The sequence below is a fragment of the Pseudomonas sp. NY15435 genome, assembly GCF_048068295.1.
In the GTDB taxonomy this organism is placed as follows: domain Bacteria; phylum Pseudomonadota; class Gammaproteobacteria; order Pseudomonadales; family Pseudomonadaceae; genus Pseudomonas.
The window spans coordinates 612767-726191 of the sequence record NZ_JBLUQA010000001.1 but is presented as its reverse complement, the minus strand read 5'-3'; the positions used below and the strand labels follow the sequence as shown (position 1 = coordinate 726191).

Annotated in this window: 103 protein-coding genes and 1 pseudogene (2 of these 104 cut by a window edge); 39 read left to right on the top strand and 65 right to left on the bottom strand. The window is 64.5% G+C overall.

Going from position 1 to position 113425, the window contains the following annotated elements:
- Positions 1 to 766: the 3' portion of an alpha/beta fold hydrolase gene (locus tag ACNFH5_RS03440; RefSeq protein WP_416744207.1), read on the top strand. The gene continues 245 nt to the left of window position 1, outside the view; only the last 766 of its 1011 coding nucleotides appear in the window; its start codon lies off the left edge, out of view; the stop codon is at positions 764 to 766.
- Between the two features lie 269 nt (positions 767 to 1035).
- On the opposite strand, the gene choV is transcribed toward ACNFH5_RS03440, so the two are convergent.
- From choV to ACNFH5_RS03420, 4 genes are all read right to left on the bottom strand, one after another.
- The gene (gene choV, locus ACNFH5_RS03435) at positions 1036 to 2214 is read right to left on the bottom strand and encodes a choline ABC transporter ATP-binding protein (protein ID WP_416744205.1); all 1179 of its coding nucleotides are present in this window, start codon (positions 2212 to 2214) and stop codon (positions 1036 to 1038) included.
- Positions 2215 to 2219: 5 nt separating this feature from the next.
- Positions 2220 to 3059 carry a choline ABC transporter permease subunit gene (gene choW / locus ACNFH5_RS03430; protein ID WP_416744203.1) on the bottom strand — a complete coding sequence of 280 codons (840 nt, stop codon included), beginning with the start codon at positions 3057 to 3059 and terminating at the stop codon, positions 2220 to 2222.
- Between the two features lie 54 nt (positions 3060 to 3113).
- Entirely contained in the window at positions 3114 to 4055 is a 942-nt protein-coding gene (locus tag ACNFH5_RS03425) for a choline ABC transporter substrate-binding protein (RefSeq protein WP_416744201.1), read from the bottom strand.
- Positions 4056 to 4296: 241 nt separating this feature from the next.
- Complete coding sequence (locus tag ACNFH5_RS03420; protein WP_416744199.1) at positions 4297 to 5235, bottom strand: choline ABC transporter substrate-binding protein; 939 nt, start codon at positions 5233 to 5235, stop codon at positions 4297 to 4299.
- Between the two features lie 333 nt (positions 5236 to 5568).
- Between ACNFH5_RS03420 and ACNFH5_RS03415 the strand changes: the two genes are divergently transcribed.
- The 3 genes from ACNFH5_RS03415 (at position 5569) to ACNFH5_RS03405 (ending at position 10067) form a co-directional block, all read left to right on the top strand.
- Positions 5569 to 6945, top strand: a complete 1377-nt coding sequence (locus tag ACNFH5_RS03415; RefSeq protein ID WP_416744198.1) for an L-serine ammonia-lyase — start codon at positions 5569 to 5571, stop codon at positions 6943 to 6945.
- Positions 6946 to 7330: 385 nt separating this feature from the next.
- On the top strand, positions 7331 to 8437 hold the full coding sequence (locus tag ACNFH5_RS03410; RefSeq protein ID WP_024766695.1) for a GlxA family transcriptional regulator: 1107 nt from the start codon (positions 7331 to 7333) through the stop codon (positions 8435 to 8437).
- Positions 8438 to 8594: 157 nt separating this feature from the next.
- Entirely contained in the window at positions 8595 to 10067 is a 1473-nt protein-coding gene (locus ACNFH5_RS03405; protein WP_416744196.1) for a hypothetical protein, read from the top strand.
- Between the two features lie 32 nt (positions 10068 to 10099).
- Here ACNFH5_RS03405 and ACNFH5_RS03400 read toward each other — a convergent pair whose 3' ends face one another.
- The 6 genes from ACNFH5_RS03400 to ACNFH5_RS03375 all read right to left on the bottom strand — a co-directional run bounded on the left by ACNFH5_RS03400 (position 10100) and on the right by ACNFH5_RS03375 (position 15481).
- Positions 10100 to 10351 (bottom strand): hypothetical protein, encoded by a 252-nt coding sequence (locus ACNFH5_RS03400; RefSeq protein WP_024766693.1) that lies wholly within the window; start codon positions 10349 to 10351, stop codon positions 10100 to 10102.
- A 561-nt stretch (positions 10352 to 10912) separates the two neighbouring features.
- Positions 10913 to 11842 (bottom strand): alpha/beta hydrolase, encoded by a 930-nt coding sequence (locus ACNFH5_RS03395; protein WP_416744190.1) that lies wholly within the window; start codon positions 11840 to 11842, stop codon positions 10913 to 10915.
- Between the two features lie 6 nt (positions 11843 to 11848).
- Entirely contained in the window at positions 11849 to 12322 is a 474-nt protein-coding gene (locus ACNFH5_RS03390; protein WP_416744189.1) for a thioesterase family protein, read from the bottom strand.
- Positions 12323 to 12404: 82 nt separating this feature from the next.
- Positions 12405 to 13370: an L-carnitine dehydrogenase gene (locus tag ACNFH5_RS03385; protein WP_416744188.1), complete on the bottom strand. Its 966-nt coding sequence runs from the start codon at positions 13368 to 13370 to the stop codon at positions 12405 to 12407.
- A gap of 214 nt (positions 13371 to 13584) precedes the next feature.
- Positions 13585 to 14469 carry a 3-keto-5-aminohexanoate cleavage protein gene (locus ACNFH5_RS03380; protein WP_416744186.1) on the bottom strand — a complete coding sequence of 295 codons (885 nt, stop codon included), beginning with the start codon at positions 14467 to 14469 and terminating at the stop codon, positions 13585 to 13587.
- 73 nt (positions 14470 to 14542) lie between these two features.
- The gene (locus ACNFH5_RS03375) at positions 14543 to 15481 is read right to left on the bottom strand and encodes a choline ABC transporter substrate-binding protein (protein ID WP_416744184.1); all 939 of its coding nucleotides are present in this window, start codon (positions 15479 to 15481) and stop codon (positions 14543 to 14545) included.
- A gap of 223 nt (positions 15482 to 15704) precedes the next feature.
- Here ACNFH5_RS03375 and ACNFH5_RS03370 point away from each other — a divergent pair, with 223 nt between their 5' ends.
- Entirely contained in the window at positions 15705 to 16682 is a 978-nt protein-coding gene (locus ACNFH5_RS03370; RefSeq protein WP_416744182.1) for a GlxA family transcriptional regulator, read from the top strand.
- A gap of 195 nt (positions 16683 to 16877) precedes the next feature.
- On the top strand, positions 16878 to 17348 hold the full coding sequence (locus ACNFH5_RS03365) for a DUF1348 family protein (RefSeq protein WP_416744181.1): 471 nt from the start codon (positions 16878 to 16880) through the stop codon (positions 17346 to 17348).
- Positions 17349 to 17549: 201 nt separating this feature from the next.
- On the opposite strand, the gene ACNFH5_RS03360 is transcribed toward ACNFH5_RS03365, so the two are convergent.
- The 4 genes from ACNFH5_RS03360 to ACNFH5_RS03345 form a co-directional block, all read right to left on the bottom strand.
- A complete protein-coding gene (locus ACNFH5_RS03360; protein ID WP_416744180.1) occupies positions 17550 to 19178 on the bottom strand; it encodes a GMC family oxidoreductase in 1629 nt (542 codons plus the stop codon).
- Between the two features lie 175 nt (positions 19179 to 19353).
- A complete protein-coding gene (locus tag ACNFH5_RS03355) occupies positions 19354 to 20187 on the bottom strand; it encodes an ABC transporter ATP-binding protein (RefSeq protein ID WP_416744178.1) in 834 nt (277 codons plus the stop codon).
- Positions 20175 to 20981 (bottom strand): ABC transporter permease, encoded by an 807-nt coding sequence (locus tag ACNFH5_RS03350; RefSeq protein ID WP_024764976.1) that lies wholly within the window; start codon positions 20979 to 20981, stop codon positions 20175 to 20177. Before ACNFH5_RS03350 ends, ACNFH5_RS03355 begins: the two co-directional genes overlap by 13 nt.
- 57 nt (positions 20982 to 21038) lie before the next feature.
- A complete protein-coding gene (locus ACNFH5_RS03345) occupies positions 21039 to 22013 on the bottom strand; it encodes an ABC transporter substrate-binding protein (protein ID WP_416744176.1) in 975 nt (324 codons plus the stop codon).
- A 319-nt stretch (positions 22014 to 22332) separates the two neighbouring features.
- On the opposite strand from ACNFH5_RS03345, the gene ACNFH5_RS03340 reads away from it, so the two are divergent.
- The 4 genes from ACNFH5_RS03340 to ACNFH5_RS03325 all read left to right on the top strand — a co-directional run bounded on the left by ACNFH5_RS03340 (position 22333) and on the right by ACNFH5_RS03325 (position 28230).
- Positions 22333 to 24726: a carbohydrate-binding family V/XII gene (locus tag ACNFH5_RS03340; RefSeq protein WP_416744174.1), complete on the top strand. Its 2394-nt coding sequence runs from the start codon at positions 22333 to 22335 to the stop codon at positions 24724 to 24726.
- 78 nt (positions 24727 to 24804) lie between these two features.
- The gene (locus tag ACNFH5_RS03335; RefSeq protein WP_416744390.1) at positions 24805 to 25782 is read left to right on the top strand and encodes an AEC family transporter; all 978 of its coding nucleotides are present in this window, start codon (positions 24805 to 24807) and stop codon (positions 25780 to 25782) included.
- A 348-nt stretch (positions 25783 to 26130) separates the two neighbouring features.
- Positions 26131 to 27435 carry a CitMHS family transporter gene (locus ACNFH5_RS03330; protein WP_416744172.1) on the top strand — a complete coding sequence of 435 codons (1305 nt, stop codon included), beginning with the start codon at positions 26131 to 26133 and terminating at the stop codon, positions 27433 to 27435.
- Positions 27436 to 27468: 33 nt separating this feature from the next.
- On the top strand, positions 27469 to 28230 hold the full coding sequence (locus ACNFH5_RS03325) for a TerC family protein (protein WP_416744171.1): 762 nt from the start codon (positions 27469 to 27471) through the stop codon (positions 28228 to 28230).
- 71 nt (positions 28231 to 28301) lie between these two features.
- On the opposite strand, the gene ACNFH5_RS03320 is transcribed toward ACNFH5_RS03325, so the two are convergent.
- Complete coding sequence (locus ACNFH5_RS03320; RefSeq protein WP_416744169.1) at positions 28302 to 28787, bottom strand: LEA type 2 family protein; 486 nt, start codon at positions 28785 to 28787, stop codon at positions 28302 to 28304.
- A 17-nt stretch (positions 28788 to 28804) separates the two neighbouring features.
- Positions 28805 to 30112, bottom strand: a complete 1308-nt coding sequence (locus ACNFH5_RS03315; RefSeq protein ID WP_416744167.1) for a PQQ-dependent sugar dehydrogenase — start codon at positions 30110 to 30112, stop codon at positions 28805 to 28807.
- Positions 30113 to 30450: 338 nt separating this feature from the next.
- Between ACNFH5_RS03315 and ACNFH5_RS03310 the strand changes: the two genes are divergently transcribed.
- On the top strand, positions 30451 to 32175 hold the full coding sequence (locus tag ACNFH5_RS03310) for a Na/Pi cotransporter family protein (RefSeq protein WP_416744166.1): 1725 nt from the start codon (positions 30451 to 30453) through the stop codon (positions 32173 to 32175).
- Positions 32176 to 32273: 98 nt separating this feature from the next.
- Positions 32274 to 33308, top strand: coding sequence for an AraC family transcriptional regulator (locus ACNFH5_RS03305; protein ID WP_416744165.1), 1035 nt, complete (start codon positions 32274 to 32276; stop codon positions 33306 to 33308).
- 82 nt (positions 33309 to 33390) lie between these two features.
- Here ACNFH5_RS03305 and ACNFH5_RS03300 read toward each other — a convergent pair whose 3' ends face one another.
- The gene (locus ACNFH5_RS03300) at positions 33391 to 34347 is read right to left on the bottom strand and encodes an NAD-dependent epimerase/dehydratase family protein (RefSeq protein ID WP_416744164.1); all 957 of its coding nucleotides are present in this window, start codon (positions 34345 to 34347) and stop codon (positions 33391 to 33393) included.
- Positions 34348 to 34554: 207 nt separating this feature from the next.
- On the opposite strand from ACNFH5_RS03300, the gene ACNFH5_RS03295 reads away from it, so the two are divergent.
- A complete protein-coding gene (locus ACNFH5_RS03295) occupies positions 34555 to 35928 on the top strand; it encodes a M16 family metallopeptidase (RefSeq protein WP_416744163.1) in 1374 nt (457 codons plus the stop codon).
- Between the two features lie 25 nt (positions 35929 to 35953).
- Here ACNFH5_RS03295 and ACNFH5_RS03290 read toward each other — a convergent pair whose 3' ends face one another.
- Both ACNFH5_RS03290 and ACNFH5_RS03285 read right to left on the bottom strand, forming a co-directional pair.
- On the bottom strand, positions 35954 to 36505 hold the full coding sequence (locus ACNFH5_RS03290; RefSeq protein WP_416744161.1) for a GNAT family N-acetyltransferase: 552 nt from the start codon (positions 36503 to 36505) through the stop codon (positions 35954 to 35956).
- A 124-nt stretch (positions 36506 to 36629) separates the two neighbouring features.
- Positions 36630 to 37919, bottom strand: a complete 1290-nt coding sequence (locus ACNFH5_RS03285; protein WP_416744159.1) for an MFS transporter — start codon at positions 37917 to 37919, stop codon at positions 36630 to 36632.
- 427 nt (positions 37920 to 38346) lie between these two features.
- On the opposite strand from ACNFH5_RS03285, the gene ACNFH5_RS03280 reads away from it, so the two are divergent.
- Positions 38347 to 39003: a serine protease gene (locus ACNFH5_RS03280; protein ID WP_416744158.1), complete on the top strand. Its 657-nt coding sequence runs from the start codon at positions 38347 to 38349 to the stop codon at positions 39001 to 39003.
- Here the strand turns inward: ACNFH5_RS03280 and ACNFH5_RS03275 are convergent.
- Both ACNFH5_RS03275 and gltP read right to left on the bottom strand, forming a co-directional pair.
- The gene (locus tag ACNFH5_RS03275) at positions 38985 to 40214 is read right to left on the bottom strand and encodes a nucleoside recognition domain-containing protein (RefSeq protein WP_416744156.1); all 1230 of its coding nucleotides are present in this window, start codon (positions 40212 to 40214) and stop codon (positions 38985 to 38987) included. The two genes, ACNFH5_RS03280 and ACNFH5_RS03275, sit on opposite strands and share 19 nt — an antisense overlap.
- Before the next feature lie 107 nt (positions 40215 to 40321).
- Positions 40322 to 41671: a glutamate/aspartate:proton symporter GltP gene (gltP, locus tag ACNFH5_RS03270; protein WP_054907601.1), complete on the bottom strand. Its 1350-nt coding sequence runs from the start codon at positions 41669 to 41671 to the stop codon at positions 40322 to 40324.
- A gap of 683 nt (positions 41672 to 42354) precedes the next feature.
- Between gltP and ACNFH5_RS03265 the strand changes: the two genes are divergently transcribed.
- Positions 42355 to 43014, top strand: coding sequence for a DUF3313 domain-containing protein (locus ACNFH5_RS03265; protein ID WP_416744154.1), 660 nt, complete (start codon positions 42355 to 42357; stop codon positions 43012 to 43014).
- 220 nt (positions 43015 to 43234) lie between these two features.
- Here the strand turns inward: ACNFH5_RS03265 and ACNFH5_RS03260 are convergent, their stop codons facing one another.
- From ACNFH5_RS03260 to ACNFH5_RS03240, 5 genes are all read right to left on the bottom strand, one after another.
- The gene (locus ACNFH5_RS03260) at positions 43235 to 43705 is read right to left on the bottom strand and encodes an inhibitor of vertebrate lysozyme family protein (protein ID WP_416744153.1); all 471 of its coding nucleotides are present in this window, start codon (positions 43703 to 43705) and stop codon (positions 43235 to 43237) included.
- Positions 43706 to 43745: 40 nt separating this feature from the next.
- Entirely contained in the window at positions 43746 to 43907 is a 162-nt protein-coding gene (locus ACNFH5_RS03255; RefSeq protein ID WP_017518828.1) for a DUF1328 domain-containing protein, read from the bottom strand.
- Between the two features lie 168 nt (positions 43908 to 44075).
- Positions 44076 to 44393 carry a hypothetical protein gene (locus tag ACNFH5_RS03250; RefSeq protein ID WP_416744151.1) on the bottom strand — a complete coding sequence of 106 codons (318 nt, stop codon included), beginning with the start codon at positions 44391 to 44393 and terminating at the stop codon, positions 44076 to 44078.
- 278 nt (positions 44394 to 44671) lie between these two features.
- Positions 44672 to 45106, bottom strand: a complete 435-nt coding sequence (locus tag ACNFH5_RS03245; protein WP_416744150.1) for a ferritin-like domain-containing protein — start codon at positions 45104 to 45106, stop codon at positions 44672 to 44674.
- A gap of 32 nt (positions 45107 to 45138) precedes the next feature.
- On the bottom strand, positions 45139 to 45993 hold the full coding sequence (locus tag ACNFH5_RS03240) for a BON domain-containing protein (protein WP_416744149.1): 855 nt from the start codon (positions 45991 to 45993) through the stop codon (positions 45139 to 45141).
- A gap of 230 nt (positions 45994 to 46223) precedes the next feature.
- Here ACNFH5_RS03240 and algB point away from each other — a divergent pair, with 230 nt between their 5' ends.
- Entirely contained in the window at positions 46224 to 47570 is a 1347-nt protein-coding gene (algB, locus tag ACNFH5_RS03235) for a sigma-54-dependent response regulator transcription factor AlgB (protein WP_416744148.1), read from the top strand.
- A 2-nt stretch (positions 47571 to 47572) separates the two neighbouring features.
- Positions 47573 to 49360: a KinB sensor domain-containing domain gene (locus ACNFH5_RS03230; protein ID WP_416744388.1), complete on the top strand. Its 1788-nt coding sequence runs from the start codon at positions 47573 to 47575 to the stop codon at positions 49358 to 49360.
- Here the strand turns inward: ACNFH5_RS03230 and ACNFH5_RS03225 are convergent.
- From ACNFH5_RS03225 to rpmH, 21 genes are all read right to left on the bottom strand, one after another.
- Positions 49357 to 50139 carry an N-acetylmuramoyl-L-alanine amidase gene (locus tag ACNFH5_RS03225; protein WP_416744147.1) on the bottom strand — a complete coding sequence of 261 codons (783 nt, stop codon included), beginning with the start codon at positions 50137 to 50139 and terminating at the stop codon, positions 49357 to 49359. The genes ACNFH5_RS03230 and ACNFH5_RS03225 overlap by 4 nt on opposite strands.
- 22 nt (positions 50140 to 50161) lie before the next feature.
- The gene (locus tag ACNFH5_RS03220) at positions 50162 to 50749 is read right to left on the bottom strand and encodes a MarC family protein (protein ID WP_017518835.1); all 588 of its coding nucleotides are present in this window, start codon (positions 50747 to 50749) and stop codon (positions 50162 to 50164) included.
- A 110-nt stretch (positions 50750 to 50859) separates the two neighbouring features.
- The gene (glmU, locus tag ACNFH5_RS03215; RefSeq protein ID WP_416744146.1) at positions 50860 to 52227 is read right to left on the bottom strand and encodes a bifunctional UDP-N-acetylglucosamine diphosphorylase/glucosamine-1-phosphate N-acetyltransferase GlmU; all 1368 of its coding nucleotides are present in this window, start codon (positions 52225 to 52227) and stop codon (positions 50860 to 50862) included.
- Positions 52228 to 52338: 111 nt separating this feature from the next.
- Entirely contained in the window at positions 52339 to 52764 is a 426-nt protein-coding gene (locus tag ACNFH5_RS03210; protein WP_254469679.1) for a F0F1 ATP synthase subunit epsilon, read from the bottom strand.
- Positions 52765 to 52804: 40 nt separating this feature from the next.
- Positions 52805 to 54181, bottom strand: coding sequence for a F0F1 ATP synthase subunit beta (atpD, locus tag ACNFH5_RS03205; RefSeq protein ID WP_045213787.1), 1377 nt, complete (start codon positions 54179 to 54181; stop codon positions 52805 to 52807).
- A 30-nt stretch (positions 54182 to 54211) separates the two neighbouring features.
- Positions 54212 to 55072, bottom strand: coding sequence for a F0F1 ATP synthase subunit gamma (atpG, locus tag ACNFH5_RS03200; protein WP_017518839.1), 861 nt, complete (start codon positions 55070 to 55072; stop codon positions 54212 to 54214).
- A 52-nt stretch (positions 55073 to 55124) separates the two neighbouring features.
- Positions 55125 to 56669 carry a F0F1 ATP synthase subunit alpha gene (gene atpA, locus ACNFH5_RS03195; protein WP_045213785.1) on the bottom strand — a complete coding sequence of 515 codons (1545 nt, stop codon included), beginning with the start codon at positions 56667 to 56669 and terminating at the stop codon, positions 55125 to 55127.
- An 18-nt stretch (positions 56670 to 56687) separates the two neighbouring features.
- Positions 56688 to 57224, bottom strand: a complete 537-nt coding sequence (locus ACNFH5_RS03190) for a F0F1 ATP synthase subunit delta (protein WP_024765001.1) — start codon at positions 57222 to 57224, stop codon at positions 56688 to 56690.
- Between the two features lie 12 nt (positions 57225 to 57236).
- Positions 57237 to 57707 (bottom strand): F0F1 ATP synthase subunit B, encoded by a 471-nt coding sequence (locus tag ACNFH5_RS03185; protein ID WP_017518842.1) that lies wholly within the window; start codon positions 57705 to 57707, stop codon positions 57237 to 57239.
- A gap of 52 nt (positions 57708 to 57759) precedes the next feature.
- Positions 57760 to 58017, bottom strand: a complete 258-nt coding sequence (atpE, locus tag ACNFH5_RS03180) for a F0F1 ATP synthase subunit C (RefSeq protein ID WP_003457994.1) — start codon at positions 58015 to 58017, stop codon at positions 57760 to 57762.
- Between the two features lie 110 nt (positions 58018 to 58127).
- Entirely contained in the window at positions 58128 to 58997 is an 870-nt protein-coding gene (gene atpB / locus ACNFH5_RS03175; RefSeq protein WP_017518843.1) for a F0F1 ATP synthase subunit A, read from the bottom strand.
- Positions 58998 to 59013: 16 nt separating this feature from the next.
- A complete protein-coding gene (locus ACNFH5_RS03170) occupies positions 59014 to 59421 on the bottom strand; it encodes a F0F1 ATP synthase subunit I (RefSeq protein WP_416744145.1) in 408 nt (135 codons plus the stop codon).
- A 151-nt stretch (positions 59422 to 59572) separates the two neighbouring features.
- On the bottom strand, positions 59573 to 60445 hold the full coding sequence (locus ACNFH5_RS03165) for a ParB/RepB/Spo0J family partition protein (RefSeq protein ID WP_416744144.1): 873 nt from the start codon (positions 60443 to 60445) through the stop codon (positions 59573 to 59575).
- 17 nt (positions 60446 to 60462) lie between these two features.
- Positions 60463 to 61251 carry a ParA family protein gene (locus ACNFH5_RS03160; protein ID WP_024765005.1) on the bottom strand — a complete coding sequence of 263 codons (789 nt, stop codon included), beginning with the start codon at positions 61249 to 61251 and terminating at the stop codon, positions 60463 to 60465.
- A gap of 18 nt (positions 61252 to 61269) precedes the next feature.
- Complete coding sequence (gene rsmG, locus ACNFH5_RS03155; protein ID WP_416744143.1) at positions 61270 to 61920, bottom strand: 16S rRNA (guanine(527)-N(7))-methyltransferase RsmG; 651 nt, start codon at positions 61918 to 61920, stop codon at positions 61270 to 61272.
- Positions 61920 to 63812: a tRNA uridine-5-carboxymethylaminomethyl(34) synthesis enzyme MnmG gene (mnmG, locus tag ACNFH5_RS03150; protein ID WP_416744142.1), complete on the bottom strand. Its 1893-nt coding sequence runs from the start codon at positions 63810 to 63812 to the stop codon at positions 61920 to 61922. The genes rsmG and mnmG overlap by 1 nt, the downstream gene beginning before the upstream one ends.
- Positions 63813 to 64359: 547 nt before the next feature.
- Complete coding sequence (mnmE, locus tag ACNFH5_RS03145) at positions 64360 to 65727, bottom strand: tRNA uridine-5-carboxymethylaminomethyl(34) synthesis GTPase MnmE (RefSeq protein ID WP_416744140.1); 1368 nt, start codon at positions 65725 to 65727, stop codon at positions 64360 to 64362.
- Between the two features lie 106 nt (positions 65728 to 65833).
- On the bottom strand, positions 65834 to 67582 hold the full coding sequence (gene yidC / locus ACNFH5_RS03140) for a membrane protein insertase YidC (RefSeq protein WP_416744139.1): 1749 nt from the start codon (positions 67580 to 67582) through the stop codon (positions 65834 to 65836).
- Between the two features lie 2 nt (positions 67583 to 67584).
- Positions 67585 to 67833: a membrane protein insertion efficiency factor YidD gene (yidD, locus tag ACNFH5_RS03135; RefSeq protein ID WP_015479779.1), complete on the bottom strand. Its 249-nt coding sequence runs from the start codon at positions 67831 to 67833 to the stop codon at positions 67585 to 67587.
- Complete coding sequence (gene rnpA, locus ACNFH5_RS03130) at positions 67826 to 68233, bottom strand: ribonuclease P protein component (protein ID WP_026079029.1); 408 nt, start codon at positions 68231 to 68233, stop codon at positions 67826 to 67828. The genes yidD and rnpA overlap by 8 nt, the downstream gene beginning before the upstream one ends.
- A 14-nt stretch (positions 68234 to 68247) precedes the next feature.
- On the bottom strand, positions 68248 to 68382 hold the full coding sequence (rpmH, locus tag ACNFH5_RS03125; protein ID WP_003100258.1) for a 50S ribosomal protein L34: 135 nt from the start codon (positions 68380 to 68382) through the stop codon (positions 68248 to 68250).
- 519 nt (positions 68383 to 68901) lie between these two features.
- Here rpmH and dnaA point away from each other — a divergent pair.
- The 4 genes and pseudogenes from dnaA (at position 68902) to gyrB (ending at position 75100) form a co-directional block, all read left to right on the top strand.
- Complete coding sequence (dnaA, locus tag ACNFH5_RS03120; RefSeq protein WP_416744136.1) at positions 68902 to 70431, top strand: chromosomal replication initiator protein DnaA; 1530 nt, start codon at positions 68902 to 68904, stop codon at positions 70429 to 70431.
- A gap of 29 nt (positions 70432 to 70460) precedes the next feature.
- Entirely contained in the window at positions 70461 to 71567 is a 1107-nt protein-coding gene (gene dnaN / locus ACNFH5_RS03115) for a DNA polymerase III subunit beta (protein WP_416744134.1), read from the top strand.
- 9 nt (positions 71568 to 71576) lie between these two features.
- A pseudogene (recF, locus tag ACNFH5_RS03110) lies at positions 71577 to 72679 on the top strand (DNA replication/repair protein RecF).
- Positions 72680 to 72682: 3 nt separating this feature from the next.
- Positions 72683 to 75100: a DNA topoisomerase (ATP-hydrolyzing) subunit B gene (gene gyrB / locus ACNFH5_RS03105; protein ID WP_416744132.1), complete on the top strand. Its 2418-nt coding sequence runs from the start codon at positions 72683 to 72685 to the stop codon at positions 75098 to 75100.
- Between the two features lie 58 nt (positions 75101 to 75158).
- On the opposite strand, the gene ACNFH5_RS03100 is transcribed toward gyrB, so the two are convergent.
- From ACNFH5_RS03100 to glyQ, 4 genes are all read right to left on the bottom strand, one after another.
- Positions 75159 to 75932 carry a lysophospholipid acyltransferase family protein gene (locus ACNFH5_RS03100; protein ID WP_416744130.1) on the bottom strand — a complete coding sequence of 258 codons (774 nt, stop codon included), beginning with the start codon at positions 75930 to 75932 and terminating at the stop codon, positions 75159 to 75161.
- Positions 75933 to 75945: 13 nt separating this feature from the next.
- Positions 75946 to 76476: a D-glycero-beta-D-manno-heptose 1,7-bisphosphate 7-phosphatase gene (gmhB, locus tag ACNFH5_RS03095; protein ID WP_416744128.1), complete on the bottom strand. Its 531-nt coding sequence runs from the start codon at positions 76474 to 76476 to the stop codon at positions 75946 to 75948.
- A gap of 93 nt (positions 76477 to 76569) precedes the next feature.
- The gene (gene glyS, locus ACNFH5_RS03090; protein ID WP_416744127.1) at positions 76570 to 78624 is read right to left on the bottom strand and encodes a glycine--tRNA ligase subunit beta; all 2055 of its coding nucleotides are present in this window, start codon (positions 78622 to 78624) and stop codon (positions 76570 to 76572) included.
- On the bottom strand, positions 78624 to 79571 hold the full coding sequence (gene glyQ, locus ACNFH5_RS03085; RefSeq protein ID WP_081518980.1) for a glycine--tRNA ligase subunit alpha: 948 nt from the start codon (positions 79569 to 79571) through the stop codon (positions 78624 to 78626). Before glyQ ends, glyS begins: the two co-directional genes overlap by 1 nt.
- A gap of 188 nt (positions 79572 to 79759) precedes the next feature.
- Between glyQ and ACNFH5_RS03080 the strand changes: the two genes are divergently transcribed.
- Positions 79760 to 80314, top strand: coding sequence for a DNA-3-methyladenine glycosylase I (locus ACNFH5_RS03080; RefSeq protein ID WP_416744125.1), 555 nt, complete (start codon positions 79760 to 79762; stop codon positions 80312 to 80314).
- Here the strand turns inward: ACNFH5_RS03080 and xrtQ are convergent.
- Positions 80311 to 81648, bottom strand: coding sequence for an exosortase Q (gene xrtQ / locus ACNFH5_RS03075; protein WP_416744124.1), 1338 nt, complete (start codon positions 81646 to 81648; stop codon positions 80311 to 80313). The genes ACNFH5_RS03080 and xrtQ overlap by 4 nt on opposite strands.
- On the bottom strand, positions 81645 to 83636 hold the full coding sequence (locus ACNFH5_RS03070) for a VIT and vWA domain-containing protein (RefSeq protein WP_416744122.1): 1992 nt from the start codon (positions 83634 to 83636) through the stop codon (positions 81645 to 81647). Before ACNFH5_RS03070 ends, xrtQ begins: the two co-directional genes overlap by 4 nt.
- Before the next feature lie 157 nt (positions 83637 to 83793).
- Here ACNFH5_RS03070 and ACNFH5_RS03065 point away from each other — a divergent pair, with 157 nt between their 5' ends.
- The 3 genes from ACNFH5_RS03065 to ACNFH5_RS03055 all read left to right on the top strand — a co-directional run bounded on the left by ACNFH5_RS03065 (position 83794) and on the right by ACNFH5_RS03055 (position 86513).
- Entirely contained in the window at positions 83794 to 84681 is an 888-nt protein-coding gene (locus ACNFH5_RS03065) for a lysophospholipid acyltransferase (RefSeq protein WP_416744120.1), read from the top strand.
- 194 nt (positions 84682 to 84875) lie between these two features.
- On the top strand, positions 84876 to 86189 hold the full coding sequence (locus ACNFH5_RS03060; protein ID WP_416744119.1) for an Nramp family divalent metal transporter: 1314 nt from the start codon (positions 84876 to 84878) through the stop codon (positions 86187 to 86189).
- A gap of 57 nt (positions 86190 to 86246) precedes the next feature.
- Positions 86247 to 86513: a PilZ domain-containing protein gene (locus ACNFH5_RS03055; protein WP_416744117.1), complete on the top strand. Its 267-nt coding sequence runs from the start codon at positions 86247 to 86249 to the stop codon at positions 86511 to 86513.
- 121 nt (positions 86514 to 86634) lie between these two features.
- On the opposite strand, the gene ehuA is transcribed toward ACNFH5_RS03055, so the two are convergent.
- The 4 genes from ehuA to ehuB all read right to left on the bottom strand — a co-directional run bounded on the left by ehuA (position 86635) and on the right by ehuB (position 89760).
- Positions 86635 to 87459 (bottom strand): ectoine/hydroxyectoine ABC transporter ATP-binding protein EhuA, encoded by an 825-nt coding sequence (gene ehuA, locus ACNFH5_RS03050; protein WP_416744386.1) that lies wholly within the window; start codon positions 87457 to 87459, stop codon positions 86635 to 86637.
- Between the two features lie 56 nt (positions 87460 to 87515).
- Complete coding sequence (gene ehuD / locus ACNFH5_RS03045) at positions 87516 to 88172, bottom strand: ectoine/hydroxyectoine ABC transporter permease subunit EhuD (protein ID WP_024765019.1); 657 nt, start codon at positions 88170 to 88172, stop codon at positions 87516 to 87518.
- Positions 88172 to 88828, bottom strand: a complete 657-nt coding sequence (gene ehuC, locus ACNFH5_RS03040) for an ectoine/hydroxyectoine ABC transporter permease subunit EhuC (RefSeq protein WP_416744115.1) — start codon at positions 88826 to 88828, stop codon at positions 88172 to 88174. The genes ehuD and ehuC overlap by 1 nt, the downstream gene beginning before the upstream one ends.
- A gap of 77 nt (positions 88829 to 88905) precedes the next feature.
- Positions 88906 to 89760: an ectoine/hydroxyectoine ABC transporter substrate-binding protein EhuB gene (gene ehuB / locus ACNFH5_RS03035; RefSeq protein WP_416744113.1), complete on the bottom strand. Its 855-nt coding sequence runs from the start codon at positions 89758 to 89760 to the stop codon at positions 88906 to 88908.
- A 404-nt stretch (positions 89761 to 90164) separates the two neighbouring features.
- On the opposite strand from ehuB, the gene ACNFH5_RS03030 reads away from it, so the two are divergent.
- From ACNFH5_RS03030 to ACNFH5_RS02990, 9 genes are all read left to right on the top strand, one after another.
- Positions 90165 to 91559 carry a PLP-dependent aminotransferase family protein gene (locus ACNFH5_RS03030; protein ID WP_416744111.1) on the top strand — a complete coding sequence of 465 codons (1395 nt, stop codon included), beginning with the start codon at positions 90165 to 90167 and terminating at the stop codon, positions 91557 to 91559.
- A gap of 268 nt (positions 91560 to 91827) precedes the next feature.
- Entirely contained in the window at positions 91828 to 92802 is a 975-nt protein-coding gene (gene eutB / locus ACNFH5_RS03025; protein ID WP_416744110.1) for a hydroxyectoine utilization dehydratase EutB, read from the top strand.
- Positions 92795 to 93787 carry a cyclodeaminase gene (locus ACNFH5_RS03020; protein ID WP_416744108.1) on the top strand — a complete coding sequence of 331 codons (993 nt, stop codon included), beginning with the start codon at positions 92795 to 92797 and terminating at the stop codon, positions 93785 to 93787. Before eutB ends, ACNFH5_RS03020 begins: the two co-directional genes overlap by 8 nt.
- Before the next feature lie 164 nt (positions 93788 to 93951).
- A complete protein-coding gene (gene doeA, locus ACNFH5_RS03015; RefSeq protein WP_416744106.1) occupies positions 93952 to 95142 on the top strand; it encodes an ectoine hydrolase DoeA in 1191 nt (396 codons plus the stop codon).
- 4 nt (positions 95143 to 95146) lie between these two features.
- A complete protein-coding gene (doeB, locus tag ACNFH5_RS03010) occupies positions 95147 to 96163 on the top strand; it encodes a N(2)-acetyl-L-2,4-diaminobutanoate deacetylase DoeB (RefSeq protein ID WP_416744104.1) in 1017 nt (338 codons plus the stop codon).
- Between the two features lie 13 nt (positions 96164 to 96176).
- Positions 96177 to 96665: an Lrp/AsnC family transcriptional regulator gene (locus ACNFH5_RS03005; protein ID WP_416744102.1), complete on the top strand. Its 489-nt coding sequence runs from the start codon at positions 96177 to 96179 to the stop codon at positions 96663 to 96665.
- A gap of 216 nt (positions 96666 to 96881) precedes the next feature.
- Positions 96882 to 97532, top strand: coding sequence for a 7-cyano-7-deazaguanine/7-aminomethyl-7-deazaguanine transporter (locus ACNFH5_RS03000; protein WP_416744101.1), 651 nt, complete (start codon positions 96882 to 96884; stop codon positions 97530 to 97532).
- Between the two features lie 134 nt (positions 97533 to 97666).
- Complete coding sequence (locus ACNFH5_RS02995; protein WP_416744100.1) at positions 97667 to 99124, top strand: NAD-dependent succinate-semialdehyde dehydrogenase; 1458 nt, start codon at positions 97667 to 97669, stop codon at positions 99122 to 99124.
- Between the two features lie 16 nt (positions 99125 to 99140).
- Positions 99141 to 100520 carry an aspartate aminotransferase family protein gene (locus tag ACNFH5_RS02990; RefSeq protein ID WP_416744098.1) on the top strand — a complete coding sequence of 460 codons (1380 nt, stop codon included), beginning with the start codon at positions 99141 to 99143 and terminating at the stop codon, positions 100518 to 100520.
- Positions 100521 to 100648: 128 nt separating this feature from the next.
- On the opposite strand, the gene ACNFH5_RS02985 is transcribed toward ACNFH5_RS02990, so the two are convergent.
- The 6 genes from ACNFH5_RS02985 to def form a co-directional block, all read right to left on the bottom strand.
- Positions 100649 to 100966: a tetratricopeptide repeat protein gene (locus ACNFH5_RS02985; RefSeq protein ID WP_416744097.1), complete on the bottom strand. Its 318-nt coding sequence runs from the start codon at positions 100964 to 100966 to the stop codon at positions 100649 to 100651.
- A gap of 47 nt (positions 100967 to 101013) precedes the next feature.
- Positions 101014 to 102465 (bottom strand): TrkH family potassium uptake protein, encoded by a 1452-nt coding sequence (locus tag ACNFH5_RS02980; RefSeq protein ID WP_416744096.1) that lies wholly within the window; start codon positions 102463 to 102465, stop codon positions 101014 to 101016.
- 128 nt (positions 102466 to 102593) lie between these two features.
- Positions 102594 to 103967, bottom strand: a complete 1374-nt coding sequence (gene trkA / locus ACNFH5_RS02975; protein ID WP_205338353.1) for a Trk system potassium transporter TrkA — start codon at positions 103965 to 103967, stop codon at positions 102594 to 102596.
- A gap of 45 nt (positions 103968 to 104012) precedes the next feature.
- Positions 104013 to 105323: a 16S rRNA (cytosine(967)-C(5))-methyltransferase RsmB gene (gene rsmB, locus ACNFH5_RS02970; protein ID WP_416744094.1), complete on the bottom strand. Its 1311-nt coding sequence runs from the start codon at positions 105321 to 105323 to the stop codon at positions 104013 to 104015.
- Positions 105320 to 106264: a methionyl-tRNA formyltransferase gene (fmt, locus tag ACNFH5_RS02965; protein WP_416744093.1), complete on the bottom strand. Its 945-nt coding sequence runs from the start codon at positions 106262 to 106264 to the stop codon at positions 105320 to 105322. Before fmt ends, rsmB begins: the two co-directional genes overlap by 4 nt.
- Before the next feature lie 72 nt (positions 106265 to 106336).
- Positions 106337 to 106843, bottom strand: a complete 507-nt coding sequence (def, locus tag ACNFH5_RS02960) for a peptide deformylase (protein ID WP_017518883.1) — start codon at positions 106841 to 106843, stop codon at positions 106337 to 106339.
- Positions 106844 to 106981: 138 nt separating this feature from the next.
- Between def and ACNFH5_RS02955 the strand changes: the two genes are divergently transcribed.
- The 3 genes from ACNFH5_RS02955 to ACNFH5_RS02945 all read left to right on the top strand — a co-directional run bounded on the left by ACNFH5_RS02955 (position 106982) and on the right by ACNFH5_RS02945 (position 109838).
- Positions 106982 to 108007 (top strand): LysM peptidoglycan-binding domain-containing protein, encoded by a 1026-nt coding sequence (locus tag ACNFH5_RS02955; RefSeq protein WP_416744091.1) that lies wholly within the window; start codon positions 106982 to 106984, stop codon positions 108005 to 108007.
- Between the two features lie 131 nt (positions 108008 to 108138).
- Entirely contained in the window at positions 108139 to 109239 is a 1101-nt protein-coding gene (gene dprA, locus ACNFH5_RS02950; protein WP_416744089.1) for a DNA-processing protein DprA, read from the top strand.
- A 41-nt stretch (positions 109240 to 109280) separates the two neighbouring features.
- Positions 109281 to 109838: an L-threonylcarbamoyladenylate synthase gene (locus ACNFH5_RS02945; protein ID WP_416744088.1), complete on the top strand. Its 558-nt coding sequence runs from the start codon at positions 109281 to 109283 to the stop codon at positions 109836 to 109838.
- Between the two features lie 91 nt (positions 109839 to 109929).
- On the opposite strand, the gene ACNFH5_RS02940 is transcribed toward ACNFH5_RS02945, so the two are convergent.
- Positions 109930 to 110907 (bottom strand): NADPH:quinone reductase, encoded by a 978-nt coding sequence (locus tag ACNFH5_RS02940; RefSeq protein WP_416744087.1) that lies wholly within the window; start codon positions 110905 to 110907, stop codon positions 109930 to 109932.
- Positions 110908 to 111089: 182 nt separating this feature from the next.
- Between ACNFH5_RS02940 and hemF the strand changes: the two genes are divergently transcribed.
- Together hemF and aroE are read left to right on the top strand one after the other, a co-directional pair.
- Positions 111090 to 112004 carry an oxygen-dependent coproporphyrinogen oxidase gene (gene hemF, locus ACNFH5_RS02935; RefSeq protein WP_416744085.1) on the top strand — a complete coding sequence of 305 codons (915 nt, stop codon included), beginning with the start codon at positions 111090 to 111092 and terminating at the stop codon, positions 112002 to 112004.
- 157 nt (positions 112005 to 112161) lie between these two features.
- Complete coding sequence (gene aroE / locus ACNFH5_RS02930; protein ID WP_416744083.1) at positions 112162 to 112983, top strand: shikimate dehydrogenase; 822 nt, start codon at positions 112162 to 112164, stop codon at positions 112981 to 112983.
- 139 nt (positions 112984 to 113122) lie between these two features.
- Here the strand turns inward: aroE and ACNFH5_RS02925 are convergent, their stop codons facing one another.
- A protein-coding gene (locus ACNFH5_RS02925; RefSeq protein WP_416744081.1) for a SulP family inorganic anion transporter crosses the window boundary here: on the bottom strand, positions 113123 to 113425 show its final stretch. The gene runs 1257 nt beyond the window's last position; the window shows 303 of its 1560 coding nt (coding positions 1258-1560); the start codon falls outside the window, past its right edge; it ends in the stop codon at positions 113123 to 113125.

The window sequence follows — 113425 nt, the reverse complement described above, 5'->3', positions numbered from 1 at the left end:
GGAAACCACCATTGCCGCCCTGAGCGACGCCGGCTATCGCGTGGTCGCGCCGGACCAGATCGGCTTCTGCAAATCCACCAAGCCCGAGCGCTACCAGTACAGCTTCCAGCAGTTGGCGACCAATACCCACGCGCTGCTGGACCACCTGAAGATCGGCAAGATCACCCTGCTGGGCCACTCCACCGGCGGCATGCTCGCCGCCCGCTACGCGCTGATGTACCCGCAACAGGTCGAGCAACTGGCCATGGTCAACCCTATCGGCCTGGAAGACTGGAAAGCGCTGGGCGTGCCCTACCGCACCCCGGACCAGTGGTACGAGCGCGAGCTGAAGACCAGCGCCGAGAGCATCCGCCAGTATGAGCAGGCGACCTACTACGCCGGCCAGTGGAAGCCCGAGTACGACAAGTGGGTGAACATGCTCGCCGGGCTGTTCAACGGCGCCGGCCACGAGCGCGTGGCGTGGAACTCGGCACTGCTCTACGACATGATCTTCACCCAGCCGGTGGTCTACGAATTCGGCCAGCTGAAGATGCCGACCCTGCTGCTGATCGGCACCCGGGACAACACCGCCATCGGCAAGGACATCGCCCCGGCCGAGCTCAAACCGAAACTGGGCAATTACGCCGAGCTGGGCAAGGCGACCGCCAAGGCCATTCCCAGTGCCACCCTGGTGGAGTTCGACGACATGGGCCACGCGCCGCAGATCCAGGATCCGAAGCGTTTCCATGAGGCGCTGCTCAAGGGGCTGGCTGATCTGAAGCACTGATGCCCTGTCCGCGATCGGTGCCCGCTTTGGGCGATCGCGGACGGAGTCCGCTCCTACGTTCCCCTGAAGCATCGGCGCGGGGTGAGGGCCCGCCTTGGCGCCGGGCACAACGTGTAGGAGCGAGCTTGCTCGCGAACTGCCCAGCGCCAGTGCCGCCGGGTAATCCGTTCGCGAGCAAGCTCGCTCCTACGAAAGAGCCGCCACACCGCGCTCACAAAAACGCCGGCTCCCCTCGCAGGGAGCCGGCGTTTTTCATTCAGCCGAAACAGTCAGCCCAGGTTCTTGCCCAGCAGCGCGTGGTACAGCTCGCTGTCGCCGAGCACGCCGACCACGCGGCTCTGCTCCTGCAGCACCAGCTTGTGGCCAGTCTGGTAGCGAATCTGCAGCGCGTCGCGCATGCGGATGTTGACGTCCACCAGGGTCGGCTCGTGCTTGAGCTTCTCCACCGGGTCGCCCGGGCGCCATTGCTGCAGGTCGATGATGTTGCTGCCCTGGCGCGCGGTCTTGATCTGGTTCGATTCGGTCAGGCCAAGCCAGCAGTCGCGGCCCTGGTCGAAGCACACCTCGTCGGCCTGGCGGCGGCACTGGTCCAGGCCACGCATCAGGCTGGAGCCACAGAGCACATTGAGCGGGTTGGTGTGGGCGACGAAAGTACGCACGTAGTCGTCCGCCGGGCTGAGCACGATTTCCTCGGGCTTGCCGTGCTGGATGATGCGGCCGTCCTTCATGATCGCGATGCGCGTACCGATCTTCAGCGCCTCGTCCAGGTCGTGGCTGACGAAGACGATGGTCTTGTGCAACTGGCGTTGCAGTACCAGCAGCTCATCCTGCAACTGCTGGCGGATCAGCGGGTCCAGCGCGGAGAAGGGTTCGTCCATCAGCAGGATGTCGCCATCCATCGCCAGTGCGCGGGCCAGGCCGACGCGCTGCTGCATGCCGCCGGAGAGCGAATCCGGGCGCTTGTCGCGCCATTGCGACAGGCCGACCAGTTCGAGCTTCTCGTCGATCACCTTCTTCCGCTCGTTGGCCGGGCGGCCCTGCATCTCCAGGCCGAAGCCGATGTTCTCGGCCACGGTCAGCCAGGGCATCAGCGCGAACTTCTGGAACACCATGGCGATGCGCTTGGTGCGCATGGTCTTGAGCGTCGCCGGCGAGCAGTTGGCGATGTCCACCTGCTGGCCTTCGTGCTCGATCAGCAGCTTGCCACGGCTGACCCGGTTGAGGCCGTTGATGCAGCGCAGCAGGCTGGACTTGCCCGAGCCCGACAGGCCCATCATCACGCAGATTTCGCCGCGGTCGACGTCCAGGCAGGCATCCTCGACACCCAGCACCTGGCCGGTGCGCTTGAGGATTTCCTCGCGGCCCAGGCCCTGGTCCAGCAGCTTGAGCGCTTCCTTGGTGTGGGTGCCGAAAATCACATCCACATGTTCGAATCGAATCGCCGACATAGTACTTACCTCCCCCGCAGCGAACGTTGCTTGCACACCCGGTCGAGCAGGATGGCGAGCAGGACGATGGCCAGACCGGCCTCGAAGCCGAGGGAAATGTCCGCGGTGTTGAGTGCGTTGACCACCGGCTTGCCGAGGCCATCAGCACCCACCAGCGCGGCGATAACCACCATCGACAGCGACAACATGATGCATTGGGTGACCCCCGCGGCGATGCTCGGCATGGCGTGCGGCAGCTCGATGCGCGTCAGCAGTTGCCAGCGCGAGCAGCCGAAGGCCTTGCCGGCGTCCATCAGCTCCGCCGGCACGTCCTGGATGCCCAGGCAGGTGAGGCGGATGGGCGCGGCGATGGCGAAGATCACCGTGGAGATCAGACCCGGAACCACGCCCAGGCCGAACAGGGTCAGGGTGGGGATCAGGTAGACGAACGTGGGTACCGTCTGCATCAGGTCCAATAGCGGCCTGAGCGCGGTGTAGAACCAGGGCTTGTGCGCCGCCAGGATGCCCAGCGGCACCCCGATGGCGATACACACCACGGTGGCGAAGATCACCTGCGCCAGGGTCTCCATGGTTTCCTGCCAGTATCCCAGGTTGAGGATCAGCAGCAGCGAGGCCAGGGCGAATGCCGCAAGGCCCCAGCTGCGCTGGATGTAGAACACCAGGAAGACCATCAGCGCGATCAGTGCCAGCGGGTTGAACCAGAGCAGGCTGTTGGTGACGCCGTGGATGAGGAACTCGAGGGTGTCGGAAATCTTGTCGAACACCGACGCGCCATGTTGCGTGAGCCAGTCGACGAAGGCGGCGATATGCTCGCCCAGCGGTAGCTTGTGGTCAGTCAGAAACATAATGCGGGCCCATCAGAAGCTTGAGGAATCGGCCAACGGCAATTACTTCGGCAATTACTTCGCGAATGCCACCTTGGCTGCCGCCAAGGCCGGTTTGCCGTCACGGGTGGTCACGCCGGCGAGCCAGGCGTCGAGCAGTTCCGGATGGTCCTTCAACCAGGCTTTGGCCGCCTCTTCGGGCTTCTTGCCCCCGTTGAGCACGGCGTCCATGAGTTTGTTTTCCATGTCCAGGGTGAAGGTCTGGTTGCTCAGCAACTTGCCGACGTTCGGACACTCCTGGGTGTAACCCTTGCGCACGTTGGTGTAGATGGTCGCGCCGCCGTAGTTGGGGCCGAACACGTCATCGCCGCCTTCGAGGTACTTCATCTTGAAGCGGGTGTTCATCGGATGCGGTTCCCAGCCCAGGAACACGATCCACTGGTTGCGGCGGTCGGCGCGGCCAACCTGCGAGAGCATGCCGGCTTCGCTGGACTCCACCAGCTTGAACTTGCCCAGGTCGAACTGGTTCTTGTCGAGCATGCCCTGGACCAGGCGGTTGCCATCGTTGCCCGGCTCGATGCCGTAGATCTTGTTGCCCAGCTTGTCGGCGAACTTGCTGATGTCCGCGAAGGACTTCAGCCCGCCGTCGTATGCGGCCTGGGTGACAGCCAGGGTGTACTTGGCGCCCTCGAGGTTGGCTTTCACCGTTTCCACCGAACCGTTGTCGGCGTAGGGCTTGATGTCGTTGGCCATGCTCGGCATCCAGTTGCCGAGGAAGACGTCGAGATCCTTGTTCGCCAGCGACTTGTAGGTCACCGGCACGGACAACATGGTCACCTTGGTGGTGTAGCCAAGCGACTCGAGCACCTGACGGGTAGTAGCGGTGGTCACGGTGATGTCGGTCCAGCCGACGTCGGAGAAGCGAACCGTGCCGCACGACTCAGGTTCAGCGGCCTGAACCGCCAGCGGTGCGCAAACGGACACAGCAGCCAGCAGCAAAGACTTGCAACCTTTCATGAGCGTACTCCTCTGCGGGGTGGGGCGCCGGCGCTGCCCACAGTGGGGCGCGGCGGTCTGAATTATGAGTGGGACCTCGGGGCGCAGGTCCTTTTGTTGTCATTTCGTAAACGATCATGGAACAGGAAAATTTCGTCGCCTACCGGGTGGGTCGCATCCAGTGCAGGCGAAGTCGTATTCAGCACCAGCCATGTCGCATCCAGTGGAAAGGCCCGGTTCCAGCGACTTCCAGAGGCCCGGATCATTCCATGGCGGCGGTTTTCTGGCCCCCTGGCGCCGCGCCCGCTGTACTCGGAGCGACACCCTGCAGCCAGCCATCGAGCACCTGCGGGTTGGCCTTCAGCCAACTCTTCGCGGCCTGGCGGGGATTGCGTCGCTCGTTGAGCACCGCATCCATCAACTGGTTCTCCATCGCCAGGTCGAATTTCAGGTTCTTCAGCAGCCGCGCGACATTGGGGCATTCCTGAAGATAGCCTGCTCTGACGTTGGTGAAGACCGTAGCACCGCCATAGTTGGGACCGAAGTAGGAATCCCCTCCCTCCAGATAGTTCATTTGGATTCGGGTATTCATCGGGTGCGGTTCCCAGCCCAGGAACACGATGGGTTGCTTCAAGGCCCCGGCTCGCTTGACGTAGGCCAGCATGTCCGCCTCGCTGGACTCGACCAGTTTGAAGTCGCCCAGACCGAAAGCCTTCTCCTTGATCATCTTCTGGATCAGTTGGTTGCCGTCGTTGCCCGGCTCGATGCCGTAGAGGCGCCCGCCCAGCTGTTCCTTGAATTTTGCGATATCGGCAAAAGTCTTCAGGCCAGCCTCATAGGCGTAGCGCGGCACCGCCAGGGTGTACTTGGCGCCTTCGAGGTTGGCGCCGACGGTTTCCACCTGGCCCTTGTCGGCGAAAGGCTTGATGTCGCCCGCCATGCTCGGCATCCAGTTGCCGAGGAACACGTCGATCTTCTTCTCCGCCATCGCCTTGTAGGTGTCCGGCACGGACAGCCGCACTACCTGCGTGCGATAGCCCTGGTGGCTGAGCACCAGGCGGGTGACCGCGGTGGTCACGGTGATGTCGGTCCAGCCGACATCGGCAAAGCGCACCACGGCGCAGGATTCGGGTTCGGCGGCGCGCGCAGCGCCCGGTAGTACCACGGATAACGCCAACAGCGACGACACAAGACTCTTCATGAGACCAGCCTCTGACTGCGGAGAATGGGGGTGGATACGGGCGAACGCTGCCGTTCGTCGGTGGCGGATCATGGAACAGCGCAGTGGTGCGCGCCTATCGACCGGTCGTGGTTCGCGGCGCTCGCGTCGTAAAGAGGCAAGCTTTCGTCGGCCCCGGAACAGGCGCTCCCGCGCCCTGCCCCAACGGGAGTCGCGAGCGGCGTTATTGGATACGGCCGCGTCGCCGATGGACGCAGCCAGTGCCGGACTTGGGTCGATGATGGCCGGGCATCGCGGGCACAGGGACGTGCCTATCCCCCTCCCCATGGACGTGCAGCTCGCCCGGAGTCCGGCATGGCAATCAGTGTGTTCGACCTGTTCAAGATCGGTATCGGCCCTTCCAGTTCGCACACGGTCGGCCCCATGCGCGCCGCCGCGCTATTCGTTGGCGCCCTGCGCGAGCGGCAGATGCTCGAACGCACCAGCCGCGTGGAAGTGCGCCTGTACGGCTCGCTGTCCGCTACTGGCGTCGGCCACGGCACCGACCGCGCCGTGATCATGGGCCTGATGGGCGAATGGCCGGACCGCATCGACCCGAGCCAGATCGAACCGCGCATGGCGCAGCTGCGCAGCAGCGGCGAACTGCTGCTGGCCGGCAGCCGGGCGATCCCTTTCGACTGGGTCCGCGACATGCGCCTGCTCGAAGAGAACCTGCCCTACCATCCCAACGCCATGCGCCTGACCGCCATCGAAGGCGACCACGTGCTGCACAGCGATACCTACTACTCCATCGGCGGCGGCTTCGTGGTCGACGAGGAACAGGCCGCCTCCGGCAGCCTCGACACCGACAACACCGTGCTGCCCTACGACTTCGCAAGCGCCGCCGAACTGCTCATGCTCTGCCGCCGCCACAACCTGCGCGTGTCCGAGCTGATGATGGCCAACGAGCGCATGTGGCGCAGCGAAACCGACATCCGCGAAGGTCTGAAAGTCATCTGGCAGGCCATGCGCGACTGCGTCGACAACGGCCTGCGCCACGAAGGCATCCTCCCCGGCGGCCTCAACGTGCAGCGCCGCGCCGCGCGCCTGCACCGCAACCTGCAGGAAATCGGCAAGCCCAACGTCATCGGCTCGACCCTCTCGGCGATGGAATGGGTCAACCTCTTCGCACTGGCCGTGAACGAGGAAAACGCCGCCGGCGGCCGCATGGTCACCGCGCCCACCAACGGCGCGGCCGGCATCATCCCGGCGGTGCTGCACTACTACATGCGCTTCAACCCCGACGCCAGCGACGACGACGTCACCAACTACCTCCTGGCCGCCGCCGCCGTCGGCATCCTGTGCAAGAAGAACGCGTCCATCTCCGGCGCCGAAGTCGGCTGCCAGGGTGAAGTCGGTTCCGCCTGCGCCATGGCCGCGGCGGGCCTCGCCGAAGTGCTCGGCGCCTCCCCCGAACAAGTGGAGAACGCCGCCGAGATCGGCCTGGAGCACAACCTTGGGCTGACCTGCGACCCGGTCGGCGGCCTCGTCCAGGTGCCCTGCATCGAGCGCAACGCCATCGCCGCAGTGAAGGCCATCAACGCCGCGCAGATGGCCCTGCGTGGCGACGGCCAGCACTTCATCAGTCTCGATCAGGTAATCCGCACCATGCGCAACACCGGCGCGGACATGCACGACAAGTACAAGGAAACCTCGCGCGGCGGATTGGCCGTCAGCATCATCGAGTGCTGACCCTCAATCGACCACGCCAGAGCCAGCGCGCCCTCGGATGGCGCAAGCAGTACGCCCGTCCCGACATTGCAGTGGGCGTTACCGTTCCGGGCACAGCACCGCCGGTCGCGTGACCGGTGAGTGCTACCAAAAACCCCAGCCCACGATCCATGCGTATTTGCGACCTTCGAGGGGTCGCATTCCGGGCCTGCAAAAACGGCATTCCCATGCCGTTTTCTTTTTTAATTGAACGCCCATTCAACCTAGGCACGGCATTTGCCTTGCTATTAGGAAGAGAGCAATCAGAGGAATAGTCCCGGGCGAGCCTGGGGCGAATTTCCCAACAGAAGAACAAGCATAAGAAACGCCTCCAGCGAGGCGACTGTGACTAGCGTGAGGTGACTGAATGAACGCGTTCAACCCCGGAGTTCCCCCGCAAAACCGAGCTCCGCAGTCCATCGGCTTCCTGCTGCTGGACAACTTCACCCTGATCTCCCTGGCCTCCGCGGTGGAACCGCTGCGCATGGCCAACCAGCTATCCGGACGCGAACTCTACCGCTGGCACACCCTGAGCCTCGACGGCCGCCAGGTCTGGGCCAGCGACGGCCTGCAGATCACCCCTGACGCGGCCTGCGACAGCGCTCCGCAGATGGACACGCTGATCGTGGTCGGTGGCGTCGGCATCCAGCGTAGCGTCACCCGCGAGCACACCACCTTCCTCCAGGCCCAGGCGCGCCTGGGTCGCAAGCTCGGCGCCGTGTGCACCGGCAGCTGGGCCCTGGCCCGCGCCGGCCTGCTCGACGGCTACGACTGCTCGGTGCACTGGGAATGCCTGGCGGCCATGCAGGAAGCCTTCCCCCGCGTGGCCATGAGCACTCGCCTGTTCTCCATCGACCGCAACCGCTTCACCTCCTCCGGCGGCACCGCGCCGATGGACATGATGCTGCACCTGATCGGCCGCGAGCACGGCCGCGAGCTGTCGGCGGCGATCTCCGAGATGTTCATCTACGAGCGCATCCGCAACGAGCAGGACCACCAGCGCGTACCGCTCAAGCACATGCTCGGCACCAACCAGCCCAAGCTGCAGGAAATCGTCGCGCTGATGGAAGCCAACCTCGAGGAGCCCATCGACCTCGACGAACTGGCGGTCTACGTCAACGTCTCGCGCCGCCAGCTCGAGCGCCTGTTCCAGAAGTACCTGCACTGCTCGCCGTCGCGCTACTACCTGAAGCTGCGCCTGATCCGCGCGCGCCAGTTGCTCAAGCAGACCTCCATGTCGATCATCGAAGTCGCCTCGGTCTGCGGTTTCGTCTCCACCCCGCACTTCTCCAAGTGCTACCGCGAATACTTCGGCATCCCGCCGCGCGACGAGCGCCAGGGCCAGCCCATCGGCCAGCCGGTCATGGTCATGCCCATCCCGCAGGACCTCGCCCTCATGCCCAACTCCTCGGCCATCTCCGCGCTCAGCCAGGCCCAGGGCGAATCCACCTTCGCCAGCGTGCGGGTGCTCTGAGTCCGGCATGCCGCGACACGAAAGAGGGAGGCACATAGCCTCCCTTTTTCATGCCTGTGACGCATGGCACCCCATCATTCAGAATCGTCTGAATCGCAAATCGCCCTGAATCCCGCAGTCTCCGAAGCGTCGGCCAAATCCGACGAGCTTCGGAGCCATGGGACATATGGACAACGCCCTCGACTACCTGGCGCAGCGAACGCGGGAGCTGTACCGCACAGCCATCGAACTGGACCACTCGACGCTGACCGGCATCCAGTTGTTGCGCGAGCTCGAACGCCTGCGCCCACAGATCTTCGACGTCAGCCGTCATCTTTCCGAGCTTTTCGGCGAGCATGCAGGCGCCCTCGAACAGGCTCGGGCGGACAAGGCGGGAAAGCTCATCCTCGCGCTGCACCGACGACTGCTCAGCGGCTACTGGCACCTGCTGCGCACCCGCCGAGCGGAGCGCAAGACCGCCGCCCTGCTGATGCAGCGCATGGTGCGCAGCCTGCAGGAAATCCACTGCAACTACCTGCAGAACCACCACCCCGAGCCGCCAGGACTATGGAGCCTGCTGCACCAAGTCTACGGACGCGCCCTGAAGCTCGAAGTCCAGCACTTGCCCATTGACGACGGCGAAGCCTTCGAACCACAGAGCCAGACCATCGCCGGTGGCTACCTGCACTGCCTGATCGTCGCCGGCTCCCGGCCGCTGGAGGTTCCCGAGCAATGCCTGCCTGCGCTGATCGAATCCGCCCAGGTATTTGCCGCCATCGTACACATCCAACCGGAACGGCCTGGCAGCCACTGGCGACTCGAACAAAAGAACGACTGCCCCTTCCTTGATCCCGGCGCTGTCAGCCGCGAGCACGGGCTCGCCCTGGTGCTCGATGAACTGCTGGACATGCTCAAGCGCTTCACCGCCGCCAGTACAGGCGACGCCGCCTTCGACCTGAATGCCCACCTGCTCGCCTGCTGGAGCGTAACGGAGACACACGCCGAGCCCTGGCAGGTCTGCCGAGGACTCCCTGCGCTGCTCGCGCACCTGGGCGCCGCCGACGACACGCGTCTCGACGCCCGCCACTTCGAGCGCCAGCAACAGGTAAACGACGTCTGGGCCCAGCATTCCGGCAGCCGTGGCGGGCTGGACGAAATGGTCGCGCACTCGCCCGCCATCGAATTCAGCCGTTCCACAATGAAGCCCAGTCTTCCACCCACTCTTCCGCTATCACAGCCTCGCTCCAACGAACGCCATATCAGCGGGTACTGGGAAGACTCACCACCACCCGCTGTCGGCGAACTGCTCGGCATCCGCTTGTCCCCCGCGGGCTCCTGGCAACTGGCGCAGGTGGAAAGCCTCCGCTTGCTCGGTGGCGACCGCTACGAAGTGCGCGGTGCCTGGCTATCCTTGCAGCCGCGCCCCTGCCGCCTCAGCCTGCGCAGCAAGCTGCAGGAAAGTGCGCCGCGCCCTGCCCTGCTGTTGCCCGAAACGAACGAGTTGCGCGTGCTTTGCCCGACACTACCGCAGGAGGCGGGGCGAAAGGTCACGGTGGAAGAGCAGGGCCGACGCTACCTGGCCCTGCTGGGCGATCCCAAAGGCGACAGCTTCCCGCTGCTACCACTGGAGGTAGCCGTCGACCTGCGATGACGGCAGCTCCGGTCGTGGTGCGCCAGCAGCACTCACAAGGCCTTGGGTACCAGCGCCGGCAGCAACTGCCGCGAGATCGCTTCGCGTACCGCCGGCAGCAGGGTGGCATTGCCGGCGAGCATTTCTTCCACAAGGCGGCGCAGCGCCAGCGAGCGCTCGGGCGTCAGGCCACGCACGGCGTATTCGCAGGCCTGTTCGGCGGTGACATCCGGCGGCACGGCGAAACCCAGCGCTTGCAGGCGTTCGCGGAAATCGTCCTGGTCGATCAGGTCGGCGTGCATCATCGCGGGTCTCCTTGGGAGCGGCAGGGGTCTGCATCGATTCTGGTAAGCCCGGCGAAGCGCGGCAAGCACCTGTCCGACGGAATGTCCGCGGCGGGCACGCGCAGGTCGTTTTCGGCTAACCGAGGCGGCGGCGCGACGCGCAGACTGGCTTACATACCCCGCAGCCGGCACCGACGCCAGCTGCGGGGCCTCGCACACGAAAGAGCCCGCATCGGCTCGATTTGTCCCCTGCCGCGCGTCGGGCGCCGCAGGGGATTTTTTTGTCCGGCTTTTTGTAGGAGCGAGCCTGCTCGCGAACAGGATATCCGGTGATTTTCGAGCTGGGAGGTTCGCGAGCAAGCTCGCTCCTACGCGGGAGGTTCTGCGCACTCAGCCCTCGCGCTGCAACACCAGGATGCGCGAGAGCAGCTCGTCGCGGTCGATGTAGCAGCCCTGCAGGTGCCGGCCGGGTCGAGACGGTTGGCCTGCGGGCGCAGCGAGGTCAGCGCAGCGGTCTGTGGATAAGTGCGCCAGTCGGCAATGGTGGGACCTTCCCGCGTCATTTCCATGCACTTCTCCGTGTCAGCTCAGGCTGCGGCGCAGGGCTGCGATCAGGGCGCCGCGCAGGGCATCCACTTCCGCCACGCGACGGGCGCGCAGGCAGCCATGGACGAGGCCGGCTCCGGGGAAGTAATCCACGACCACGCCCGCTTCTCGCAGGCGGTCACGGTACAGCGCGCCGTCATCACGCAACGGGTCGAACTGGGCGACCGCGATGAAGGCCGGCGGCAGCCCGGAGAAGTCTTCGGCCAGCAGCGGTAGCGCCAGCGGGTCGCGCCAGTCGGCGGGACGCGAGAGGTAGGCGGCGAGGTATTCGTCCACCGCAGCGCTGGTCATCAGCGGGGCGTCGGAGCAGGTGGTGCGCGAGGGCGTATCGAGGTTGCCCAGGGCGGGGTAGATCAGCGTCTGGGCAACGGGCAGTGGCTCACCGCTGCCACGCAGCGCCTGGCAAAGCGCAGCGGCGAGGTTGGCGCCGCCACTGTCACCGGCCACGGCGATGCGGCGTTTATCCACAGCCTCGCCGAGGCCGTCCTGCTGGATGCGCCGCCAGGTATCGAGGCAATCGTCGAGGGCGGCGGGATAAGGGTGCTCCGGCGCCAGCCGGTAGCTGAGGGCGACCACCAGCGCGCCCAGCTCCACGGCCAGGGGAATGCAGATCATGTCGTGGGTGTGGGCGTTGCCCAGTACCCAACCGCCGCCATGGATGTAGAACACGGTGGGCCAGCCATTCGCCGGAGGCGCTCCGTCAGGCCGATAAAGACGCAGCTCGACCAGGCCGTCCGGCTGAACGTCCCGCACCAACAGGCCGGGCGGCACTGGCGGAGCAAAGGCGGCGGCCATTCGCTCGTAGCCTTCGCGCTGGGCGGCGAGGGACGGATCGGCCACGGCATGGCTCTCGGTCTCGGCGACAAAGGCCTGCATGGCATCCGACAGCGGGTAGCGCCGGCTCATGCGCGCTCAGCCCGGCAGGCCGATGACGCGGCCGACGTAGTCCGGACGCGGCAATGGGCGATGGGCCTCGGCCAGCGCCAGCACGCGCTCGAGCACCACACCTTCGAAGGGCGCCGAGCGCGCGCCACCTTCGAGGTTCACGTGCAGCAGCATCTGCTCGCTGGCGGCCAGGGCAAGGTCTTCGCTGGCGCGGTGCAGGCTGTGGAAAACGTGCAGGCGCTTGCGGTCGTGAGCGATCAGCTGGGTACGCACTTCGACCTTCTCGCCCTCCTTCACCTCGTGCAGGTAGTTGAGATGCACTTCGAGGGTGAACAGGGAATCGTGGGTCGCGGCGCGATGCTCCGCGTCGAGGCCCAGGTGGTCCATCAGGGCGTCGGTGGCGTAGCTGAACAGCAGCAGGTAGAAGGCATCGCGCAGGTGGCCGTTGTAGTCGGTCCACTCGGCGAGGATGGGGGTTTCGTAGGTTTTCAGGGCGTGCATGGTTTCGCGTCCGTGATGCCCTCACCCCAACCCTCTCCCAGGGGGAGAGGGGGCGGTTCGGAGCAGGTGGTGAACCGTGAGGTTAGTCGGCGAAGGCGAAGCCGTGCTTGGACTTGGTGTCCTTGATGGCGCCGAGCACCGCCAGCAGGCAGTCGTCGCGGTAGCGTTCCAGCTCGGCGATGCTGCGCGAGCCTTGCTGCTCGCTGGTGCCTTCCACCACGCGGTCGATCAGGGTGTCGGTCAGCTCCGGGGCCGGCAGGTAGGTCCAGGGCAATTGCAGCGCGGGGCCGAACTGGGCCATGAAGTGGCGCATCCCGGCGTTGCCGCCGGCCAGGGTGTAGGTGAGGAAGGTGCCCATGAACGACCAGCGCAGGCCGGCGCCGAAGCGGATGGCGTCGTCGATCTCGCCGGTGCTGGCGACGCCGTCGTTGACCAGGTGCAGGGCCTCGCGCCAGAGGGCTTCGAGCAGGCGGTCGGCGATGAAGCCGGGGACTTCCTTGCGCACATGCAGCGGCCGCATGCCGAGGGATTGGTAGACCTTGATCGCGGCCTGCACGGCTTCCGGCGCGGTCTTCGCACCGCCCACTACTTCCACCAGCGGCAGCAGGTACACCGGGTTGAACGGGTGGCCAACCACGCAGCGCTCGGGGTGCGTGGCGTCGGCGTAGAACTCGCTGGGCAGCAGGCCCGAAGTGCTGGAGCCGATCAAGGCGTTGGGCTTGGCGGCGGCGCTGATCTTGGCGTGCAGTTCGCACTTCAGGTCGAGGCGCTCGGGGGCGCTTTCCTGGATGAAGTCGGCGTCGCGCACGCACTCTTCGATGGTGGCGACGAAGCGCAAGCGTCCCTGCGAGGCGCCAGGGGCGAGGCCGGCTTTTTCCAACGCCGGCCAGGCATTGGCGATGCGCGCGCGCAGCGCGGCTTCCGCACCGGGGGCTGGGTCCCAGGCGATGACGTCGAGGCCGTGGGCCAGGGCACGGGCGACCCAGCCACTGCCGATGACGCCGCTGCCAAGGGCGGCGAAGGTTTTGATGTCGGTGATGAAGGGCATGGTAGCTCCAGCAGGAATGGGGATTACCTGTAGGAGCGAGCTTGCTCGCGAACAAAGTCAGCCAGCGGCAACGGAGCCGGGCGGGTTCGCGAGCAAGCTCGCTCCTACAGAGTCAGGCGATCAGTTGTGTAGGGCGCATAACGCAAAGCGTTATCCGCCATTGCGGTACGGCGGCGAATAACCCGATCCGGGTTATTCGCCCCAGGTTTCGGAATCAGCGGGGTTTGAGGTTCATCTTCCTGCGCCCCTCAGCCGGGGTCAGGGCGCGGCCGCCCAGGCGCTCGATGATCTCGATAGCGCGTTCGACCAGTTGGCCGTTCGTGGCATGCACGCCACGGTCGAGCCAGATGTTGTCTTCCAGGCCGACCCGCACGTTGCCGCCCAGCAGCATGGCCTGGGCGACCATGGGCATCTGCGCGCGGCCGATGCCGAAGCCGGCCCAGGTCAGGCCGTCGGGGATGTTGTCGGCCATGGCCTTCATGGTGGTGGTGTCGGCCGGGGCGCCCCACGGAATCCCCAGGCAGATCTGGATGAGCGGGTCTTCCAGCAGACCTTCCTTGAGCATCTGCCTGGCGAACCAGAGGTGCCCGGTGTCGAAGATTTCCAGCTCGGCCTTCACACCCAGCTCGGTGATGCGCTTGGCGCCCGCACGCAGCTGAGCCGGAGTGGAGACGTAGATGAAGTCGCCGTCGCCGAAGTTCAGGGTGCCGCAGTCCAGGGTGCAGATTTCCGGCAGCAGTTCCTCGACGTGCTTCAAACGCTCCAGCGGACCGACCAGGTCGGTGCCGGCGCCGAACTCCAGCGGCTGCTCGCCCTGGCCGATCTGCAGGTCGCCGCCCATGCCGGCGGTGAGGTTGATGATGACGTCGGTGTCGCTCTCGCGGATGCGTTCGACCACTTCGCGGTAAAGCTTCACATCGCGGCTGGGCTTGCCGGTCTGCGGGTCGCGGACGTGGCAGTGGGCGACGGTAGCCCCGGCCTTGGCGGCCTCGATGGCGGCGGCGGCGATTTCCTTGGGGGTGACGGGAATCGCCGGGTGCTTGCCGACGGTGTCGCCGGCGCCGGTCACCGCGCAGGTGACAATGACTTCGTAATTCACGGTGGCAGTCCTTCTTCGGGTCGAACGAACCCACCGCGCGCCAGGCGACGCGCAGGGAGTTGCTGGTAGTGGGTTACTTCAGCGAGGCCTGGACGGCGGCGAGGCCATCCTTGCCATCGAAGGTGGTCACGCCGTCGAGCCAGGCCTTGAGCGGCTCGGGGTTCTGCTTCAGCCAGGCCTTGGCGGCGTCAACCGGCTGGCTGCGGTCGAGGATCGGCACCATCACCTGGCTGACCTGCTCGCTGCTGAACTTGAGGTTGTGCAGCAGCTTGGCGACGTTGCCGCACTGCGCCTGGTAGCCGCCGGCGGTCATGATGGAAACGGTGGCGGAGCCTTCGTTGGGGCCGAACACGTCGTCGCTGCCGGTGAGGTACTTCATGTCGATCTGCAGGTTCATCGGGTGCGGCTTCCAGCCGAAGAACACCACCCACTGCTTGCGCTTGATGGCGCGCTTGACCGCGGTGAGCATGCCGGCCTCGCTGGACTCGACGATCTGGAAGCCCTTCAGGCCGAACTTGTCGTCGGCGATCATCTTCGCGGTGATGCGGTTGGAACCGCTGCCGGGCTCGATCAGGTAGATCTTGTTGCCCAGCTTGTCCTTGAACTTGGCGATGTCGGCGAAGGTCTTCAGACCGCCGTCGTAGACGTAGGTCGGCACAGCGTAGGTGGATTGCGCGTCAGGCAGGGTCGGCGGGGTGATGACGTCGATCTGCTGCTTGTCGAGGTAGGGCTTGGCCACCGGTTGCATGGTTGGCTGCCAGTAGCCGAGGAAGACGTCGAGCTGCTTGTCGGCCATGCCGGCGAGGATGATCTGCTGCGAGGCGCTGGTCTGCTTGACCTTGTAGCCCAGGCCATCGAGCACGGCCTCGGCCACGGCGCTGCTGGCTACTACGTCGGTCCAGTTCACGCTGCCCATGCGCACGTTCTGGCACTGGGCGGGCTCGGCGGCCCAGCTGGTGCTGGCGGCGAGCAGGAGCGCGGCACAGCCGAGCGCTCGGATCGATAGCTTCATGACTTCTCCCTCAAGGCCTTTGCGGCGTTGGTTTTCGTTGTTGTAGGTCATGCGGCCCTCACGGGGGCTGGAGAACAAATTACGCAGGCGACGCGCCGGTGAATCGCACAGCGGCGACCAGCTCTTGCACAGCAGCGACCTCCCCGATTGCCAGGGCGACGTCCTTGGTTCATAAGCATGGGCAGGCTGCCACCCAGCTGCCCTCGATCGCACGGTACCCGCCATGTCCCAAGACTTCTGGTTCCTGCTGTTGCCCGGTTTTTCCGTGATGGGGTTCGTCTCCGCCGTGGAGCCGCTGCGGGTAACCAACCGTTTTCGCGGCGAGTTGTACCGCTGGCACCTGATGAGCCTGGATGGCGGGCCGGTGCTGGCCAGCAACGGCATGTCGATGAACGCCGACAGCGGCCTGGAGGCCCTGCGCGAGGGCGACACGCTGCTGGTGGTGGCCGGCTTCGAACCATTGCGTGCCTGCACCCCGGCGCTGCTGCACTGGCTCAAGCGCCAGGACCGCGAGGGCGTGACCCTGGGCGGCATCGACACCGGCAGCTTCGTGCTGGCCGAGGCCGGCCTGCTGCAGCGCCAACGCTGCACGGTCCACTGGGAGGCGCTGGACGCCTTCCGGGAAACTTATCCACAGGTGCAGGCGACCCAGGAGCTGTTCGAGATCGATGGGCCGCGCATCACTTCCGCTGGCGGCACTGCGTCCATCGACCTGATGCTCGACCTGATCGCCCAGGCCCATGGGCCGGAGCTTGCGGTGCAGGTGTCGGAGCAGTTCGTGGTCGGGCGTATCCGCAACCGGCAGGATCACCAGCGCATGCAGGTCGCCAGCCGCTATGGGGTGAACAACCGCAAGCTGGTGCAGGTGATCGGCGAGATGGAGCGCCACACCGAGCCGCCGCTGACCACGCTGGAGCTGGCCGAGCGCATCCAGGTGACCCGGCGCCAGCTGGAGCGCCTGTTCCGCCTGCACCTGAACGACACGCCATCGAACTTCTACCTCGGCCTGCGCCTGGACAGGGCCCGCCAGCTGCTACGGCAGACCGACATGAGCGTGCTGGAGATCGGCGTGGCCTGCGGCTTCGAGACCCCCTCGTACCTGTCGCGCAGCTATCGGGCGAAGTTCGGCGTGTGCCCGAGCCAGGATCGGGTGGGGTTGCGCAAAGTCGTGGCCAAGCCCGTCACCCAGCACACCCTGTAGGAGCGAGCTTGCTCGCGAACGGAATCAACCGGCAGCGTTGGAGCTAGGTGGGTTCGCGAGCAAGCTCGCTCCTACAAACAGCAAAAGCATCGGCCGCGATTGGCAATATCTGTGGGATTACCGTCATTTACCCATCCGCAGGCCAGGCGGAGGATGAGCACCAGGTTCCTCACCCACTAAAATCAGGAGGCCACCATGAGCGAAGCCCGTCCCCCTCTCCCACCGTTCACCCGCGAAACCGCCATCCAGAAAGTCCGCCTCGCCGAGGACGGCTGGAACAGCCGCGACCCGCACCGCGTGTCGCTGGCCTATACGCCGGACAGCCGCTGGCGCAACCGCGCGACCTTTGTCCAGGGCCGCGAGCAGATCGTCCAGTTCCTCACCGCCAAATGGGTGCGCGAACAGCAGTACCGGCTGATCAAGGAGCTCTGGGCGTTCACCGATAACCGCATCGCCGTGCGCTTCGCCTACGAATGGCACGACGACTCGGGCAACTGGTTCCGCTCCTACGGCAACGAGAACTGGGCGTTCGACGAGAACGGCCTGATGTTCGAACGCCACGCCAGCATCAACGACCTGCCGATCAGCGAGAACGAGCGCCTGTTCCACTGGCCGCAGGGCCGCAGGCCGGACGATCACCCGTCGCTGAGTGACCTTGGGCTGTAGAGGGTTATCCACAGCATCGGATTGGCTGTTGCAGGAGTGGACTGTCCGCGACAGGTCCGCACCGCGCCGGGAGTCCGCTCCTGCGCGACTGGAAATCCCAGAGCCAGCCCTGTAGGAGCGAGCTTGCTCGCGAACCAGCCGGGCTCATGGAGTCGCCGGCTCAAACTGTTCGCGAGCAAGCTCGCTCCTACATGAAGCCGCTCAGGCCGGAACGGCCTGGGCGGGGACAGTGGAAGCGATGCGGCTGTCCTCCAGGATCATCGCCGCCGCGCGCTCGCCGAGCATGATGCAGGGTGCGTTGGTGTTGCCGCTGATCAGCGTCGGCATGATCGACGCATCCACCACGCGCAGGCCCTTCAAGCCATGCACACGCAGGCGCAGGTCGACCACGGCCATCGCGTCCTCACCCATCTTGCAGGTGCCCACCGGGTGGAACACGGTGGCGGCGTATTCGCGCAGGTGTTCGAGCAGTTGCTCGTCGGTCTGCACCTGCGGGCCGGGCAGCATTTCGGCACCACGGATACTGTCGAACTCCGGCTGGGCGAGGATCTTGCGCGCCAGCTTCACACCTTCCACCAGCACGCGGCCGTCTTCCTCGTTGGCGAGGAAGTTGTAGTCGATCTCGATATCGCCGCCGGGCTTCACGCGCAGCTCGCCGATGCTCTTGGGGCGCAGCACACAGGTATGCACGGCGTAGCCATGACCCCACTCGAACAGGCGGCCACGGTGGCTGCGATAGCCAGGCACGAAGTGGAACTGCACGTCAGCCAGCGAATCGGCCAGCGGCGTACGGGCGAAGCCACCGGCCTCGACGTAGTTGGTGGTCAGCCAGCCCTTCTTCGCCAGCAGGTACTTGAACGGCGAGAGCAGGATCTGCGGCAGCGAGCCGAGGGAGAAGCCCAGGCTCAACGGGCTCGGCGAGCGCACGGTGACCAGGCCGTCGAGGTGATCCTGGAGGTTCTTGCCCACGCCCGGCAGGTCGTGTTTGACCGCGATGCCGGCGGCTTTCAACTCTTCACCCGGCCCGATGCCGGAAGCCAGCAGGATCTGCGGCGAGCCAAGGGAACCGGCCGACAGAATCACCTCGCGGCGCGCCAGCAGGCGTTCGCCGCTGCGCAGTTCGAGGCCGGTGACGCGCTCGCCTTCGAGCAGCAGGCGGCCCACCTGGCGGTCGGTCAGTACGGTGAGGTTGGGGCGCTGCAGCGGCGCGACGAAGGCGCGGTAGCTGCTCAGGCGCTTGGCGTCCTTCTGGGTCACGTTGTAGATGCCGACCCCTTCGAACTCGCGGCCGTTGAAGTCATCGTTGCGGCGCAGGCCCAGGTGTTCGGCAGCCTTGATGAACAGGTGCGACAGCGGGTTGGGGTCACGCGGCTTGTCCACCACCAATTCGCCCAGGGTGCCGTGCAGCGCCGGGTCCTGGCCGAGCAGGTTGCGTTCGGATTTCCTGAAGAACGGCAGCACGTCCTTCCAGCCCCAGCCGGCGCAGCCTTCGGCTTCCCAGCGGTCGTAGTCGGAGGCGTGGCCGCGGATGTAGATCATGCTGTTCATCGAGCTGGATCCGCCCAGGGCCTTGCCGCGCGGGCAATGCAGCGAGCGGTTGTTCAGACGCTTCTGCGGCGCGGAGTAGAAGTTCCAGCTGAACACCTTGCTCTTGTACAGGGTGATGGTGCCGGCAGGCGTCTGCACGCGCGGGCTGGCATCACTGCCGCCGGCTTCCAGCAGGCAGACACGCACCGACGGGTCGGCGCTCAGGCGGTTGGCCAGGACGCAGCCGGCGGAGCCAGCGCCGACGATGAGGTAGTCGTAGGTGGAATCGTTGGAGGAGGACATGGGGGCTCCCTTTGGAGTGTTGCGTGAATGGTGGAGCGCCCTCACCCCAACCCTCTCCCGGAGGGAGAGGGGGCAATCCAAGTCAGCCGGCATGCACGGTGCTCATCGCGAGCACCGCAACAGCTCCCTCTCCCCTTGGGAGAGGGCTGGGGTGAGGGATAGCGGCGACGGGCTTTCAATGCGCCTCTTCCAGATCGTCGTGCAGCAGCCCGAGGATCTCGCGCTTCATCTCGATGAACTGGCGGTCCATGACCATGTCCAGCGAGCGCGGGCGCTCGATGGGCACGTCGAGGATGCGTTTGATGCGCCCTGGGCGCGCGCCCATGACGTAGACGCGGTCGCCCAGCAGGATGGCCTCGTCGATGTCGTGGGTGACGAACACCACGGTCTTCTTGCTGTGGTCCCACACGCGCAGCAGCAGTTGCTGCATCTGCATGCGGGTCTGGCTGTCGAGGGCACCGAAGGGCTCGTCCATCAGCAGGATCTGCGGGTCGTTGGCCAGCGCGCGGGCGATCGCCACGCGCTGCATCATTCCGCCAGAAAGCTGCTTGGGGTAGTTGTTCTCGAAGCGGCGCAGGCCGACTTCGTCAAGGTAGTAGTCGACGATCTCGCGGCGCTCGGCCGCCGGCATGCCGCGACGTTTGAGGCCGAATTCGACGTTCTGGCGCACGGTGAGCCAGGGGAACAGGGTGTAGCTCTGGAACACCATGCCGCGGTCGGCGCCGGGGCCGTCCACCAGTTGCCCGCCGACGTAGATGTCGCCCTCGGTGGGCTCGGACAGGCCGGCAGTGAGGTAGAGCAGGCTCGACTTGCCGCAGCCGGACGGGCCGACAATGACCGCGAACTGCTGGTCCGGTACTTCGAAGGAAACGTTCTCCAGCGCGCTGAAGGTGCCGCCGTCCGGCGTGCGGTAGCGCAGGCTGACGTTCTCCACCCGCAGGCGGGCCGGGCTGGCAGGTTGCTGACCGGTCACGGATTGTTCTTCCTGCTTGATCGCTACTGCGCCCATGACGCCACCTTCAGTCGAATGAATCGGAACAGTTGGTCGGTAATCAGGCCCAGCAGGCCGATGATGGCGATGGCCAGGAAGATCACATCGACCTGGAAGCCGCGCATGGCCTTGAGGCTGATGTAGCCCAGGCCACTGGAAGCAGCGACCAGTTCGGCGACCACCAGGTAGGTCCAGGCCCAGCCCATGGTCACGCGCAGGGTGTCGAGCACGCCGGGCAGCGAGGCCGGGCCGAGCACGTGGAGGACCACGTCGCGACGGTTGCAGCCCAGGGTGTAGGAGGCGTTGACCAGGTCCTTGGCGACGCCGCGGGAGACGTCGGCGATCATCACCAGTTGCTGGAAGAACACGCCGAAGATGATCACGGTGACGCGCTGTTCCAGGCCGATGCCGATCCACAGGATGAACAGCGGCACGAAGGAGGTCACCGGCAGGTAACGGATGAAGTTCACCAGCGGTTCGAGGAAGGCCTGGACGATGCGGAAGCTGCCCATCAGCAGGCCCAGCGGCACGGCCACCAGCGAGGAGATGATGAAGCCGATCATCACCACCTTGACGCTGGCCATCACGTGGGTGGCGAGGGTGCCATCACTGGCCAGGCGCACGCCGGCCGCGAGCACCGCGTCCGGGGTCGGCAGGAACATCGCCGGCACCACGCCGCCGTAGGAAAGCCCGGCCCACAGGCCGAACACGAGCAGCCAGCACAGGGTGCCGGCGGACCAGACCAGCTTCAACGGCAGGTCGACCTTGGGCGTCAGGCAACGGCTGAGCCAGGATTGCGAACGACGAGGCATCGCGGATTCCTCCAGGCGAGCGGCGCCAGGCCGCCCGCGGGGACAAGAGTGAGACGGTTACTCGGAGACGAAACGCGGGTCGACCAGGTCGTCGTAGCTGACTTCCAGGCGCTTGCCCTGCAGGCCGCTCCAGGTCTCGTTGGCGAGACGGATCAGGCCCTTGATGTCGCCGGGCTTGCCGGGGGTGCCAATGAGCTGCTCGCTCATCGCCTTGTCGTAGAAGCGCACGCCCTTGGCGGCATCGGCCAGGGCCTTGGGATCGGAGAGGTAGCCGCCGACGCCCTTGGCCATGATGGCGTAGGCCTCGTCCGGGTGCTCCTTGGTGTACTGCACGGCCTTGTACAGGCCTTTCACCAGGGCCTTCACGTCCTCGGGCTGCTTCTCGATGACGTCGCAGTTGAGGGCGACTACGTCGACGATCACACCGGGGGTGGTGGAGCTGTCCACCAGCACCTTGCCCTGCTGCTTCTCGCGGACCAGCGAGAGATGCGGCTCCCAGGTCACGGCGGCGGGCACGCGGCCGGCGATGAAGGCGCTGGCGGCATCATCGGCGGTCATGTTCTGCACCTTGATGTCGCTCATGCTCATGCCGGCATGCTTGAGCAGGTAGGCCAGCCAGAACTGCGAGACGGAGCCTTCGTTGACCGCCACTTCCTGGCCCTTGAGCTGGGCCAGCGAGGTGACGTCCTTGCCCACCAGCACGCCGTCGCCGCCATGGCTGTCGTCCAGCGCGGCCACGGCCTTGAAGCAGAACTTGGGACGGTACTTGAGGATTTCGTCGATGGTGGAGGCCGAGCCGGAGAGCTGGCCGGAAGCCTGGGCCGCCATGTACATCGAGGCTTCCTCGATGGTGGTGAGCTGCAGGTCCAGGCCCTGTTCCTTGAAGTAGCCCAGGTCGCGGGCGAGGTACAGGGTGCCGTAACCGACCCAGGTGGTGTGGCCGATGGACAGGGTGCCGGCCTGCGCGCCGGAAACGGCGGCGAGGGCCAGGGCGGAACACGCGATGGAACGCACGAGCAAGGACTTGATCATGAAGCACTCCCACAGCCGTTTGGCTTTTGTTGTTGATTTACTGCGGCAGTGGCCAGGAGGCCGGTAAAACCGGGACATGGGCGGCATCGAGCTCTTTGGCTCAGCGTCTGAAGGCTTTGTCTCGCGACATGTCTGACAGGCCGATGGTGGCCGAAGCGGGAGGCTCGGAAAATTATTAAATATGTCGTTGCGCCATAAGAAAAAGCTGCCTTGCGGGCAAAACTGCACCAGCATGGCGCAGGGGAGAGCTCGGGGCCGCGCGGGTTGTTCCGCGCTGCACTAAGGTTGAACGCAGCTCTCCTCAAGGAAGGTTTCCAGCATGGCTTTACGTCCCGTTCTGTCGGCCCTGGCGTTCGCCATCGGGCTATCGCTGCACCCTGCTCTTTCCTTCGCCGCCGATCCCCAGGCCCCGGCCGTCACCGAGCTGAAATGGCCGCGGGATTTCGCCCTGGGCGAACAGCACGTGCAGATCTTCCAGCCGCAGATCGAGGGCTGGGACGGAACCCGCATGAGTGGCCGCGCGGCCATCGCCATCGGGCCCGCCAACGGCGCACCGACCTACGGCGTGGCGCAGTTCTCCGCCGCTGCCGCCATCGACAAGGCCACGGGGCTGGTGCAACTCACCGACCTGCGCATCGACAAGGTGGAAGTGCCCACTGCCCCGGACAGCGCCGGCAATGTGCGCGACGCGCTGGTGGCGCGCTTGCCCAAGGACGGCCTGACGGTCTCCCTCGATGAGCTGCAGGCCAGCTACGCGGTGAACCAGCAACTCGATCAGTTGCGCCATGTGGACGTGAAGAACGACGCGCCGCAAATCGTCTTCGCCGCGACGCCGACCGTGCTGGTGATGATCGACGGCCAGCCGAATTGGCAGGCCCTGCCGGGCAGCGACTTCCAGCGCGTGCTCAACAGCCGCGTGTTGATCCTGCGCGACGCCCAGGGCAACCACTACCTCAATGCCGCCGGCAACTGGTACACGGCCCAGGCGCTGGATGGCAGCTGGCTGGTGCTGAGCCAGCCACCCAAGGCGCTGCTCAACGCGCAGCAGGTGGCGGAGAAAGCCGGCCCGGTGGACGCGTTGCTGCCCAAGGACGGCAAAGTGCCGAGCAAGGCGCCTGCGATCCTGGTAGCGACCCGCCCCACCGAGCTGATCGTCAGCGACGGCACCGCGCAGATGCAGCCGGTGGACGGCATCAGCCTGCTGACGATGCAGAATGCCGACCACGCGGTGTTCGTCGATCCAACCCACAACACCTGGTACGTGCTGCTCTCCGGACGCTGGTTCAGTGGCCCCGGCGAGAAGGGACCATGGCAGTTCGTCGAGGGCAAGGACTTGCCCGCCGATTTCGCCAGGATCTCGCCCAAGGACCCGAAGGCCAACGTGCTGGTCTCGGTGCCCGGCACTCCTCAGGCCAAGGAAGCAGCCATCGCGGCGAGCATCCCGCAAACCGCCTCGGTCTCGCGCAGCAAGGCAACCATGAAGGTCAGCTACGACGGCGCACCCAGCTTCCAGCCCATCAGCGGCACCAGCCTGCAGTACGCGGTGAACACACCGACGCCGGTGATCGAGGTCGCGCCCAACCAGTTCTTCGCCGTCACCAACGGCGTCTGGTTCGTCGCCCCCAGCCCCACCGGCCCGTGGCAGGTGGCGACCGAGGTGCCGGCGGCGATCTACGGCATCCCGCCCAGCTCGCCGGTGTACTACGTGACCTATGTGCACATCTACTCGGTCACCCCGCAGACCGTGGTGGTGGGCTACACGCCCGGCTACCTGGGCGTAGTGGTGAACGGCGATGGCACGGTGGTCTACGGCACCGGCTACACCTACCCGGCCTACGTCAGCCAGACCGTCTACTACGGCTATCCGCCGACCTACGGCTACGGCGCGGGCTTTGCCGTGGGCGCTCTGACCGGCTTCGCCTTCGGTTACGCGGCGGGCGCCTACTGGGGGTCTCCGGAGCCCTACTGGGGTCCGTACTGGGGCCCCTATCCGCACGGCGGCTGGAGCTACGCCAACGTGAACCAGGCGAACTTCTACGGCCGCTGGGGCCAGGGCACGGTCACCCACGCCTATGGCTACAACGGCTGGACCGGCACCCAGTGGCAAGGCAGCTCGGCGGTAGGCTACAACCCGCGCACCGGTACGCACTTCCAGGGCGCCCAGGGTTCGGCCTTCAATCCCTACACAAACGAGGGCGCGGCCGGGCGGCGCGGGGCTTACTCCAACGCGTCCACCGGCATGTCCGGCGCAGGCCGCGGCGGTGTCGCCTACGACGCCGACAGCGGTGACTTCAAGGCTGGCCAGCAGGGTATCCAGCACAACGCCCGGACCGGTCGCACCACCATCGCCGAGCGAGGTATCTCCGGCGACGTGGACGATGGCCGCGGCAGCTACGACAAGCAGAACCAGGGCGTCAGCTACAACCGCCGCACCGGCAATGCGGTAGCCTGGAAGAACGGCGACGTGTATGCCGGCCACGACGGCAACGTCTATCAGCACACCGACAGCGGCTGGCAGCAGCACACCAGCAACGGATGGCAGCCGGTTCAACAGAACCAGGCCAACGTCCGCAGCCAACTGGACCAGCAGTACCAGTCGCGCCAGATCGGCCAGCAACGCTTCGGCCAGACCCAGCGCCAATGGGGCGGCGGCGGCTTCGGTGGCGGGCATTTCGGCGGTGGCCACTTCGGCGGAGGCGGTTTCCGTCGCTGACTCTGTGGACAAGGTTTTCCACAGCGGCTGCGTCTGTGGAAAACCGCTTCAGGCAGCGTGAAAACTTATCCACACGCCTTGCCCTTCCCCGCGCGCCCTCGGCAAGATGCCTGCCTCCACCACCCTCTTGGGGTTACCGTGACCGCTCTGTTCCAGGCCCTCTGGCCGTTGTTCGCGCTGATCGTCGGCGGCTTCGTGCTGCGCCGCAAAGGCTTTCCCGGCGACGCCTTCTGGCCCGCTGCGGAGCGGCTCAACTACTTCATCCTGTTCCCCGCGCTGCTGGCCAGCAGCCTGGCCAGCGCACCGCTGAACGATCCCGGCCTCGCCCGTCAGGCGTTGGCAGTCATGCTGGGCCTGGGCGTCGCCTGGGTCGCCCTGCTGATCGTCAAGCGCCTGCGCGGCTGGAACGCCGCGCGTTTCGGCGCTATTGCCCAGGGCGTGCTGCGCTTCAACACCTACCTGGGCCTCGCCGCTGTCGGCAGCCTTTACGGCAAGCCGGGGCTGACCCTGGCCGCGCTGATGCTAGCGCTGATGGTACCGACGGTGAACGTGATGTCGGTCTGGGCGCTGACCGCCGAACGCGGCATCAGCCTGCGTTCCCTGCTGCTGCCCATCGTGAAGAACCCGCTGATCCTTGCCTGCGTCGCTGGCGCCCTGCTCAACGTGACGGGCATAGGAATGCCCGGCGGCACTGACCGGCTGTTCAACCTGCTGGCGGTAGCCAGCCTGCCGCTGGGCCTGCTCTGCGTGGGCGCCGCCCTGCAGCCGCAGGAACTGCGCGCAGAAGTCTCGGCGCTGGGCTGGAACTGCGCGATCCGCCTGCTGGCCATGCCGCTGCTGGCCTTCGCCATCGCCCGCCTGCTGGCGCTGCCGCCGCTGGAAAGTGCCCTGCTGGTGATGTTCTTCGCGCTACCCACAGCCCCGACTGCCTATGTGCTGACCCGCCAGTTGGGCGGCGAGAGCGGACTGATGGCCGGGATCATCACCCTGCAGACCTTGCTGGCCGGCGCCAGCCTGCTGGTGGTGATGGGGGCGATCCAGGCGCTGGGCTCCTGATGCCGTCCACCGCGACTGGATTGAACCTGTCGGAGCGAGCTTGCTCGCGAACTTGCAGCACGCTGGTCACTTATTCACAGGAGATGTTCGTTATTCGCGAGCAAGCTCGCTCCTACAAAGACGCACCGATCAGCGGTCGTCGACTGCGAAAGCCTGCTGAAAGCTTGACCCCCTAGCATCGCCGCCTCGGTCCTCCCGGCCGGACCTGCGTTCGCGCAGCGTACAAAAACAACAATCGGTGATCGCCCATGCCCCGCTTCCTGTCCCTATCCGCCCCGACTCCGTCCGCTCCGCGCGTACTTATCCACAGCCGCTGCTAATCCTTCGCGCCGACCCGGAGTTATCCCCATGCTGACTTTCCTCGCCTTCGCCATGGTGGCGACCTTCATGTTCCTGATCATGACCAAGCGGCTCTCGGCGCTGATCGCGCTGATCCTGGTCCCGATCGCCTTCGCCCTGCTCGGCGGATTCGCCAAGGGCCTGGGGCCGATGATGCTGGACGGCATCCGCACCCTGGCGCCGACCGGCGTGATGCTGATGTTCGCCATCCTCTACTTCGCCATCATGATCGACTCCGGGCTGTTCGACCCCGCGGTGCGGCGCATCCTCAGGCTGGTCAAGGGCGACCCTCTGAAGGTGTCGATGGGCACCGCCGCGCTGGCGATGATCGTCTCGCTGGATGGCGACGGCTCGACCACCTACATGATCTGCGTCGCCGCCGTGCTGCCACTCTACAGCCGGCTGGGCATGAGCCCGCTGCTGATGGCCTGCCTGATCATGCTCTCCAGCGGCGTACTGAACATGACGCCCTGGGGCGGCCCCACCGCCCGCGCGGCCAGCGCGCTGCACGTGGACCCGGCAGACATCTTCGTGCCGATGATCCCGGCCATGCTCGCCGGCATCGCGGCGATCTTCGGCCTGGCCTGGGTCTACGGCAAACGCGAGCGCGCCCGCCTGGGCGAGCTGCACCTGCCCACCGACCACGAGGCCATGGCGGAAGTGAGCGTGTCGCAGTATCCCGAGGCACGTCGACCGCACCTGCTGTGGTTCAACGCGGTGCTCACGGTGGTTCTGATGGGGACCCTGATCGCCGGCCTGTTGCCCATGCCAGTTCTCTTCATGATCGCTTTCGGTATCGCGATGATCGTGAACTATCCCTGCATCCTGGAGCAAAAGAAGCGCATTGGCGCCCATGCCGAGAACGTTCTCGCGGTGGTCTCGCTGATCTTCGCCGCTGGCGTGTTCACCGGGATTCTTTCCGGAACGGGCATGGTCGAAGCCATGTCCAAGAGCCTGCTGGCGGTGATCCCGCCGGCACTCGGGCCGTACCTGGCGACCATCACGGCGCTGGTGAGCATGCCGTTCACCTTCTTCATGTCGAATGACGCTTTCTACTATGGCGTGCTCCCGGTACTCTCGCAGGCCGCCGCGCAGTACGGCATCAGCCCCGTGGAAATGGCCCGCGCCTCCATCGTCGGCCAGCCGGTGCACCTGCTCAGCCCACTGGTGCCGTCCACCTACCTGTTGGTGGGCCTGGCCAAGGTGGACTTCGGCGACCACCAGCGCTTCACCCTCAAGTGGGCCGTGCTGGTGTGCCTGGCGATCCTGGCCGCGGCCCTGCTACTGGGCCTGTTCCCCCTGTTCAATCAATGAATGGCTTAACGACTGACTTCGAGTACCGATTAAATGGAATGGCTCACCAGCCCTGAAATCTGGATTGCGTTCTTCACCCTGACTGCCCTGGAGATCGTCCTGGGCATCGACAACATCATCATGATTTCCATCCTGGTCGGCCGCATGCCCAAGCACATGCAGCCGCGCACGCGCTTCTTCGGGCTGGCGCTGGCGATGGTCACCCGCATCCTGCTGCTGCTCTCGATCACCTGGGTGATGCGCCTCACCGCGGACCTGTTCCACGTGTTCGGCCAGGGCATCTCCGGGCGCGACCTGATCCTGTTCTTCGGCGGGCTGTTCCTCCTGTGGAAAAGCAGCAGCGAGATCTTCCACGGCCTGGAAGGCGAAGACGAAACCGAGGACGAACCCAAGAGCGTGATGGGCGGCTTCCTCGGCACCATCATCCAGATCGCCATCATCGACATCGTGTTCTCGCTGGACTCGGTGATCACCGCCGTGGGCATGGTCTCCAACGTGCCGGTGATGGTTGCGGCGATCATCGTCGCGGTGCTGGTGATGATGCTGTGCGCCGGCGCCATCAGCGACTTCATCGACAAGCACCCGTCGCTGAAGATGCTGGCGCTGTCCTTCCTCATCGTGGTCGGCACTGTGCTGATCGCCGAAGCCTTTGAAGTCCACGTGCCCAAGGGCTACGTCTACTTCGCCATGGCCTTCTCGCTGGCGGTGGAAGCCCTGAACATCCGCATGCGCACCGCGCGCGGGAAGAAGGACGTGGACCCGGTAAAACTGCGCAAGGACATTCCGGGCCAATAGCCTGCAAGAGCTATCCACAGGCGCACTGTGAAGAAACAAAAAGCCGGGCTATCCACAGCCCGGCTTTTTATTCACAGCGGATTGCTTGGACGTGCCACCGGCTCAGGCCAATTCAGCACGCCCTTGTCGTTGAAGCGCACCGTACCGAACAGACCGCCGGCCAGCTTGCCGTTGATCTCGTAGGGCATGCCTTGGCGCGGCGGCCCGCCCGACAGGCCCCAGGCCTGGCGAAAGGCAGAGAACGCCGAGATGCTCACCGGCACACTGATCACCGCTTCTCCGAAGCGCGGCACTTGCCCGCTGGCATCGCTCACGCCGCTGGCCAACGGCTGGCCGTTCACCGACAGATCCAGGGCGATACCGTTGTAGTCGATGGCCTGGTCATTGGGGTTCTGCACCCGCAGCTTGACCGTGAAACGCGCTTCCATGCCCTGGCCGCTCGCCGGTTCCAGGCCGACCAGATCGATGCGCAAGGGGTCGCGTGTGCCGAACAGGCTGCTGCAGGCGCCCAGCGCCAGCAGCAGGGTCATCAGGGCAATACGCCGGGCAATCGCCATGCTCTCTCCTTATCGGTTCACTTAAGGGTAGCCGGGCGCAACCGCCACACCGTGTTCCCCACATCGTCGGCCACCAACAGGCCGCCGAACTTGTCCACAGCGACGCCCACTGGCCGCCCCATGGCCTCGTCCTTGTCGTTGACGAAGCCGTCCAGCACCGTCACTGGCTGGCCGTTGGGCTTGCCACTGCCGAAGGGGATGAATACCACCTGGTAGCCGCTGCGCGGTTTACGGTTCCACGAGCCATGCTGGCCGATGAACACCCCGCCACGATAGCGCTCCGGCAGCAGGCTGCCCTGATAGAAGGCAAGGCCGAGGGAGGCGGTGTGCGCGCCGAGGGCGTAGTCCGGCACCAGAGCCTTCTCCACCATGTCCGGACGCGGCGGCTCGACGCGCTTATCCACATGCTGGCCGAAGTAACTCCAGGGCCAGCCGTAGAAGCCGCCGTCCTTCACCGAGGTCATGTAGTCGGGCACCAGGTCGTTGCCCAGTTCGTCACGCTCGTTCACCGCGGTCCACAGGGCGCCGCTGTTGGGTTCCCAGTCGAGGCCATTGGGGTTGCGCAGGCCGGAGGCGAACACCCGCACGTTGCGAGTGGACAGGTCGATCTGCAGGATCGCCGCGCGATTCTTCTCGGCGTCCAGGCCGTTCTCGCCGACGTTGCTGTTGGAGCCCACGGTGGCGTAGAGGTAGCGGCCATCCGGGCTGGCGAGGATGTTCTTGGTCCAGTGATGGTTGATCGGTCCGCCCGGCAGGTCGACGACCTTCTCGGCCTTGGCGTTGATCGTCGTCTCACCGGTCTTGTAGGGGAAACGCACCACCGCGTCGGCATTGGCGACGTACAGCCAGTTATCCACAAGGGCCATGCCGAAGGGCGAGAACAAGCCTTCGAGCAGCACGCTGCGCTGCTCCGGCACGCCGTCGCCGTCGGCATCGCGCAGCAGGGTGATGCGGTTGGCGCTGGGCACCGATGCCCCAGCCTTGGCCATGACCTTGCCGGCAACCCAGTCCTTCAGTCCACCGGACTCTTCCTTGGGCGGCGCCGAGCTTTCCGCCACCAGCACGTCGCCATTGGGCAGCACGTAGAGCCAGCGCGGGTGTTCGAGCTTGTCGGCGAAGCGCTGCACTTCCAGGCCTTCGGCCGCACGCGGCATCTGCTCGGCGGGCCAGCCGGTGGCATTGGCGATGTTAACGGTAGGCAGCAGGCTGCTCTGGGGTTCCGGCAGTTGTGGTTGCGGTCCGGTGCCGGCGGTGAACGGCAGGGCGGACTTGTCACCGCAACCGGCCACGGCCAGTGCGATCACGAGGGGGAACGACCAACGCATGGGACTACTCCTCGGCCTTGGGTGAGTTTCTTTCAGCAAATGGACGGCAGTCTAGACATTACCGCCCGCCATTCCGTGCGAATTAACCGATGCAAAGGCGCTCGCATCTGCTTTTGATCGGCTTTACTGACAGACAGGATTCTCGGCAAATCAGCGATTTGGCGAACCCTCAAGGAAGAACGAGGGTCTACCATGACAGTCTTGTGACAATCGCCTGAGTGTTGCCGTGTCCTTCTCGGCCCTCCGCGCTGTCTGTACGGAGCCGCGGGCGAGGTCGTTACAGGGTCCGTAGACGGACGCACCGCTTGCGGGCCCGCTTGAATGCGAGGGGGCCCGACATGCTCAAACTGCTCGATCTGCTCTCTGCCGTCGCCCTGTTGGTGTGGGGCACACATATCGTCCGCACCGGCATCCTCAGGGTCTACGGCAGCAACCTGCGAAAAATCCTCAGCCGCAGCGTGGAAAAACGCCCGCTGGCCTTCGCCGCCGGTATCGGCGTCACCGCCCTGGTGCAGAGCAGCAACGCCACGGCGCTGCTGGCGACTTCCTTCGTCGCCACCGGGCTGATGGCCCTGGCGCCGGCGCTGGCGATCATGCTCGGCGCGGACGTCGGCACGGCACTGATGGCGCGGGTACTGACCCTGGACCTGTCGTGGCTGTCGCCGCTGCTGATCTTCTTCGGGGTGATCTTCTTCCTCGGCCGGCAGAAGTCGCGCCTGGGCCAACTCGGTCGGGTGTTCATCGGCCTGGGGCTGATCATCCTGGCGCTGCAGCTGATCGTTGCGGCGGCAGAGCCGATGACCCAGGCCAAGGGCGTGAAGGTGCTGTTTTCCAGCCTGACTGGCGACGTGATGCTGGACGCCCTGACCGGCGCGCTGTTCGCGATGATTTCCTATTCCAGCCTCGCCGCCGTGCTGCTCACTGCGACATTGGCGGCGTCCAAGGTGATCTCGCTGAAGGTGGCGCTGTGCCTGGTGATCGGCGCCAACCTGGGCAGCGGCATTCTGGCGATGATCAGCGCTTCCTCGCAGAACGCCGCCGGCCGCCGCGTGGCGCTGGGCAGCCTGTTGTTCAAGGTCGCCGGCTGCGCCCTGGTGCTACCACTGGTGGGCCCGCTGGCCGACTGGATCGACCATTGGCAATTCAGCACCGCCGAACTGGTGATTGCCTTCCACGTGCTCTACAACACTACCCGCTGCCTCGCTTGCCTGCCGCTGACCGGGCAGATGGCGGCGTTCTGCACGCGCATCATGCCCGACCGCCATTCGCCCGAAGACGTCGTGCGCCCGCGCCACCTTGACCCGGCAGCGCTGGATACGCCCAGCCTGGCACTGGTCAACGCCGTGCGCGAAACCCTGCGCATGGGCGATATCGTCGAGCAGATGCTGAACAACCTGATGCAGGTTATCCACAGCGGCGATCCGCTGCTGGGCAAGGAGATCCGCAAGCAGGACGACGATGTCGATGCCCTCTACACCGCCATCAAGCTGTACCTGGCGCGCATGCCCCGCGAGGACCTGAGCGAAGCCGACAGCCGCCGCTGGGCGGAGATCATCGAACTGGCGATCAACCTCGAGCAGGCCGGCGACATCATCGAACACATGCTCGGCGCCGTGCAGGACAAGAAGACCTCGCGCAGCCGCTCCTTCTCCGACAACGGCCTTGAAGAGATCACCGTGCTCCACGGACAACTGGTGGCCAACCTGCGCCTCTCGCTGTCGGTGTTCCTCAATGGCGACCAGGAAGGCGCCAAGCGCCTGCGCCGCGCCAAGCAGCGCTTCCGCCTGCAAGAGCGGCGCTTCGCCCATTCCCACGTCGATCGCCTGCGCCAGCAGGTGGTACAGAGCATCGAGACCAGCTCACTGCACCTGGACCTGATCAGCGACATGAAGCGCTTGAACTCGCTGTTCTGCGCCATCGCCTATGCTGTTCTGGACAACCCGGACGCCAGCGGTTCGGTAATCGGGGAGCCTGTGGAAGACGAAGACTTCGTCGAGCGCGAAGTCGAGGCCGTACAGGATCCCCAGCGGCCGGCCTCCCCCGGCTCCAGCGCGACGGGTTGATGGCCAGGGGGCCTGAGCGGTGGTTCCGTCGGAACCTTCGCCAGCCCCTACAAAGTCCTGATATCACGACGCCCAGGGTTCGGGCAGAATCCGCCGCCATGGAAGCATGCACTCAATCTCAACGTCCTCCCTCGGTCAGCGCCAGCCTGACCCAGGCCATCCTGCTGGCGGCTGTGCGTCTCGGTCTGAACCGCGACGCGCTGCTCGCCGCCAGCGGCATTCAGGAATCCCAGCTCAGCGACCCGGACGCGCGCATCGACTTCGCGTTGCAGGAGCGCATGTGGGCAGCGATCCAGTCCGACCTGAAGCAAGACGAGCCCGGCCTGGCCATGGGGCGGGCGCTGTCGCCGGCGTCCTTCAGCGCGCTGGGCTATCTGCTGCAGTCGAGCACCACGATGGGTGATGCCCTCGAATCGGCGATGCGCTATCAACGCCTGGTGGGCGAAGGTGGCCAGGTGGCCATCGAGGCGCAAGCCGAGATCATCTGGGTGAGTTACCGCCCGCTGCACCCGGAACCACCGGCCACCCGCGCCCGCGCGCTGGCACTGCTGGCGTTCTGGGCGCGGCAGCTGCGCGCACTGCTTGCTGGCCTGCAACTGGCCGGTTGCCGCTTCATGCACAGCCAACCGGCGAACCTCGCGGACTACGAAAAGGCCTTCGATTGCCCTCTGCAATTCGACGCAATGGACTACGCCCTGGGCCTACCCCGCGCGCTCATCGACGCGCCGCTGCCGCAGGCCAACCCGCCACTACGCGACCTTCTGCGCCAGCACGCCGAGGGCCTGCTCGCCCGTCTGCCCAGCGCCAGCATCAGTGGCCGCGTGGTGGCCATGCTCGGCGAACAACTGACCCGCGGCGAACCTGGCCGCGCCGCAGTAGCCAGCGAGCTGGGCCTGAGTGAACGCACGCTGCAACGCCGGCTGGCGGAAGAAGGCAGCAGTTATCAACAGTTGCTGGCCGATACGCGCCGACAACTGGCGGAACGCTACCTGGGTGAAGGCAACCTGCCGGCCACGGATATTGCCGCCCTGCTCGGCTATTCCGAGCCCAGCGTATTCTTCCGCGCCTTCCGCCACTGGACTGGGCTGACGCCGGGCGAGTACCGCCAACGGCGGCGTCAGGCGGGAAGCTAGCGGGCACATCAAGGCACCAGCTGCAGAGGCGCCTCACAAGCTTTTCAACAGACTTGTCTACAGGTTTTCCACAAACTGGACGTCAGCCGTTCGGCCCGCGCGCGGCCAGATAGGCGAGGAAAGCCTCGCGGCTGGAATAGCGCGGTTCGTAGCCGAACTCCTCCTTCAGCCGGCGGTTGTCCAGCACCGGCCGGTAGCGCAGGTAGTCCACCTGCTCGGGTCCGAAACGCGACAGGCCGAGCGGCTTGAGCAGCCCCAGGCCTACGCGCATCAGGCTTGCCGGCATGGGCCGGTAGGGTTTGTTGAGCAGGGCGGCGATCTCGCGCAAGGACAGGGCTCCATCACCGGCGAGGTTGTAGATGCCCTCGCTGCCGCGCTCCAGCCCCTGGCGAATCACGTTCACTACATCCTGGTCCCAGATGAACACGAAGCGGCTGCGGTGCCCCAGCACTCCCACCAGGGTGGGCCGGGCGAAGAGTTCGGCCAGCGGGTTATGCACACGCCGCCCGAGAATGGTGCCGGGACGCAGGATCAATTGCTTGAGCTGTGGATAACGTTCCCGCGCGTTGGCCAGCAACTGCTCGATCTCCTGCTTGCAGCGGGCATGCAGCAGGTGCGGATGGCCGCGCAGCGGATGCGATTCATCGATCCACTCGGCGTTGTCGCGGTGAAAGCCATAAGCGGCGCCGGAGCTGGTGACGATCAGTTGCTGTACCCCGGTATCGCGCGCCGCCTCGATCAGTGCACGGGTACCGCCGACCTCGATGACATGCCGTTTTTGCGCAGTCATCTCCCGCGGCGGGTTGACCACGGCGGCCAGGTGCACGATTGCATCGGGTTTCCAGTGTTCCACGCAGGCCCGCGTGTGGGCGGCCACACTGAGGTCGAGGGTTACCGGCTCGATGTTCGGTCGCAGGCCCTGGGACTTGATCCGCTGCGTATCGGCGGCAATGAGTGTCCAGTCCAGATGCTGGACGGCAAGCTCATTGAGCAGGCTCTGACCGAGAAATCCTGCGGCGCCGGTAATCAGGACACGCATGTAGCCTCCAGATCGCTCCGGGTGGAACGAACAACGGGTCCATCAGTGAGGTTAGATGATCTGAGCGTAGTGTCGTGGTCCGGCAGCGGCAGTGACCTTGCAGGCCAGAGGCCATGACCGAAGATGCCACCCGACAAAGGTTGAACACGGTGGGTTCGCGCCGGTCATTCCGCTATCCTCTGGGCTTTGCGTTCAGGCACACCGCTCATGCGTTGGTTGTTCGTCCCCCTGTTGTCCCTGCTGCTGAGCACCTGGTCCCATGCGGACCAGCGACAGACGGTCGAGGCCTATCAGTTGGAGAACGGCATGGGCGTGCTGTTCAAGCCCACCCGCGAGAAGGGCCATGTGTCGATCCGCCTGATCGTCGGTGTCGGCTTCAGCGATTTCAGTTGCCGCGACCGGCAGCTTCCGCACCTGATGGAGCATCTGTTCTTCAGCGGCCTGGACGGCGGTGACGAGGCTGACCTCGAGGCGCGCATGCAGGCCTTGGGTGGCCAGTGGAACGCCTACACCAGCGAAGGTGACACCGCCTTCGTCGTCGAATCCCCTGCCGCCACCCAGCGCCAGGTGCTGGACCTGCTGCTGGAAATCATCACTCGCACTCAGCTCGACCAGCGCAAGATCGACTCCGCCAAACAGGTACTGGTGCGCGAGGACGGCGGCCACTATTCGCACCTGCAGCGCTGGCTGGACCACCAGAACGTCAGCCGCGCCGGGCAGGAACAACTGGCCGTGGAGCTTGGCCTGGCCTGTGCTGAACGCGCCCCTGTGGATAACCTTACCCAGGCCCAGTTGGAGCAGCTGCGCAAGGACTGGTACGTCCCCAGCAACATGACCCTGATCATCGTCGGCGACCTCGACCCCCGCCTGCCGGTCTACCTGGGCCGCACCTACGGCGCACTGGTCGACCACGAGACGCCGGAGCGCCGCGACCTGCCGCAGATGAAGAGCACCGCCGAGCGCCAGCGCAACCTGACCACCGGGTTGTTCGGCGAAAGCGCGGTGCTGCATTGGATCTTCCCGGAGCCGGCGGACGCCGATGGCGCCACCCTGGACCTGTTGCAGGCGTACCTGAACGATGCGCTCTATACCGAGCTGCGCGTGCGCCGCGAACTGTCCTACGGGCCGTGGAGCGAGCGCGCCGCCTGGGCCAACCAGGGCTTCATGAGCCTCAATGCAGATGTCGAACGGGACGAGCAAGGCGCGACGCAGAAGGCGCTGCGCGAACTGGTGGAGAATATCCGCCACGACGGCCTCGACCCACAGCGCTTCGCCCGCATCCAGCGGGTGACGCGTGCACAGCTGGCCTGGAGCACACCGGGCAACTCAACGCTGGCGGACTACTACTGGGGCGCGCTGGGGGACTTCGACGACGGCAAATTCCCCGACGAGGACAAACGCCTGGCGAAGGTCAGCCTGGCCCACGCCGACGAGGTGGCGAAGCAACTGTTCAAGGACGAGGGTTATCTGCGCATCGAGAAACCACTGCTGGATGACGACATGGTCTATCCGCTGGCGGCACTGGGCGCCTTGATGCTGGCGGTACTACTGGGACTGGCGCTGTGGCGCCGGCGGGACTGAATCCCCGCCGGAGCAGCTTCAGGCTTCAGAGCGCAAGGCGACGGATGACCTGGCAGGAGTCGTCCGGATCGACCTGGGCGCGGAAGCCCAGTTCGCGCGCCATGTCTCGCATGTCGCGGTCCATGGACGAGTCGATCGAATACATCTGGTGGAAGCCGTTGCGCTTGGCCACGTCGATCAGGTGGCGCATCAGCGCGAGACCCAGGCCCAGCTGCTTGAAGTCGTCGGCAACGGTCACCGCACATTCGCACTGCTGGTTATCCACAGCCGCGTAACGGCTGATGCCGACTTCGCGCAGCTCCCCGTCCACATGGGTCAGGGCAATGAAGGCCATGGTGGTCTGGTAGTCCACGTCCATCAGGCGATCGAGCAATTGGTCGTCGATCTTCACTTCGCCGTGGAAGCGGAACTTGCGGGTCATGGGGGACAGGCGCTCGAGGAACAGGCGCTCGCGCTCGCGGTCTTCCGCGCGCAACGGGCGGATCAGCACGTGGCTGCCGTCGTCGAGGGTTTCTATCCAGTGATCTGCGCCGACAGCCCCGAGGGCTGCGAGCTCGGCTGTGGTGTGGGTGATCATGACGCGTTCTCCGCTGGCGAAGAGGGATTGGGTTGACCCTATCCTTCTCCTGCCGGCGCCGGGCAGGCCTGACCCAAGTCAATGCCGCCCGGAACCGTGCTGGGGCAGAACGTCGCAGCCGGTCTCAGGCGCTGGCGGCCAGAGCTCCGGCACGAACGCGGGCGCCCTTGCGGAACAGCACCAGGGTGGCGAGCAGGCCGAGGGCCGCCGCGCCGCTGAGCCAGATGCCCGGGGCTGCCTTGTTGTCCAGAGTGTGGATAAGCCAGGTACAGACCGCGGGGGTAAAGCCACCGAAGGTCGCGGTCGCCAGGCTGTAGGCCAGGGAGAAACCGGTGGTGCGTACGTCCGCCGGCATGACTTCGGTGAGTGCAACGACCATGGCGCCGTTATAGCTGCCATAGAGGAACGACAGCCACAACTCCACTTCCAGCAGGCGGGCAAAGCTCGGCTCGGCCACCAGCCAGGACAGCATCGGATAGGCCGTGACCAGCGCCAGCACGGTGGCGGCCAGCAGCAGCGGCTTGCGCCCGATGCGGTCAGATAAGGCGCCCATCAGCGGCAGCCATATGAAATTGGAGAGGCCCACGCACATGGTCACCAGCAGGCTGTCGAAGTCCGACAGGTGCAGTTCGTTCTTGCCGAAGGTGGGGGTGTAGGCGGTGATCAGGTAGAAGGACACGGTGGTCATCACCACCATGGCGGTGCCGGCCAGCACCAGGCCGAAGTTCTGACCGATGGAGCGCAGCACCTGGCTTAGGGTCGGACGATGCTTACGCTGCTGGAACTCGGGAGTTTCCTCCAGCGAGCGGCGGATGATGAACAGCGCCGGGACGATCAGGCAGCCGACGAAGAAGGGCACGCGCCAACCCCACTCGCCCATGTCCTGCGGGCTCAGCCAGTGGTTGAGGATTACGCCCAGCAGCCCGGCGAAGACCACCGCGACCTGTTGGCTCGCCGACTGCCAGCTGACGAAGAAGCCGCGCTTTCCGGGAGTCGCAATCTCCGCGAGGTAGACCGACACACCGCCCAGCTCCACGCCGGCAGAGAAGCCCTGCAGCAGGCGGCCGAAGAGCACCAGCAAGGGTGCCGCGACGCCCAGCGTGGCGTAACCGGGCACGAAGGCAATCAGCAGCGTGCCCATGGCCATCAGGCCGAGGGTGATGATCAGTCCCTGGCGGCGGCCGTGACGGTCGATGTAGGCACCGAGGAAGATGGCCCCCAACGGGCGCATCAGGAAGCCGGCACCAAAGGTCGCCAGCGACAGCATCAGGGAGGCGAAGGGGTCATCGCCGGGGAAGAAGGTCTTGGCAATGGCGGTGGCATAGAAGCCATACACCATGAAGTCATACATCTCGAGGAAGTTGCCACTCACCACACGGAAGACGGCTTTGGCTTTGGAGTTGTTCGAGGCCATAAGAACATCGCTCAGGGCTGATACACGGGGGACTTCCCGGCGGGAAATCGATGATCCCCATCCGTGGCAGGCAGGCTCTGGATGGGCGACTTATTTGTAACCCTATGTGTAAAAGCCTCGGCTCGACAATCAGAAAATGGCTCAAAGGCCCATATTTACTGGAATTGAAAGCTTGGCGAAAGCTTCGAGACCGCTCATCGGAAAACTATCTTCTGCGATTAAATTCTCATTCCAGAAGATCCCTGGTACTGATCGTTGAAACTCGTTGACTCCTCTATAAATTAACTTCCTACAGATTAATTTGTAGGAAACCTTCATTAATGACGATACTTATTAAATAAATAGCGCAAGTAAGAATCTTATATTTATATAGGAATTTTCCATGGTTAATAGTTAGCTTTTCCCACAAATAAGGGAGAGCTTTCGTATGAAAAATCTATGGGGAATTCTGCTAGTGCCTTTCCTGGCCAGCTGCAACGGCTGGGTCTCACCGGAGACTGACGACGATCTGACGGACCGCTACTTCACCGTCCTCTCCGGCCCGCCGATTCCCGGCTTCATCGTCGCCTCGGCGGTGCAATGGAATGCCGACTACGCCGTGACTGCCGCCCACACACCCTTTCTGCGTCACCAGGCCTACCGCTGCAGTACCGGCTGTGACTTGCTGTTCATTGCCCACAAGGCCGACGGCGCCTTGCCGCAATGGCGTCAGTTCCGCGCGGGCGAAGCCGTCACGGCGCTGGGCAGCAGCTCGCTGCTGATTCCCATGAGCGCCCGTGGCAAGGTCTGGCCCGTGCCCTTCGTCGATAACGGCTCCGCCAACGGTGAGCGCTACGCCGTGCACGATGCAGCGATTGCCAAGGGGATGTCCGGCGGGCCGCTGATCGCCAGCGACGGCAGCGTGCTGGGGATCAACATCGGCTACCAGGCGGGCTTCACCCCACCGGTGGACCGACCCGAGTTGGCCGGCATGTCACGCCTCAGCGTGTTCGTGCCCTACAGCGTGATCCAGCGCGAATGGCTGCTGTTCCAGGCGCAGTCGGCGCGCAAGACCACTCACGCTCTTCAGGCGAAGAACCAGTAGCAGACGCCGATGGACGCCAGCACGCCGGACAGGTCCGCCAGCAGCGCGCAGCCCACGGCATGGCGGGCGCGCTGGATGCCGACGGCGCCGAAGTACACGGCGAGCACGTAGAAGGTGGTCTCGGTACTGCCCTGCACCGTGGCAGCCACCAGGGCTGGGAAGCTGTCCACGCCGTGGGATTGCATGGTTTCCAGCAGCATCGCGCGCGCGGCACTGCCGGAGAACGGCTTGACCAGCGCGGTGGGCAGCGCGTCGACGAAGCGGGTGTCCCAGCCCACGCCTTCAACCACCCAGCGGATGCCATCCAGCGCCATCTCCAGCGCACCGGAGGCACGCAGTACGCCCACCGCGCAGAGCATTGCCACCAGGTAAGGCAGCAGGCTCTTGGCGACGTCGAAGCCTTCTTTAGCGCCTTCGACGAAGGTTTCGTACACCGGCACCTTCTTCAGCCAGCCGACGACAAGGAACAGCATGATGATGCCGAACAGCGTGAGATTGCCCAGCAGCGAGGATAGCTGCGCCAGCGCGGTGGCGGACAGCCCCGCCAGCAGTGCCATGAAAGCACCCAGCGCCAGCGCTCCGGGAATCAGGTAGGCCAGCACCACCGGGTCCCACAGGCGCAGGCGCTGCATCACCGCCACGCTGAGCAGGCCGACCAGAGTCGATGCGCTGGTCGCCAGCAGGATCGGCAGGAACACCAGGGTCGGGTCTACCGCGCCCTGCTGGGCGCGGTACATGAAAATGGTCACCGGCAACAGGGTCAGCGACGAGGCGTTGAGCACCAGGAAGAGGATCTGCGCGTTGCTTGCGGTGGTGCTACTGGGATTGAGCTCCTGCAGCGCCTTCATGGCCTTCAGGCCGATGGGCGTGGCGGCGTTGTCCAGGCCCAGGCCGTTGGCGGCGAAGTTGAGGGTGATCAGGCCGATGGCGGGATGGCCGGCGGGCACTTCCGGCATCAGGCGGCGGAACAGCGGGCCGAGCAATACGGCGAGCTTCTCCACCAGGCCGGCCTTTTCAGCGATGCGCAGGAAGCCCAGCCACAGGGTCAGGGTGCCGAACAGCAGCACCATGACCTCCACCGACAGCTTGGCCATGGCGAACAGGCTTTCCACCATGGCGGCGAACACGGTGGCCTCGCCCCCCAGCAGCCAGCGGGAAAGCGCGGTGACCGCCGCGACGATGAAAAAGCCCAGCCACAGGCCGTTGAGCATGCGATGTCCCCCTTGGAATGGCCGCGATGATAGCGGCACGGGCGCCCCCGGCGCCAGAAACGACAAGGCCCCGGACTAAGCGGGGCCTTGTGGATAACCTTTGCGGGTCAGTGAGCGGCGGGGCTTTCCTTGCCGTCCGCACTCTCGCCTTCGAGGAAAGCTTCGACGCGGCCATTCTGCATAGCCTGCCAGTAGCGGGCGCCCTTCTGCGCGTCGTACACACCTTCCCACTTGGAGATCACCAGGACCGCAAGGGCGTTGCCGATCACGTTCAGCGCGGTGCGCGCCATGTCCATGATGCGGTCGACACCGGCGATGAAGGCCAGGCCTTCCAGCGGAATGCCCACGCTGCCCAGGGTCGCCAGCAGCACCACGAAGGAAACGCCCGGCACACCGGCGATACCCTTGGAGGTGACCATCAGGGTCAGCACCAGCATCAGTTGCTGGCCGATGGACAGGTCGATGCCATAGAGCTGGGCGATGAAGATCGCCGCGATGCTCTGGTACAGGGTCGAGCCATCAAGGTTGAACGAGTAGCCGGTGGGTACCACGAAGCTGCTCACGGCCTTCGGCGCACCGTAGGCTTCCATCTTCTCGATGATGCGCGGCAGCACTGTCTCGGAGCTGGCAGTGGAATACGCCAGGACCAGCTCGTCCTTGAAGATGCGCATCAGCTTGATGATGGAGAAGCCGAACAGGCGCGCAGCCAGGCCCAGCACCATGAAGGCGAAGAAGGCGATGGCGAAGTACACCAGCACCACCAGCTTGGCCAGTGGCAGCAGCGAGGCGAAGCCGAAGTTGGCGACCGTCACCGCGATCAGCGCGAACACGCCGATGGGGGCGTAGCGCATGATCATGTGGGTGACGCGGAACATGGCCTCGGCCACACCCTGGAACATCTTCACCAGCGGCTCGCGGGTCGGCGCCGGCAGCGAGGACAGGCCCAGGCCGAACATCACCGAGAAGAAGATGATCGGCAGCATCTCGCCACGGGCCATGGCCGCGAAGATGTTCGACGGGATCAGGTTGAGGATGGTCTCGATGAACGCGTGGTGGTGTTCGACTTCCTTGGCGGTCTGCGCGTACTGGGAGATATCCACAGTGCCCAGGGTGCTCATGTCGATGCCGGCGCCGGGCTGGAAGATGTTCGCCAGCAGCAGGCCGACCACGATGGCGACCGTGGTGATGATTTCGAAGTAGATGATGGTCTTCAGACCGATTCGTCCGAGCTTCTTCGCATCACCCATGCCGGCAATACCGACGATGAGCGATGAAATCACGATCGGTACGACGATCATCTTGATCAGGCGGATGAAGATGTCGCCCGCCGGCTGGAGGATATTGCTGATCCACCAGGCCTTTTCCGCGCTGAAATGGTTGAGCGCGGCGCCCAGTGCAATTCCGAGTACCAGGCCGATGAGGATCTGCCAGGCGAGGCTGAGCTTGGCTTTGCCCATAGTGAGTCACCCTTGATTCTTGTGGAAGTCGGGGTTCGCCGGATCACCGGGATGCCGATGCCTGCGAAAAAAGGGGCGCATGATTCCGACCCTCCCCTTCTCCGTCTAATGCCGGAAATGCCTACCCCATGCACAATCGGCATAGGAAAAGGCATCTGAAACCTTGGTTCCAGGTCGTAAGACCCTTGCTTTTCTGCATGACACAGGCTCCTCAACGCCTGCCACGCAGCACTCTTCAAAGCCGTCTAGGCTTGGTGCAAATCGGCCATCAATGGCCCGGATTGATCGGTCAGCAAGCTTCGGACGCTCGGGTCGCGGCTTGTTGTTACCGGATGTACGGTCGCCGTCGGGAGACCGTCACGGATGGCCGGAGGGCGGGGAAATGGCCCAACGGCTGCAGGGCTGGCAGGAATGCGGGCGCTCTTGTGGATAAGTCGCCGGATTCCGCTCTTCATTGTTGCGGTGGCCGCTTCCCGGGTGGATTGGGGTAAATCGACTGACGGGAATCGGCGAGTGATTGTAAGGCGTTTCCACAACACTCTGAATTGACTGACATCAGTGAAGTTCGACCGGCTTCGAGCGAGCGTGCGGATACCCTGCGGCCGCCGCGACAGCCGGGTTGGCAACGGGTTGTTCAATGTGGTGAAAGCACAACGCGGTGACACTCTGAATAAGGAAGCTCTATGACGCGACGCTACGTAGTACCCACTCTGCTCTTCGCCGGCGCCCTGGCACTGGCCGGCTGCTCCAGCCAGAAACCGGACGCCTCGCAGTACTCGGGCTTTCTCGGCGACTACTCGCAACTCAAGCCCGCCACCTCCCCCAGTGGCCAGCCGGTGCTGCGCTGGGTAGACCCGAACCTGAAGCTTACGAACTACAGCTCGGTGCTGGTGGAACGTCCGGTCTATTACCCGCCGCCCAAGCCGAATGAGAACATCGACCAGACGACCCTCAACGAAATCCCCGACTACCTGAAGAAGCAGGTCGAGCTGCAACTGGGCAGCCGCTACCGCATCGTCCAGCAGGCTGATCGCGACACCCTGGTGCTGCGCACCGCGATCACCGGGGTGAACATCTCCACCGAGGGGCTGAAGGCCTACGAAGTAATCCCGATTGCTCTTGTGGTGGCGGCAACGACCACGGCCATCGGCACCCGTGACCAGGACACCGAGGTCTATGTGGAATTCGAGGCGCTGGATGGTGCGACCAGCAAACCGGTCGCCAAGGTGGTGCGCAAGGGCGCGGGCAACACGCTGGAGAACACCAGCACTCACCTCACCCTGACGGATCTGAAACCGGTGCTCGATGGTTGGGCGCGGGACGCGGCCAACTTCAAGCCCTGATCTCGCAAGCCCTGACCCTATAAAGAAATGTGGCGCTCCGGAGCCGGCGCGGATTTCCCACGCCGGTTCCGAAGGCCTTGCCTGACCCGGCCCGCCTCAGCGGAGGTACCCCCTGTACCCCTGGGTCGTTCCGGACATGGCGCATCCCGAACATCCCGGCCCCCTGGCCCTGCGTACGCCTTCTGGGTACGCGAATCTCTGAACCTGTCTGCTGGTACGGTCAGTACCAGTTCGGATCGCTCTTGAGCTGGTCGTCGAGGATCCGTTTCACCGAATCGTCCGGCTCGCCGAGCCAGCGGAAACTCGCGTGCTTGCTCGGCGACTTGTCCGCCGGAAGGTTCTCGGGAACCTTCACGTACAGCGCGTAGGCCTTGTCCTTGTCCCAGGTGAAGGCCACGTAGAGCCGTTGGGCAGCGCAGTTGTGCTGCTCGCACAACTGCCCGACCAGGTATTTGTCTCCCTGCTCATCGACCGCCTGCATCGGCGTCGCGGTACCGCTGAGGTTCATCACCCAGTCCGGCAGGCGGCTTTCATCCTTGACCACCGATTGCCAGGTTTCGCGGTACTGCTGGTCGCTGGCGATCAGCTCATTGAGACGGTACTGCGCGTCCTTGTCCGCCTCGGCGGCCAGGGCATTCGCCCCGGCGCCGGCGAGCAGAAGGGACAGCAGGAGGTTGCGGGTAAAGCTCATCGGTTCGCTCCTTGCTCGACTTCAGCCTGTTCCATGGACATCACCCTCGACGACGCCCCATGAAGAACGACACGATGAACAGCACCAGGAAAATCACGAACAGGATCTTGGCGATACTGGTAGCGGCGCCGGCGATACCACCGAAGCCCAGGACCGCGGCGATGATGGCGATGATCAGGAATGTCAGTGCCCAGCTAAGCATGGGGTCTCTCCTCTTCTCGTTGTCGAATCGGTACCACTTCGGGTACCTGCTCCGGAGCCACATGGCAGCCTCCGGAAGGGGTTTCCGCCCGGGCGCTTCCGGGCGCTTCCGGGCACTGCGGACCTGGCGGGCAGACCAGCGGCCTACCGGCGATTCAATGAATGTCCATCAGAACACCCAGCCGCCCTGAGTGCGGGCCATCGGCTGGACCTGAGCCTGGGTTTGCGCCTGGGGAGCCTGCAGAACCTCAGCCGGGTTGCGGGCCGGAGCAGCCTGTGGATAACGCGAAGCTTCGCGGTACAGGCCGGGCGCGCTGGAGGAGCTAGGGACGTAAGCGACCGGAGCGCCGGCAGCCTGGACATGGGAGACCTGCATCTGCAGCTGCACCTGGTTGATCAGCAGCAGCAGGAGCGCGCCGGCAAAGAAGATCCGGCTCCACACATCAATACGCGCAACTTGCACTTGGCTGTTGGTTCCGCTGTTCATCCCGTTTCTCCTGCCCGTCGTCGCTCTGTCTGTTGCACCTTGAGGCCTTTCCTCGGGCCTCCGGGCTCTCGTCGCCGCGGGTGGTTTTGTTGACTGTCTTGCAGTAGGAATTGCACGCCGCATGCCAGTCTTTGAGATCAATTTTTTCCTTTTTAAATCAATAACTTAAATAAAGAACTCAGGTCCCTTTTCACCGCATCCTGCACGATGGGCCGGGATGCGTCGTGCGTTTTGCAATCCCGGCTAACGGACGCCTCCCTGCGCCCGTGTGAACTGGGTCACTTCAGCGAATGTTTCAGCTCGCTCATCTGGTCGTGACAGGCGCGCACCTTCGGCAGCTCAGCGCGCAGCAGCGCCTGGGTTTCCGGTGTGCCGTTCTGCAGCGCGTCCTCGAAGGCGTGGAGAATGCGGTCCTCGGTCTCCTCCAGCTGGGCGACGTAGGTGGCGCTTTCGTCGCTGGCCAGGGTGGCGCGCGTATCGGCATACACCTGGCGCAGCTTGCCCAGCAGAGTGCCGCCGGTGGCGGGGTCCTCATGGTTGGCCGCGACCTTGCCGGCCAGGGCGTTAATCACGTCGGTCTTGGCCTGCGCCATGGACTGAAACAGCCGCTGCAGCCGGGCATCCTTCACTTCCTGGATGGCGTGCTGGTAGAAACGCTGGCCGTCGCGGGTGATCTCGATGAGTTCATTGAGCTGACTAGTCGTGCGGGTCATGACAGTTCTCCTGGGAAGAATGGGTGGAAGAGTCAGGCAGCCTGGCCGGCCACCTTCAGCGCGGCGGCGTCCACCTCACGCACACCACGGGTCTTGCGAGCGGAATCAATCAATTGCTGGCGCTCGTCGGCGCTGGGCACCTGGCCACTGAGGGTCACCACGCCGTCACGAGTGGACACGCCGATGGAGAGCCCCTGCAGCGCATGGGCGGAGAGAATGCCTGCCTTGATCTGGCTGGTGATCCAGGCGTCGCTGACGGCGGCCTGGGCATCGCCGACGGACTTCTCGAATGTCTGGGTGGAGGCGGCGTCGGGGTCGACCTTCAGGCGGTTATCCACAGCGCTGACACCTTCGGTCTGCGCTGCGAGGTGCGCAGCCTGCTGGCTGGCTTCCTCGCTGATCACGCTGCCCTCGAGAGTGACGGCGCCGGATTTGCTGCTGACCTTGATGTCGAGGCCTTCGCCGCGCTTTTCCAGCAACAGCTTGGACTTCACCTTGGCCGCCAGCGTGGCGTCGTCCCAGCGCTGGACCACGCCTTCGTCCTTCGCGGTGCCAGGCTTTTGCCCGTCAGCCAACGACGCATCCACGCCCAACTGGTTATCCACAGCGCTGATACCTTCGACGCTGCCGGCGATCTGCCCGGCCAGCGCCTTCTGTTCTTCGCTGGCCACGGCTCCGGTCAGCTGCGCGCGGCCGCTTTCCACATCCACCTTGATCGCGTATGGCTTGAGTTCGCGGTTGAGGTTGATGGCCGTCCAGATCGAACCCTCCTGGCGCGCTTCAGCCAGTTGTGCGCTCAGCCCGGCCTCGGCGGCATGGCTGGCCATTGGCTGCAGAGCGAGCAGAGCAGAACTCAGGGCGAAGGCAAGGATCTTCGGATTGGGCATGGCGGTCTCCGTCAAACGATGGTGCGAAATAGGATTCGCAAGCGCCGTGCCAGTGCGTTCTTGTGGATAAAATTCTTGTAATTCAATGTGTTGGGATGTCTGTAGATAACCCCGGACTGTGCACCCTGCCCGAAGTACCAGAAAGATTCTTGCAACTTGCACGAAAAACCCTGGACTAAGAAAAATCGCACCCTTTACAACAACGAATCACACAACGAGGAAATCGCTGAATGGACGCAACGCCTGAACAGCAAGGCCGGATCCTGCTGGTCGATGACGAGTCCGCCATCCTGCGCTCGTTCCGCTATTGCCTGGAGGACGAGGGCTACAGCGTGGCCACCGCCAGCAGTGCTCAACAGGCTGAGAACCTGCTGCAGCGCCAGGTGTTCGACCTGTGCTTCCTCGACCTGCGCCTGGGCGATGACAACGGCCTGGACGTGCTGGCGCAGATGCGCGTACAGGCGCCGTGGATGCGCGTGGTGATAGTCACCGCGCATTCGGCAGTCGACACCGCCGTGGATGCCATGCAGGCCGGTGCCGCCGACTACCTGGTGAAACCCTGCAGCCCCGACCAGTTGCGCCTGGCCGCTGCCAAGCAATTGGAAGTGCGCCAGCTCACCGCACGCATCGAGGCGCTGGAAGGCGAGATGCGCAAGCAAGGCGATGTACTGGAATCCCACAGCCCGGCCATGGCCGCCGTGCTGGAGACGGCCCGCCAGGTGGCTGCGACTGACGCCAACATCCTCATCCTCGGCGAGTCCGGCTCGGGTAAGGGGGAGCTGGCGCGGGCAATCCATGGCTGGAGCAAGAGGGCGAAGAAATCCTGCGTCACCATCAACTGCCCGTCGCTGTCTGCCGAACTGATGGAAAGCGAGCTGTTCGGCCACAGCCGTGGCGCCTTCACCGGCGCCACCGAGAACACCCTCGGACGTATCAGCCAGGCCGATGGTGGCACGCTGTTCCTCGACGAGATCGGCGATTTTCCCCTCATACTTCAACCAAAACTGCTGCGTTTCATCCAGGACAAGGAGTACGAGCGCATCGGCGACCCGGTAACCCGCAACGCCGACGTGCGCATCCTCGCCGCCACCAACCGCGACCTTGCTGGCATGGTTGCCCAAGGCACTTTCCGCGAGGACCTGCTCTACCGGCTGAACGTCATCGTGTTGAATCTGCCACCGTTGCGCGAACGCGCTGAGGACATCATCGGCCTGGCCGAACGCTTCCTCGCCCGGTTCGTGAAGGACTACGGCCGACCGGCGCGCGGTTTTACCGAAGAAGCCCGTGCGTTGCTGCGACGCTACAGCTGGCCTGGCAACGTCCGCGAGCTGCGCAACGTGATCGAACGAGCGAGCATCATCTGCAATCTTGAACTGATTGGCGTAGAACAGCTGGCAATCGGCGGACAGACCACCAGCTCCGCACCACGCATTGGCGAGGCGATGAGCCTGGAAGAACTGGAGAAAGCCCATATCGCCGCCGTCATGGCCTCCAGCACGACTCTTGACCAGGCGGCCAAGACCCTGGGGATCGACGCTTCGACGCTCTATCGCAAGCGCAAGCAGTACAGCCTGTGAACCTGCCAATCCCGATGACGCTGCGGACGAGGCTGTTCCTCAGCATTTCCGCACTCATCACGGTGGCCCTGCTGGGGCTGCTCCTGGGCCTGTTCAGCGTGGTGCTGACCGGCCGTGAGCAGGCCCAGCTGATCCAGCGAAACTTCGACGCCATCGAGGTCAGCCAGCGCCTGCGCCAGGCACTGGGAGACGAGTTGGTGCAGGTTCTCAGCGCCCGGCCTAGCCCCGAGTCACTGGAACGGGCCAGGACGCACTTTGCCCAGGCGCTGGAGCAGGGGCGGGCCATGGCGCGCACCAGTGGCGAACGCCAGGCCATGGCCGAAATCGCCGATGCCCACCGCCTATTCGTCGAGGCAACTGACACGCCCGGCCCGGGGCGCCCGGAACTGCTGGAGGACAGCGACCTCAGCCGCACCCTCGACGTCCTGCGCAACCGACTGCTGGCGCTACACCAGGGGGCGATGCAGAACATCAGCGCCGACGAGCGCTCGGCCCGCGACCGCACCTTACTGGTCAGCGGCCTGCTCGGATTGATCGGCATAGCCATCCTGGTCGTCGGTTTCATCACGGCCCACAGCATCGCCCGCCGCTTCGGCGCGCCCATCGAGATACTGGCAAAGGCCGCGGACAAAATCGGCCAGGGCGAATTCGACGTCACTCTGCCGGTTTCCGGTGTCGCCGAGATGTCTTCGCTGAGCCGTCGCTTCGGCCTGATGGCGGAGGCCCTGCGCCTGTATCGCGCCAGCAATACCGAGGCGCTTGGCTCTGGCCGCAAGCGTCTGCTGGCAGTGCTCGACAGCATCGACGACGGGCTGGTGATCCTCGACCGCCACGGTCGCATCGAACACGCCAACCCCGTCGCCACTCGACAGCTGTTTTCCCACAGCGATCCCCAGGGGCAGGAGTTGGGCGGTCTGCTCAGCAATCCGGCGCTGACCCAGGCGGTGCAACGGGTGCTGAGCGGCAACCTGCTGGATGAAACCCCACAGGACCTGGTGGTGGAAGTGGGCGGCGAAAGCCGGCTGCTGACCTGGGGTATATCGCCGGTCAGCCATGATGATGGGCGCAATATTGGCGCGGTGATGGTAGTGCGCGACGTCACCGAACAGCGCGCCTTCGAGCGTGTGCGCAATGACTTCGTCCTGCGCGCCTCCCACGAGCTACGCACACCCATGACCGGCATGCACATGGCCTTCGGCCTGCTGGCCGAACGGCTGAAATTCCCCGAGGAATCCCGCGAGCGCGACCTGGTCCGCACTGTGGATGAGGAGATGCACCGACTGGTAAGGCTGATCAACGATCTGCTGAATTTCTCTCGCTACCAGAGCGGCACCCAGAAACTGGAGCTGCAGTTGTGCGATGTGGGCGAACTACTGCGACAGGCGCACCAACGCTTTGCCGATCCCGCCGCACAGAAGCGCATCGAGCTGGACCTGGAAGTCGCCGAGGGTCTGCCGCCGATCAACATCGACCGTATGCAGATCGAGCGCGTGCTGGATAACCTGGTCGGCAACGCGCTGCGCCATACCCCGGAAGGCGGCACCATTCGCCTGCAAGCGCGTTGCCAGGAAGAACGCGTAGCGATTGCCGTGGAAGACAGCGGCGACGGCATTCCATTGAGCCAGCAAGGACGGATCTTCGAACCCTTCGTGCAGGTAGGCCGCAAGAAAGGCGGCGTCGGGCTCGGCCTGGCGCTGTGCCGGGAAATCGTGCAGCTGCATGGCGGCCGCATCGCCCTGCGTTCGCAGCAAGGTAAAGGCTCGCGCTTCTACCTGCTGCTGCCGGTTTAGGAGGTCGGAACCGCCAGCAGCAACGCGGCGGTTTCCAGGTCCGGCTCGCCGTCGAAGCGCTCCGGGCGGAAGCGCATCTGGAACGCCGCGATCACGTTGCGGGTTTCCTCATTCATCACCCCATCGAGCGGCACCGCATAACCGTGGCGCGCCAGCTGTTGCTGGAACCAGACCGGAGCCGGCAGCTCGCCGTTCAGCTCGGCTAGACGACGTGCCAGCTCGCCCGGCTTCGGCCAGGGGATCAGGCCGGCTTCGGCGAGCTTCTTCCAGGGGAACAGAGGGCCCGGATCGACCTTGCGCTGGGGGGCGATGTCGCTATGGCCGAGGATGTGTTCCGGGGTGATGCCCTGGCGCTGGGTGATGTCTCGCAGCAGCGCGATCAGTGCGTCGATCTGCGCATCCGGGTAGGGATACCAGATCTTGCCACTGGGCGTGTCGCGGTAGCCGGGGTTCACCAGTTCGATGCCGATGGAAGTGGAGTTCAACCACGTCCTGCCTTGCCATTCGCTGGCGCCGGCATGCCAGGCTCGGCGGTTCTCGTCCACCAGTTGGTAGATGGTCGCCGGGTTGTCGCCGATCAGATAGTGCGCGCTCACCTCGCCATGGGTCAGCAGCGCCAGCGAGCGCGGCAGGTCGGCCGAGGTGTAGTGGACGATGACGTACTGGATGCGGCTGTCCTGGTTCTTCGACACATGCTCGCGATTGATCTGCAACCCCTTGTCGGCGCAGCCGGCGAGCAGGGTGGTGAGAAGCGCGAAGGTCAGGACACGCAAGGTCATGGCAGTTCTCAAGGAGACGGCATCAGGCAGCGATGTGCAGGAAGCTGCGCACGTTCTGCAGGAGCATGTTCACGCTGAGCATGATCAGCAGCATGCCGGCCAGGCGTTCCACGGCCATCAGCCCCCGCGGGCCGAGGAAGCGCTGGAGGAACGCCGCCTGCATCAGGATGAATGCCGTCGCCGCCCAGGCCAGGATCACCGCCAGGTAAAGCTCCCATAAGGGACCAGTGTAGGTGCTGCGCAGGGTGATCAGCATCGCCAGGGCGGAAGGCCCTGCCACCGCTGGTGTGGCCAGCGGCACGAACAGTGGCTCATTGTCCGGCATATCGCCCAGCACGCCCTGCGGCGTGGGGAAAATCAGGCGCATCGCCACTACGAAGAGGATGATGCCGCCGGCAATACCGGTGGCTTCCTTGGATAAGCCAAGCCCGGTGAGGATGTGCTCGCCCAAGGTGAGGAACAACAGCAGCAGGCCCAGTGCGAACAGCAGCTCGCGCAGCGCGACCTTCAGACGACGTTCAGCGGGGACGGACTTGAGGGCGGCGAGGAACACCGCGATGTTGCCGAACGGGTCGGTGATCAGAAAGATCAGGATGGCGACGCCAAGCATGACCGGGAAAACTCCAGCAGGAACGAGCCACGTGGCGGTGGCCTGTGAATAACAGAAGAGGCGCCCCACCCTGTGGATAAAAAATTACCCACAGAGTAGCGGCCTGTGAATCAGGATTTCTTGATCTTTTCCGGGCGCTTCCAGCCTTCGATCACCCGCTGCTTGGCACGACCGACGCCGAGAGTGCCGGCAGGAACCTCGGCGGTGATAGTGGAGCCCGCGCCAGTCGTGGCGCCGGCACCGATATCCACAGGCGCCACCAGCGAGTTGTTGGAACCGATAAAGACGTCTTCACCGATGGTGGTGCGCCACTTGTTCGCGCCATCGTAGTTGCAGGTGATAGTGCCGGCGCCGATGTTGGTGCGCGCACCGACTTCACTGTCGCCCAGGTAAGTCAGGTGGCCGACCTTCACACCGTCCTGCAGGTGCGCGTTCTTCAGCTCGACAAAGTTACCCACATGCACCTTACGCTCCAGCACGCTACCCGGACGCAGGCGGGCGAATGGGCCGACATCACTGTCGGGGCCGACGTGGGCGCCTTCCAGGTGCGAGTTGGCCTTGATGATGGCGCCGCGGCGCAGGGTACTGTCCTTGATATAGCAGTTCGGGCCGATCTGTACGTCGTCCTCGATCTCTACCTGGCCTTCGAGGATCACGTTGATGTCGATGCTCACATCGCGACCGACACTGACTTCGCCACGCACGTCAAAGCGAGCCGGATCGATCAGGGTCACGCCCTGGGCCATCAGGCGACGTGCCACACGCAGCTGGAAGAAGCGCTCCAGCTCGGAGAGCTGCAGGCGATCGTTGGCGCCCTGGGTCTCCATCGCCACCTGGGGTTGGGCGGTGGCCACGCGCAGGCCGTCGCCGACTGCCATAGCAATCACGTCGGTGAGGTAATACTCGCCCTGGGCGTTGGAATTGGACAGACGCGACAGCCAGCCCAGCAGGCGCTCGCGCGGCGCGGCGAGGATGCCGGTGTTGCCTTCGCGGATGGCGCGCTGCTCGGCGGTAGCATCCTTCTGCTCGACGATGGCCTGAACCTCGCCATTGCTGCCACGGATGATGCGGCCATAGCCGGTGGGATCGTCCAGTTCCACGGTCAGCAGCGCCAGTTGCTCTGCCGTGGCCTGGGCCATCAGGCGCTCCAGGGTCGGCTGCTCGATCAGCGGCACATCGCCGTAGAGGATCAGCACGCTGTCTGCACTCAGGAACGGGGCGGCCTGCGCCACGGCGTGGCCGGTGCCCAGCTGCTGTTCCTGGATCACGAAATTCAGGTCATCCGCCTGCAGGCGCTCGCGCACCAGGTCGGCACCATGGCCAATCACCACGTGGATGCGCGAGGGGCCAAGGCCACGGGCAGTGTCGATCACATGGGCAAGCATCGGTTTGCCAGCAACCGGGTGCAGGACTTTCGGCAGGGCCGAGCGCATGCGGGTGCCTTGGCCGGCGGCAAGAATGACGATTTCGAGAGACATGGGTGGGAGACCGTCCTGGTGAGCGGGATTACCCGCGAGTGGAAAAAGAAAAAGGGTAGCCAAGGCTACCCTTTTCCTATTTGACGCTGAAGTCCCGAAGGACTTCGCGGCTTAGCCGCCGAACTTCTTGCGAACCTGCTGGACCGTGCGCAGTTGCGCTGCGGCTTCGGCCAGGCGGGCTGCGGCGGAGCTGTAGTCGAACTCTGCACCTTTACCTTGCAGAGCCTTCTCAGCTTCCTTCAGTGCGGTCTGGGCAGCCGCTTCGTCGAGGTCACCTGCACGAATCACGGTGTCGGCGAGAACCTTGACCATGTTCGGCTGTACTTCGAGGAAGCCGCCGGAGATGTAGTACACCTCCTGCTCGCCACCCTGCTTCACCAGGCGGATCGGACCCGGCTTGAGCTCGGTGATCAGCGGCGCGTGGCCCGGAGCGATACCCAGATCGCCCAGCGAGCCGTGCGCTACGACCAGCTCAACCAGACCGGAGAAAATCTCCGCTTCGGCGCTGACGATGTCGCAGTGGACAGTAATAGCCATACCCTTGCCTCACGTAAGCGCCCGTTGCCGGGCGCACGGATTACAGCTTCTTCGCTTTCTCGATGGCTTCTTCGATGCCGCCGACCATGTAGAACGCCTGCTCGGGCAGGTGATCGTAGTCGCCGTTGAGGATGCCTTTGAAGCCAGCGATGGTGTCCTTCAGGGAGACGTATTTGCCCGGCGAGCCGGTGAATACTTCAGCCACGAAGAACGGCTGGGACAGGAAGCGCTGGATCTTACGAGCACGGGCCACCAGCAGCTTGTCGGACTCGGACAGTTCGTCCATGCCGAGGATCGCGATGATGTCCTTCAGCTCCTTGTAGCGCTGCAGAACATACTGCACGCCACGAGCGGTGTCGTAGTGATCCTGGCCGATGACCAGCGGGTCCAGCTGACGGGAAGTCGAGTCCAGCGGATCAACTGCCGGGTAGATACCCAGCGAGGCGATGTCACGGGACAGTACGACGGTGGCGTCCAAGTGGGCGAAGGTGGTCGCCGGGCTCGGGTCGGTCAGGTCGTCCGCGGGAACGTAGACGGCCTGGATCGAGGTGATCGAGCCTTTCTTGGTGGAGGTGATGCGCTCTTGCAGAACGCCCATCTCTTCGGCCAGGGTCGGCTGGTAACCTACTGCGGACGGCATACGGCCCAGCAGTGCGGATACTTCGGTACCGGCGAGGGTGTAACGGTAGATGTTGTCGATGAACAGCAGTACGTCACGGCCTTCGTCACGGAACTTCTCGGCCATGGTCAGGCCGGTCAGTGCAACGCGCAGACGGTTGCCCGGCGGCTCGTTCATCTGGCCGTATACCAGGGCTACCTTGTCCAGTACGCCGGAATCCTTCATCTCGTGGTAGAAGTCGTTACCCTCACGAGTACGCTCACCCACACCAGCGAACACAGAGTAACCGCTGTGCTCCATGGCGATGTTACGGATCAGTTCCATCATGTTTACGGTCTTGCCTACACCGGCGCCACCGAACAGACCGACTTTACCGCCCTTGGCGAACGGGCAGACCAGGTCGATAACCTTGATGCCGGTTTCGAGCAGGTCGTTGCCGCCTGCCTGGTCAGCGTAGGACGGAGCGTCGCGGTGGATACCCCAACGCTCTTCTTCGCCGATGGGGCCGGCTTCGTCGATCGGGTTGCCCAGCACGTCCATGATACGGCCCAGGGTCTTGGTGCCGACCGGGACGGAGATGGCTGCGCCGGTGCTTTCCACGTTCAGGCCACGCTTGAGGCCTTCGGTGGAACCCATCGCAATGGAACGAACCACGCCGTCGCCCAGCTGCTGCTGAACTTCCAGTGTGGTTTCGACGCCCTGAACTTTCAGGGCCTCATAGATGCTCGGCACGGCATCGCGCGGGAATTCCACGTCGATCACGGCGCCGATGATTTGAACGATACGTCCGCTACTCATGTCTGGTTCCTCTGAATTTTGAACCTGTTCTTACACCGCGGCAGCGCCGCCGACGATTTCCGAGATTTCCTGGGTGATCGCCGCCTGACGTGCCTTGTTGTAGATCAGTTGCAGACCACTGATCAGATCACCGGCGTTGTCGGTAGCGTTCTTCATTGCAATCATCCGGGCCGCCTGCTCACAGGCGTTGTTCTCAACCACGGCCTGGTACACCTGGGATTCCACGTAGCGCACCAGCAGGCCGTCGAGGAGGGCCTTGGCGTCGGGTTCGTAGAGGTAGTCCCAGTGGTGCTTCAGCTCGGCATTGTCCTCGGCCACCAGCGGAATCAGCTGTTCCACGGTCGGCTTCTGGGTCATGGTGTTGACGAACTTGTTGGAAACCACGTACAGGCGATCGATACGACCTTCCAGGTAGGCATCCAGCATGACCTTGACGCTGCCGATCAGATCATTGATCGACGGCTCTTCGCCCAGGTGGCTGATAGCTGCAACTACGTTGCCGCCATAGCTCTTGAAGAAGGATGCACCCTTGGAGCCGATCACGCAGAGGTCAATCTCCGCGCCACGATCGCGCTGCCCGCTCATGTCCTTGACGAGAGCCTTGAACAGGTTGATGTTCAGGCCGCCAGCCAGGCCACGGTCGGAGCTCACCACGATGTAGCCGACGCGCTTGACTTCACGCTCGACCATGAACGGGTGACGGTATTCCGGGTTGGCGTTGGCCAGATGGCCGATCACCTGGCGAATGCGCTCCGCGTAGGGACGGCCGGCCGCCATGCGCATTTGTGCCTTGCGCATCTTGCTCACCGCCACCTTTTCCATGGCATTGGTGATTTTTTGCGTGCTTTTGATGCTCGCAATCTTGCTGCGAATCTCTTTTGCGCCTGCCATTTCACACCTATCGGTTTAGCAGGCGGGGGCCGTTAACGACCCCCGCTGCGGCTTACCAGGTTTGGGTGGCCTTGAACTTCTCGATGCCGGCCTTGATGCCTGCGTCGATTTCGTCGTTGAAGTCACCCTTCTCGTTGATCTTCGCCAGCAGAGCGGCGTTCTCACGTTGGAAGTAGGCGATCAGCGCTTGTTCGAAGGCGCCCACCTTGGCGATCTCGACGTCCTGCAGGAAGCCACGCTCGGCGGCATACAGGGACAGCGACATCTCGGCGATGGACATCGGCGCGTATTGCTTCTGCTTCATCAGCTCGGTAACGCGCTGACCATGTTCCAGCTGCTTGCGGGTCGCGTCGTCCAGGTCCGAAGCGAACTGGGCGAAGGCCGCCAGTTCACGGTACTGGGCCAGCGCGGTACGGATACCGCCGGACAGCTTCTTGATGATCTTGGTCTGGGCCGCGCCACCTACACGGGATACCGAGATACCGGCGTTGACGGCCGGACGGATACCCGAGTTGAACATGGCCGATTCCAGGAAGATCTGACCGTCGGTGATGGAAATCACGTTGGTCGGAACGAATGCGGAAACGTCGCCAGCCTGGGTTTCGATGATCGGCAGGGCGGTCAGAGAACCGGTCTTGCCTTTCACTTCGCCGTTGGTGAACTTCTCTACGTACTCTTCGGAAACGCGGGAAGCGCGCTCCAGCAGACGGCTGTGGAGATAGAACACGTCGCCCGGATAAGCTTCGCGGCCCGGCGGACGGCGCAGCAGCAGGGAGATCTGGCGGTAGGCTACGGCCTGCTTGGACAGGTCATCGTACACGATCAGGGCATCTTCACCGCGGTCGCGGAAGAATTCGCCCATGGTGCAACCGGAGTACGGAGCCAGGTATTGCAGAGCTGCGGATTCCGAAGCACTGGCAACGACCACGATGGTGTTGGCCAGGGCGCCGTTTTCTTCCAGCTTGCGAACGACGTTGGCGATGGTCGATTGCTTCTGACCAATGGCTACGTAGACGCAACGGATGCCGCTGTTCTTCTGGTTGATGATGGCGTCGATGGCCAGAGCGGTTTTACCGATCTGACGGTCACCGATGATCAGCTCGCGCTGGCCACGGCCAACCGGGATCATGGCGTCGACCGACTTGTAACCGGTCTGAACCGGCTGGTCTACCGACTTACGCCAGATCACGCCCGGTGCCACTTTCTCGACGGCGTCGGTCAGTTTGGCATCGATCGGGCCTTTGCCATCGATCGGGTTACCCAGGGCGTCGACAACGCGACCCAGCAGTTCCGGACCAACCGGTACTTCCAGGATGCGGCCGGTGCACTTGGCATTCATGCCTTCTTTGAGGTCCTGGTATTCACCCAGTACCACAGCACCAACGGAGTCTTGCTCCAGGTTCAGCGCCATACCGTAGACGCCGCCCGGGAATTCGATCATCTCGCCGTACATGACGTCGGCCAGACCGAAGATGCGCACGATGCCATCGGAAACACTGACGATGGTGCCTTCGTTGCGCGCTTGCGAGGCGACGTCGAGTTTCTCGATGCGCCCCTTGATGATTTCACTAATTTCGGAAGGATTGAGTTGCTGCATGCCGCTGCCCCTTCAAACTCAAGATTTCAACGCTTCGGCCAGTTTCGCGATTTTGCCGCGCACCGAGCCATCGATTACCAAGTCACCGGCGCGAATTACCACGCCGCCGATCAGGCTCGCGTCTTCCGACGCATGAAGTCGCACTTCGCGACTGAGCCGGGCGCTGAGAGCCTTGGCGAGTTTGTCCTGCTGTTGCTGGTCCAAGGCGAAGGCACTGGTGACCTCGACCTCGACCAATTTTTCCTGCTCGGCCTTGAGTTGCTCGAACATCACGAAGATGGTCGGCAGCAGGTCGAGCCGCTTGTTTTCAGCCACAGTCCGGACGAAGTTCTGGGCCGGAGCATTGAGCTTGTCGCCACACACGTCGATCAGCGCGTCAGCCTTGGCGGCTGCGGTCAGCTGGGGCTCCTTGAGCAGCTGGCGCACGGTGTCGTCCTGCGACACTGCAGCCAGCACACCCAGAGCAGCAGACCAATCGGCCAATTGCTGATGAGCCTGGGCGTACTCGAAAGCCGCCTTCGCGTATGGACGAGCCAATGTGGTCAGTTCTGCCATATCGCCCTCTGCTTAGATCTCGGCGGCCAGTTGATCAACCAGCTGCTTTTGCGCATTGGCATCGATCGAAGCTCCCAGGATCTTCTCGGCGCCGGAGACAGCCAGGGCACCCACTTGGGCACGCAGGGCGTCTTTGACGCTGTTGAGTTCCTGTTCGATCTGGGCTTTGGCCTGGGCGATCATGCGATCACCTTCGGCACGGGCCTGATCACGGGCTTCGTCAACGATCTGGTTAGCGCTCTTCTTCGCCTGCTCGATGATTTCGGCTGCCTGAGCCTTGGCTTCGCGCAGTTGCTGACCCGCTTTCTCGTGGGCCAGTTCCAGGTCACGAGCCGCGCGGTTGGCAGCGTCCAGGCCGTCGGCAATCTTCTTCTGACGCTCGTGCAGAGCCGCGATGACCGGAGGCCACACGAACTTCATGCAGAACAGGACGAAGATGGCGAACGCGATGGCCTGGCCGATCAGAGTTGCATTAATGTTCACGCCAATACCTCGCTCGTTCGTTGTTCAGTCACAGATTTCCGCGTTGCGGAAATTACTGGGCAACCTGAGCAATGAACGGGTTAGCGAAGGTGAAGAACAGAGCGATACCAACGCCGATCATGGTCACGGCGTCGAGCAGGCCAGCGACGATGAACATTTTGACCTGCAGCATCGGAACCATTTCCGGCTGACGAGCAGCGCCTTCCAGGAACTTGCCGCCCAGCAGGCCGAAGCCGATGGCGGTACCCAGAGCGCCCAGACCGATCAGCAGAGCAACGGCGATAGCAGTGAGTCCAACTACAGTTTCCATTTTTCCTCCCGACTTTTTTGTCGTGTTGGTTAAAGGTTGAAGCAAGTTAAGGTGGTGAAGCTCTTCTTACGCCCACTCCCGCAGGGGAATGGGCGCATAGAATCTTTGGATCAGTGGCTGTCTTCGTGAGCCATCGACAGATAGACGATGGTCAGCATCATGAAGATGAAGGCCTGCAGGGTGATGATCAGGATGTGGAACACGGCCCACGCCCAGTTCAGCACGACGCCCATGCCGCCCAGCCAGAGGATGCCGGAACCGAACATCACGGCGATCAGGATGAAGATCAGCTCGCCGGCGTACATGTTGCCGAACAGACGCAGTGCCAGGGATACCGGCTTGGCGATCAGGGTCACAAACTCCAGCAGGAAGTTCACGGGGATCAGGATGATCTGAACCACCATGTTGCTGCTGTGGAACGGGTGCAGGGTCAGTTCGCCGAGGAAGCCGCCGATGCCCTTGACCTTGATGCTGTAGAAGATGATCAGCGCGAAGACCGCGATCGACATGCCGAAGGTGGCGTTCGGATCGGTGGTGGCTACGGCGCGGAAGAACAGGTGCTCGTTGCCGGTCACCGCCTGGGCCGCGAGCGGCAGGAAGTCCACGGGCACCAGGTCGATCAGGTTCATCAGGAAGATCCAGACGAACACGGTCAGCGCCAGCGGTGCGATGAGCGGGTTACGGCCGTGGAAGGTGTCCTTCACGCTGCCGTCGACGAACTCCACGAGAACTTCGACGAAGTTCTGCAGGCCGCCAGGTTGACCGCTGGTGGCCTTCTTGGCTGCCATGCGGAAGATAAGGATGAACACCAGGCCGAGGAATACGGACCAGCCCAGGGTATCAACGTGGAATGCCCAGAAGCCCATTTCCTTGGCTTGTTCGGCGGTGTGGGCGAACCCCCAGGAACCATCCGGCAGACGACCCAGAGTCAGGTTCTGCAAGTGGTGCTGGATGTAACCCGAAGCGCTTTCTGCTGCCATGTTTGCCTCAATCGCTCTAAGGTCTTGTAAATGTGTTTCGCATCAGCAGGGGTGCAAACCAGCTGACCGCGAGGGTCAGCAGGTAGAGGCCGAACAGCGCCAGGGGCGCCAGCGGCTTCACACCTGCGAACGTCAGTGCGAAGAGCACTGCCGTCAGAATCAGTTTTCCCGCCTCACCGGCATAAAAGGACCGGACTATCAGCTGGGCAGAACGCGCACCGCTGTAGCGGAACGCCTTGCGAGCAAAGTACAGATTCGGCAACCACGCAATCAGGCCCCCGAGCAATCCGGAATAGCCTGCGACCGATCCCTGTGCAAACCACAGGGTTGCTGCACCGATAAGCAGCACCACCAGTTGGACGAGCAACAGGCTGAACGCCGGTTGACGATGGAAGGGCAAACGATTGGGCTTGCGGGGTTCCATCTGAGCTCACAGTCCTCTGGCGTCGGCTTCACAAATCAACAACTTGGCATACTTTGTGCCGACAAAATTGCGCGCAGAGTATAGGGGGCGCCGCATACCCATTCAACCGTCAGGTAGTGATTTCCGACGACCCCTACATGCTACGTTCGTATCAACGTATGTGCGCGAGAACGCCCTGGAGCTCATCGAGGGAGTTGTAGCGGATCACCAACTGCCCTTTGCCCTTCTGCCCATGGCGAATCTGCACCGGAGCGCCCAGGCGCTCGGCCAGGCGCTGTTCCAGGCGGCTGATGTCCGGGTCGGTCCTGACCGCTTTGACAGGTTCCTCGGAGGTATTCAGCCACTGGCGCACTAGTGCTTCGGTCTGACGCACGGTGAAGCCTCGTGCGACAACATGTCGCGCACCTTCGACCTGACGATTCTCGGGCAATCCGAGCAGGGCGCGGGCGTGGCCCATTTCAAGATCTCCGTGGGAGAGCAGGGTCTTGATCTCTTCCGGCAGGGCGATCAGGCGCAGCAGGTTGGCCACCGTCACGCGGGATTTGCCGACGGCGTCGGCGACCTGTTGCTGGGTCAGCTGGAATTCCTGCTGCAGGCGCTGCAGCGCGGCGGCTTCCTCGATGGGGTTGAGGTCCTCGCGCTGGATGTTCTCGATCAGCGCCATGGCGATGGCGGCTTCGTCCGGCACTTCGCGGACCATGGCCGGGATCTTTTCCAGGCCGGCCTGCTGGCTGGCGCGCCAGCGGCGTTCACCGGCAATGATCTCGTAGCGACCCTTGTCGATCGGGCGAACCACGATCGGCTGCATCACGCCCTGGACCTTGATCGACTGGGCGAGTTCTTCCAGGGCCTGCGGGTCCATGTCGCGACGGGGCTGGTACTTGCCACGCTGGATCAGGTCCAGCGGCAGGTGTTGCAGCTCCTTGCTGTCCACCTGAACGGCTTCTTCCTGCAGCGTAGCGGCGCTGGAGCCACTGAGCAGGGCGTCCAGCCCGCGTCCGAGACCTCGTTTCTTGGCGGCCATGCGGGTTCCTTAATCTCTTAGGCGGGGGCGGTGGTGCGGGCGGCGCGCTGACGGCGCACCAGCTCGCCGGCCAGCGCCAGGTAGGCGAGGGCACCGCGCGATTGCTTGTCGTAGACCAGCGCCGGCATGCCGAAGCTGGGTGCTTCGGCCAGCCGCACGTTGCGTGGGATCACGGTGGTGTAGAGCTTGTCGCCGAAGTGTTCCTGCAACTGCGCGCTGACGTCGTTGGTCAGGCTGATGCGCGGATCGTACATCGTGCGCAGCAGGCCTTCGATCTTCAGCGCCGGGTTCAGTCGCTCAGCGATGCGCTGGATGCTGTTCATCAGGTCGGTCAAACCTTCCAGTGCGTAGTACTCGCACTGCATCGGGATGATCACACCGTCCGAAGCGGACAGGGCGTTGACCGTCAGCATCGACAGCGACGGCGGGCAGTCGATGAGGATGAAGTCGTAGTTCTCGCGGATCGGCGCCAGCGCGTGGCGCAGGCGATGTTCCTTCATGTCCATTTCCAGCAGCACCACTTCCGCTGCGGTGAGGTCGCGGTTGGCGGGTAGCAGCTGGTAGCCGCCGTGCTCGGAGAACTGCATGGCCTGGGCCAGGTCGCATTCGCCGGTGAGCACGTCGTAGATGGAATGGTCCAGGGACAACTTATCCACACCGCTGCCGGTGGTGGCATTGCCCTGTGGATCAAGATCGATCAGCAGCACGCGTCGCTTGGTAGCGACCAGCGATGCCGCGAGGTTGATACAGGTCGTGGTCTTGCCGACGCCGCCCTTCTGGTTGGCGATCGCGAATACCTTAGCCATGGTTTTCCCCACTCCCCGTCATGCAGTGCGGCGCAGTATCAGCAGATGGCGCTGGCCTTGGCAACCCGGCACCACCAGAGCACGTTCGGCTTCGACCCGGAAATCTTCCGGGAGTGCCGCGAGCTCGTCGCTGGGGTGCACGCCTTTCATGGCCAGCCAGTTGGTCTGGGTGTCCCCCAGGTGGCGCGTCCAGTTGGTGAAGTCTTCGAGACTGCTGAACGCCCGGGAGACGATGCCGTTGAACGGCTGCTCGGGCTGGAAGGCTTCGACCCGGCTGTGGATAACCTGCAGGTTGTCGAGCTTGAGCTCCAGCTTCACCTGCGTGAGGAAGCGGGTCTTCTTGCCGTTGCTGTCCAACAGAGTCAGGAACTTGCCGGGGAACAGGATGGCCAGCGGAATGCCGGGCATGCCGCCGCCGCTGCCGACGTCCAGCCATCGTTCGCCGCCGGCGGCCTCGAACGATGGGACGATACTCAGGCTGTCGAGCAGGTGGCGGGAGACCATTTCATCCACATCGCGCACGGCGGTGAGGTTGTAGGCCTTGTTCCATTTGACCAGCAGGGCCAGGTAATCCAGCAGTCGCTGTTGGGTAGCGGCGTCGATATCCAGGCCAAGCGTCTGGATGCCACGCGCGAGTTCTTCGGCGTGGCGGGCGGTGACCAGGGACATCAGGCGCTCTGCTCCAGCTGACGACCGGAGGAACGCTTCTTCAGGTGGATCAGCAACAGGGAGATGGCCGCCGGGGTGACGCCCGGGATGCGGCCGGCCTGACCGAGGGTTTCCGGTCGGGCGTTACCCAGCTTGAGCTGGATCTCCTTGGAGAGCCCGGAAATGGACTGGTAGTCGATATCCACAGGCACACGAGTGTCTTCGCTGGCGCGCAAGCGAGCGATCTCTTCCTGTTGGCGATCGATGTAACCCGCGTACTTGGTGCGGATCTCCACCTGTTCGGCGACTTGCGGGTCATCCGCGCTTACGCCAGTCACTTCGGCCAGGCTGACGTAGTCGATTTCCGGACGGGCCAGCAGGTTCAGCAGATTGTATTCGTGGGCCAGCGGAGTGCCGAAGCGCTCGGCAATGGCGTCGCCCTGCGGTGTATTGGGGCGGACCCAGGTGCTCTTCAGCCGCTGCTCCTCGCGTTCGATGCCTTCACGCTTGGCTTCGAAGGCCGCCCAGCGCTCGTCGTCGATCAGACCCAGTTCGCGGCCTTTCTCGGTCAGGCGCAGGTCCGCGTTGTCCTCGCGCAGGATCAACCGGTATTCGGCGCGCGAGGTGAACATGCGGTACGGCTCCTGGGTGCCGAGAGTAATCAGGTCGTCGACCAGCACGCCGATGTAGGCCTCGTCGCGACGCGGGCACCAGCTTTCACGACCTTGCGAACGCAGTGCGGCGTTGGCGCCGGCGAGCAGGCCCTGAGCGCCGGCTTCTTCGTAACCGGTGGTGCCGTTGATCTGGCCAGCGAAGAAAAGGCCGCCGATCACCTTGGTCTCCAGGCTGTACTTCAGGTCGCGCGGGTCGAAGTAGTCGTACTCGATGGCGTAGCCCGGGCGAACGATGTGCGCGTTCTCCATGCCGCGGATCGAGCGGACGATCTCAAGCTGCACATCGAAGGGCAGCGACGTGGAAATACCGTTCGGGTACAGCTCATGGGTGGTCAGGCCTTCCGGTTCGAGGAAGACCTGATGGCTGTCCTTGTCGGCGAAGCGATGGATCTTGTCTTCGATCGACGGACAGTAGCGCGGCCCGACGCCTTCGATCACGCCGGAGTACATGGGTGAGCGGTCGAGGTTGGACGCGATGATCTCATGGGTACGCGCGTTGGTATGGGTGATCCAGCAGCTGACCTGGCGCGGGTGCATTTCCTTGTTGCCCAGGAAGGACATCACCGGGATCGGCGTATCGCCGGGCTGCTCGGTCATTACGCTGAAATCGACACTGCGGCCGTCGATGCGCGGCGGGGTGCCGGTCTTCAGGCGACCGACACGCAGCGGCAGCTCGCGCAGGCGTCGGGCCAGGGCGATCGAGGGCGGATCACCGGCACGGCCACCGGAGTAGTTCTCCAGGCCGATGTGGATAAGTCCGCCGAGGAAAGTGCCGGCAGTGAGAACGACGTTATCGGCATGGAATTTCAGACCCATCTGGGTCACTACGCCGCGCACCTGATCCTGTTCGACGATCAGGTCATCACAGGCCTGCTGGAATATCCACAGGTTCGACTGGTTCTCCAGGATCTCGCGCACGGCGGCCTTGTAGAGAACACGGTCTGCCTGGGCGCGAGTCGCACGGACTGCCGGGCCTTTGCGGCTGTTCAACACGCGGAACTGGATGCCGCCTTTATCGGTGGCCAGTGCCATGGCACCACCCAGCGCATCGATTTCCTTTACCAGATGGCTTTTGCCGATCCCACCGATGGCGGGGTTGCAGCTCATCTGGCCAAGGGTTTCCACATTGTGGGTGAGCAGCAGCGTCTTCACGCCCATGCGTGCAGCCGCTAGTGCGGCCTCTGTGCCGGCATGGCCGCCGCCGATCACGATCACGTCAAAACGGGAAGGGAAATCCACCACGCACCTCGTGCCTGTTGATCAAGGAGAAAGAAGAGAGCCGGACAGTATAGGGGTTAAGGGCTTTCGATTGAAGGCACCTGAACAAAAAATAGCCAACGGGCACTGTTCGCCTCTATAGAAAATAAAAGAGAGGAACTTCTTTAAATCTTTTTAGAGCTTGTGTTTATGTATGGTGAAGCAGTTTTCTGTGGATAACCACTTGTAGGCCAGATATGGCTTAGGTTTCAGCGCCTAACAACCCTGTGTCGATTCTGTACGATGGCAGGGGATCCCCCGTGTTCAGCCTGTGGATTAATAGGTTTGTTATCAACAGGCGTATTTATCCACTGGATGATGCAGGGTTTGTTAACGCAGCTGTACGCGACTTTTCCACAAGGCTCAGGGAAGCCTGTGTAATTTGCAATTTATGCTCTGAAGGCCACGTATGACGGGCATCCTGAAGAGTTTCTGGTTGTGGATAGGTCTTCAGGGGAGAGAAATGCCGGACAGCAGAAGACGCGATGACGAGTAGACCCGTCATCGGCAGGGAAAGCGGAGTTGTGGATTACTTGCCGATGCAGAAGCTTGAGAAGATACGTCCCAGCAGGTCGTCCGGCGTGAAGGCGCCGGTAATCTCGCCCAGGGCTTGCTGGGCCTGACGCAGGTCTTCGGCCAGCAGTTCGCCTGCGCCGCTCAGGGTGAGCTGTGCGCGGCCGTGCTCAAGGCTGTCTCCCGCCTGTCGCAGAGCTTCAAGGTGGCGCCGGCGAGCGCTGAAGCTGCTCTCCGCGGTCTGTTCGAAGCCCATGCAGGCCTTCAAGTGCTCGCGCAGGAGGTCCAAGCCATGGCCCGAGCGGGCGGACAGGGTGATGGTGACGTGGCCGTCGGCGCTTTCTTCGAGCCCGATGTGCTCTGTGGATAAATCCGCCTTGTTGCGGATCAGCGTCACATGCGCCGGGTCTGGCCGGCTGTCGAGGAACTCCGGCCACAGTGCAAAGGGGTCGTTGGCTTCCGGTGCGGTGGAGTCGACCACCAGGAGTACCCGGTCGGCCTCGTTGATGGCCTTCAGCGCACGCTCTACGCCGATCTTTTCCACATGGTCATCGGTACTACGCAGGCCGGCGGTATCGATGATGTGCAGTGGCATGCCGTCGATGTGGATATGTTCGCGCAGCACGTCGCGTGTGGTGCCGGCAATGTCAGTGACGATGGCGGCTTCACGCCCGGCGAGGGCGTTCAGCAGGCTGGATTTTCCGGCGTTGGGACGCCCGGCAATAACCACGGTCATGCCGTCGCGCAGCAGTGCACCCTGGCCGGCTTCGCGCAGTACCGAAGCCAGTTCGGCGCGTACTGCATCCAGTTGCGAGAGGACATGGCCATCGGCGAGGAAGTCGATTTCTTCTTCCGGGAAGTCGATGGCGGCCTCGACGTACATGCGCAGGCCGATCAGTTGGTCGGTGAGGCTGTGTACGCGGCGGGAGAACTCGCCTTGCAGGGAGCGCACGGCATTGCGTGCAGCTTGCGCGGAGCTGGCCTCGATGAGGTCGGCGATGGCTTCGGCCTGGGCCAGGTCGAGCTTGTCGTTGAGGAAGGCGCGTTCGCTGAACTCGCCGGGGCGGGCCTGGCGTGCGCCGAGTTCCAGACAGCGCTGCAGGAGCATGTCCATCACCACTGGGCCACCGTGCCCTTGCAGTTCGAGTACGTCTTCGCCGGTGAAGGAGTTCGGGCCCGGAAAGTAGAGCAGCAGGCCTTCGTCGATGACATCGCCGTCATCGGCGTGGAACGGCCCGTAGTGGGCGTAGCGCGGTTGTGGCTCGCGACCGCTCAGGGTGATGGCCATGGCCCGCGCACGAGGGCCGGAGACGCGGACGATGCCCACTCCACCACGGCCCTGGGCAGTGGCGACGGCGGCGATGGTTTCACGGGCTGCATTCATGTCGGCGGTCTCGCGGTTGTTGTCGTGGCTCGCGGGCAGGCAAGTTATCCACATAGCAAAACGCCCCACGAGGGGGCGTCTTGTCGATCGGTGTCAGGCTGCGATATCAGGCAGAAGCCTTCTTCGCGGCAGCCTCGATCCGACGGGTAATGTACCACTGCTGTGCGATGGACAGGCAGTTGTTCACAACCCAGTACAGAACCAGACCGGCTGGGAACCACAGGAAGAAGAAGGTGAAGATGATCGGCATCAGCTTCATCACCTTGGCCTGCATGGGGTCCGGCGGCGTCGGGTTGAGCATCTGCTGAACCAGCATGGTGGCGCCCATGATGATCGGCAGGATGAAGAACGGATCTTTCACCGACAGGTCGACGATCCAGCCCAGCCACGGAGCCTGGCGCATCTCGACGCTTTCCAGTAGAACCCAGTACAGGGAGAGGAAGACCGGCATCTGTACCAGGATCGGCAGGCAGCCGCCCAGCGGATTGATCTTCTCTTTCTTGTACAGCTCCATCATCGCCTGGGACATCTTCTGGCGATCGTCGCCATGCTGTTCCTTCAGTGCAGCCAGTTTCGGCGACACGGCGCGCATGCGGGCCATGGAGCGGTAGCTGGCAGCGGACAGCGGGAAGAAAGCCAGTTTGATGACGATGGTCAGGAAGATGATCGACCAGCCCCAGTTACCCACCAGGTTGTGGATATGTTGCAGCAGCCAGAAGATCGGCTGGGCGATGAACCACAGCGGGCCGTAGTCGACGGTCAGTTCCAGGCCCGGGGACAGTTCCTTCAGGTATGCCTGCAGTTTCGGGCCGGCATACAGGGTCATGCTGGTTTCGCCCTTGGCGCCGGGAGCGACGGTCAGGTTGGGACCGGTGTAGCCGACGATGTAATTGCCCTGGGCGTCCTTACGGGTCATCACGCTGTGGGTATCGCCCTTGGCGGGAACCCAGGCGGTGACGAAGTAGTGCTGCAGCCAGGCTACCCAACCACCCTGGACGGTTTCCTTGAACTGCTCCTTGTCCATGTCCTTCATGGACACTTTCACGTAGGGCTTTTCAGGGGTCCAGACCGCAGCGCCGAGGTAGGTCGATACGCCGGTAGCGGTGGTGGAGGACGGGTCGACGCTGGCGTCACGCTTGAGCTGGGCGAACAGCGAGGCGTTCCACGGTTTGTCGCTCTGGTTGTCGATCAGGTAGCTCACGCCGACCTGATAGGCATTGGGATTGATGCACTCCAGCTTCTTCTGCGCTTTTTCCTTCTCGGTGCAGTCGTTTTTCAGGCCGCGGTGGAAGGTGAAGCGCTTGATGTAGCTGACGCCGTCCTGTGCATAAGTCAGGTCGACGACCATCTGGTCCTGGCCGTCGGCCAGTTCGTAGACGGGTTTAGCCGAGGCGTAGAGCGGACGACCACTGGCAGCGGCATCCGGACCGTTGGCTCCGGTCAGGCCACTCTGGGCCAGGTAGGTGCGCTGGTTGTCACGCTCGAACAGCGGGAACGGCACGTCCGGGCGGTCCTGGCGCAGCGGGTACTGGGTCAGGCCGAGCCTGATCACGTCGCCGCCGCGCGGGTCGATGGTCAGGTCCAGGACATCGGTCTTCACGCGGATCAGCTGTTCGCTGGCTGCCGCCGGCTTCTGCTCGTTGGGCAGGCTGGCCTGGGCGTTCTGCGTGGTGGGTACGTCGGCATTGGCCGCGTTGCCGGCAGGCACGGAAGTGTCTGGCAGGCCTTCAGTCTGATTGAAGGTCGCGGTCTGTGCCGGCAGTTCGGGCTGGCCGTAGTCCTTGTTCCACTGGAGAACCAGCGCATAGGACACGATTGCCAGGGCGACGAATAGGATTGAACGTTTGATGTCCATGGTTACTCGGCCGTCGAGGAAGGGGCGGGCTTGGAAGGATCTGGCGGTACCGGATCGTAGCCACCGGGATGCCAGGGGTGGCAGCGGCCGAGGCGACGAGCGGCCAGCCAGCCACCACGCAGGAAGCCATGGGTTTCAATGGCCTCCTGCGCGTAGCAGGAACAGCTGGGGTAGAAACGACAGTGCCTGCCCATCATGGGACTGATGGCGTAGCGGTAAAACTGGATCAGTAACAGCGCCAGTCTACGCATGGGAACTGTCGGCCACTCCCGGAGATTCTGTCGAAGGTTCCGGGCTGGGCCGGTTGCGCAATAGACGCTTCCAGAGTTTGCCGAACTGCTGGTGCAGCTCTTCATTCTCCAGATCGCCGAGGCCCTTGCGCGCGATCACCACGATATCCAGGCCAGCCAGCTTCTGCTGGTTATGGCGGAAGGATTCACGGAGAAGGCGTTTGAGGCGGTTGCGCTCGACGGCGAGCTTGACGTTCTTCTTACCGATCACCAGGCCCAGGCGGGGATGATCGAGACCGTTTTCGCGCGCCAGCAGCAGGATGTGCTTGCCGGGAACCTTGGAGGTGGGGGAGTCGAAGACTGCAGTGAATTGCCGGGCTGTCAGAAGACGCTTATCCCGGCTGAAATCTCGACTCACCACCTGTGTCAGACAAATCAGACGGTCAGACGCTTACGGCCCTTGGCGCGACGACGCGACAGAACCTGACGACCGTTTTTGGTGGCCATGCGAGCGCGGAAGCCGTGCACGCGAGCGCGCTTGAGGGTGCTGGGTTGGAAAGTACGTTTCATGATTCGGTACCTGGGTTTGACGACATGAGGTCGCAGTGACCCCGTTTAAAGAGACCGGCGATTCTAGTGAAATCAGGCGGTCAGGTCAATTTCCAACCAGACCCGGATACAAAATCTATAGAAAGGGAGGAAATCTCTTTTTTAAAGATTGAAGCGATGATTATGTTTATGCAGGCCTTTGCCTGTGCATAAGTCTGCAAGCGCCTTTGAATAAGCGGCCTGGGTGGAATGATAAGCCTGTCGGGAAGTCGTGGGCTGCTTGTGTGGGGCCGGTTGGAAAGCTGGGTATGGAATGCGGCTTTTTCCACAGGGATTTTTTCCACAGAACGATCACCAGAGTCTTCCCCTGCCCCATCAAGCTGTTATCCACAAGGCTCAAGGCGCTATTAGCCGACCGCCGGTAAAATCATTAACACCTTGATTTTACTTGTATCCCGGCTCGCTTAACTGTGGATAAGTTGGCCGGGCGCGGATACAATAGCCGCCTGTTTCGCTTTGCGACTTCTTTGGGGGATATCCGTGTCCGTGGAACTTTGGCAGCAGTGCGTGGAGCTTCTGCGCGACGAGCTGCCGTCCCAGCAATTCAACACCTGGATTCGACCTTTGCAGGTCGAGGCCGAGGGTGAAGAGCTGCGCGTCTACGCACCCAACCGTTTCGTACTCGACTGGGTCAATGAAAAGTACATGGGGCGCTTGCTCGAACTGCTGAGCGAGCGCGGTAATGGGCAGATCCCAGCGATCTCGCTGCTGATTGGCAGCCGCCGCAGCCGTACGCCGCGCCCTGCCCTGGTACCTACGCCGCAGGTCAGCGTCCAGCCAGTCGCGCAACCAGTAGTGGCCCCTGTTGCCGTTGCTCCGGCGCCGGTGGCGATGTCCGTTGCCGAACCGCAGCTGATCCAGGCTGCGCCGGTGCAGGCCATCGCTGATCTTGACGAATCCAGCCCGGGTATCGACCCGCTGGCCGCCGCCATGCCGGCTGCTGCGGTGCGTACGGAGCGCAACGTGCAGGTAGAAGGTGCGCTCAAGCACACCAGCTACCTCAACCGCACCTTCACCTTCGAGAACTTCGTCGAAGGTAAATCCAACCAGTTGGCCCGCGCAGCGGCCTGGCAGGTAGCGGACAACCTCAAGCACGGCTACAACCCGCTCTTCCTTTATGGCGGCGTCGGCCTGGGGAAAACCCACTTGATGCACGCTGTGGGTAACCATCTGCTGAAGAAGAACCCCAATGCCAAGGTCGTGTACCTGCATTCGGAGCGCTTCGTCGCGGACATGGTGAAAGCGCTGCAGCTCAATGCCATTAACGAGTTCAAGCGCTTCTACCGTTCGGTGGACGCGCTGTTGATCGACGATATCCAGTTCTTTGCCCGCAAGGAGCGTTCCCAGGAAGAGTTCTTCCACACCTTCAACGCCCTTCTTGAAGGCGGCCAGCAGGTCATCCTGACCAGCGACCGCTACCCGAAGGAAATCGAGGGCCTGGAAGAGCGCCTGAAGTCTCGCTTCGGCTGGGGTCTCACGGTGGCCGTGGAGCCGCCGGAGCTGGAAACCCGTGTGGCGATCCTGATGAAGAAGGCCGAGCAGGCCAAGGTCGAACTGCCGCACGACGCTGCGTTCTTCATCGCCCAGCGCATTCGCTCCAACGTGCGCGAGCTGGAAGGTGCGCTCAAGCGTGTGATTGCCCACTCCCACTTCATGGGCCGGCCGATCACCATCGAGTTGATCCGCGAGTCGCTGAAGGACCTGCTGGCCCTGCAGGACAAGCTGGTCAGCATCGACAATATCCAGCGCACCGTCGCCGAGTACTACAAGATCAAGATCGCCGACCTGCTGTCCAAGCGCCGTTCGCGCTCGGTGGCACGTCCGCGTCAGGTTGCCATGGCACTCTCCAAGGAACTGACCAACCACAGCCTGCCGGAGATCGGCGTGGCCTTCGGCGGTCGGGATCACACCACGGTGCTGCACGCCTGTCGTAAGATCGCTCAACTCAAGGAATCCGACGCGGATATCCGCGAGGACTACAAGAACCTGCTGCGTACTCTGACCACTTGACGCAGCCTCACGAGGCAAGGGACTAGACCATGCATTTCACTATTCAACGCGAAGCTCTGTTGAAACCCCTGCAACTGGTCGCTGGCGTTGTTGAGCGCCGCCAGACGCTGCCGGTTCTTTCCAACGTCCTGCTGGTCGTCGAAGGTCAGCAACTGTCGCTGACCGGTACCGACCTCGAAGTCGAACTGGTGGGTCGTGTCACGCTGGAAGATGCTGCCGAGCCGGGTGAAATCACCGTGCCGGCGCGCAAGCTGATGGATATCTGCAAGAGCCTGCCCAGCGATGCCGTGATCGATATCCGCGTTGACGAGCAGAAGCTTCTGGTAAAAGCCGGCCGCAGCCGCTTCACCCTCTCCACCCTGCCCGCCAATGACTTCCCCACCGTGGAAGAAGGCCCGGGCTCGCTGACTTTCAGCCTGGTGCAGAGCAAGCTGCGTCGCCTGATCGATCGCACCAGCTTCGCCATGGCGCAGCAGGATGTGCGTTATTACCTGAACGGCATGCTGCTGGAAGTTAGCGGCGGTACCCTGCGTGCTGTGGCCACCGACGGTCACCGTCTCGCCATGTGCTCGCTGAGCAACGGCGTGCCGGAAGCTCAGGATCGCCATCAAGTGATCGTGCCGCGCAAAGGCATTCTTGAACTGGCTCGCCTGCTCACCGAGCAAGACGGCGAAGTATCCATCGTGCTTGGCCAGCATCACATTCGTGCGACCACCGGTGAGTTCACCTTCACTTCCAAACTGGTGGACGGCAAGTTCCCCGACTATGAGCGCGTACTGCCCAAGGGTGGTGACAAGCTGGTGCTCGGTGATCGCCAGGTTCTGCGCGAAGCGTTCAGCCGTACCGCGATTCTTTCCAACGAGAAGTACCGTGGTATCCGTCTGCAGCTCTCCAATGGCCTCCTGAAAATCCAGGCGAATAACCCGGAACAGGAAGAGGCGGAAGAAGAAGTGCAGGTCGACTACAACGGTGGCAGCCTGGAAATCGGCTTCAACGTGAGCTACCTGCTGGACGTCCTGGGTGTAATGGGGACCGAGCAGATGCGCATGATCCTCTCCGACTCCAACAGCAGTGCACTCCTGCAGGAAGCGGACAATGACGATTCTGCCTACGTCGTCATGCCGATGCGCCTCTGACGCGTATCGATGTCCCTTACCCGCCTTTCGGTCACCGCGGTGCGTAACCTGCACCCGGTGACCTTCTCCCCCTCCCCCCGCATCAACATCCTCTACGGCGAAAACGGCAGCGGCAAAACCAGCGTGCTGGAAGCCATCCACCTGCTCGGGCTTGCCCGCTCATTCCGCAGCATGCGTCTGCAACCTGTCATCCAGTACGAAGAACCGGCTTGCACGGTGTTTGGACAGGTGCGCCTGGGCAATGGCTTTGATAGCAGCCTGGGGGTGTCGCGAGATCGCCAGGGGGAGTTTCAGATTCGCATCGATGGCCAGAATGCGCGGAGCGCTGCCCAGCTAGCGGAGACCCTGCCGCTGCAACTGATCAACCCGGATAGCTTCCGCTTGCTGGAGGGCGCTCCGAAGATTCGCCGGCAGTTCCTCGATTGGGGTGTGTTCCACGTGGAACAACGCTTCATGATCGCCTGGCAAAGACTGCAGAAGGCCCTGCGGCAGCGGAACTCGTGGCTCCGACATGGTAAACTGGACGGTGCTTCGCAGGCAGCGTGGGACCGCGAATTATGCTCGGCGAGCGATGAAATCGACGCCTATCGGCGGTCCTATATCCAGGCACTCAAACCCCAGTTCGAGCGTACCCTGGCCGAGCTGATCCAGATCGATGATCTGACGCTCAGCTATTACCGGGGATGGGATAAGGAACGCGAGCTGAGTGAAGTGCTGTCTTCCAGCCTGCTGCGCGATCAGCAGATGGGGCATACACAGGCCGGGCCGCAAAGAGCGGATTTGAGAATTCGCCTGGGGGGACACAATGCCGCGGAGATCCTATCTCGTGGCCAACAGAAATTGGTGGTCTGCGCTTTGCGGATTGCCCAGGGGCATTTGATCAACCAGGCCAAGCGCGGGCAATGCGTCTACCTGGTGGATGACCTCCCCTCCGAATTGGATGAGAAGCATCGGTTGTCATTGTGCCGGCTTCTCGAAGATCTGGGTTGCCAGGTATTCATCACCTGCGTTGACCCGCACTTATTGAAAGACGGCTGGCAAATGGAAACGCCGGTGTCGATGTTCCACGTGGAACATGGGCGCGTCTCTCAGGACACTACCATCGGGAGTGAAGAATGAGCGAGAACACCTACGACTCTTCCAGTATCAAGGTACTGAAGGGGCTGGATGCCGTACGTAAGCGTCCAGGCATGTACATCGGTGACACCGACGACGGCACTGGCCTGCACCACATGGTCTTCGAGGTCGTGGACAACTCGATCGACGAAGCGCTGGCGGGTTACTGCAGCGAGATCAGCATCACCATTCACACCGATGAATCCATAACCGTGCGCGACAACGGTCGCGGCATTCCGGTGGATATCCACAAGGAAGAAGGGGTCTCCGCGGCCGAGGTCATCATGACCGTCCTTCACGCCGGTGGTAAGTTCGACGACAACAGCTACAAGGTATCCGGCGGCCTGCACGGCGTGGGTGTCTCGGTTGTGAACGCCCTCTCCCACGAGCTGCGCCTGACCATTCGCCGTGAAGGCAAGGTCTGGGAACAGGTTTATCACCACGGCGTTCCGCAATTCCCGCTGCGCCCGGTGGGCGATACCGATGGGTCGGGTACCGAAGTTCACTTCAAGCCCTCCCCGGAAACCTTCCACAATATCCACTTCAGCTGGGACATCCTGGCCAAGCGGATTCGCGAGCTGTCCTTCCTCAACTCCGGCGTCGGCATCGTCCTGCGTGACGAGCGTGCCGGCAAGGAAGAGCTGTTCAAGTACGAGGGTGGCCTGCGCGCTTTCGTCGAGTACCTGAACACCAACAAGACCGCGGTGAACCAGGTCTTCCACTTCAACTGCCAGCGCGAAGAAGACGGCGTCGGCGTGGAAGTCGCTCTGCAGTGGAACGACAGCTTCAACGAGAACATCCTCTGCTTTACCAACAACATTCCCCAGCGTGACGGCGGTACCCACCTGGCGGGCTTCCGCTCCGCCCTTACCCGTCATCTGAACAACTACATCGAGCAGGAAGGCCTGGCGAAGAAATTCAAGATCGCCACCACGGGTGACGACGCCCGTGAAGGTCTGACTGCAATCATTTCGGTGAAGGTGCCGGATCCTAAGTTCAGCTCGCAGACCAAGGACAAGCTGGTTTCCTCGGAGGTGAAGACTGCCGTGGAACAGGAGATGGGCAAGTACTTCGCCGACTTCCTGCTGGAGAACCCGAACGAAGCCAAGGCCGTGGTCGGCAAGATGATCGACGCTGCCCGCGCCCGTGAAGCCGCGCGCAAGGCCCGTGAGATGACTCGCCGCAAGGGCGCGCTGGACATCGCCGGTCTGCCGGGCAAGCTCGCCGACTGCCAGGAGAAGGACCCCGCCCTCTCCGAACTGTACATCGTGGAAGGTGACTCCGCGGGCGGTTCTGCGAAGCAGGGCCGTAACCGCAAGACCCAGGCGATCCTGCCGCTCAAGGGCAAGATCCTCAACGTCGAGAAAGCTCGCTTCGACAAGATGCTGTCCTCCCAGGAGGTCGGCACGCTGATCACCGCGCTGGGCTGCGGTATCGGTCGCGAGGAGTACAACATCGACAAGCTGCGCTACCACAACATCATCATCATGACCGATGCTGACGTCGACGGTTCGCACATCCGTACCCTGTTGCTGACCTTCTTCTTCCGTCAACTGCCGGAGTTGGTCGAGCGTGGCTACATCTATATCGCTCAGCCGCCGCTGTACAAGGTGAAGCGCGGCAAGCAGGAGCAGTACATCAAGGACGACGTGGCCATGGAGGAATACATGACCCAGTCGGCCCTTGAGGAAGCCAGCGTGCACGTCAACGAAAGCGCCCCGGGCCTGTCCGGAGAAGCGCTGGAGAAGCTGGTTAACGAATATCGTGGTGTCATGCGCACCCTCTCCCGCCTGTCCCGTCTGTACCCGCAGGACCTGACCGAGCACTTCATCTACCTGCCGCGCATCGAGGCCGACAAGCTGGGTGACCAGGCCACCATGCAGGCCTGGATCGAGCAGTTCCAGGCGCGCCTGAAGGCGGTGGAGAAGTCCGGCCTGACCTACAAGGTCAGCCTGCGCGAAGACCGCGAGCGTCACCTGTGGCTGCCGGAAGTCGAGATGGTTGCCCACGGCCTGTCGAACTACGTTACCTTCAACCGCGACTTCTTCGCCAGCAACGATTACCGCGCGGTAACCGAACTGGGCAGCAAGCTGAACAGCCTGCTGGAAGATGGCGCGTACGTGCAGAAGGGTGAACGCAAGAAGAGCGTCAGCAGCTTCAAGGAAGCTCTCGACTGGCTGATGACCGAAGGCACCAAGCGCCACAGCATCCAGCGATACAAAGGTCTGGGCGAGATGAACCCGGATCAGCTGTGGGAAACCACCATGGACCCGAACGTGCGTCGCATGCTCAAGGTAACCATCGAGGATGCCATCGCGGCCGACCAGCTGTTCAATACCCTGATGGGCGATGCCGTGGAGCCGCGCCGCGACTTCATCGAAAGCAACGCCCTGGCAGTGTCCAACCTGGACGTCTGACCTGCAGGCAAAAAGAAAGGGCCCTTCGGGGCCCTTTTCTTTTGCTTCGCAGAAATGCTCAGGAGGCTTCGGCGACTGCTTGAGGTGTAGCTTCCGGAGGCAGCTCGCCCATGTCGCGCAGGGTCTGCACGACCCAGTTCTCGGCACGCTGGTTGAGCTCGGTGATGGCGCGTGCGCCCTCTCCTTCTGCGTACATCGCCGGGCCGATTACTACCTGGATGGTGCCGGGATATTTCGCCCAGCCGTTCTTCGGCCAGCAGTGTCCGGCGTTGTGGGCAATCGGCAGCACCGGCAGGCTGGCGTTGACGGCCAGGGAGGCGCCACCGCGGGAGAACTTTCCGATCTGCCCGGTGGGCACGCGGGTGCCTTCGGGGAAGATCAGGACCCAGGCGCCCTTCTTGAGACACTCATCGCCCTGCTTGGCGATCTGCTTGAGGGCCACCTTGGGCTGCTCGCGATTGATGGCGATGGGTTTGAGCAGCGCCATGGCCCAGCCGAAAAAGGGCACGAACAGCAGTTCGCGTTTGAGTACCAGAGCCAGCGGCTCGAAGTAACCGGTGAGGAAGAAGGTCTCCCAGGTACTCTGGTGCTTGGCGAGGATCACGCAGGGCTGGTCGGGGATGTTCTCCACGCCCTTGAGTTCGTAGCGCACACCGACCATCCAGCTAGCGAGCCAGACGGCGAACTTGCACCAGGCCTGGGCAATGAAACGGTAGCGCGCGCGGTACGGCAGGAATGGCGCGATCAGCAGGCTGAGGGTGCCCCAGACGAAGGCGCTGGACGACAGCAGCAGGTAGAAGAGTACGGTTCTGATGGCCTGCACTATCGACATGGGGGATGGGTCCTCAGGAAAGAAGTTGGTCGGCAACTGCCGCCAGATCGTCGAATACCAGCGTGCCTTCGGGCAACGGTTTGGTCAGGGTTCGCTCGCCTTTGCCGGTTTTTACCAACACGGGCTGACAATCGACGGCCAGCGCGGCGTCCAGGTCACCCCGGCTGTCACCAACGAACCAAGTGCCACGCAATTGCGCGCCATAGTGCTGGGCGATCTGCAGCAGCATACCGGGTTTCGGCTTGCGGCAGTCGCAGCCCTCGTCGGGACCATGCGGGCAGTAGACGACCACGCCGAGTTCGCCACCCTGCTCCGCCACCAGTTCGCGCAGGCGCTGGTGCATGCTTTCCAGGGTGGCCAGGTCGTAGTAGCCACGAGCGATGCCCGACTGGTTGGTGGCCACCGCCACGGTCCAGCCGGCCCTGCTCAGGCGGGCGATGGCTGCGATCGCGCTGGGGATCGGAATCCACTCGTCGAGGGATTTGATGTAGGCGTCAGAGTCCTGGTTGATGACGCCGTCGCGGTCGAGGATCAGTAGCTTCATGCTGGGATACGTCAGGGCTTCATGAGTCGGAAATGAAAAAGCCGGGAGTTCGTGACGGCGAACCGTTGCGAACTCCCGGCTTTCAGGTGGGCATCAGCCCAGCAGCGAGATATCGGCGACGCCGAGGAACAGCCCGCGCAGCTTGGCCAGCAACGCGTACCGATTGGCCTTCACGGCGCTGTCGTCCGCGTTGACCAGCACTTCCTCGAAGAAGGCGTCGACCGGCGCGCGCAGGGCCGCCAGCTGGGCCAGGGCGGCGCGATAATCGCGAGCCGCGGCCAGCGGAGCTACTTCCGCCTCCGCGTTCGCCACGGCGCTGCCAAGGGCCTTCTCGGCGGTCTCGGCGAACAGGCTGGCGTTGACGGCGGCAGGTACCTCGCCTTCGGCCTTGGCCAGGATGTTCGACACGCGCTTGTTGGCGGCGGCCAGGGCGGCTGCTTCAGGCAACTGACGGAAGGCCTGCACCGCTTGTACGCGCTGGTCGAAGTCCAGCGGAGCGGTCGGCTTGAGCGCGCGCACGGCCTGATACACGGCGACGTCCACGCCCTCATCCTCGTAGCGAGCACGCAGGCGGTCGAAGACGAAGTCCTGCACCTGTTCGGACAGATTCTCGGCCTTCACCTTGTCGCCGTACTGCGCTACGGCCACGCCGATGGCGTCGGCGAGGTCCAGGTCCAGTTGCTTCTCGATGAGGATGCGCAGCACGCCCAGGGCTGCACGGCGCAGGGCGTACGGGTCCTTGCTGCCGGTGGGGAGCATGCCGATACCGAAGATGCCGACCAGTGTGTCGAGCTTGTCGGCCACGGCCACCGCGGCACCGGTCAGGGTGCCTGGCAGTTCGGCGCCGGCTCCACGCGGCATGTACTGTTCGTTCAGAGCCAGGGCGACGTCCTTGGCCTCGCCACCGGCGGTGGCGTAGTAGTAACCGGCGATGCCCTGCATTTCCGGGAACTCGCCGACCATTTCGGTGGCCAGGTCGCACTTGGACAGGATGCCGGCGCGGGCGGCGTTGCTCGCGTCACCGCCAATGCGCTCGGCAATGTAGGCGGCCAGCTTGGAGACACGCTCGGCCTTCTCGTACACGGTGCCGAGCTGGGCCTGGAACACCACGTTCTTCAGGCGGTCGTTGAAGGCCTCCAGCGGCTGCTTCTGGTCCTGCTTGAAGAAGAACTCGGCGTCGGTCAGGCGTGGGCGCACGACCTTCTCGTTGCCGGAAATGATTTGCTCCGGTGCCTTGCTCTCGACGTTGGCCACGGTGATGAAGCGCGGCAGCAGCTTGCCGTTGGCGTCCAGCAGGCAGAAGTACTTCTGGTTGTCCTGCATGGTGGTGATCAGGGCTTCCTGCGGCACGGCGAGGAAACGCTCCTCGAAGGAGCACACCAGCGGCACCGGCCATTCGACCAGCGCGGTTACTTCGTCCAGCAGGTCGGCGGGGACGATCGCGCTACCCTTCTGCTCGGCGGCCAGTTCGGCGACGCGCTTGGCGATGATCTCGCGGCGCTCGGCGAAGTCGGCCAGCACGTGGGCGCTGCGCAGGTCTTCCAGGTAGTTGGCCGGTGCAGAGATGCGCACGTTGGCCGGATTGTGGAAGCGGTGGCCGCGGGATTCACGGCCGGCTTTCTTGGTGAGGATTTCGCAGTCGACAACGTCATCGCCGAACAGCATCACCAGCCACTGGGTCGGTCGCACGAACTCTTCGCGGCGAGCAGCCCAACGCATGCGCTTGGGAATCGGCAGCTCATTCAGCGAGGTCTCGACGATGCCCGGCAGCAGGCCAACGGCCGGCTGGCCGGCGATGGTCTGGCTGAATTTCAGCTTCGGGCCACTCTTGTCGATCTGTTCCAGGTCAACGCCACACTTCTTGGCGAAGCCCAGGGCGGCCTGGGTCGGGTTGCCGCTGGCGTCGAAGGCAGCCTGCAGCGGCGGGCCGTCGAGGTTCACAGTACGGTCGGGCTGCTGCACGGCGAGTTGGTCGATCTGCACGGCCAGGCGACGCGGCGCGGCGTAGCAGCGCGCAGCGGCGTAGGTCAGGCCGGCGGCCTTCAGGCCTTTCTCGATGCCGGCCAGGAAGGCCTCACCGAGGCTTTTCAGTGCCTTGGGTGGCAGCTCTTCGGTGCCCAGTTCGACGAGGAAATCCTTCGCGCTCATTATTCGGCCTCCTTCAGCTTGGCCAGTACTTCGTCACGCAATGCGGGGGTGGCCATCGGGAAGCCGAGGCGGGCGCGGGCCTGCAGGTAGCTCTGCGCCACGGCGCGGGCCAGGGTGCGCACGCGCAGGATGTAGCGCTGACGCTCGGTTACCGAGATGGCGCGGCGGGCGTCCAGCAGGTTGAAGGTGTGCGAGGCCTTGAGGACCATCTCGTAGGTCGGCAGCGGCAGCTGCAGCTCGATCAGGCGGTTGGCTTCGCTTTCGTAGAAGTCGAACAGCTCGAACAGCTTCTCGACGTTGGCGTGCTCGAAGTTGTAGGTCGACTGTTCCACTTCGTTCTGGTGGAACACATCGCCGTAGGTGACCTTGCCGAACGGGCCGTCGGCCCAGACCAGGTCGTACACCGAGTCGACGCCCTGGATGTACATGGCCAGGCGTTCCAGGCCGTAGGTGATCTCACCGGTGACCGGGTAGCACTCGATGCCGCCCACTTGCTGGAAGTAGGTGAACTGGGTGACTTCCATGCCGTTCAGCCAGATTTCCCAGCCCAGGCCCCAGGCGCCGAGGGTCGGCGATTCCCAGTTGTCTTCGACGAAACGGATGTCGTGCACCAGCGGATCGATGCCGATGGCCTGCAGCGAGCCCAGGTACAGCTCCTGGAAGTTTTCCGGGTTGGGCTTGAGGACCACCTGGAACTGGTAATAGTGCTGCAGGCGGTTGGGGTTCTCGCCGTAGCGGCCGTCAGTAGGGCGGCGGCTGGGTTGCACGTACGCCGCGTTCCAGGTTTCCGGGCCCACGGCGCGGAGGAAGGTGGCGGTGTGGAAGGTGCCGGCGCCTACTTCCATGTCGTAGGGCTGCAGCACCACACAGCCCTGATCGGCCCAGTATTTTTGCAGGGCGAGGATCAGGTCCTGGAAGGTGGGCACGGCGGGCGTAGTCTGGCTCACGAATTTCACCTGTGCTGGATATGCGACTAAAACCCGGCAGTATACCCCAAGGCGCTTACAGCTTGGGCCTCACAGCGCTTTCCAGGCGCCCGGCGGAAGTTCACGAATCGACAGGAAAATCCGCCGATGACTGTATTTTCATACAGTGGATTGTCTATAGTCGGACTTTCCCTGTCAGGACGACCGCCATGCCCCGCTGCTTCTGGTGTAACGACGACCCGCTGTATATCGCCTACCACGATGCCGAATGGGGCGTGCCCCAGCGCGATCCCCGTGCACTGTTCGAGATGATCATCCTCGAAGGCGCCCAGGCGGGCTTGTCGTGGATTACCGTGCTGAAGAAGCGCGAGCGCTACCGCGAGGTGCTGTTCGGCTTCGACCCCGAGCGCTTGGCACGCATGACCGACGAAGAGATCGAGGAGCGCATGCAGGACCCGGGCATCATCCGCAACTTTGCCAAGCTCAAGGCGGCGCGGCAGAACGCCCAGGCCTGGCTGAAGCTGGAGGACCCGGTGAAATTCCTCTGGTCCTTCGTCGGCGGCCAGCCCAAGGTCAACCACTTCAGCGAACGCGGCCAGGTGCCGGCGGTGACGCCGGAGGCGGAGGCCATGAGCAAGGCGCTGCGCAAGGCCGGTTTCAACTTCGTCGGCCCGACCATCTGTTACGCCTTCATGCAGGCCACCGGCATGGTGATGGACCACACCGTCGACTGCGACCGTTACGCTGAGCTGACTCGCGCCTAGGGCAATGCCCTGGCCAGGGTGACGGCCAGCCACGGCCCTCTGGAGCGACCGGCGAGCGCTGACCAGTACCAGGCCGAGGTATCGGAGAAGGACTGTCCGTTGGCGTCCTCGATGTAATCGCAGACCTGCAGCCTCACGCCGCCGCGTGTGACGATGAAGCAACGCTGCAAACCGTCGGCTGCCACGCGCTTGCGCAGTTGTGTCTGTTCGACGCGATAGCCGATGGCGCGGAAGCAGTCTTCGGCCGGATGCAGCTTGCGTGTCGGCTGCAACACCTGGCGCAGCACGATGCTGCGCTGGCCATCGGTGAAACGGCCGAGCTGGCCGGGAAAGTCTACGGCGAAGCGTTGCTCCACCGCTGACAGCGCCAGCGGCCGCAACAGACGACCTTCGAACTGCGTGGGCCATTCGTGAGGTGCGCTCACCCGCGCGGAAGCGCTCGGCGACCCTAGCAGCGGCCAGATCATCGCCAGCAGCAAGGCGCTCAGCACGATTCCCTGGATGCTTGCGGATGCCGGCAGGCACGCCGATTGGCCCAGCGCCGGCACCTCGAACGAACCCCGCCCGATCACCCGCAGAATCATCCCGCACACCGCCGCGAACACCAGCAAGCCAACACCTTCGTGCACCCAGCCGGGAAGCCCGCTCGCCCCACTTTCGCCCCAGACCAGCAGGGTGTTGCGCAGGATATTGCCGCCCAGCACCAGCATGCCCACCAGCGGCAAGCGGCGCAGCAAGAGACGGTCCGGCAGCCGCTGCCAGGCCGCCAGCAAGCAGGCAGTGAAGTAGCCGACCCAGGCCATCTGGATACCCGAGCAGGGTGCATCGACCATCACCCACTGGCCATCGATCAGCAGCGCACTGCCCTGCCGCTCCACCGTCCAGGGGCCGAGGCGAAGCAGCCAGGCGCTGACCTCGGCGGTGATCACCCGCAGCGGGTAGCCGACGAAGAACTGCAGCGAAGACAGCAACGGCAGCGACAGCACGCCCAACCCCAGCCCGGCCAGCCAGGGTTGGCCGGGGGCGCGCAGACTGTGTATCACCAGCAGCAGCGCCAGAACCGAGAGCAGCCCGCGCAGCAGTGGCGGCAGGATCGATTGGGAAAGCGCGCCGACGATCAGCAGCACCGCTGCACCACCCAGCCAGCGCAGTCGCGGTTGCGTGAGCAGGCTGAGGCGGTCGCGCCAGAGCAGCAGCCCGAGCGCCGCCAGCGCGATGATCCCCAGCGGATCATCCGAGCCATCACCGAGCCGCCGCGCCGCCCACAGCCAGCTCGGCCAGGCCGCCAGCGCGGCGAACAGCAGCCAGCTCCAGCCGGGCAGGCGACGGGTCATGCAGCCTTCCTCCGCCACCACCAGCCGCCCAACGAGGCCAGCAGCAACATGGCCCATACGCCTGGCTCCGGTGTGCCGGGCACGTTGCTGCCGACAGCGCTGTTGCTCACGTCCTGGGGCAGCGGCAGTGGTTGATTGACCGTCCTGCTCGCCTGCGGATCGGGATTGCGCACCTGCTGGTCGACGGCGATGAACGAGGTGTAAGGCGTCAGCAGCTGGTACGTCAGGCCGAGATCAAGGATCTGCGAGCTGAACTCGAAGCCACCGTCCAACGCCTCCTGGTCCATCAGGGAGGCGAGGCGTTGGCGTGCCCACAGGTGGGCGAGCGCACCGCCATTGTCAGTGAAGTTGTCGGCGCTGATCGGCAGCCGTACCTGGAATGGGCCATCGGCAGCGTGGGCGTCGAGGCGCAGTTCGCCGCGTGGCTCGCCTTTCCATTTGCCGAACAGCACCAGCGGACGGTTGGCGAAGAGGTCGGGCAGTTGCCGGGGCTCGACATCGTAGACCTCCAGCCCTTCGAAGCTCGCGTGAATACCTTGCAGTAGCGGGCTGTCGATCATGCGCCGCAGGCGCTCGGCCTGCTGGCCGGCCGATGTCCTGTCAGTGACGATGAAGGGCTCGCCCTGCCCCGCCCGTGCCAGGCCTTCGATCAGGCTGCGGTTCACCGAGGTGCCGATGCCGAAGGCAAACAGGTTGGCCTTGTTCAGGTTCTCGCGCACCAGTTGGTAGGCGCTGCTTTCCACGGTGACGAAGCCGTCGGTGATCACTACGAAACTGCGCGAGCGCTCCGGGTCGGTGGGCATCGCCAGCGCTTCGCGCAAGGCTGGCATCAGCTCGGTACCGCCTGCGCCCTGCTCGCCGTCGAGCATGTCGGTGGCGCGGCGGATGTTGGCCGGCGTGGCCGCCAGGGAAGTGTCGGCGAGCTTGCGGTTGTCGCCGGAGAACAGCAGCAGGTTGAAGGTGTCGCTCGGCCGCAGGCGGCCGATCAGGTCGCGCAGCAATGCCTTGGTGGTGTCCAGTGGGAAGCCATTCATGGAGCCGGACACGTCGACGATGAACACATAGTCGCGCGGCACGATGAGCCTGGCATCCGGCGCGCGCGGCGGCGCGACCATGGCGAGGAAGAAGTTCTCCTGTGCGCCGCGCGACAGCAGCAGGCCGCTTTGCACCTGGTCGCCGCCGAGGCGGTAGTCGAGGATGAAGTCGCGGTTGTTGCCGGCGGTCTCGTCGGCAGCCAGACGGATGCTGGCGCGCTGGCCGTCCCGCTGGATATCGACCGGGTGCGAGGGCGAAGCGATCTCGCCGATCTGCACCGGTGCCAGTAACTCCACCTGCAGGGCGAATTGCGTGTCTGAGGCTTGACCCTGTTGCAGGTAGGGCGTCGAAATCCAGGGCTGGTTGCCGGTACCGGAAGTGCCTTTGCCGTTGTAGCGCGGGCCGACCACGGTCGGGAACACGAATTGGTAGCGCCCGTCGGTGGGTACCAGCAGTTCGCTGTAGCGCAACTCCACCTGCACCACGTCACCAGGCAGGATGTTGGCGACGTTCATCTGGAACACGTTCTCGCGCTCCTGCTCCAGCAACGCGGCAGTCTTGCCTGCGCTCTTGGCCTGCTGGTACTCGGCCTGGGCCTTCTGCTTCTCGCGGATCTGCGCCTGGATCACCCGCTCGCCCAGGCGCACGCTCATTCCATGGACGGCGGCGCGGGTCGAGGCGGGGAAGACGTAACGCGCCTCCAGCGGTGTCTTGCCCTGGTTGCGGTATTCCTGGGTCACCGTGACTTCGGCGATATTGCCCAGCACGCGGGCATCTACGCGAGTCGCCTTGAGCGGCAAGGCGTCGACGGATGCATCGGCGTTCTCGACGAAGAAGTAGGGACTGGCGCTGCTATCGCTGGCAGGACGGTCTTCGGCAGCCGGTGCCGCCAGGCTGGCGCTTGTTGCCAGCAGCAGGCAGCACAGCCGTGCAAGGAAGGTTGGGGTACGCATCGCGGGCCTCCGGGCCTGTGGATCGAATGGCCTCAGGTTGCGCGCGCGCCGTGGGCGCAATGTGCTCGCTGGGTGGAGATTGTGTGGAGCCTCGATGGCGCCCGAAATGCCGGCGCGAGCGGCTACAATGGCCGCCATCTGCTTGAAGGAGTTTTCCGTGGAGAAATTCAAGGGCGCACTGGTGGTGGGCTTCCTGCGGTTGTTCGCCATGCTGCCGTGGCGCGCGGTGGGCGCATTGGGCGCGGGCATTGGCTGGCTGATGTGGAAGCTGCCCAACCGCTCCCGCGAGATCGTGCGGATCAACCTGTCGCATTGCTTTCCCGAGCTGTCCGCAGCCGAGCTGGAGAAACTCGTCGGCCAGAGCCTGATGGACATCGGCCGCACGCTGACCGAGAGCGCCTGCGCCTGGATGTGGTCACCACAGAAGTCGCTGCAGTACATCCGTGAAGTCGAAGGCATGGAGGTGCTGGAAGAAGCGCTGGCCTCCGGCGACGGCCTGGTCGGCATCACCAGCCACCTGGGCAACTGGGAGGTGCTCAACCACTTCTACTGCTCCTACGCCAAGCCGATCATTTTCTACCGCCCGCCGAAGCTCAAGGCGGTGGACGACCTGTTGAAGAAGCAGCGCGTGCAGCTGGGCAACCGAGTGGCGCCGTCGACGCCCGAAGGCATCAAGAGCGTGATCAAGGAAGTGAAGAACGGCGGCTGCGTCGGCATCCCTTGCGACCCGGAGCCGGACCTGGGCGCGGGCCTGTTCGTGCCCTACCTGGGCACCACCGCGCTGACCAGCAAGTTCGTACCCTCGCTGCTGTCGCGCGGCAAGGCCCGTGGCGTGTTCTTCCATGCCGTGCGCCTGCCCGATGGCAGCGGCTACAAGGTGATTCTTGAAGCCGCACCGGCGGACATGTACGACAAGGACATGGAAGTATCGGTCGCCGCGCTCAGCCGCGAGCTGGCCAAGTACGTGCGTGCCTACCCCAGCCAGTACATGTGGACCATGAAGCGCTTCAAGAAGCGGCCTGAGGGCGAGGCGAAGTGGTACTGAATCCATCCGTGACGGTGATGCCGGCCTGATGCGGTTCGCGAGCAAGCCCGCTCCTGCAGGCCCGCGCCGACGTGCTCTTCGTAGGAGCGAGCTTGCTCGCGAACCGGCCGAGGCAGCGCTTATGCCGGCGGCTCCCGAAACAGCTTTGTTTCCATACATCAGCGTCGTCTGCTCATAAGCCAGGAATAACTCCCATGCTCGGCCTGCCGACCACCGCCACCGCGCCGTTCTGTCCTTCGGAAGTCAAAGGCAGCATCCAGGTCGCGGCCAGCGCGCCCTTGTGGAAGCGCATCCTGCAGTTCGCCGGCCCCGGCCTGCTGGTCTCCATCGGCTACATGGACCCGGGCAACTGGGCCACCGCCATCGAAGCCGGCTCGGGCTTCGGCTACCAGTTGCTGTTCGTGGTGTTGCTCTCCAGCCTCGCGGGCATGGTCCTGCAGTGCCTGGCAATGCGCCTGGGCATCGTCACCGGGCAGGACCTGGCGCAGCTTTCGCGCAGCCGCTACAGCCTGGGCGGTGCGCGCCTGCAATGGCTGCTGGCAGAACTGTCGATCGTCGCCACGGACCTCGCCGAAGTGCTCGGCTGCGCTCTCGCCTTCCACCTGTTGCTGGGCGTTGACCTGGTCACCGGCGTGATCCTCACCGCCTTCGACACGCTCATCGTGCTTGGCCTGAAGGGCCAGCGCTTCCGCCACCTGGAAGCGATCATGCTCGGCCTGATCATCACCATCAGCGGCTGCTACCTGGTCGAGCTGATCCTCATCAAACCCTATTGGCCGGATGTCGCCGCCGGCTTTCTGCCCAGCTGGGACGCGGTCACCCAGCGCGAGCCTCTGTACCTGGCGATCGGCATCCTCGGCGCCACGGTGATGCCGCACAACCTCTACCTGCACTCTTCCATCGTGCAGACACGGCAGGTCAGCGGCAGCAACGGCAAGGCCGCTGCGATCCGCCTGACGCGCATCGACACCGTGGTCTCGCTGAGCCTCGCGCTGCTGATCAACGCCGCTATCCTGATCCTCGCCGCCGCGGCCTTCCACGAGACCGGCCATACCGGCGTCACCGAAATCCAGGACGCCTACCGCCTGCTCGAACCGCTGGTGGGCACTGGCCTGGCGGCGATCCTGTTTGGGGTTGCGCTGCTCGCCTCCGGGCAGAGTTCGACCTTCACCGGTACCATCGCCGGGCAGGTGATCATGGAAGGCTTCCTGCAGATGAAGATTCCCTGCTGGCAACGCCGCCTGATCACGCGCGCGCTGGCGTTGATCCCGGCGCTGATCGGCGTGGTGATGCTGGGTGACAAGGCAATCGGCAAGCTGCTGGTACTCAGCCAGGTGGTGCTCAGCCTGCAACTGCCCTTCGCGCTCTGGCCGCTGATCCGCTTCACCAGCGATCGCGCGCTGATGGGCGAGTTCGTCAACAGCCTGTTCACCCGCGTACTGGCCTGGTCCTTGTTCTGCGTCATCAGCGCCGCCAATCTCTGGCTGCTCGCGCAACTGCTGGCTTGACCTGACCGATGGGTTTGAGGCCCATTAGTGCGCTGACATTCAGGACGGATGCCATTCATGTCGAACCAACGGCAATACCCGCGTACCCCGATGAAGTGCCGGATCAGGATCAGCCATCCCGACTTCGGCGACGTGTTCGGCCATACCCGTGATCTCTCCGACGGCGGCGTCTACGTTCGTCACGAAGTGCTCGCCGCATTGCCTGCCGGCACTCGGGTCACCGGCCAGGTGCAGGACATGCCCTTCGATGCACCGATCCTGGAGATGGAAGTGATGCGCACCGACGCCGAGGGCGCGGGATTCCGCTTCGTCGGTAACGCCTGAGCTTTGCTGCACTGCGAACTGCATTCTGTAGGAGCGAGCTTGCTCGCGAACACATCCCGCTGCGGGGGCCGGGTTCGCGAGCAAGCTCGCTCCTACAGGTGAGGAAAAGCCTCCGAATCCATCAATTCGCCTCGTTCACCGCACTCAGGAAGGCCCGTGTCCGCTCGTGCTTCGGGTTGCCGAAGAACTGCTGCGGGCTGCCCTGTTCGAGGATATTGCCCTGGTGGAAGAAGCACACCCGATCGGCGAATTCGCGGGCGAAGCCCATCTGGTGGGTGACCATGAGCATGGTCAGGTTGTGCTCGGCGCCGAGCTTGCGCACCACGTTGAGCACCTCGCCGCACAGCTCCGGGTCGAGCGCCGAGGTCACCTCGTCGAACAGCATCACCTTGGGCCGCATCGCCAGTGCGCGGGCGATGGCCACGCGTTGCTGCTGGCCGCCGGAGAGCTGTGAGGGATAGTGGTCGAGCTTGTTGCCCAGGCCGACCATTTCCAGCAGTTCCACCGCGCGTTCGCGGGCTTCATTGCGGCGCATGCCGAGCACCTGCACTGGCGCCTCCATCACATTGCGCAGCGCGCTCATGTGCGGGAACAGGTTGAAGCACTGGAACACCATGCCGATCTTGCTGCGCACCTTGCGCACGTGGCTTTCCGGCGCGCGCACCAGCGAATCGTTGCGCTTGAGGTGGGTCAGCGGTTCGCCATCGACTTCGATCAGGCCGCTGTCGATGGTCTCCAGGGTCATCAGCGCGCGGAGCAGGGTGGACTTGCCCGAGCCGCTGGGGCCGATGATGGCGACCTTCTCGTTGGCGCCCACTTCCAGATTGAGGTCCTTGAGCACGCTGAAACTGCCGTAGCTCTTGCACACGTTGCGGAAGCTGACCATGGGTTGGGCGGTCTCGGCGCGCGCGGCGGGCGCATCCTGGGTGGCCACGCGAGGGGACATCGGCCCAGCAGCTTGCAGGGAGTGAACAGTCATCGGTTTTCCTCCGGAAGAATCAGTCATGGCAGCGCCGTGCGTTTTTCCACCTGGCGCACGACGCTGGCCAGGCTGATGGAGATGAGCAGGAAGAACACCCCGACCAGGGTGATCGGTTCCAGGTAACGGAAGCTGTCGGAGCCGATGTTCTTTGCCTGCTGCATGATTTCCACCACCGTGATCGCCGAGAGCACCGGGGTGTCCTTGAACATGGCGATCAGGTAGTTGCCCAGTGCTGGCAGCACCGGGCGGATGGCCTGGGGCAGGATCACCTCGCGGTAGGCCTTGAAGGGCGAGAAGTTCAGTGCGGTGACCGCCTCCCACTGCCCGCGCGGCACCGCCTCCAGGCCGGCGCGGTAGACCTCGGCGGTGTAGCAGGCATAGTGCAGGGCGATGCCCAGGGTGCCGGCCACCAGCGCGGTCATGCTCAGCCCGTAGAGCGGCAGCACGTAGAACAGGAAGTACACCTGGATCAGCAGCGGCGTGCTGCGGATGAATTCGATCAGCCAGGCCGCCGGCCATGACAGCCACGCGTGCCGGCTGCGCCGGGCGATGGCGAAGAGCAGGCCGAACACCACCGCCAGGGCGAAGCCCACCAGGGTGATGGCAATGGTGCGCAGCGAGGCGTGCAGCAGTTGCGGCAGAATCTGCCAGGCGAAATCCCAGTCGAAGAGTTTCATCACAGGCCTCCGTGGATGCGGCCGTGCCCCAGCCAGCGCTCCAGGCGCCGCATGAGGAAGACGATGACCTGGGCCATGACGAAATACAGCACCAGGGTGAGGGCGAAGATTTTCATGGTCTCGAAGGTCGCCTGGTCCAGCTGGCGCGCGCGGAAGGTCAGGTCCGACAGGGTGATCAGCGACACCAGCGAGGTGTTCTTCAGCAACTCGATCAGCAGGTTGGTGCCCGGTGGAATCGCGCAGAGCAGCGCCTGCGGCAGGATGATCCGGCGGAAGCGCGTCAGCGGCGTCATGTTCAGCGCCAGCGCCGCCTCGTGTTGCCCTTTGGGCACCGAACCGATGGCGCCGCGCATCACTTCCGCGCCGTAGGCGCCGATGTGCAGGCCCAGGCCGATGATCGCCACGCTGTAGGCGCTCATCTCCAGGTTGAACGGCGGCAGCGGCAGTACGAAGTACAACCAGAACAGCTGCACCAGCAGCGAAGTGCCGCGGAACAGCTCGATGTAGCCGATCGCCAGCCAGCGCACCGCCGGCCACGGTGCGAGCCGGCCAAGCGCGGCGAGAATGGCGGCGGCGACCGCCAGCAGGGAGCCGAAGACAGTCACCTGGACAGTGACCCAGGCGCCCTCCAGCAGCAGTGGAAGCAATTCACCCATGATGCGCATCCCGTAACGACAGATTCCACGGAACGGCCGACCGAGCGCGGCCTAGGGCAGGCGCGCGCCCGTGACGGTCACTGTTTGCAGAGCTCGGCGGCGGTCTTGTCGGTGACGTTGGACTTGTCGAAGCCGAACGGTTTCACCGTTGCCAGGTGCTCGGCGCCGCCCAGCCAGCCCTTGAGCTGCTGGTTCACCGCGTCGCGCAGGTCTTTGTCTTCCGGGCGGAACGCCAGGGCGCCGTAGCCGATATGCGAAGGGTCATCCTTGAAGTCGGCGATGGCTTCCACCGAGTCACCGCCCTTGGCGGCCAGGCCCTTCATGGTCAGCGCGGTGCCGACGCTGGCGTCGGCGCGGCCTGCGCGTACGGCCTGCAGCTGCGCGGTGGTGTCGGGCACCTGGACGATCTGCTCTTCCGCCACACCTTCGGCGCGGGCGTAGCCCATCTCGGCGGTGCCGGACATGATCGCCAGCTTCACCTCCGGGTTGTTCTTCACGTCGGCGTAGCTGTGCAGGTTCTTCGGGTTGCCCTTCTTCACCAGCAAGCTGTCGGGAATCTGGTAGTGCGGGTCGGTAAAGATCACCTGCTGGCAACGCGGCGGGGTGATGTACATGCCGGCGGCAATCACATCGAAGCGCCCGGCGCGCAGGCCGGGGATCAGCGCGCCCCATTCGGTGAGCACCGGCTCGATCTTTTTCACGCCCATCTTGGTGAAGATCTGCGTGGCGATTTCCGGGGATTCACCGGTGACCTTGCCGGAGGTTTCGGTAAAGGCGAACGGCGCTTCGTTGGCGTAGCCGATGCGCACGGTGCCGCTACTCTTGATGCGTTCCAGGGTGGTTTCGGCATAGCTGCCGGCGCTGGCGACGGCGCAGGCGATGAGGGTACAGGCGAGGCTCAGGCGGCGCAGGAAAACAGGGGCGGTACTCATCTTCGGATCTCCTGATCTTCTCTTGCCGAACGCGGTTGGCGCGCGGCGCTGGATGGCAGGTAGCAATGTCGTACGACTGTTGTTCTTGTAGGTCGGGCCCTGGGGGGCCTTCCGAAGTTCTCTCGGCGCTCTCGCCGGGACGGGCGATCAGCTCGACGCCAGACTAAGGCCGGGCGCCTTGCGGCTCTTACCGATCGACAGCCCCGCGGCGGGAAAAAGCCACCGTCGCGACGAACGCATCCGGCGGTTTTTTCTGCGCGGGCCTGACAATGCGGCCCGGTGTAGCACTCGATGTCTTGTGCCCGAGCATACGCAAGCCACTTCTTTATCAACATTGCACTAGGACAATTGCTGCCGGTGTGCTGGTCGGTCACTCTGCACCCCTGACCAGACGGAGTCTGAAGATGGAAGCCTGGCGTCGTGCGCTGGCCGACCTGAGGGTCGGCGAATCCAAGTACAAGACATTGGTGCAGGCCATTGCCGGCGACATCGAGCAGGGCCGCCTGAGCGACGGCCAGCGCCTGCCGCCGCAGCGCCACGTCGCCGATGGCCTGGGCATCAGCGTGCAGACCGTGACCAACGCCTACAAGGAGCTGGAGCGCCAGGGCCTGGTGCGTTGCGAGGTGGGGCGCGGCAGTTTCGTCTCACGGCGGATGACCGAGGGCATGGCCCACTACATGGTCGATCACCCCGAACGCGCACTGGTGGATTTTTCCATCGCCAGCATCGTCCACACCCGCGAGCATGACCGCCTGTGGCAGGACACCTGCCGCGCGCTGGCGCAGGAAACCGACCAGCCGTGGATGCGTGCCTGTCGCCCGGTCGCCGGCTTCGACGCGCACCGTGACGCCGGTGTGCAGTGGCTGGCGCAGCTCGGCCTGCAGCGCGAGCGCGATGACGTGTTGATCACCAACGGCGCGGCCCACGGCATCTTCCTCGGCCTTGCCTCGCTGGCCGGGCCGGACGACGTGGTGCTCTGCGAACAGCTCACCGACCACGGCGTGATCGGCAATTCCCAGGTGCTCGGCTTTACCCTCAAGGGCGTGGAGATCGACAAGCAGGGCATCGACCCCGAGCACTTCGAAGACCTCTGCGCGAACGAGCGCATCACCGCGCTGGTCTGTACGCCCAACCTGAACAACCCGACCTCCTGCCTGATGCCCGACGCGCGCCGCCGCGAGATCGCCGCCATCGCCCAGCGCTACGGCGTGCACGTGATCGAGGACGACGTCTACGGCCCGCTGCTCGGCGAGCGCCGCCCGCCGCCGCTGAGCCACTACCTGCCGGACCTGTCGTTCTACTGCACCAGCTTCACCAAGAGCGTGTTGACCGGCTTGCGCATTGGTTACCTGGCGATGCCGCGCCGGCTGGCGCTGCGCACCGAGAGCATCCTGCGGGTGAACAGCTGGATGGCCACGCCGCTGCTGGCGGAAGTCGCCTCGCGGTGGATTCGCAACGGCAACGCCCAGGCGCTGATCGGCCTGCAGCGCCAGGTGCTGGAGAAGCGCCAGGGGTTGGTGCGCGAGCATCTGGGCGAGTACCTGCGTGGCTGTGATCCGCATTCATTGAGCGCGTGGATTGGCATTCCGGAACACTGGGAGCTCGACAGCCTGGTGCGCGAGCTGCGCCATCGGCATATCGCCGTGACACCGCCCGATCCCTTCATGGTGCGCGGCACGCCCAGGCCTCGCGCGGTGCGTCTGTGCATGGGCGCGGAATGCAGCGACGAGCGCCTGGGCTCGGCGCTGGAGGACATGCGCGAGCTGTTCGGGCAGTACCCGAAGATCCACGATTTCTAACGCTGAACAGGTGGCTTTTTTGTAGGAGCGAGCTTGCTCGCGAAGCGGACTCCCGGTCGGCTCTGACGTTGGGCGGGTTCGCGAGCAAGCTCGCTCCTACCTGAAACATTCCGCGCGGACCTCAGCCCTTTCCCCGCCCTACGAAAGCTCTCGGCTCTTGCGCCCCGACATGCGGAAATCACCGCTGACGACTACATCGTCCTAGTACATTCATCGCGACAATTTCCCACCCCTACACTCGGCCCCACTGCATTCCCCGGAGGCCGAGATGGAGCCGATTCCTTTCGTCGAGCTGTACCGCGCACGCCAGCGCATCCAGGGCCTGGTACGACAGACGCCGCTGGAGCATTCGCCCAGCCTGTCGCGCCTGCTCGGCGCGCCGGTGTACCTGAAGCTCGAATCGCAGCAGATTACCGGCAGTTTCAAGCTGCGCGGCGCCAGCAATGCGATCGCCCAACTCAGCGATGAGCAGAAAGCCAAAGGCGTCGTCGCCGCTTCCACCGGCAACCATGGTCGAGCACTGGCCCATGCCGCGCGCATGCTCGGCGTGCACGCCACCATCTGCCTGTCGCAACGGGTGCCGGCGAACAAGGTCCAGGCGATCCGCGAACTGGGCGCCGAAGTGCGCATCGTCGGCCACAGCCAGGACGACGCCCAGGCGGAAGCTGAACGCATTGCGCGCGAGCAGGGTGCCGCGCTGCTACCGCCCTTCGATCACCCGCAGATCATCGCCGGCCAGGGCACCCTCGGCCTGGAAATCCTCGAACAGCTGCCGGACGTCCGCCAGGTCCTGGTCCCGCTCTCCGGCGGCGGCCTGTTCGGCGGCGTGGCGCTGGCACTCAAGCACGTCGACCCGAGCATCCGTCTGCACGGCATCAGCATGCAGCGCGGCGCCGCCATGGCCGCCAGCCTCGCTGCCGGCCGCCCGGTGGAAGTGGAAGAACTGCCGACCCTGGCCGATTCCCTCGGCGGCGGCATCGGCCTGGATAACCGCTACACCTTCGCCCTGGCCCGCGACTACTGCGACCAACTGCATCTGCTCGACGAGCCCTCCATCGCCGCCGGCATCCGCCATGCCTACCGTGAGGAACGGCAGGTGGTGGAGGGCGCCGGCGCCGTTGGCATCGCCGCGCTGCTGGACGGCCTGATCGCTCCCGTCGGCCCGGTAGTCGTGGTGGTCAGCGGCCGCAATATCGCCATCGAACAACACCAACAAGTCCTTGAGGAAACCGCCCATGGCTGACGTCACCCTGCTCAGCGAAGCTGACCTGCGCGCCTGCGTGGCGATAGACCGGGAGAGCCTCGACGCCGTCGAACAGGCCTTCCGCCTGCTGGCCACCGCGCCGGTGGCGATGCCGCCGATCCTTCGCCTGGACGTGCCTGAGCACAACGGTGAGGTGGACGTGAAGACCGCCTACCTGCCCGGCCTGCCGCGCTTCGCCATCAAGGTCAGCCCCGGCTTCTTCGACAACCCCAAGCTCGGCCTGCCCAGCCTCAACGGCATGATGATGCTGCTCTCCTCGAAAACCGGACTGCTCGATGCGCTGCTGCTGGACAACGGTTACCTCACCGCCGTGCGCACCGCCTGCGCTGGCGCGGTGGCCGCCAAGTGGCTGGCCCGCGAGGATTCGCGCCAGGTCGCGTTGATCGGCGCCGGCGAACAGGCGCGCTTGCAACTCAAGGCGCTGTGCCTGGTGCGCCCCGTCGAAGGCGCCAGCGTCTGGGCGCGGGACATCGCCAAGGCGCGGCAATGCGCGCAAGAGCTGAGCGGCAGCCTGGGCATTGCGGTCACGCCTTGCGCCAGCGTCGATGAAGCGCTGGAAGGCGCCGACATCGTCATCACCACCACGCCCAGCCGCGAACCGCTGATCCAGAAAAAACACCTGCGCCCCGGCCTGCACATCACCGCCATGGGCTCGGACGCCGAGCACAAGAACGAGATCGCCGCCCAAGCGCTGGCCGCCGTCGACCACTACGTCGCCGACCGCCTCAGCCAGACCCTGGTGCTGGGCGAACTGCACCACGCGGTGGCGGCCGGCAATGTCAGCCTCGATGCCGACTTCGCCGAACTGGGCCAGGTCATCGCCGGGCTTCGCCAGGGCCGCGAGCGCGCCGAGGACATCACCCTCTGCGATCTCACCGGCACCGGCGCGCAGGACACCGCCATCGCCGGCCTGGCCTTCCAGCGGGCGCAGCGGATGGGCAAGGGGTTCCGCTTCAGCAGCTGAAAAATTCGTCCCGCTTCGCGGGAAGAGCCGGGAAACACCTGTAGGAGCGAGCTTGCTCGCGAACAGATTTCCGGCAGCGCCTGCGCTGGGCGGGTTCGCGAGCAAGAACTAGGCGTCCCCCTCGCTCCTACACAAAACCTGACACCCCGAAAGAGGATTTCCGCATGTCCGAAATCGTCGTCAACCTCCCCTTCAGCCGGGAGGAATACGCCCAGCGGATCGCCAAGGTCCGCGCCAGCATGCAACAGCGCGGCATCGAACTGCTGCTGGTTACCGATCCGTCGAACATGGCCTGGCTGACCGGCTACGACGGCTGGTCCTTCTACGTGCACCAGTGCGTGCTGCTGGCGCTGGACGGCGAGCCCGTCTGGTTCGGCCGTGGCCAGGACGCCAATGGCGCGCGGCGCACCGTGTTCATGCAGGCGGACAATATCGTCGGCTACCCGGACCATTATGTGCAGTCCACCGAGCGCCACCCGATGGACTACCTGTCCCGCGAGCTCATCGCCGCGCGCGGCTGGGCGAGCAGGACCATCGGCGTGGAGATGGACAACTACTACTTCAGCGCCGCCGCCTTCCGTTCGCTGCAGGCGAACCTGCCGAACGCCAAATTCATCGACGCCACCGCGCTGGTGAACTGGCAGCGCGCGGTCAAATCGCCGCGCGAGATCGAATACATGCGCGTCGCCGCGCGCATCGTCGAGAAGATGCACGCGCACATCGTCGAGCGCATCGAACCGGGCATGCGCAAGAACGAGCTGGTCGCCGAGATCTACAGCACCGGCATCCTCGGTGCCGACGGCCACGGCGGCGACTACCCGGCGATCGTCCCGCTGCTGCCCACCGGCGCCGACGCCAGCGCGCCGCACCTGACCTGGGACGACACGCCCTTCGAGCGCGGCGCCGGCACCTTCTTCGAGATCGCCGGCTGCTACAAGCGCTACCACTGTCCGCTGTCGCGCACCGTCTTTCTCGGCAAGCCGCCACAGCATTTCCTCGACGCGGAGAAAGCCGTGGTCGAAGGCATCGCTGCCGGCCTCGACGCGGCAAAGCCGGGCAATACCACGGGCGATATCGCCCGTGCCTTCTTCGGGGTGCTGGAGAAGTTCGGCATCCACAAGGACAGCCGCTGCGGCTACCCCATCGGCATCAGCTACCCGCCGGATTGGGGCGAACGCACCATGAGCCTGCGCCCCAGCGACAACAGCGTGCTGCAGCCGGGAATGACCTTCCACTTCATGCCCGGACTGTGGATGGACGACTGGGGCCTGGAGATCACCGAAAGCATCCTTATCACCGAGCGCGGCGTGGAGACTTTCTGCGACTACCCGCGCCAGCTCTTCGTGAAGGAGTGAGGCGATGACACAGGCCTCCGACAGACATCTGCGTGAAAACCCGATCAGCGCCAGCGTCGATTTCCAGCGCGACGGCGTGCAGCACGGGCACCTCAAGCTGCCCTACTCGCGGGACGACTCGGCCTGGGGCGCGGTGATGATCCCGATCTGCGTGGTGAGGAACGGCGACGGCCCCACCGCGCTGCTCACTGGCGGCAACCATGGCGACGAGTACGAAGGCCCGGTGGCGCTCAGCCGTCTGGCCCAGGACCTGCGCGCCGAGGACGTGCGCGGCCGGGTTATCATCGTGCCGTTCATGAACACCCCGGCGTTCCACGCCGGCAAACGCACGTCGCCCATCGATGCCGGCAACCTCAACCGCAGCTTCCCCGGCCGCCCCGATGGCACGGTGACGCAGAAGATTGCCGACTACTTCCAGCGCACCCTGTTGCCGCTGGCGGATGTCGTGCTGGATATCCATTCCGGCGGACGCACCCTCGACTTCCTGCCCTTCGCCGCCTGCCACGTGCTGCCGGACAAGGCCCAGCAGGAAGCCAGCGAGGCGCTGATGCGCGCCTTCGCCGCGCCCTACGCCATGCGCATGCTGGAGCTGGACGCGGTGGGCATGTACGACAGCGCCGCCGAGGAGCAGGGCAAGCTGTTCGTCACCACCGAACTGGGCGGCGGAGGCAGCAGCACGGCGCGCACCGTGGCCATTGCCCGGCGCGGCGTGCGCAACCTGCTGGTGCAGGCCGGCATCCTGCGCGGTGAAATCGAGCCGGCGAAGTCAGTGATGCTCGACATGCCCGATGGTGACTGCTTCGTCGCCAGCGAACATGGCGGTCTGCTGGAAATGTGCCGCGACCTGGGTGACAGGGTTGAGCGTGGCGAGGTGCTGGCGCGGGTGCACGACGTGCTGCGCACCGGCGCAGCTCCGGTGGAATACCGCGCCAAGCGCAGCGGCATCCTCGCTGCGCGGCATTTCCCCGGCCTGGTGCAGAGCGGCGATACCCTCGCCGTGGTCGCCGAGGTACTGGACTGAACGGGAGCCCGTCATGATCAAGCTCGACCGCTACGACCTGAAAATCCTGCGCATCCTCGCCGGCGATGGGCGCATCACCAAGTCGAGCCTGGCCGAGGCGATCAACCTCTCGGTCAGCCCGGCCTGGGAGCGCGTGCGCAAGCTGGAGGAAGCCGGGCTGATCAAGGGCTACCGCGCGCAGATCGATTGGTCGGCGCTGTTCAAACAGCAGCAGGTGCTGGTGGAAATCACCCTGGCGCGGCACACCGCGCAGGACATGAAACGCTTCGAGCAGCGCCTGCAGCAGTCGCCGGAGGTCGGTTTCTGCTACGCCACCGGCGGCGGAGTGGACTACATCGCGATGATCCAGGCGCGCGACATCGACCACTACCAGCGCTTCATCGACCAGTTGCTGCTGGAGGACGTAGGGATCGAGCGGTATTTCACCTACATCGTCACCAAGGTGATCAAGACGCTGGATGCGGCAATTCCCGCCGAGGCGCTGGAGTCAGGCTTTGCGTAAGAGCGGACTCTGTCCGCGATGTGCAACCGGGTTGCTCGGAGTGGTGGGAAATCGATCGCGGACGAAGTCCGCTCCTACGAATCCGCATGCCCTCGCAGCTGCACAAAAAATGCGCAATAAAACCTGACTTCCGGGTCCGGATCGTATACAATGCGCGCCGCTCGGCATGGTGCCGGGCATGGGTTCCCTCACCCCATCGACGAAAAAGGCCCAAGCATGTCGGCATCCCTTCCGGCGGCTCGGCGCGGCGCACTCGCCGGCCTGGTCGCGTTCCACATCCTGATCATCATCGCCAGCAACTACCTGGTGCAGCTGCCCATGACCCTCTTTGGCTGGCACACCACCTGGGGCGCGTTCAGCTTCCCGTTCATCTTCCTGGCTACCGACCTCACCGTCCGCCTGCTCGGCAAGCGCCCGGCGCGGCTGGTCATCGCACGGGTGATGATCCCGGCACTGCTGGCTTCCTACGTGATCTCGGTGATCTTCCAGGAAGGTGCCTTCAGAGGCCTCGCTTCCCTGGGCGAATTCAACACGTTCGTCGCACGGATATCCCTGGCCAGCTTCCTGGCCTACGTGTTCGGCCAGATTCTCGACATCCAGGTCTTCGACCGCCTGCGCCGCATGCGCCAGTGGTGGATCGCCCCGGTGGTCTCGACCCTGTTCGGCAACCTGCTGGACACCTTCACCTTCTTCTCCATCGCCTTCTGGCACAGCGACAACCCTTTCATGGCTGAGCACTGGGTGGAGATCGCCTGGGTCGACTACGGCGTGAAGCTGGCGGTCATGCTGATGCTCTTCGTGCCGCTCTACGGCATGCTGCTCAGCGCCATTACCCGCAATCTGCGGCGCCAACCCGCGGCCATCTGAGCCCACCCGAAAAAGCCCAACAGCGGCGGCAGAACTGCAAAAAGATTTGCCGCCGCCATCCCCCGCTTAGGAAAAAACCGCGCGCCCGCGGCCCCTAGGATGGTTCCCATGCCATCCGCCAAGGAGCCGCCGCCATGTCTTACGTCCATCCCCTGCTGTTCAAGTCGCTCTGCTACGTGAACGGCCATTGGCTGCACAGCGCCAGCGGCGCCAGTATCGCCGTCGACAACCCCGCCACCCGCGAAGCCATCGGCCATGTGCCCCTGCTCGATCGCGAGCAGATCGTCGGCGCTGTCGATGCCGCTGCCGCCGCCTTTCCCGCCTGGCGTGCACGCAGCCTGGATGACCGTGGCGCGCTGCTGTGCCGCTGGGCCGAGCTGATCCGCCAGCACCGCGAGGACCTGGCGCAGATTCTCAGCCTGGAGCAGGGCAAACCGCTGGCCGAAGCCCTTGGCGAGATCGACTACGCCGCCAGCTTCATCCCCTGGTTCGCCGAGGAAGCGCGCCGCCTGAACGGCCGCAACATCCCCAGCCACATCCCCAACGCGCACCTGGGCACGGTGGTCGAGCCGGTGGGTGTCGCTGCGCTGCTCACGCCGTGGAACTTCCCCTCGGCAATGATCACCCGCAAGGCCGCCGCCGCCCTCGCCGCCGGCTGCAGCGTGGTGGTCAAGCCAGCCCACGAAACGCCCTACTCCGCCTTCGCCCTCGCGCAACTGGCCGAAGAAGCCGGCTTCCCCGCCGGCGTGTTCAACGTGGTATTGGGCGAGCCGCAGATGGCCATGGAAACCCTGGTGGGCGATAGCCGCGTGCGCGCCGTGAGCTTCACCGGCTCGACCCGCGTGGGGAAGCTCGTTCTGCAAGCGGCCGCCCAGGACGTAAAAAAAGTCGCCCTCGAACTGGGCGGCAACGCGCCCTTCATCGTGCTGCCCGACGCCGATCTGGAACAGGCGGTGACGTTCGCCATCGACGCCAAGTTCCAGACCTCCGGGCAGGACTGCTGCGCGGCCAACCGCATCCTGGTCTCCCGCGAACTCTATGAACCTTTCCTGCAGCGCTTTGCCCGCGCCGTGCGTGAACTGCGCGTCGGCCCGGCCAGCGACTCGCGCAGCCAGATCGGCCCGCTGATGCACCAGGGCGCCTTCGATGTCACCTGCGAGCGTGTACAGGACGCCATCGGCCAGGGCGCCCGGCTGCTCGCCGGCGGCGAACCCCATGCGCTGGGCGGCTGGTTCCATCAGCCGACCGTGCTGGCCGACGTCACCCCGCAGATGCGCATCTGGCGCGAGGAAAACTTCGCGCCGATTGCCGGCGTCAGCGCGTATGACGATCTGGACGAAGCCGTCCGGCAGGCCAACGACACCGAGTACGGCCTAGCCGCCTACCTTTGTGGGCAACGCCTGGATCACATCTGGCCGCTGATGCGGCGCCTGGAGTTCGCCATGGTGGCGGTCAACGGCGCCAAGTTCACCGGCCACCCCATTCCCTTCGGCGGCATGAAGGCCTCTGGCCTGGGCCGTGAAGGCGGCAGCGAAGGCTTCGAGCCCTTCGTCGAAACCAAATACTTCGCCCTGCACCACGGCGCCATCTGACCGGGAGAACACTGCCATGACCGACTACGCCAAGCTTTTCGAAGACGACCGCGCGCACTTCATGCACCCTTCGACCCACGCCCACGATCACGCCAGCGGCGCGCTGCCGGGGCGGATCATCACCGGTGCTTCAGGGGTGCGCATCCGCGACCATCAGGGCCGCGAACTGCTCGATGCCTTCGCCGGCCTGTATTGCGTGAACATCGGCTACGGCCGCACCGAAGTCGCCGACGCGATCCATGCACAGGCCACGCAGCTGGCCTACTACCACACCTATGTGGGGCACTCTTCCGAGGCGATCGTCGAGCTGTCCGCGCGGATCATCCGTGACTGGGCGCCGGCCGGCATGAAGAAGGTCTACTACGGCCTCTCCGGCTCCGACGCCAATGAAACCCAGGTCAAGCTGGTGCGCTACTACAACAACGTGCTGGGCCGGCCGCAGAAGAAAAAGATCATCTCCCGCCAGCGTGGCTACCACGGCTCGGGGATCGTCACCGGCAGCCTCACGGGGCTGGCGAGCTTCCACCAGCACTTCGACCTGCCGGTGGAAGGTGTGAAGCACACCCTCTGCCCACACTTCTACAAGGCGCCGGCCGGTATGGACGAGGCGACCTTCGTGCGCCACTGCGCGCAAGAACTGGAAAACCTGATCCTCGCCGAAGGTCCGGACAGCGCGGCCGCCTTCATCGGCGAGCCGGTGATGGGCACCGGTGGCATCATCGTCCCGCCCAAGGGCTACTGGGAGGCGATCCAGGCGGTGCTGGCGAAGTACGACGTGCTGCTGATCGCCGACGAAGTGGTCTGCGCCTTCGGCCGCGTCGGCGACAAGATGGGCAGCCAGCGCTATGGCATGCGTCCGGATCTGATCACCACGGCCAAGGGCCTGACCAGCGCCTACGCGCCGCTCTCGGCGGTGATCGTCGGCGAGAAGGTGTGGGACGTGATCGACAGCGCGTCGACCCGCGAAGGCGCCATGGGCCATGGCTGGACCTACTCCGGCCACCCGATCTGCGCGGCAGCGGCGCTGGCCAACCTGAACATCCTCGAACGGGAGAACATCACCGCCAATGCGGCGGAGGTCGGCGGCTACCTCAACCAGCAGCTGCGCCAGACCTTCGAAGGCCATCCGCTGGTGGGCGAAGTGCGTGGCGACGGCATGCTGGCGGCGCTGGAGTTCATGGCCGACCGCGAGGCGCGCACGCCGTTCGACCCGGCGCTGAAGGTCGGCCCGAAGGTCTCGGCGGCCTGCCTGGAACGCGGCATGATCGCCCGCGCCATGCCCCATGGCGACATTCTCGGCTTCGCCCCGCCGCTGGTGCTGACCCGCGCCGAGGCGGACGAGATTGTCGGCATCGCCAAGGATGCGGTTGATGCGGTGGCCGCGCAGATTCTGTAACGGTTGGCGTAGGAGCGGACTCTGTCCGCGATCGTTTCCCGACCGCTCCGAACTGGCCGGTGGCACATCGCGGACGGAGTCCGCTCCTACCCATCCGGTGGCTTCTGTCTCAAGATGACCAAGGGCGCTTAGGCGCCCTTGGTCTTGTCCAGCTTGCGCAGGAACACCGTCATTTCCTTCTCCGCCTGCTTGTCGCCGTGGGCCTGCGCGGCGGCCAGGCCGTCGGTCCAGGCGGTGCGGGCGCCTTCGAGGTCACCTTCGGCCTGCAGTGCCTTGCCCAGCAGCTTCCAGGCGGCGGAGTACTTGGGATCCTGTTCCACGCAGCGGCGCAGGTGTTCGGCGGCTTTGGCAGCCTCCCCGGCATCGAGATAGCCCTTGCCCAGGCCGAAGCGCAGCAGCGAGTTGTCCACGCCCTTGGCGAGCATCTTTTCCAGCGAATCGATCATGGCGAGCCTCCATCAGCAGGCCGCCATTCTGCCTCAAGACGGCCGCTTCAAGTGCGCCAGAAGGCGGGCGTCAGCAGGATCAGCAGGGAGAACACTTCCAGCCGCCCGAGCACCATCGCCAGGCTCAGCACCAGCTTGGCGCTGGCCGGCAGGTTGCCGTAGTGCGCGGCAGCATCGCCCAGTGCCGGGCCCAGGTTGTTCAGGCAGGAGGCGAGCGTGGAGAAGGCGGTGAGCTGGTCCACCCCCAGCGCCAGCAGCACCAGCATCAGGGTCACGAAGGTCAGCAGGTAGATCGAGAAGAACGCCCATACCGATTCCACCACGCGGTCGGAGACGGTGCGCCGTCCGAGCTTCACCAGGAATACTCCATTGGGGTGCAACAGCCGCAGGAATTCGCGCATGCCCTGGCGGTACACCAGCAGCATGCGCATTACCTTCATGCCGCCGCCGGTGGAGCCGGCGCAGGCGCCGATGAAGGTGCTGTAGAGCAGCAGGTAAGGCAGCAGGGTTGGCCAGGTGCTGAAGTCGGCGAGGCCGAAGCCGGTGGTGGTCGCCACCGAGATCACCATGAACGCCGCGTAGCGGATGGCTTGCAACGGTGACTCATAGTGGTGCTTGAGGATCAGCGTGGTCGCGGTGATCAGGAACAGCATCAGCAGAATGCCCAGGTATGCCCGGCATTCCGGGTCCTTCAGGTAGTGGCTGATCTTGCGCTGGCGCCAGGCAAGGAAGTGCAGGCTGAAGTTGATCCCGGAAATCACCAGGAAGGTCATGCAGATCAGCTCGATCAACGGGCTGTCGAAGTAGCCGATGCTGGCGTCGTGGGTGGAAAAGCCGCCGATGGCGATGGTGGAGAAGCTGTGGCCGATGGCGTCGAAGGCATTCATCCCCGCCGCCCAGTACGCCAGCGCGCAGGCGGCGGTCAGGCCGCAGTAGAGGAACCAGAGCGTCTTGGCGGTATCGGCAATGCGCGGCGAGAGCTTGTGATCCTTCAGCGGGCCGGGCATTTCTGCGCGATACAGCTGCATGCCGCCGATGCCCAGCATCGGCATCACCGCCACTGCCAGCACCACGATGCCCATGCCGCCCAGCCACTGCAGTTGCTGACGGTAGTAGAGGATCGCGTGGGGCAGCGCATCGAGCCCGGTAAGCACGGTGGCGCCAGTAGTGCTGAGGCCGGAGAAGGACTCGAACAGCGAATCGACCACGCCCATGTGCGGCGCGTCCGACAGGGCAAAGGGCAGCGCGCCGAAAGAGCCCAGCACGATCCAGAACAGCGCCGTCACCAGGTAGCCGTCGCGGATGCGCAGATCCTGCTTGTGCTGGCGGCACGGCCACCAGATGGCGAAGCCGGTCAGCAGCGTGACCAGGAACGACAGCGCGAAGGGCTGCCAGGAGCGCTCGGCGTAATGAAGGTCCACGAGCAGGGGTGGCAGGTGCGTGGCGCTGAACAGCATCAGCAGCACGCCGAGGATTCGACCGATGGAGGAGTAGCGCATGACCGAAGGAAGGCCGGCTGGAACAGGTCGCGCAGGGTGCCAGGGGTGGCTGGCTGGCGCAGTAGGACCTGTCTGAATCTGCCTCGGAATCAGCTATCAGGGCCGCCAAGCGGCGGCCCTGAGGTCAATCAGAAGAAGGTCAGACCCGCCTGGAACAGTCGCTCGACGTCACGGATGCGTTTCTTGTCGACCACGAAGAGGATCACGTGGTCGCCGGACTCGATCTGCGTCTCGCCGTGGGCGATCAGCACGTCGTCGTCGCGGATCACCGCGCCGATGGTGGTGCCCGGCGGCAGCTGGACTTCGTTGATCTTGCGGCCGATCACCTTGCTCGACTTGGCGTCGCCATGGGCGACCACCTCGATGGCCTCGGCGGCGCCGCGGCGCAGGGAGTGAACGCTCTCGATGTCGCCACGCCGGACGTGGGTCAGCAGCGTACCGATGGTCGCCAGCTGCGGGCTGATGGCGATGTCGATCTCGCCGCCCTGCACCAGGTCGACGTAGGCGGGGTTGTTGATCAGCGTCATCACCTTGCGCGCGCCCAGGCGCTTGGCGAGCAGCGAGGACATGATGTTGGCCTCGTCGTCGTTGGTCAGGGCCAGGAACAGGTCGGTTTCGCCGATGTTCTCCTCCAGCAGCAGGTCGCGGTCGGAGGCGCTGCCTTGCAGTACGATGGCGCTGTCGAGGTTGTCCGAGAGGTGCCGGCAGCGTGCCGGGTTCATCTCGATGATCTTCACCTGGTAGCGGTTCTCGATGGCCTCGGCCAGGCGCTCGCCGATGTTGCCGCCGCCGGCGATGATGATGCGTTTGTAGCTGTCCTCCAGCCGGCGCATCTCGCCCATCACCGCGCGGATGTGGGCCTTGGCGGCGATGAAGAACACCTCGTCGTCCGCTTCGATCACCGTGTCGCCCTGAGGGATGATCGGCCGGTTGCGGCGGTAGATGGCCGCCACGCGGGTATCGGCGTTGGGCATGTGCTCGCGCAGCTGGCGTAGCTCCTGGCCCACCAGCGGGCCGCCGTAGTAGGCACGGATGCCCACCAGCTGCGCCTTGCCCTCGGCGAAGTCGATCACCTGCAGGGCACCGGGGTACTCCACCAGGCGCTTGATGTAGTTGGTCACCACCTGCTCGGGGCTGATCAGCACGTCGACCGGAATGGCTTCGTTGTCGAACAGACCGGCACGGGTCAGGTACGCCGCCTCGCGCACGCGGGCGATGCGCGTCGGAGTGTTGAACAGGGTGTAGGCGACCTGGCAGGCCACCATGTTCACCTCGTCGCTGTTGGTCACCGCCACCAGCATGTCGGCGTCGTCGGCGCCGGCCTGGCGCAACACAGTGGGGAACGAGGCCTTGCCGTGAACGGTTCGGATGTCCAGGCGGTCGTTGAGGTCGCGCAGGCGTTCGCCGTCGGTGTCGACCACGGTGATGTCGTTGGCTTCGCTGGCCAGATGCTCGGCCAGAGTGCCGCCAACCTGGCCGGCACCGAGGATGATGATCTTCATGGAGCGGGGTGCTTTCCGTTTCGATCCGTTGGGAGTCGGCGCCTGTTACTTGGCCGAAATCTTGATCAGCTTGGCATAGTAGAAGCCGTCGTGCCCCTTCTCCTGGGGGAACAACTGGCGACCGTGCGGCTGCTTGATGCCCCAGGGGCCGGGCAGGTCCAGCTCGCGGGCGCCGGGGGTGCGACCGAGGAACGCGGCGATCTGCTCGCTGTTTTCCTGCGGCATGACCGAACAGGTCGCGTAGACCATCACGCCGCCGACTTCGAGGGTCGCCCACAGTGCGTCGAGCAGTTCGCCCTGCAGCTGCGCCAGCGCCTCGATGTCCTCGGCGGTGCGGGTCAGCTTGATGTCCGGATGGCGGCGGATCACCCCGGTGGCGGAGCACGGGGCATCCAGCAGGATGCGCTGGAATGGCTTGCCGTCCCACCATTTGGCCGTGTCGCGGGCGTCGGCGGCGAACAACTGGGCGTCGAGCTGCAGGCGCGCGAGGTTCTCGCGAACGCGCACCAGGCGGCTTTCCTCCAGGTCCACGGCGACCGCGCCGGCCAGCGCAGGTTCGGCTTCCATCAGGTGGCAGGTCTTGCCGCCGGGGGCGCAGCAGGCGTCCAGTACGCGCTGGTTCGGCGCCAGTTCCAGCAGGTCGGCGGCCAGTTGCGCGGCCTCGTCCTGCACGCTGACGCGGCCTTCGGCGAAGCCGGGTAGCTCGCGCACGTCGCACGGCTGCACGAGATTGATGCCGTCGCGGCTGAATTCGCAGGCGGTCGATTCGAAGCCGACGCGGTTCAGCTCGTCCAGATAGGCATCGCGGCTGCCGTGACGGCGGTTCACCCGCAGGGTCATCGGCGGATGGGCGTTGTTGGCGGCACAGATCGCTTCGAACTGCTCCGGCCAGGACTTCTTCAGGGCTTTCTGCAACCAGCGCGGATGCGCCAGGCGTGCTGCCGGGTCCTTGTCGACCTCGGCGAGCAAGGTTTCGCTCTCGCGCTGGGCGCGGCGCAGCACGGCGTTGAGCAGACCCTTGGCCCAGGGCTTCTTCAGCTTGTCCGCGCAGCCGACGGTCTCGCCGATGGCCGCGTGGGGAGGAATGCGGGTGTAGAGCAACTGGTACAGGCCGACCAGCAGCAGGGCCTCGACATCGCGGTCACCGGCCTTGAACGGCTTCTGCAGCAGGCGTGCGGCGAGGGTGGACAGGCGCGGCTGCCAGCGCGCGGCGCCGAAGGCCAGTTCCTGTACCAGGCCGCGGTCGCGCGGCTCGACGTTCTCCAGCTGGGTCGGCAGCGAGCTGCCCAGCGAAGCGCGGCCGGCGAGCACGGCGGCGAGGGCGCGAGCGGCCGCCAGACGGGGATTGGTGCTCATTGGCCCAGCACCTGTCCGGCGGCAAATTGCTCGCGGCGGCTATTGAACAGGTCGGCGAAAGCCAGCGGCTTGCCGCCGGGCAGTTGCAGGCGGGTCAGCAGCAGTGCGCCTTCACCGCAGGCAACCAGCAGGCCGTCGCGGCTGGCGTCGAGGATCCTGCCGGGCTCGCCCTTGCCTTGTGCTGGCTTGGCACCGAGAACCTTCAGGGCTGCCTCGCCGAGAGTGGTGTGGCAGACCGGCCAGGGTGTAAAGGCGCGGATGCGGCGCTCCAGTTCGTCGGCCGGGCTCGACCAGTCGATGCGTGCCTCTTCCTTGTTCAACTTGTGCGCGTAGGTGGCCAGGGCATCGTCCTGCACTTCGCCCTCGAGCGTGCCGGCGGCGAGACTGGCAATGGCCTCGACCACGGCTTTCGGGCCGAGCTCGGCCAGGCGGTCATGCAGGCTGCCGCCAGTGTCCTCGGCGGAAATCGGCGTGCTGACCTTGAGCAGCATCGGCCCGGTGTCCAGGCCGGCTTCCATCTGCATCACGGTGACACCGCTTTCGGCGTCGCCCGCTTCCACCGCGCGCTGGATCGGCGCGGCGCCGCGCCAGCGCGGCAGCAGCGAGGCGTGGCTGTTGATGCAGCCCAGCCGCGGGATATCCAGCACCACCTGCGGCAGGATCAGCCCATAGGCCACCACCACCATCAGGTCCGGCTTGAGCGCGGCCAGTTCGGCCTGGGCGCCGGGATCGCGCAGGGTCGGCGGTTGCAGCACTGGCAAGCCATTCTCAACGGCGAGCTGCTTGACCGGGCTGGGCATCAGCTTCTGACCACGGCCGGCCGGGCGGTCCGGCTGGGTGTAGACGGCAACGATCTCGTGCGGCGTATCCAGCAGGGCCTTGAGATGCTCGGCGGCGAATTCCGGGGTGCCGGCGAAGACGATGCGCAGTCTCTTGCTCATATCGAACTCACAAAAAAGCTCTCTATGAAAGAGCTGAGCGGGGGCTTGCCGGGGCAAGCCTCTGGGGATGGGTCACGCCTGTTGACGGTGCTGCTTTTCCAGCTTCTTGCGGATGCGGTCGCGCTTGAGGTTGGACAGGTAGTCGACGAACAGCTTGCCGTTCAAGTGATCGCACTCGTGCTGGATGCACACGGCGAGCAGACCCTCGGCGACTTCCTCGAACGGGTTGCCATCGCGGTCCTGGGCCTTGATCCGCACTTTCTGCGGACGGTCTACATTTTCGTAGAAGCCAGGCACGGACAGGCAGCCTTCCTGGTACTGGTCCATTTCCTCGGTGAGGTATTCGAACTCCGGGTTGATGTAGACCCGGGGTTCGGACTTGTCTTCGGACAGGTCCATCACCACGACGCGCTTGTGCACGTTGATCTGCGTCGCCGCAAGACCGATGCCCGGCGCCTCGTACATGGTCTCGAACATGTCGTCGATCAGTGTGCGCAGGGCGTCATCGAAGACCGTGACCGGCTTGGCGATGGTCCGCAGGCGCGGATCGGGGAATTCGAGAATGTTCAGAATGGCCATATACGTTTGTGATGCACTTGTGGAATAAAGTCAAAATCGGCTGCTAATATGCTGAGCAGCATCGAAAAACGGCTGGAAAGCGCGGTAGGGGCGGCTTCCAGGCGTTTCATGTGTACACATAATAAAGGGATTCACCGCATGAGGAAAACACTACTCGCCCTGCTGCTGCTCGCCGCAGGCGGGGTGGCGCAGGCTGCCGTGCAGCTCAAGGAAGGCCATCCGGATCGCTATACCGTAGTGAAGGGCGACACCCTCTGGGACATCTCCGGCAAGTTCCTCAGCAAGCCGTGGAAGTGGCCGGAAATCTGGCAGGTGAATCCGCAGATTCAAAACCCGCACCTGATCTACCCGGGTGACGTGCTGAGTCTTACGTACATCGATGGCCAGCCGCGCCTGATGCTCAACCGCGGCGAGTCGCGCGGGACCATCAAGCTGTCGCCGCGGGTGCGCAGCACCCCGATCGCCGAGGCGATCCCGACCATCCCGCTGGACAAGATCAACGCCTTCCTGCTTTCCAACCGCATCGTCGATAGCGATGCCGAGTTCTCCAACGCCCCTTACGTGGTCGCTGGTGATCAGGAGAGCGTGATCAGTGGCGCCGGTGATCGCGCCTACGCCCGTGGCAACTCGCTGTCCGAAGAAGGCAGCTATGGCATCTTCCGCCAGGCCAAGGTCTACACCGATCCGGAAACCAACGAGCTCCTGGGCATCGACGCCATGGATATCGGTGGCGCCAACGTCACGGCGAAGGAAGGCGATGTCGCCACCCTGAACGTGACCCGCTCGACCCAGGAAGTCCGTCCGGGCGACCGTCTGTTCCCCACCGAGGAGCGCGCGATCACCTCGACCTTCATGCCCAGCGAACCGAGCACCCCGATCAAGGGCACCATCATCGACGTACCGCGCGGCGTGACGCAGATCGGCAAGTACGACGTGGTGACCATCGACAAGGGTACCCGCGATGGCCTGGCCGAAGGCAACGTGCTGGCGATCTACAAGCTGGGTGAAACCGTGCGTGACCGCGTCACCGAAGAAATGGTGAAGATCCCGGACGAGCGCTCGGGCCTGGTGATGATCTTCCGCACCTACAACCGCCTGAGCTACGGCCTGGTGCTGACTGCCACCCGCTCGCTGGAAGTCAACGACCGCGTCCTGAATCCCTGATGCGCGAGTGACTTGAACAAAACCCCGCTTCGGCGGGGTTTTTTGTGGGCGCGATCCGGAAGGGTCCGACAGCGGGGGCGCTGCGCGGCGCGGCATAGTCCGGCAGTCTTCCCCACGCCAAGGATTGCGCCATGTCCGTTGACCCGACCCTCTCCCCGGCCGAGCTCGAAGCGCGGCTGCGTCTGCACGCGCTGCCCGAGTTGGGCCCTCGCCGCTTTCGCCGTCTGCTCGAAGCCTTCGGTTCGGCATCCGCCGCCTTGAGCGCGCCGGCTGCGGCGTGGCGCTCCCTGGGTCTGCCGGCTGCCTGTGCGCAGCCGCGCCGCGATGCCGGCATTCGTGAACAGGCTGCCGAGGCACTGCGCTGGCTGGAGGCGGCCGAGCATCATCTGGTCATGTGGGACGCGCCGGGTTATCCCGCGCTGCTGGCGGAGCTCAACGATGCTCCACCGATGCTGTTCCTGGCCGGCGAGCCGAGCCTGCTGGAGCGACCGCAGTTGGCGATGGTCGGCAGTCGCCGGGCCAGCAAGCCAGGGTTGGACACCGCGCGGGCCTTCGCCCGCAGCCTGGCTGGCGGCGGCTTCGTAATCACCAGTGGGCTGGCCCTGGGCATCGACGGCGCGGCCCATGAGGGGGCGCTGGAGAGCGGCGGGGGCACCGTCGCCGTGCTGGGCACGGGCCTGGAGCATCTCTACCCGCGTCGTCACCTCGGGCTGGCGCAACGCATCGTCGAGAGCGGCGGCGCGGTGATTTCCGAGCTGCCGCTGAACTGTGCGCCGCAGGCGTCGAACTTCCCCCGGCGCAACCGGATCATCAGTGGCCTGGCCCTGGGTACTCTGGTGGTGGAGGCCAGCCCGTCCAGTGGGTCGCTGATCACGGCGCGCCTGGCTGCCGAACAGGGCCGCGAGGTCTATGCGATTCCCGGTTCGATCCATCACCCCGGTGCGCGCGGTTGCCACGAGCTGATCCGCCAGGGCGCAACGCTGGTGGAGACGGTCGAGCATATCCTCGAAGGTCTGCGGGGGTGGACGCAGTGTGCGCCGGTGGTGGCACTCGCGCCTGAGATGCCGCCCCACCCCCTGGTCGACCTGCTCCGCGCGGCCCCGCAGAGCAGCGAGCAACTGGCGTTGCGCAGCGGCCTGGAGCTGCCGCAGGTGCTGGTGGAGCTGACCGAACTGGAGCTGGACGGGCGGGTGGCCTGCGAGGCCGGCGTCTGGGTGCATCGCGCCCCTTGAGCACGTAAACTGCCGCGCATCGCAGATCCGAGGAATTCCCGATGTACAGCAACTGGCGTACCCAGCGCATGGCCCAGGTCGTGCGCGATGGCGGTGTGATCGCTTACCCGACCGAAGCCGTCTGGGGCCTGGGCTGCGACCCATGGAGCGCCGATGCCGTGTACCGCCTGCTGGCGATCAAGGCGCGCCCGGTGGAGAAGGGCATGATCGTGGTGGCTGGCGACATCCGCCAGTTCGACTTCCTGCTCGACGACCTGCACGAAGCCTGGAAGGACAAGCTTGCCGCCAGTTGGCCCGGTCCGAACACCTGGCTGGTGCCGCACCAGGGTCGCCTGCCCGAGTGGGTGACCGGCGAGCACGATACCGTCGCCCTGCGCGTCACCGATCATCCGCTGGTGCGTGAGCTGTGCCGTTTTACCGGCCCGCTGATTTCCACGTCCGCCAACCCCGCCGGTCGCCCGGCCGCGCGTAGCCGCCTGCGCGTCGAGCAGTACTTCCGTGGCGAGCTGGATGGCGTGCTCGGCGGTGCCCTGGGCGGGCGCCGTAACCCGAGCCTGATTCGCGACCTGCGGACCGGAGAGACCGTTCGCCCGTCGTAAGCCGTAATACGGTTCGCGAGCAAGCTCGCTCCTACAAGAGCGGAAGCACCCTGTGGGAGCTAGCTTGCTCGCGAACGCTCTTTTGCCGTGATCAGGGCAGCAGAATCGTCGAGCCGGTGGTGCGCCGCGCTGCCAGCTCGGTCTGCGCCTTGGCAGCGTCGGCCAGGGCGAAGCGCTGGTTGATCTCCACCTTCACCTTGCCGCTGGTGATCATGCCGAACAGGTCGTCGGCCATGGCCTGCAGGCGTTCCGGCGTGCTGGCGTAACCGAACAGCGTCGGGCGGGTGACGTAGAGCGAGCCCTTCTGCGAGAGGATGCCCAGGTTCACCCCGTCCACCGGGCCGGAGGCGTTGCCGAAGCTCACCACCAGACCGCGCTGCGCGGTGCAGTCCAGCGAGGTCAGCCAGGTGTCCTTGCCCACCGAGTCGTAGACCACCGGGCACTTCTTGCCGTCGGTCAGCGCCAGTACGCGCTCCACCACGTTCTCGTGGCTGTAGTCGATGGTTGCCCAGGCGCCGTGGGCTTTTGCCAGCTCGGCCTTGGCGGCTGAACTCACGGTGCCGATCAGGTGCGCGCCGATGGCCTTCGCCCACTGGCAGGCGATCAGCCCGACGCCACCGGCGGCCGCGTGCCAGAGGATGGTCTGGCCCGGCTGCACGTTGTAGGTCTGGCGCAGCAGGTACTGCACGGTCAGGCCCTTGAGCATGACGGCGGCGGCCTGCTCGAAGGTGATCGCATCGGGCAGCTTCACCACGCTGGCGGCCGGCAGCGTGTGCTGCTCGCAATACGCGCCGAGCGGGCCGGTGGCGTAGCCGACGCGGTCGCCGACTTTCACGCTGGTTACCGTGCTGCCCACCGCCTCCACCTCGCCGGCACCCTCGGTGCCGACTCCGGACGGCATGCTCGGCGCGGGATACAGGCCGCTGCGGTAGTAGGTGTCGATGAAGTTGAGGCCGATGGCCCGGTTGCGAACCCGCACCTCATTCGGGCCGGGTTCGGCCGGGGTGTAGTCGACGATTTCGAGGACTTCCGGGCCGCCGGTCTTGGCGAATTGAACACGCTTGGCCATGTCGCTCTCCTGATGGCGCGAGGCGCTGCCTCGCCGGGGAAAAGACTTTCATCCAAGCCGCCCGCATGACGGGCGTCAAGACCAGCTTTGCCGGCGGCGATGGTATGCTTGCGCCCGTTTTCGCCCCCAAATTTCGCTCCGGCCCGCGCCACGCGTGGCTTTCCCGCTCCAAGGTGATTCTCGTGACCGATCGCATCGAGGCCGTGAAGGCCTACCTGCTCGACCTGCAAGACCGCATCTGCGCCGCACTCGAAGCCGAGGACGGCAGCGCCCGCTTCATCGAGGATGCCTGGCAGCGGCCGGCAGGCGGCGGTGGTCGGACGCGGGTGATCGGCGACGGCGCGCTGATCGAGAAGGGCGGCGTGAACTTCTCCCACGTCTTTGGTGCCGGTTTGCCGCCGAGTGCCAGCGCGCACCGCCCGGAACTGGCCGGGCGCGGCTTCCAGGCGCTGGGCGTGTCGCTGGTGATCCACCCCACCAACCCGCACGTGCCGACTTCCCACGCCAACGTGCGCTTCTTCATCGCCGAGAAGGAAGGTGAAGAGGCTGTGTGGTGGTTCGGCGGCGGCTTCGACCTGACGCCCTACTACGCCCATGAAGAAGACTGCGTGCTCTGGCACCAGGTCGCCCGCGACGCCTGCGCGCCCTTCGGCGAGGATGTCTACCCGCGCTACAAGGAATGGTGCGACCGCTACTTCCACATCAAGCACCGCAACGAACCGCGCGGTGTGGGCGGCCTGTTCTTCGACGACCTGAACCAGTGGGACTTCGACACCAGCTTCGCCTTCCTGCGCGCCATCGGCGATGCCTACATCGACGCCTACCTGCCCATCGTGCGCAAGCGCAAGGACAGCCCCTATACCGAGCAGCAGCGCGAGTTCCAGGCCTTCCGCCGCGGCCGCTACGTCGAGTTCAACCTGGTCTATGACCGTGGCACCCTGTTCGGCCTGCAGTCGGGCGGGCGCACCGAGTCGATCCTCATGTCGCTGCCGCCGCAGGTGCGCTGGGGGTACGACTGGAAGCCGGAGCCGGGCAGCGAGGAAGCGCGCCTGACCGAGTACTTCCTCACCGATCGCGACTGGTTGGGCCAGGCCTGACCTTCGCTTTTCGGGCGGTTCGCGAGCAAGCTCGCTCCTACAAGTAGCCCCGAAGCTGCTCTTGTAGGAGCGAGCTTGCTCGCGAACACCGTCTGGCACCGAAGTGGAAAAACCGGCACTCTCTCGGCCTTTCGATTGTCACGCCCCAGGACTTCCCATGGACCGCTACTGCGTCTTCGGCAACCCCATCGGCCACAGCAAGTCGCCGCAGATCCACCGCCTGTTCGCCGAGCAGACCGGCCAGGCGCTGAGCTATGACGCGCGGCTGGCGCCGCTGGACGACTTCGCCGGGAACGCCCGTGAGTTCTTCGAACAGGGTCTTGGCGGCAACGTCACTGTGCCGTTCAAGGAAGACGCCTACCGCCTGGCCACCGAACTGAGCGAGCGCGCGCGGCGGGCTGGCGCGGTGAATACCTTGAAGAAGCTCGAAGGCGGCGGACTGCTGGGCGACAACACTGACGGCGCCGGGCTGACCCGTGATCTGACGGTGAATCACAGCGTCGCCCTGCATGGTGCGCGCATTCTCGTGCTGGGGGCCGGTGGTGCGGTGCGCGGCATTCTCGAGCCCTTCCTCGCGCAGCAGCCAGCCAGCATCGTGATCGCCAACCGCACGGCGGCGAAGGCCGAGCAACTGGCGGAAGAGTTCAAGGATCTGGGCGGCGTGCGCGGCGGCGGTTTCGACTTGAAGGACGAGCCCTTCGACCTGATCGTCAACGGCACCTCGGCTTCCCTGGCCGGCGAGCTGCCGCCCATCGACCCGGCGCTGATCAAGCCGGGCCACACCGTCTGCTACGACATGATGTACGGCAAGGACGTGACTGCCTTCAACCGCTGGGCCGCCGAACACGGCGCGGCGCGCTGCATCGACGGGCTGGGAATGCTGGTGGAGCAGGCGGCGGAAGCCTTCCTGCTATGGCGCGGCGTACGGCCGAATTCGGCGCCGGTCCTCGATGAGTTGCGCCGTCAGCTGAAGGGTTGATCGCGTAAATCCGCTGACACGATTGATGGTGCGGTGGGGCTTATGTAGGAGCGAGCTTGCTCGCGAACCACGCCCCAGCATCTGAGTCGCCGGCGAATTTGTTCGCGAGCAAGCTCGCTCCTACAGATGAAGCCCGGCTCTATTCCTCGACCTGCAACACCCCACCCTTCCCCATCTGCTTTTCCAGCTCCGCGCGCACCCGTGGCCGGGCGTTGCGCAGGACCAGGCTGCGGCCTTCGCTCGCGAGGCGGCGGGCTTCCTGCTGCAGCATCTGCGCGCCGGCAAAGTCGATGAAGTTCACGTGGTGGGCATCCAGCACCAGACGTTCGCTGCGGCTGTGCTGCATCCGTTTCTGCAGGTAATCGCAGGCGCCGAAGAAGATCGAGCCTTCGATGCGCAGCACCTCTTCGTCCCCCCTCTCCCACTGCTGTACGCGTGGCTG

Coding starts and splice junctions, on each gene's coding strand:
- atpE (WP_003457994.1), bottom strand. CDS start 58,017: ATGGAAACTGTAGTTGGACTCACTGCTATCGCCGTTGCTCTGCTGATC.
- ACNFH5_RS03225 (WP_416744147.1), bottom strand. CDS start 50,139: ATGACCTTGCGTGTCCTGACCTTCGCGCTTCTCACCACCCTGCTCGCC.
- ACNFH5_RS03370 (WP_416744182.1), top strand. CDS start 15,705: ATGTCCCAAGACTTCTGGTTCCTGCTGTTGCCCGGTTTTTCCGTGATG.
- fmt (WP_416744093.1), bottom strand. CDS start 106,264: ATGAGCAAGAGACTGCGCATCGTCTTCGCCGGCACCCCGGAATTCGCC.
- ACNFH5_RS02955 (WP_416744091.1), top strand. CDS start 106,982: ATGAGGAAAACACTACTCGCCCTGCTGCTGCTCGCCGCAGGCGGGGTG.
- rpmH (WP_003100258.1), bottom strand. CDS start 68,382: ATGAAACGTACTTTCCAACCCAGCACCCTCAAGCGCGCTCGCGTGCAC.
- ACNFH5_RS03265 (WP_416744154.1), top strand. CDS start 42,355: ATGACGCGACGCTACGTAGTACCCACTCTGCTCTTCGCCGGCGCCCTG.
- ACNFH5_RS03060 (WP_416744119.1), top strand. CDS start 84,876: ATGCTCGGCCTGCCGACCACCGCCACCGCGCCGTTCTGTCCTTCGGAA.
- ACNFH5_RS03320 (WP_416744169.1), bottom strand. CDS start 28,787: ATGGCGATTGCCCGGCGTATTGCCCTGATGACCCTGCTGCTGGCGCTG.
- algB (WP_416744148.1), top strand. CDS start 46,224: ATGGACGCAACGCCTGAACAGCAAGGCCGGATCCTGCTGGTCGATGAC.
- ACNFH5_RS03405 (WP_416744196.1), top strand. CDS start 8,595: ATGGGACATATGGACAACGCCCTCGACTACCTGGCGCAGCGAACGCGG.
- eutB (WP_416744110.1), top strand. CDS start 91,828: ATGGAGCCGATTCCTTTCGTCGAGCTGTACCGCGCACGCCAGCGCATC.
- ehuD (WP_024765019.1), bottom strand. CDS start 88,172: ATGAAACTCTTCGACTGGGATTTCGCCTGGCAGATTCTGCCGCAACTG.
- ACNFH5_RS02990 (WP_416744098.1), top strand. CDS start 99,141: ATGACCGACTACGCCAAGCTTTTCGAAGACGACCGCGCGCACTTCATG.
- ACNFH5_RS02995 (WP_416744100.1), top strand. CDS start 97,667: ATGTCTTACGTCCATCCCCTGCTGTTCAAGTCGCTCTGCTACGTGAAC.
- ACNFH5_RS03275 (WP_416744156.1), bottom strand. CDS start 40,214: ATGCTCAACGGCCTGTGGCTGGGCTTTTTCATCGTCGCGGCGGTCACC.
- ACNFH5_RS03285 (WP_416744159.1), bottom strand. CDS start 37,919: ATGGCCTCGAACAACTCCAAAGCCAAAGCCGTCTTCCGTGTGGTGAGT.
- choW (WP_416744203.1), bottom strand. CDS start 3,059: ATGTTTCTGACTGACCACAAGCTACCGCTGGGCGAGCATATCGCCGCC.
- dnaN (WP_416744134.1), top strand. CDS start 70,461: ATGCATTTCACTATTCAACGCGAAGCTCTGTTGAAACCCCTGCAACTG.
- ACNFH5_RS03305 (WP_416744165.1), top strand. CDS start 32,274: ATGGAAGCATGCACTCAATCTCAACGTCCTCCCTCGGTCAGCGCCAGC.
- ACNFH5_RS03345 (WP_416744176.1), bottom strand. CDS start 22,013: ATGATCAAGTCCTTGCTCGTGCGTTCCATCGCGTGTTCCGCCCTGGCC.
- doeB (WP_416744104.1), top strand. CDS start 95,147: ATGACACAGGCCTCCGACAGACATCTGCGTGAAAACCCGATCAGCGCC.
- ACNFH5_RS02945 (WP_416744088.1), top strand. CDS start 109,281: ATGTACAGCAACTGGCGTACCCAGCGCATGGCCCAGGTCGTGCGCGAT.
- ACNFH5_RS03355 (WP_416744178.1), bottom strand. CDS start 20,187: ATGGGCGCAGTAGCGATCAAGCAGGAAGAACAATCCGTGACCGGTCAG.
- ACNFH5_RS03260 (WP_416744153.1), bottom strand. CDS start 43,705: ATGAGCTTTACCCGCAACCTCCTGCTGTCCCTTCTGCTCGCCGGCGCC.
- gmhB (WP_416744128.1), bottom strand. CDS start 76,476: ATGAAGCTACTGATCCTCGACCGCGACGGCGTCATCAACCAGGACTCT.
- glmU (WP_416744146.1), bottom strand. CDS start 52,227: ATGTCTCTCGAAATCGTCATTCTTGCCGCCGGCCAAGGCACCCGCATG.
- ACNFH5_RS03425 (WP_416744201.1), bottom strand. CDS start 4,055: ATGAAAGGTTGCAAGTCTTTGCTGCTGGCTGCTGTGTCCGTTTGCGCA.
- ACNFH5_RS03160 (WP_024765005.1), bottom strand. CDS start 61,251: ATGGCTAAGGTATTCGCGATCGCCAACCAGAAGGGCGGCGTCGGCAAG.
- ehuC (WP_416744115.1), bottom strand. CDS start 88,828: ATGGGTGAATTGCTTCCACTGCTGCTGGAGGGCGCCTGGGTCACTGTC.
- ACNFH5_RS03220 (WP_017518835.1), bottom strand. CDS start 50,749: ATGCTTGGCGTCGCCATCCTGATCTTTCTGATCACCGACCCGTTCGGC.
- ACNFH5_RS03210 (WP_254469679.1), bottom strand. CDS start 52,764: ATGGCTATTACTGTCCACTGCGACATCGTCAGCGCCGAAGCGGAGATT.
- ehuB (WP_416744113.1), bottom strand. CDS start 89,760: ATGAGTACCGCCCCTGTTTTCCTGCGCCGCCTGAGCCTCGCCTGTACC.
- ACNFH5_RS03340 (WP_416744174.1), top strand. CDS start 22,333: ATGGCTTTACGTCCCGTTCTGTCGGCCCTGGCGTTCGCCATCGGGCTA.
- ACNFH5_RS03280 (WP_416744158.1), top strand. CDS start 38,347: ATGAAAAATCTATGGGGAATTCTGCTAGTGCCTTTCCTGGCCAGCTGC.
- dprA (WP_416744089.1), top strand. CDS start 108,139: ATGTCCGTTGACCCGACCCTCTCCCCGGCCGAGCTCGAAGCGCGGCTG.
- atpD (WP_045213787.1), bottom strand. CDS start 54,181: ATGAGTAGCGGACGTATCGTTCAAATCATCGGCGCCGTGATCGACGTG.
- ACNFH5_RS03020 (WP_416744108.1), top strand. CDS start 92,795: ATGGCTGACGTCACCCTGCTCAGCGAAGCTGACCTGCGCGCCTGCGTG.
- ACNFH5_RS03165 (WP_416744144.1), bottom strand. CDS start 60,445: ATGGCCGCCAAGAAACGAGGTCTCGGACGCGGGCTGGACGCCCTGCTC.
- ACNFH5_RS03250 (WP_416744151.1), bottom strand. CDS start 44,393: ATGAACAGCGGAACCAACAGCCAAGTGCAAGTTGCGCGTATTGATGTG.
- glyS (WP_416744127.1), bottom strand. CDS start 78,624: ATGAGCGCGAAGGATTTCCTCGTCGAACTGGGCACCGAAGAGCTGCCA.
- def (WP_017518883.1), bottom strand. CDS start 106,843: ATGGCCATTCTGAACATTCTCGAATTCCCCGATCCGCGCCTGCGGACC.
- trkA (WP_205338353.1), bottom strand. CDS start 103,967: ATGAAGATCATCATCCTCGGTGCCGGCCAGGTTGGCGGCACTCTGGCC.
- ACNFH5_RS03055 (WP_416744117.1), top strand. CDS start 86,247: ATGTCGAACCAACGGCAATACCCGCGTACCCCGATGAAGTGCCGGATC.
- ACNFH5_RS03330 (WP_416744172.1), top strand. CDS start 26,131: ATGCTGACTTTCCTCGCCTTCGCCATGGTGGCGACCTTCATGTTCCTG.
- atpA (WP_045213785.1), bottom strand. CDS start 56,669: ATGCAGCAACTCAATCCTTCCGAAATTAGTGAAATCATCAAGGGGCGC.
- ACNFH5_RS03350 (WP_024764976.1), bottom strand. CDS start 20,981: ATGCCTCGTCGTTCGCAATCCTGGCTCAGCCGTTGCCTGACGCCCAAG.
- ACNFH5_RS03190 (WP_024765001.1), bottom strand. CDS start 57,224: ATGGCAGAACTGACCACATTGGCTCGTCCATACGCGAAGGCGGCTTTC.
- ACNFH5_RS03255 (WP_017518828.1), bottom strand. CDS start 43,907: ATGCTTAGCTGGGCACTGACATTCCTGATCATCGCCATCATCGCCGCG.
- atpB (WP_017518843.1), bottom strand. CDS start 58,997: ATGGCAGCAGAAAGCGCTTCGGGTTACATCCAGCACCACTTGCAGAAC.
- aroE (WP_416744083.1), top strand. CDS start 112,162: ATGGACCGCTACTGCGTCTTCGGCAACCCCATCGGCCACAGCAAGTCG.
- ACNFH5_RS02940 (WP_416744087.1), bottom strand. CDS start 110,907: ATGGCCAAGCGTGTTCAATTCGCCAAGACCGGCGGCCCGGAAGTCCTC.
- ACNFH5_RS03070 (WP_416744122.1), bottom strand. CDS start 83,636: ATGCGTACCCCAACCTTCCTTGCACGGCTGTGCTGCCTGCTGCTGGCA.
- yidD (WP_015479779.1), bottom strand. CDS start 67,833: ATGCGTAGACTGGCGCTGTTACTGATCCAGTTTTACCGCTACGCCATC.
- ACNFH5_RS03295 (WP_416744163.1), top strand. CDS start 34,555: ATGCGTTGGTTGTTCGTCCCCCTGTTGTCCCTGCTGCTGAGCACCTGG.
- ACNFH5_RS03325 (WP_416744171.1), top strand. CDS start 27,469: ATGGAATGGCTCACCAGCCCTGAAATCTGGATTGCGTTCTTCACCCTG.
- ACNFH5_RS03240 (WP_416744149.1), bottom strand. CDS start 45,993: ATGCCCAATCCGAAGATCCTTGCCTTCGCCCTGAGTTCTGCTCTGCTC.
- ACNFH5_RS03410 (WP_024766695.1), top strand. CDS start 7,331: ATGAACGCGTTCAACCCCGGAGTTCCCCCGCAAAACCGAGCTCCGCAG.
- mnmE (WP_416744140.1), bottom strand. CDS start 65,727: ATGAATGCAGCCCGTGAAACCATCGCCGCCGTCGCCACTGCCCAGGGC.
- ACNFH5_RS03005 (WP_416744102.1), top strand. CDS start 96,177: ATGATCAAGCTCGACCGCTACGACCTGAAAATCCTGCGCATCCTCGCC.
- ACNFH5_RS03030 (WP_416744111.1), top strand. CDS start 90,165: ATGGAAGCCTGGCGTCGTGCGCTGGCCGACCTGAGGGTCGGCGAATCC.
- ACNFH5_RS03170 (WP_416744145.1), bottom strand. CDS start 59,421: ATGGAACCCCGCAAGCCCAATCGTTTGCCCTTCCATCGTCAACCGGCG.
- atpG (WP_017518839.1), bottom strand. CDS start 55,072: ATGGCAGGCGCAAAAGAGATTCGCAGCAAGATTGCGAGCATCAAAAGC.
- ACNFH5_RS03375 (WP_416744184.1), bottom strand. CDS start 15,481: ATGAAGCTATCGATCCGAGCGCTCGGCTGTGCCGCGCTCCTGCTCGCC.
- ehuA (WP_416744386.1), bottom strand. CDS start 87,459: ATGTCCCCTCGCGTGGCCACCCAGGATGCGCCCGCCGCGCGCGCCGAG.
- ACNFH5_RS03395 (WP_416744190.1), bottom strand. CDS start 11,842: ATGAGCCGGCGCTACCCGCTGTCGGATGCCATGCAGGCCTTTGTCGCC.
- ACNFH5_RS03080 (WP_416744125.1), top strand. CDS start 79,760: ATGCCCCGCTGCTTCTGGTGTAACGACGACCCGCTGTATATCGCCTAC.
- ACNFH5_RS03360 (WP_416744180.1), bottom strand. CDS start 19,178: ATGTCCTCCTCCAACGATTCCACCTACGACTACCTCATCGTCGGCGCT.
- yidC (WP_416744139.1), bottom strand. CDS start 67,582: ATGGACATCAAACGTTCAATCCTATTCGTCGCCCTGGCAATCGTGTCC.
- ACNFH5_RS03100 (WP_416744130.1), bottom strand. CDS start 75,932: ATGTCGATAGTGCAGGCCATCAGAACCGTACTCTTCTACCTGCTGCTG.
- gyrB (WP_416744132.1), top strand. CDS start 72,683: ATGAGCGAGAACACCTACGACTCTTCCAGTATCAAGGTACTGAAGGGG.
- ACNFH5_RS03245 (WP_416744150.1), bottom strand. CDS start 45,106: ATGACCCGCACGACTAGTCAGCTCAATGAACTCATCGAGATCACCCGC.
- ACNFH5_RS03315 (WP_416744167.1), bottom strand. CDS start 30,112: ATGCGTTGGTCGTTCCCCCTCGTGATCGCACTGGCCGTGGCCGGTTGC.
- rsmG (WP_416744143.1), bottom strand. CDS start 61,920: ATGTCCCTGGTCACCGCCCGCCACGCCGAAGAACTCGCGCGTGGCATC.
- ACNFH5_RS03290 (WP_416744161.1), bottom strand. CDS start 36,505: ATGATCACCCACACCACAGCCGAGCTCGCAGCCCTCGGGGCTGTCGGC.
- ACNFH5_RS03390 (WP_416744189.1), bottom strand. CDS start 12,322: ATGCACGCCCTGAAAACCTACGAAACCCCCATCCTCGCCGAGTGGACC.
- ACNFH5_RS03415 (WP_416744198.1), top strand. CDS start 5,569: ATGGCAATCAGTGTGTTCGACCTGTTCAAGATCGGTATCGGCCCTTCC.
- gltP (WP_054907601.1), bottom strand. CDS start 41,671: ATGGGCAAAGCCAAGCTCAGCCTCGCCTGGCAGATCCTCATCGGCCTG.
- ACNFH5_RS03420 (WP_416744199.1), bottom strand. CDS start 5,235: ATGAAGAGTCTTGTGTCGTCGCTGTTGGCGTTATCCGTGGTACTACCG.
- ACNFH5_RS03000 (WP_416744101.1), top strand. CDS start 96,882: ATGTCGGCATCCCTTCCGGCGGCTCGGCGCGGCGCACTCGCCGGCCTG.
- ACNFH5_RS03400 (WP_024766693.1), bottom strand. CDS start 10,351: ATGATGCACGCCGACCTGATCGACCAGGACGATTTCCGCGAACGCCTG.
- ACNFH5_RS02980 (WP_416744096.1), bottom strand. CDS start 102,465: ATGCGCTACTCCTCCATCGGTCGAATCCTCGGCGTGCTGCTGATGCTG.
- ACNFH5_RS03365 (WP_416744181.1), top strand. CDS start 16,878: ATGAGCGAAGCCCGTCCCCCTCTCCCACCGTTCACCCGCGAAACCGCC.
- rsmB (WP_416744094.1), bottom strand. CDS start 105,323: ATGAGCACCAATCCCCGTCTGGCGGCCGCTCGCGCCCTCGCCGCCGTG.
- ACNFH5_RS03310 (WP_416744166.1), top strand. CDS start 30,451: ATGCTCAAACTGCTCGATCTGCTCTCTGCCGTCGCCCTGTTGGTGTGG.
- ACNFH5_RS02985 (WP_416744097.1), bottom strand. CDS start 100,966: ATGATCGATTCGCTGGAAAAGATGCTCGCCAAGGGCGTGGACAACTCG.
- ACNFH5_RS03385 (WP_416744188.1), bottom strand. CDS start 13,370: ATGCCCTTCATCACCGACATCAAAACCTTCGCCGCCCTTGGCAGCGGC.
- xrtQ (WP_416744124.1), bottom strand. CDS start 81,648: ATGACCCGTCGCCTGCCCGGCTGGAGCTGGCTGCTGTTCGCCGCGCTG.
- doeA (WP_416744106.1), top strand. CDS start 93,952: ATGTCCGAAATCGTCGTCAACCTCCCCTTCAGCCGGGAGGAATACGCC.
- ACNFH5_RS03300 (WP_416744164.1), bottom strand. CDS start 34,347: ATGCGTGTCCTGATTACCGGCGCCGCAGGATTTCTCGGTCAGAGCCTG.
- choV (WP_416744205.1), bottom strand. CDS start 2,214: ATGTCGGCGATTCGATTCGAACATGTGGATGTGATTTTCGGCACCCAC.